Origin of the sequence: Salinisphaera sp. T31B1 (assembly GCF_040361275.1) — a bacterium.
Taxonomy (GTDB): domain Bacteria; phylum Pseudomonadota; class Gammaproteobacteria; order Nevskiales; family Salinisphaeraceae; genus Salinisphaera.
In genome coordinates this window covers 344,995-460,337 of the sequence record NZ_APNH01000004.1, presented here as the reverse complement: position 1 = coordinate 460,337, position 115,343 = coordinate 344,995, and the positions used below count along the sequence as shown (strand labels likewise).

General features: G+C 62.0%; 100 protein-coding genes, 2 tRNA genes and 1 other RNA gene (2 of these 103 only partly in view). 25 read left to right on the top strand and 78 right to left on the bottom strand.

Annotated elements, in window-relative coordinates; genetic code table 11:
• From T31B1_RS16825 to T31B1_RS16815, 3 genes are all read right to left on the bottom strand, one after another.
• A protein-coding gene (locus T31B1_RS16825) for a tetratricopeptide repeat protein (protein ID WP_353250683.1) crosses the window boundary here: on the bottom strand, window positions 1–2,538 show its 5' portion. It extends 1,125 nt beyond the left edge of the window; only the first 2,538 of its 3,663 coding nucleotides appear in the window; it begins with the start codon at window positions 2,536–2,538; the stop codon falls past the left edge of the window.
• A 46-nt stretch (window positions 2,539–2,584) separates the two neighbouring features.
• Entirely contained in the window at window positions 2,585–5,380 is a 2,796-nt protein-coding gene (locus tag T31B1_RS16820; RefSeq protein WP_353250682.1) for a bifunctional glycoside hydrolase/polysaccharide deacetylase family protein, read from the bottom strand.
• Window positions 5,381–5,833: 453 nt separating this feature from the next.
• Window positions 5,834–6,853: an MraY family glycosyltransferase gene (locus tag T31B1_RS16815; RefSeq protein WP_353250681.1), complete on the bottom strand. Its 1,020-nt coding sequence runs from the start codon at window positions 6,851–6,853 to the stop codon at window positions 5,834–5,836.
• A 325-nt stretch (window positions 6,854–7,178) separates the two neighbouring features.
• Here T31B1_RS16815 and rfbB point away from each other — a divergent pair, with 325 nt between their 5' ends.
• Window positions 7,179–8,216 (top strand): dTDP-glucose 4,6-dehydratase, encoded by a 1,038-nt coding sequence (rfbB, locus tag T31B1_RS16810; RefSeq protein ID WP_353250680.1) that lies wholly within the window; start codon window positions 7,179–7,181, stop codon window positions 8,214–8,216.
• Window positions 8,217–8,251: 35 nt separating this feature from the next.
• Complete coding sequence (locus T31B1_RS16805) at window positions 8,252–9,415, top strand: glycosyltransferase family 4 protein (protein WP_353250679.1); 1,164 nt, start codon at window positions 8,252–8,254, stop codon at window positions 9,413–9,415.
• An 82-nt stretch (window positions 9,416–9,497) separates the two neighbouring features.
• On the opposite strand, the gene T31B1_RS16800 is transcribed toward T31B1_RS16805, so the two are convergent.
• The 8 genes from T31B1_RS16800 to T31B1_RS16765 form a co-directional block, all read right to left on the bottom strand.
• Window positions 9,498–10,511: an NAD-dependent epimerase gene (locus T31B1_RS16800; protein WP_353250678.1), complete on the bottom strand. Its 1,014-nt coding sequence runs from the start codon at window positions 10,509–10,511 to the stop codon at window positions 9,498–9,500.
• Window positions 10,512–10,513: 2 nt separating this feature from the next.
• Window positions 10,514–11,800, bottom strand: a complete 1,287-nt coding sequence (locus T31B1_RS16795) for a nucleotide sugar dehydrogenase (protein ID WP_353250677.1) — start codon at window positions 11,798–11,800, stop codon at window positions 10,514–10,516.
• A gap of 621 nt (window positions 11,801–12,421) precedes the next feature.
• Window positions 12,422–13,459, bottom strand: a complete 1,038-nt coding sequence (locus tag T31B1_RS16790; RefSeq protein ID WP_353250676.1) for an EpsG family protein — start codon at window positions 13,457–13,459, stop codon at window positions 12,422–12,424.
• Window positions 13,460–13,550: 91 nt separating this feature from the next.
• Window positions 13,551–14,393 (bottom strand): hypothetical protein, encoded by an 843-nt coding sequence (locus T31B1_RS16785; protein WP_353250675.1) that lies wholly within the window; start codon window positions 14,391–14,393, stop codon window positions 13,551–13,553.
• Entirely contained in the window at window positions 14,393–15,106 is a 714-nt protein-coding gene (locus T31B1_RS16780) for an HAD family hydrolase (protein WP_353250674.1), read from the bottom strand. The genes T31B1_RS16785 and T31B1_RS16780 overlap by 1 nt, the downstream gene beginning before the upstream one ends.
• A complete protein-coding gene (locus T31B1_RS16775) occupies window positions 15,082–16,326 on the bottom strand; it encodes a glycosyltransferase (protein ID WP_353250673.1) in 1,245 nt (414 codons plus the stop codon). Before T31B1_RS16775 ends, T31B1_RS16780 begins: the two co-directional genes overlap by 25 nt.
• Window positions 16,323–17,447 (bottom strand): glycosyltransferase, encoded by a 1,125-nt coding sequence (locus tag T31B1_RS16770; RefSeq protein ID WP_353250672.1) that lies wholly within the window; start codon window positions 17,445–17,447, stop codon window positions 16,323–16,325. The genes T31B1_RS16775 and T31B1_RS16770 overlap by 4 nt, the downstream gene beginning before the upstream one ends.
• A gap of 26 nt (window positions 17,448–17,473) precedes the next feature.
• Window positions 17,474–18,541, bottom strand: coding sequence for a glycosyltransferase family 61 protein (locus tag T31B1_RS16765; protein WP_353250671.1), 1,068 nt, complete (start codon window positions 18,539–18,541; stop codon window positions 17,474–17,476).
• Window positions 18,542–19,168: 627 nt separating this feature from the next.
• Here T31B1_RS16765 and T31B1_RS16760 point away from each other — a divergent pair.
• Complete coding sequence (locus T31B1_RS16760; RefSeq protein WP_353250670.1) at window positions 19,169–20,113, top strand: hypothetical protein; 945 nt, start codon at window positions 19,169–19,171, stop codon at window positions 20,111–20,113.
• A gap of 190 nt (window positions 20,114–20,303) precedes the next feature.
• The gene (locus tag T31B1_RS16755) at window positions 20,304–20,432 is read left to right on the top strand and encodes a hypothetical protein (protein ID WP_353250669.1); all 129 of its coding nucleotides are present in this window, start codon (window positions 20,304–20,306) and stop codon (window positions 20,430–20,432) included.
• Window positions 20,433–20,862: 430 nt separating this feature from the next.
• Here the strand turns inward: T31B1_RS16755 and T31B1_RS16750 are convergent, their stop codons facing one another.
• The 13 genes from T31B1_RS16750 to T31B1_RS16690 all read right to left on the bottom strand — a co-directional run bounded on the left by T31B1_RS16750 (window position 20,863) and on the right by T31B1_RS16690 (window position 37,587).
• On the bottom strand, window positions 20,863–21,540 hold the full coding sequence (locus T31B1_RS16750; protein WP_353250668.1) for a class I SAM-dependent methyltransferase: 678 nt from the start codon (window positions 21,538–21,540) through the stop codon (window positions 20,863–20,865).
• Window positions 21,541–22,861: 1,321 nt separating this feature from the next.
• Complete coding sequence (locus T31B1_RS16745; RefSeq protein WP_353250667.1) at window positions 22,862–24,349, bottom strand: asparagine synthase-related protein; 1,488 nt, start codon at window positions 24,347–24,349, stop codon at window positions 22,862–22,864.
• A 355-nt stretch (window positions 24,350–24,704) separates the two neighbouring features.
• Window positions 24,705–25,196, bottom strand: a complete 492-nt coding sequence (locus T31B1_RS16740; protein ID WP_353250666.1) for a serine O-acetyltransferase — start codon at window positions 25,194–25,196, stop codon at window positions 24,705–24,707.
• 257 nt (window positions 25,197–25,453) lie between these two features.
• Window positions 25,454–26,503 carry a glycosyltransferase family 2 protein gene (locus T31B1_RS16735; protein WP_353250665.1) on the bottom strand — a complete coding sequence of 350 codons (1,050 nt, stop codon included), beginning with the start codon at window positions 26,501–26,503 and terminating at the stop codon, window positions 25,454–25,456.
• Window positions 26,504–26,543: 40 nt separating this feature from the next.
• A complete protein-coding gene (murB, locus tag T31B1_RS16730; protein ID WP_353250664.1) occupies window positions 26,544–27,524 on the bottom strand; it encodes a UDP-N-acetylmuramate dehydrogenase in 981 nt (326 codons plus the stop codon).
• Entirely contained in the window at window positions 27,508–28,767 is a 1,260-nt protein-coding gene (locus T31B1_RS16725) for a UDP-N-acetylglucosamine 1-carboxyvinyltransferase (protein ID WP_353250663.1), read from the bottom strand. The genes murB and T31B1_RS16725 overlap by 17 nt, the downstream gene beginning before the upstream one ends.
• Window positions 28,768–29,016: 249 nt before the next feature.
• Window positions 29,017–30,831, bottom strand: coding sequence for an ABC transporter ATP-binding protein (locus tag T31B1_RS16720; RefSeq protein WP_353250662.1), 1,815 nt, complete (start codon window positions 30,829–30,831; stop codon window positions 29,017–29,019).
• A 73-nt stretch (window positions 30,832–30,904) separates the two neighbouring features.
• Window positions 30,905–33,115, bottom strand: a complete 2,211-nt coding sequence (locus T31B1_RS16715) for a polysaccharide biosynthesis tyrosine autokinase (protein ID WP_353250661.1) — start codon at window positions 33,113–33,115, stop codon at window positions 30,905–30,907.
• Between the two features lie 17 nt (window positions 33,116–33,132).
• Window positions 33,133–34,296, bottom strand: a complete 1,164-nt coding sequence (locus T31B1_RS16710) for a polysaccharide biosynthesis/export family protein (RefSeq protein ID WP_353250660.1) — start codon at window positions 34,294–34,296, stop codon at window positions 33,133–33,135.
• Window positions 34,297–34,600: 304 nt separating this feature from the next.
• Window positions 34,601–35,065: a low molecular weight protein-tyrosine-phosphatase gene (locus tag T31B1_RS16705; RefSeq protein WP_353250659.1), complete on the bottom strand. Its 465-nt coding sequence runs from the start codon at window positions 35,063–35,065 to the stop codon at window positions 34,601–34,603.
• Window positions 35,066–35,190: 125 nt separating this feature from the next.
• Entirely contained in the window at window positions 35,191–35,667 is a 477-nt protein-coding gene (locus T31B1_RS16700) for a protease complex subunit PrcB family protein (protein WP_353250658.1), read from the bottom strand.
• Window positions 35,668–35,807: 140 nt separating this feature from the next.
• Complete coding sequence (gene cysC / locus T31B1_RS16695; protein ID WP_353250657.1) at window positions 35,808–36,452, bottom strand: adenylyl-sulfate kinase; 645 nt, start codon at window positions 36,450–36,452, stop codon at window positions 35,808–35,810.
• Window positions 36,453–36,774: 322 nt separating this feature from the next.
• Entirely contained in the window at window positions 36,775–37,587 is an 813-nt protein-coding gene (locus T31B1_RS16690) for an SIR2 family NAD-dependent protein deacylase (RefSeq protein WP_353250656.1), read from the bottom strand.
• Between the two features lie 147 nt (window positions 37,588–37,734).
• Between T31B1_RS16690 and T31B1_RS16685 the strand changes: the two genes are divergently transcribed.
• Both T31B1_RS16685 and T31B1_RS16680 read left to right on the top strand, forming a co-directional pair.
• Window positions 37,735–39,303 carry a cryptochrome/photolyase family protein gene (locus tag T31B1_RS16685; protein ID WP_353250655.1) on the top strand — a complete coding sequence of 523 codons (1,569 nt, stop codon included), beginning with the start codon at window positions 37,735–37,737 and terminating at the stop codon, window positions 39,301–39,303.
• Between the two features lie 415 nt (window positions 39,304–39,718).
• A complete protein-coding gene (locus tag T31B1_RS16680) occupies window positions 39,719–41,161 on the top strand; it encodes a cryptochrome/photolyase family protein (RefSeq protein ID WP_353250654.1) in 1,443 nt (480 codons plus the stop codon).
• 621 nt (window positions 41,162–41,782) lie between these two features.
• On the opposite strand, the gene orn is transcribed toward T31B1_RS16680, so the two are convergent.
• Window positions 41,783–42,328: an oligoribonuclease gene (gene orn / locus T31B1_RS16675; protein ID WP_353250653.1), complete on the bottom strand. Its 546-nt coding sequence runs from the start codon at window positions 42,326–42,328 to the stop codon at window positions 41,783–41,785.
• Window positions 42,329–42,514: 186 nt separating this feature from the next.
• Between orn and T31B1_RS16670 the strand changes: the two genes are divergently transcribed.
• Entirely contained in the window at window positions 42,515–42,847 is a 333-nt protein-coding gene (locus T31B1_RS16670; protein WP_353250652.1) for a 4a-hydroxytetrahydrobiopterin dehydratase, read from the top strand.
• Window positions 42,848–42,986: 139 nt separating this feature from the next.
• On the opposite strand, the gene recR is transcribed toward T31B1_RS16670, so the two are convergent.
• From recR to dapA, 11 genes are all read right to left on the bottom strand, one after another.
• On the bottom strand, window positions 42,987–43,583 hold the full coding sequence (gene recR, locus T31B1_RS16665; protein ID WP_353250651.1) for a recombination mediator RecR: 597 nt from the start codon (window positions 43,581–43,583) through the stop codon (window positions 42,987–42,989).
• A gap of 65 nt (window positions 43,584–43,648) precedes the next feature.
• Window positions 43,649–43,972: a YbaB/EbfC family nucleoid-associated protein gene (locus tag T31B1_RS16660; protein ID WP_353250650.1), complete on the bottom strand. Its 324-nt coding sequence runs from the start codon at window positions 43,970–43,972 to the stop codon at window positions 43,649–43,651.
• Entirely contained in the window at window positions 43,969–46,251 is a 2,283-nt protein-coding gene (dnaX, locus tag T31B1_RS16655; protein ID WP_353250649.1) for a DNA polymerase III subunit gamma/tau, read from the bottom strand. The genes T31B1_RS16660 and dnaX overlap by 4 nt, the downstream gene beginning before the upstream one ends.
• A gap of 157 nt (window positions 46,252–46,408) precedes the next feature.
• Window positions 46,409–46,505, bottom strand: an RNA gene (gene ffs / locus T31B1_RS16650) — signal recognition particle sRNA small type.
• Between the two features lie 51 nt (window positions 46,506–46,556).
• Window positions 46,557–46,647 (bottom strand) — tRNA-Ser (locus T31B1_RS16645).
• Between the two features lie 322 nt (window positions 46,648–46,969).
• A complete protein-coding gene (locus tag T31B1_RS16640) occupies window positions 46,970–47,302 on the bottom strand; it encodes a hypothetical protein (protein WP_353250648.1) in 333 nt (110 codons plus the stop codon).
• Between the two features lie 77 nt (window positions 47,303–47,379).
• A complete protein-coding gene (locus T31B1_RS16635; RefSeq protein WP_353250647.1) occupies window positions 47,380–49,536 on the bottom strand; it encodes a YjbH domain-containing protein in 2,157 nt (718 codons plus the stop codon).
• Window positions 49,529–50,326 carry a hypothetical protein gene (locus tag T31B1_RS16630; RefSeq protein WP_353250646.1) on the bottom strand — a complete coding sequence of 266 codons (798 nt, stop codon included), beginning with the start codon at window positions 50,324–50,326 and terminating at the stop codon, window positions 49,529–49,531. Before T31B1_RS16630 ends, T31B1_RS16635 begins: the two co-directional genes overlap by 8 nt.
• 250 nt (window positions 50,327–50,576) lie before the next feature.
• Window positions 50,577–51,269, bottom strand: coding sequence for a YjbF family lipoprotein (locus tag T31B1_RS16625; protein WP_353250645.1), 693 nt, complete (start codon window positions 51,267–51,269; stop codon window positions 50,577–50,579).
• Window positions 51,270–51,309: 40 nt separating this feature from the next.
• Window positions 51,310–51,621, bottom strand: coding sequence for a hypothetical protein (locus T31B1_RS16620; protein WP_353250644.1), 312 nt, complete (start codon window positions 51,619–51,621; stop codon window positions 51,310–51,312).
• 110 nt (window positions 51,622–51,731) lie between these two features.
• Window positions 51,732–52,595, bottom strand: a complete 864-nt coding sequence (dapA, locus tag T31B1_RS16615; RefSeq protein ID WP_353250702.1) for a 4-hydroxy-tetrahydrodipicolinate synthase — start codon at window positions 52,593–52,595, stop codon at window positions 51,732–51,734.
• Between the two features lie 158 nt (window positions 52,596–52,753).
• On the opposite strand from dapA, the gene T31B1_RS16610 reads away from it, so the two are divergent.
• The 6 genes from T31B1_RS16610 (at window position 52,754) to glcF (ending at window position 59,239) form a co-directional block, all read left to right on the top strand.
• A complete protein-coding gene (locus T31B1_RS16610) occupies window positions 52,754–53,293 on the top strand; it encodes a glycine cleavage system transcriptional repressor (RefSeq protein ID WP_353250643.1) in 540 nt (179 codons plus the stop codon).
• Between the two features lie 65 nt (window positions 53,294–53,358).
• Window positions 53,359–53,826, top strand: a complete 468-nt coding sequence (locus T31B1_RS16605; protein WP_353250642.1) for a peroxiredoxin — start codon at window positions 53,359–53,361, stop codon at window positions 53,824–53,826.
• 35 nt (window positions 53,827–53,861) lie between these two features.
• Entirely contained in the window at window positions 53,862–55,277 is a 1,416-nt protein-coding gene (locus T31B1_RS16600; protein ID WP_353250641.1) for a PhoH family protein, read from the top strand.
• An 81-nt stretch (window positions 55,278–55,358) separates the two neighbouring features.
• Window positions 55,359–56,879, top strand: a complete 1,521-nt coding sequence (locus T31B1_RS16595) for an FAD-linked oxidase C-terminal domain-containing protein (protein WP_353250640.1) — start codon at window positions 55,359–55,361, stop codon at window positions 56,877–56,879.
• Complete coding sequence (gene glcE, locus T31B1_RS16590) at window positions 56,876–57,985, top strand: glycolate oxidase subunit GlcE (protein WP_353250639.1); 1,110 nt, start codon at window positions 56,876–56,878, stop codon at window positions 57,983–57,985. The genes T31B1_RS16595 and glcE overlap by 4 nt, the downstream gene beginning before the upstream one ends.
• A gap of 21 nt (window positions 57,986–58,006) precedes the next feature.
• Window positions 58,007–59,239, top strand: a complete 1,233-nt coding sequence (glcF, locus tag T31B1_RS16585; protein ID WP_353250638.1) for a glycolate oxidase subunit GlcF — start codon at window positions 58,007–58,009, stop codon at window positions 59,237–59,239.
• A 57-nt stretch (window positions 59,240–59,296) separates the two neighbouring features.
• Here the strand turns inward: glcF and T31B1_RS16580 are convergent, their stop codons facing one another.
• Window positions 59,297–60,373 (bottom strand): AI-2E family transporter, encoded by a 1,077-nt coding sequence (locus tag T31B1_RS16580; protein ID WP_353250637.1) that lies wholly within the window; start codon window positions 60,371–60,373, stop codon window positions 59,297–59,299.
• A 272-nt stretch (window positions 60,374–60,645) separates the two neighbouring features.
• Between T31B1_RS16580 and T31B1_RS16575 the strand changes: the two genes are divergently transcribed.
• On the top strand, window positions 60,646–62,133 hold the full coding sequence (locus T31B1_RS16575) for a M48 family metalloprotease (protein WP_353250636.1): 1,488 nt from the start codon (window positions 60,646–60,648) through the stop codon (window positions 62,131–62,133).
• A 101-nt stretch (window positions 62,134–62,234) separates the two neighbouring features.
• Here the strand turns inward: T31B1_RS16575 and lapB are convergent, their stop codons facing one another.
• From lapB to gyrA, 12 genes are all read right to left on the bottom strand, one after another.
• The gene (gene lapB, locus T31B1_RS16570) at window positions 62,235–63,443 is read right to left on the bottom strand and encodes a lipopolysaccharide assembly protein LapB (RefSeq protein WP_353250635.1); all 1,209 of its coding nucleotides are present in this window, start codon (window positions 63,441–63,443) and stop codon (window positions 62,235–62,237) included.
• Window positions 63,436–63,726, bottom strand: coding sequence for a LapA family protein (locus T31B1_RS16565; RefSeq protein WP_353250634.1), 291 nt, complete (start codon window positions 63,724–63,726; stop codon window positions 63,436–63,438). The genes lapB and T31B1_RS16565 overlap by 8 nt, the downstream gene beginning before the upstream one ends.
• A gap of 64 nt (window positions 63,727–63,790) precedes the next feature.
• The gene (locus tag T31B1_RS16560) at window positions 63,791–64,078 is read right to left on the bottom strand and encodes an integration host factor subunit beta (RefSeq protein ID WP_353250633.1); all 288 of its coding nucleotides are present in this window, start codon (window positions 64,076–64,078) and stop codon (window positions 63,791–63,793) included.
• A gap of 121 nt (window positions 64,079–64,199) precedes the next feature.
• Window positions 64,200–65,885: a 30S ribosomal protein S1 gene (rpsA, locus tag T31B1_RS16555; protein WP_353250632.1), complete on the bottom strand. Its 1,686-nt coding sequence runs from the start codon at window positions 65,883–65,885 to the stop codon at window positions 64,200–64,202.
• 110 nt (window positions 65,886–65,995) lie between these two features.
• Complete coding sequence (cmk, locus tag T31B1_RS16550; RefSeq protein WP_353250631.1) at window positions 65,996–66,691, bottom strand: (d)CMP kinase; 696 nt, start codon at window positions 66,689–66,691, stop codon at window positions 65,996–65,998.
• The gene (gene aroA / locus T31B1_RS16545) at window positions 66,688–68,007 is read right to left on the bottom strand and encodes a 3-phosphoshikimate 1-carboxyvinyltransferase (protein ID WP_353250630.1); all 1,320 of its coding nucleotides are present in this window, start codon (window positions 68,005–68,007) and stop codon (window positions 66,688–66,690) included. The genes cmk and aroA overlap by 4 nt, the downstream gene beginning before the upstream one ends.
• A 2-nt stretch (window positions 68,008–68,009) precedes the next feature.
• A complete protein-coding gene (locus T31B1_RS16540) occupies window positions 68,010–68,912 on the bottom strand; it encodes a prephenate dehydrogenase (protein WP_353250629.1) in 903 nt (300 codons plus the stop codon).
• Window positions 68,909–70,033 carry a histidinol-phosphate transaminase gene (gene hisC, locus T31B1_RS16535; RefSeq protein ID WP_353250628.1) on the bottom strand — a complete coding sequence of 375 codons (1,125 nt, stop codon included), beginning with the start codon at window positions 70,031–70,033 and terminating at the stop codon, window positions 68,909–68,911. The genes T31B1_RS16540 and hisC overlap by 4 nt, the downstream gene beginning before the upstream one ends.
• Before the next feature lie 137 nt (window positions 70,034–70,170).
• Window positions 70,171–71,271 (bottom strand): prephenate dehydratase, encoded by a 1,101-nt coding sequence (gene pheA, locus T31B1_RS16530; RefSeq protein WP_353250627.1) that lies wholly within the window; start codon window positions 71,269–71,271, stop codon window positions 70,171–70,173.
• A 10-nt stretch (window positions 71,272–71,281) separates the two neighbouring features.
• Complete coding sequence (locus tag T31B1_RS16525; RefSeq protein WP_353250626.1) at window positions 71,282–72,475, bottom strand: phosphoglycerate dehydrogenase; 1,194 nt, start codon at window positions 72,473–72,475, stop codon at window positions 71,282–71,284.
• 119 nt (window positions 72,476–72,594) lie between these two features.
• Window positions 72,595–73,680 carry a 3-phosphoserine/phosphohydroxythreonine transaminase gene (serC, locus tag T31B1_RS16520; protein ID WP_353250625.1) on the bottom strand — a complete coding sequence of 362 codons (1,086 nt, stop codon included), beginning with the start codon at window positions 73,678–73,680 and terminating at the stop codon, window positions 72,595–72,597.
• Window positions 73,681–73,720: 40 nt separating this feature from the next.
• On the bottom strand, window positions 73,721–76,372 hold the full coding sequence (gyrA, locus tag T31B1_RS16515) for a DNA gyrase subunit A (protein ID WP_353250624.1): 2,652 nt from the start codon (window positions 76,370–76,372) through the stop codon (window positions 73,721–73,723).
• Window positions 76,373–76,611: 239 nt separating this feature from the next.
• On the opposite strand from gyrA, the gene T31B1_RS16510 reads away from it, so the two are divergent.
• From T31B1_RS16510 to T31B1_RS16495, 4 genes are read left to right on the top strand one after another with little or no spacing between them, the layout of a single operon-like run.
• A complete protein-coding gene (locus tag T31B1_RS16510; RefSeq protein WP_353250623.1) occupies window positions 76,612–77,943 on the top strand; it encodes a TRZ/ATZ family hydrolase in 1,332 nt (443 codons plus the stop codon).
• Window positions 77,940–78,647 carry a bifunctional 2-polyprenyl-6-hydroxyphenol methylase/3-demethylubiquinol 3-O-methyltransferase UbiG gene (ubiG, locus tag T31B1_RS16505; protein WP_353250622.1) on the top strand — a complete coding sequence of 236 codons (708 nt, stop codon included), beginning with the start codon at window positions 77,940–77,942 and terminating at the stop codon, window positions 78,645–78,647. Before T31B1_RS16510 ends, ubiG begins: the two co-directional genes overlap by 4 nt.
• Window positions 78,647–79,315 (top strand): HAD family hydrolase, encoded by a 669-nt coding sequence (locus T31B1_RS16500; RefSeq protein ID WP_353250621.1) that lies wholly within the window; start codon window positions 78,647–78,649, stop codon window positions 79,313–79,315. Before ubiG ends, T31B1_RS16500 begins: the two co-directional genes overlap by 1 nt.
• Complete coding sequence (locus T31B1_RS16495; protein ID WP_353250620.1) at window positions 79,312–80,043, top strand: SDR family NAD(P)-dependent oxidoreductase; 732 nt, start codon at window positions 79,312–79,314, stop codon at window positions 80,041–80,043. Before T31B1_RS16500 ends, T31B1_RS16495 begins: the two co-directional genes overlap by 4 nt.
• Here T31B1_RS16495 and T31B1_RS16490 read toward each other — a convergent pair.
• The 7 genes from T31B1_RS16490 to T31B1_RS16460 all read right to left on the bottom strand — a co-directional run bounded on the left by T31B1_RS16490 (window position 80,040) and on the right by T31B1_RS16460 (window position 85,978).
• The gene (locus tag T31B1_RS16490; RefSeq protein WP_353250619.1) at window positions 80,040–80,759 is read right to left on the bottom strand and encodes an endonuclease III domain-containing protein; all 720 of its coding nucleotides are present in this window, start codon (window positions 80,757–80,759) and stop codon (window positions 80,040–80,042) included. The genes T31B1_RS16495 and T31B1_RS16490 overlap by 4 nt on opposite strands.
• Before the next feature lie 2 nt (window positions 80,760–80,761).
• Window positions 80,762–81,505 carry a 23S rRNA pseudouridine(2605) synthase RluB gene (gene rluB / locus T31B1_RS16485; protein WP_353250618.1) on the bottom strand — a complete coding sequence of 248 codons (744 nt, stop codon included), beginning with the start codon at window positions 81,503–81,505 and terminating at the stop codon, window positions 80,762–80,764.
• A gap of 200 nt (window positions 81,506–81,705) precedes the next feature.
• Window positions 81,706–82,494 carry a ferredoxin--NADP reductase gene (locus T31B1_RS16480; protein ID WP_353250617.1) on the bottom strand — a complete coding sequence of 263 codons (789 nt, stop codon included), beginning with the start codon at window positions 82,492–82,494 and terminating at the stop codon, window positions 81,706–81,708.
• Between the two features lie 96 nt (window positions 82,495–82,590).
• Entirely contained in the window at window positions 82,591–83,352 is a 762-nt protein-coding gene (gene scpB / locus T31B1_RS16475; protein ID WP_353250616.1) for an SMC-Scp complex subunit ScpB, read from the bottom strand.
• Window positions 83,349–84,176 (bottom strand): segregation and condensation protein A, encoded by an 828-nt coding sequence (locus T31B1_RS16470; protein ID WP_502951014.1) that lies wholly within the window; start codon window positions 84,174–84,176, stop codon window positions 83,349–83,351. Before T31B1_RS16470 ends, scpB begins: the two co-directional genes overlap by 4 nt.
• A gap of 46 nt (window positions 84,177–84,222) precedes the next feature.
• The gene (gene trpS, locus T31B1_RS16465; protein ID WP_353250615.1) at window positions 84,223–85,236 is read right to left on the bottom strand and encodes a tryptophan--tRNA ligase; all 1,014 of its coding nucleotides are present in this window, start codon (window positions 85,234–85,236) and stop codon (window positions 84,223–84,225) included.
• A gap of 103 nt (window positions 85,237–85,339) precedes the next feature.
• Window positions 85,340–85,978 (bottom strand): L-threonylcarbamoyladenylate synthase, encoded by a 639-nt coding sequence (locus T31B1_RS16460; RefSeq protein ID WP_353250614.1) that lies wholly within the window; start codon window positions 85,976–85,978, stop codon window positions 85,340–85,342.
• A gap of 241 nt (window positions 85,979–86,219) precedes the next feature.
• Between T31B1_RS16460 and T31B1_RS16455 the strand changes: the two genes are divergently transcribed.
• The 3 genes from T31B1_RS16455 to T31B1_RS16445 are packed head-to-tail and all read left to right on the top strand — an operon-like array spanning window position 86,220 to window position 88,973.
• Window positions 86,220–86,519 (top strand): YciI family protein, encoded by a 300-nt coding sequence (locus tag T31B1_RS16455; protein ID WP_353250613.1) that lies wholly within the window; start codon window positions 86,220–86,222, stop codon window positions 86,517–86,519.
• Between the two features lie 47 nt (window positions 86,520–86,566).
• A complete protein-coding gene (locus tag T31B1_RS16450; RefSeq protein WP_353250612.1) occupies window positions 86,567–86,833 on the top strand; it encodes a BolA family protein in 267 nt (88 codons plus the stop codon).
• Window positions 86,834–86,882: 49 nt separating this feature from the next.
• Window positions 86,883–88,973: a TonB-dependent receptor family protein gene (locus T31B1_RS16445; RefSeq protein WP_353250611.1), complete on the top strand. Its 2,091-nt coding sequence runs from the start codon at window positions 86,883–86,885 to the stop codon at window positions 88,971–88,973.
• A 225-nt stretch (window positions 88,974–89,198) separates the two neighbouring features.
• Here the strand turns inward: T31B1_RS16445 and T31B1_RS16440 are convergent, their stop codons facing one another.
• The 5 genes from T31B1_RS16440 to smc form a co-directional block, all read right to left on the bottom strand.
• The gene (locus tag T31B1_RS16440; protein WP_353250610.1) at window positions 89,199–89,606 is read right to left on the bottom strand and encodes a hypothetical protein; all 408 of its coding nucleotides are present in this window, start codon (window positions 89,604–89,606) and stop codon (window positions 89,199–89,201) included.
• An 84-nt stretch (window positions 89,607–89,690) separates the two neighbouring features.
• Window positions 89,691–89,990, bottom strand: coding sequence for a hypothetical protein (locus tag T31B1_RS16435; RefSeq protein ID WP_353250609.1), 300 nt, complete (start codon window positions 89,988–89,990; stop codon window positions 89,691–89,693).
• A 25-nt stretch (window positions 89,991–90,015) separates the two neighbouring features.
• The gene (ligA, locus tag T31B1_RS16430; RefSeq protein WP_353250608.1) at window positions 90,016–92,118 is read right to left on the bottom strand and encodes an NAD-dependent DNA ligase LigA; all 2,103 of its coding nucleotides are present in this window, start codon (window positions 92,116–92,118) and stop codon (window positions 90,016–90,018) included.
• Window positions 92,119–93,021, bottom strand: coding sequence for a cell division protein ZipA (gene zipA / locus T31B1_RS16425; protein ID WP_353250607.1), 903 nt, complete (start codon window positions 93,019–93,021; stop codon window positions 92,119–92,121).
• Between the two features lie 50 nt (window positions 93,022–93,071).
• Window positions 93,072–96,575, bottom strand: coding sequence for a chromosome segregation protein SMC (gene smc / locus T31B1_RS16420; RefSeq protein WP_353250606.1), 3,504 nt, complete (start codon window positions 96,573–96,575; stop codon window positions 93,072–93,074).
• Window positions 96,576–96,749: 174 nt separating this feature from the next.
• Between smc and queF the strand changes: the two genes are divergently transcribed.
• Entirely contained in the window at window positions 96,750–97,139 is a 390-nt protein-coding gene (gene queF / locus T31B1_RS16415; RefSeq protein WP_353250605.1) for a preQ(1) synthase, read from the top strand.
• Window positions 97,140–97,181: 42 nt separating this feature from the next.
• Here queF and T31B1_RS16410 read toward each other — a convergent pair whose 3' ends face one another.
• A complete protein-coding gene (locus T31B1_RS16410; RefSeq protein ID WP_353250604.1) occupies window positions 97,182–97,865 on the bottom strand; it encodes a glycine zipper 2TM domain-containing protein in 684 nt (227 codons plus the stop codon).
• Window positions 97,866–97,973: 108 nt separating this feature from the next.
• On the opposite strand from T31B1_RS16410, the gene cysZ reads away from it, so the two are divergent.
• Window positions 97,974–98,768: a sulfate transporter CysZ gene (cysZ, locus tag T31B1_RS16405; protein WP_353250603.1), complete on the top strand. Its 795-nt coding sequence runs from the start codon at window positions 97,974–97,976 to the stop codon at window positions 98,766–98,768.
• Here the strand turns inward: cysZ and T31B1_RS16400 are convergent.
• The gene (locus tag T31B1_RS16400) at window positions 98,765–99,589 is read right to left on the bottom strand and encodes an HAD-IA family hydrolase (protein WP_353250602.1); all 825 of its coding nucleotides are present in this window, start codon (window positions 99,587–99,589) and stop codon (window positions 98,765–98,767) included. The two genes, cysZ and T31B1_RS16400, sit on opposite strands and share 4 nt — an antisense overlap.
• A gap of 142 nt (window positions 99,590–99,731) precedes the next feature.
• Here T31B1_RS16400 and dksA point away from each other — a divergent pair, with 142 nt between their 5' ends.
• Both dksA and phaR read left to right on the top strand, forming a co-directional pair.
• Window positions 99,732–100,175 carry an RNA polymerase-binding protein DksA gene (gene dksA, locus T31B1_RS16395; protein WP_353250601.1) on the top strand — a complete coding sequence of 148 codons (444 nt, stop codon included), beginning with the start codon at window positions 99,732–99,734 and terminating at the stop codon, window positions 100,173–100,175.
• Between the two features lie 123 nt (window positions 100,176–100,298).
• Window positions 100,299–100,862 (top strand): polyhydroxyalkanoate synthesis repressor PhaR, encoded by a 564-nt coding sequence (gene phaR, locus T31B1_RS16390; RefSeq protein ID WP_353250600.1) that lies wholly within the window; start codon window positions 100,299–100,301, stop codon window positions 100,860–100,862.
• A gap of 459 nt (window positions 100,863–101,321) precedes the next feature.
• On the opposite strand, the gene pnp is transcribed toward phaR, so the two are convergent.
• From pnp to T31B1_RS16315, 15 genes are all read right to left on the bottom strand, one after another.
• Window positions 101,322–103,448, bottom strand: a complete 2,127-nt coding sequence (gene pnp, locus T31B1_RS16385; protein WP_353250599.1) for a polyribonucleotide nucleotidyltransferase — start codon at window positions 103,446–103,448, stop codon at window positions 101,322–101,324.
• 89 nt (window positions 103,449–103,537) lie between these two features.
• A complete protein-coding gene (gene rpsO / locus T31B1_RS16380; protein WP_353250598.1) occupies window positions 103,538–103,807 on the bottom strand; it encodes a 30S ribosomal protein S15 in 270 nt (89 codons plus the stop codon).
• A 260-nt stretch (window positions 103,808–104,067) separates the two neighbouring features.
• Window positions 104,068–104,991, bottom strand: a complete 924-nt coding sequence (gene truB / locus T31B1_RS16375) for a tRNA pseudouridine(55) synthase TruB (protein WP_353250597.1) — start codon at window positions 104,989–104,991, stop codon at window positions 104,068–104,070.
• Entirely contained in the window at window positions 104,978–105,409 is a 432-nt protein-coding gene (gene rbfA / locus T31B1_RS16370; protein WP_353250596.1) for a 30S ribosome-binding factor RbfA, read from the bottom strand. The genes truB and rbfA overlap by 14 nt, the downstream gene beginning before the upstream one ends.
• 26 nt (window positions 105,410–105,435) lie before the next feature.
• Complete coding sequence (gene infB, locus T31B1_RS16365; RefSeq protein WP_353250595.1) at window positions 105,436–108,060, bottom strand: translation initiation factor IF-2; 2,625 nt, start codon at window positions 108,058–108,060, stop codon at window positions 105,436–105,438.
• Window positions 108,061–108,126: 66 nt separating this feature from the next.
• Window positions 108,127–109,653, bottom strand: a complete 1,527-nt coding sequence (nusA, locus tag T31B1_RS16360; RefSeq protein ID WP_353250594.1) for a transcription termination factor NusA — start codon at window positions 109,651–109,653, stop codon at window positions 108,127–108,129.
• 60 nt (window positions 109,654–109,713) lie between these two features.
• On the bottom strand, window positions 109,714–110,166 hold the full coding sequence (gene rimP, locus T31B1_RS16355) for a ribosome maturation factor RimP (protein WP_353250593.1): 453 nt from the start codon (window positions 110,164–110,166) through the stop codon (window positions 109,714–109,716).
• A gap of 75 nt (window positions 110,167–110,241) precedes the next feature.
• Window positions 110,242–110,318, bottom strand: a tRNA-Met gene (locus T31B1_RS16350).
• Between the two features lie 162 nt (window positions 110,319–110,480).
• Window positions 110,481–110,882 carry a CBS domain-containing protein gene (locus T31B1_RS16345; RefSeq protein ID WP_353250592.1) on the bottom strand — a complete coding sequence of 134 codons (402 nt, stop codon included), beginning with the start codon at window positions 110,880–110,882 and terminating at the stop codon, window positions 110,481–110,483.
• Entirely contained in the window at window positions 110,879–111,082 is a 204-nt protein-coding gene (locus tag T31B1_RS16340; RefSeq protein WP_353250591.1) for a hypothetical protein, read from the bottom strand. Before T31B1_RS16340 ends, T31B1_RS16345 begins: the two co-directional genes overlap by 4 nt.
• Entirely contained in the window at window positions 111,079–112,134 is a 1,056-nt protein-coding gene (locus T31B1_RS16335) for an FAD:protein FMN transferase (RefSeq protein ID WP_353250590.1), read from the bottom strand. The genes T31B1_RS16340 and T31B1_RS16335 overlap by 4 nt, the downstream gene beginning before the upstream one ends.
• A gap of 113 nt (window positions 112,135–112,247) precedes the next feature.
• Window positions 112,248–113,477 carry an NADH:ubiquinone reductase (Na(+)-transporting) subunit F gene (gene nqrF / locus T31B1_RS16330; RefSeq protein ID WP_353250589.1) on the bottom strand — a complete coding sequence of 410 codons (1,230 nt, stop codon included), beginning with the start codon at window positions 113,475–113,477 and terminating at the stop codon, window positions 112,248–112,250.
• A gap of 30 nt (window positions 113,478–113,507) precedes the next feature.
• Complete coding sequence (gene nqrE, locus T31B1_RS16325) at window positions 113,508–114,116, bottom strand: NADH:ubiquinone reductase (Na(+)-transporting) subunit E (protein WP_353250588.1); 609 nt, start codon at window positions 114,114–114,116, stop codon at window positions 113,508–113,510.
• Window positions 114,117–114,144: 28 nt separating this feature from the next.
• The gene (locus tag T31B1_RS16320) at window positions 114,145–114,810 is read right to left on the bottom strand and encodes an NADH:ubiquinone reductase (Na(+)-transporting) subunit D (protein ID WP_353250587.1); all 666 of its coding nucleotides are present in this window, start codon (window positions 114,808–114,810) and stop codon (window positions 114,145–114,147) included.
• 5 nt (window positions 114,811–114,815) lie between these two features.
• Window positions 114,816–115,343, bottom strand: the 3' portion of a protein-coding gene (locus tag T31B1_RS16315) for a Na(+)-translocating NADH-quinone reductase subunit C (protein WP_353250586.1). Its footprint extends 285 nt past the window's final position; 528 of the gene's 813 nt are visible here — the last part of the coding sequence; its start codon lies beyond the right edge, outside the window; the stop codon is at window positions 114,816–114,818.

The window sequence follows — 115,343 nt, the reverse complement described above, 5'->3', positions numbered from 1 at the left end:
AGTGTCTATCTCGACTTGATCGTCGTTCTGTAGCGCCACCGCCATACGCTGCCAGTCTTCGGTGGCCACCCGCCGGCGCTGCGCGCGCAGCAGCCAGTAACGGCTGTAAGCCGGCTGTTCCTGTGCCAGGTAATAGCCGAGCAGCATTTCGATATCCGCGGCGTCCAGGCCGGCGCCACGCCGCCCACCCAGCGCCAGACGCAACCAGCCTCGGTTGGCATCCGGGCCAAGCATGGCTGCCTGCACACCGAGGATGCGCACATCCTCCCGACGCTGCTGTGTATCCAGCACGCCCTGCCGGTTCAGATCCGCCATGAGGCGCGGCCGCAGCTCCCTTACCGCGTATTCGCGCATACGCCGAGCCGACTCGAAGCGCCGCCCGGCGGTCAGCGCATCGGCATAGTCGAGTGCCAGAAGATAGTTGTCCGGGTCGCGGCGGATCGCGCGGTCGTACCACGGCAAGGCCGCGCGGGCCTGGCCCAGCTGGCTGTAGGCCATGGCGAATGCCTGCCACTGCCCCGGGTCGCTCGAAGCGGCGGCACGCCAGCGGCGCACATAGCCGGCCAGCTCGTCGGTACGGCCTGATTCGGCAAGCGTGTACAGCAGCGCCGAGCGGTTGACCGGGTCGCCCGGCGCCAGGGCCAGCGCCTTCAGGTAGCCGCTGCGTGCACGATCGAGATCGTGCGTATTGAAGTAGTAGTCGCCGTAGAGGCGCCAGTAGTCCACCGAGTCGGCAAACAGTTCAGGCTGGGCTTCGGCCAGGCCCAGCAGCTCACGACTGGCCTGCGGGCGCCGCGCGCGCTGGGCCAGCCCCAGCATCAGCGTCACCATCTCGGCATGGCGATGTTCGCGCCAGTCGCTCCGGGTTGCCGCCATGGCCTGGTCGAATGCCCCGGTATCGACCGCACTCTGTGCCAGGCGCAGCGCGCCGTTGGCGTCGAGACGCTCGGCGCGCAGCAGCGTGGCATAGGAATCGCGCGCGACCACTTTATCCTCGAGCATCCAGGCCAGATCCCCCAGCCGGCTCCAGTAATACAGCGCTTCGTCGCTGCGCGGCCGGGCCGGCGGATCGGGCAGATCGCGCAGCACCGCAAATGCATCGTCTATACGCCAGAGCTTGGTCAGCAGCCGGCTGCGGGCCAGTACGCCGGTGACATCCACGCCAAAGCGCGTGCCCAGACGCTGCCAGCTCGTCAGCGCCCCGTCCAGGTCGCCGGTCTGCTCCTGGAGCGTGGCCATACGCACCCACAACGCACGATCGGCCGGGCCGTGGTCGATCCATTGCCGGATCACGGCAATCGCGCGATCGGGGTCGCCCTCGGCGTCGAGAATATCGACCAGCTGGCTACGCTGAGTCGCATTCAAGGGGTGACGGCCGCGGATGCGATCCAGCGCCCGCAGTACCGCGGCGCTGTCGTGAAGGGCGCCCGCCAGCTCGATCACGCGGTTGTCGTAGACATCGGACGCGCCGTCGACGGCCAGACGCTCGTAGTTTGCCAGCGCCGCCTCCGGCCGCCCGGCCCAGACCTGCACCTCGGCCAGCTGGGCACGCAGCGATACGTCATCCGGATGGCGCTGGACGAGTTCGGTCAAACCGGCCAGCGCATCGTCAATCCGATTCATCGCCAGCGCGATACGAGTGTCGCGCTCCAGCGCCTTCGGGTCATCCGGTCGCAGGCCTACGTATGCCGCCGACCATCGCTCGGCCAGTGCCAGCTGATCGTTCGCCAGCGCCATGTCGATGCCGATATCGAGAAACATTGGATCGTTGCCGAACGCATCGACCATTTCGCGGGCAAGGTCGAGGCCGCGCTCGCCCGGTGCCTGCCGGGCGGCGCCGAGGGCGGCCAGCGCAGCGTCACGGCGACGCGGCGGTGTGTCGGCGATTTCGAACGCGCGCCGCCAACTGCGTGCGCTGGCCAGCGGGCGGCCGGCGGCTAGCCACCAGCGGGCCGCGAGCGCGTGCCAGTCGTAGGTGTTCGGCGCATCCTGCGCGGCCAGGCGTTCATAGTCCGCCGCCGCACGTGCCGGCTCGCCCAGCGCAAGCCAACGCTCGGCCAGGCTTTGCAGACGATCGTTGGATATCGCGCTGCGTTCGCCGGCTTCCTCCTCCTCTTCTTCCTCTTCCGTGTCGCTTGCCTCGCCCGCCGGGTCGGCGGCACGCATACGGGCTTCGAGCTGTGTCCGGCGTGCGGCCCGCTCGGCGCTGTCGGCCGGGGCCGCGTTGAACGCCTGCCAGGCCGCTTCCAGGCGCAGCCAGCGGATATCGGCATCATCTTCTGGCGGCAGCGCGTCGAGTGTCTGGTTGGCGGCGGTGACCTGACCGGCCTCGAGCTGGCGTTCGGCGAGGTTCAGGCGCAGCGCCCGATCGTCCGGGTTGGCCTTGAGCAGCGCCTGCAGGTACGGGATGGATATTCCGCCCGGGTCGTTGAGGCCTTCGTCGGAATGGGTCAGCGATATGAACTGACGGGCCGGAAACAGCAGGATGAGTGCGACCCCGAGTACGATAGTGATGATCACCAGCGCCGCCGGACGCACGAGGCGGCTCGGCCGCCTCGCAGCGGCGCCGGGCTTGTCGTGCGGGTTAGCCACAGTCGGCTCTGACCAACCCGGAGTCGGTACCGCTATAGGACAGCTCGAGCGTGTCGCCACGGGATGCACGCCGCGCGCCCGGCGCGTGGATACGACAGCCCGTCGTGCCGCCCAGCTCGAGCGTCAGCGGTACGGTGTCCGACTGCACGCGCAGAGTCCGCGATCCGCCCTCGGCCTGCCAGTCGACGATCCGGCCATTGGAGCGCCGGATGTACGCACCGGACTGTGGCCGACCGTTCTGTAGACGCAGCGTGAGTTTCGGCGCACCCGTGAGCGCGACATAGCGGCCCTGCGGCAGATCGCGCACGCCGGCCACGCCCGTGGAAGCGGCGATGTTCGGCCAACCCAGCGACGGCGGCAGCCGAAGCGTGCGTGCCTGGGTCGCGCCGGTGATCTGCCAGGCGCCGTCCAGCGTGCGGGCGATGCCGAGTTCGTACCAGTCACGCGCGATCCGGCTGTAGGTGCTGGCATGGATCGGCAGCGTTTCCAGCCCGGCGACATAGTCGTAGACCTCGGTCAGCGCATTCAGCGCTGCCGGCTGCCCGGCGGAATAGAAATGGTAGTAGATATCGATCGGCTTGAGCCGTTTCGGCGTGTCGGTGAGCTTGTAGGTCTCGATGACGCGCCGGAACCCCCAGAACGGGCCGGTCATATCGTTGGTGTAGACGTTTTCGTTGATCTGCGGCGAATACACCTGCACGTGCTCGCCGAACGGGCGCAGCATCGGCGAGACGTTGGTCAACGAGGGGTTGTCGTTGGTCACCGCCGTGTTGCCGCCGTTGATATTGGCCAGGCCCAACCGGTCGGCGATCGCGATCGCCTCGGGCGGCGGCACCGAGTCCCCGCTCCACAGCACCGCCTGGACCCGCTTGCCGGGCGGCGCCAGCGTGTCGTTGATGAACGCTGTCGAGCCGGCGATCTCGCGTTCGAGCGAATAGTGATAGTCCTTGATCGGCAGGTTGTAACCGTAACCGGCCGGCGTACGGCCCTCCCCGGCGAGCTCGCCGGGCTTGAGGCTCAGCCATTCGAACGGATGGCTGAAGGTATGCGTGGCGATCTCGACCCACGGCAAGGAAAAGATCTCGCGCGCGATCGGTGCCACGCGGTCTACCAGCTGCGGATAGAGCCCGGCCGGCCCGACTTCGCCCTCGATCACCGACACGGTCGTCGGCACGCGGTAGCGCTTGAACACACGATCGAGCAGCACCTGGGCGGTGAACGGCGCGCCGGGGAAGTTGCCCTGGCTGACGAACGCGTCGCCATCGACTTCGGTCATCCAGTAGCGGGAGCCGTTTTCGGTCGTGGCATCCGCCACCGGCATCGTCGGCAAATCCAGCGCGCGCTGGAGGAAAGTGAACGGGTCGAGCACCCAGCGAGCCTGCTGGGGCAGGCCCTGCTGCAGTACCCAGGGCGATAGCGCGATACCGCCCCAGTCACCGGTGACCGTGGGTACGAACGTCTGCCCGCCGGCATCGTGCATGCTCAGATGCGCCACGTTGCCATGCGTATCGTCGGCCCAGCGAAAACCGGCCTCGTTGGCCGGCGGACGTGGCGGCATGCCCTCGTAGCCGATCAGCGCATCGTGCTCGGCCACGGTCATGGGCGCGACGAGATTGGTCACGTTCGACAGACCGGTCAGCTCCGACAGGCGGCCGGAGATGCTCAAGCCCGGGTCGCCGAACAGCGCCACGCGCATGCCGTCGGCCATCTGCTGGATCAGCCATTGCCGGTAGTCGCCGGTACCGGCAATCTCGCTGTCGAACCAGGTCACGATGCCCGCATAGCGGCCGGTCAAGGTGCCGGTGGGCAGCGGCTGATTGACGTCGCGGTACACCGCCCCGTAGCCCATGTATTCCAGCGGCATCGCCGCGAACATGTGGACGTCGGTGAAGGCGAAATCGCCGTAGTCCGCGGTTGCACCGTTGTAGAGCACCAGCACCTTGCGCGGCATCGGCTCGATCAGACCCACCCCGACCTGGTCCAGCGCGCCCGTGGCCACCCACGGTATCAACCCCGCCTCGGCGATACGGCGTGCGGTCGCGCGTGCGGTTGCCCGATCGGCCGGGGCCACGTAATCGATGGCGATCGCGGGCAGGCCATACTGGCTGCGTACCCGCTGCAACTGGTTCATCAGCCAGTCACTGTCGGCAGCGCTGACGTCACGATAACCCTGGGTGCCTGCGTCGTAGGCCTTGTACAGCGACTCGGCCGCCACGCCTGCGATATCGTCATGCACGCGGTCGAGAATCTCGAAGCCGCGATTGAGCAGCAGGCGTATGCCGGGAAAGCGCTGGTGGAGCCGCTTGATGAATGCAACCAACGCCTGTTGCTGGGCTGCGACATCGGCATCGGTCGTGGCGAACAGGCGGTAGCTGTCGAGGGTGTCTAGAAAGAACCCGCGATAGCCCTGCGCCCAGAGCGGTGCAATCCGCTGCTCGAGCAGGTAATCCGTCCAGGCAGGATGCGTCAGATCCGCCGCCTGACTGTTCCAATGGTCGTTGCGCGCTTTCAATGCCTCGGCGGGGACATGAGCGGCATCGCCCCGCCACTGATCCGCCTCGCCCACGCTCACGTAGGCGAACGCGCTCGTGCCGTAACGCTGCAACCGGCCGAGCTGACTGGCACTCACATGGTCGGCTTCGACTACGGCCCAATCGAACTGGGCGAGCAGCGACACGGGCAGATCGTCAGCGTAATAGAACGCCACACTGGGCCCGGGCGGCGTAGCGGCCCACGTACCGTTGGCCCATCCGGCCAGACCGACCGCAAGCCATAGCAGCGCGGCCATACGGCACGCGCGCGATACGCGCATCTGCCCTACCCAGAGTCTGCACGCTGTCATCTGACGCGCCGAAAGAAGACCGATGCGCTCGCCGCGCCGAGGGGCAAGACGCGACCGCACGGCAACAACGGCTGCACGAACAACGGCGAGGGGCCGTACCAGCCCGTCGCGCGAGAACAACACATGGCTACCCCCAAAGAAACCTGGCTCTACGCCTGAACGCGGAGGCGGTCGATTACGCCGCGCGCCGCGTTCAACGCCCCGGGGCACAGCAACGATAACCCGGGTTTCCGATTCACGGCCTGTACTTATACCCGATAACGCCCTTGAGCGTCATATTGCCAGACTTTGGGTGTTTTGATGACAAAAAACGTCACTCGACCGACGTAAAAAAAGCCGCATCGAGCGGCTTGTTCGCGGCATATCGTGGGCGACACGCCGAGTCTGGCAAGTTCTTGACTAGCGTTTCTGGGAGGGCAGCGACCCGTTGCCCCGCCCCACGCGACCGCTGCGACGGCGCCAGAAAGCGTTCATCGTCAGGCAATAGAGGCCGAAGGCGATGACAAAGCCAGCGCAGGACACCACGTCCGACACGCCCGCGTACTGGCCGAGAATGCCCACACCCATGAACACGGCGGCCACGAGCAACCAGACATACAGCGCGCGCTCCGGCGGAAGGCCCGAACGTTGCAGCAGATGATGGAAATGGTAGCGATCGGCCGCCAGCGGGCTTGCGCCGCGCATCATACGCGAGGCCATTAGATAGCCCGTATCCACCAACGGCAGGCCAAACAGCCAGACCGCGGTGATCGGCCGGATGATCGACGTCGAGCCCTGCGACGCCTGGATGGCGAACCACACCAGGATATAACCGAGCACCAGACTGCCGGCGTCGCCGAGAAAGATGCGTGCCTGACGCTGCCACGGGGTGCGCATGTTGAACAGCAAGAACCCGAGCACGCTGCCGAAAGTCAGACACAGCAGCACGATATTGACCGCGCTCGTGCCCGCCGCCATCACCAGCAGAACGGCCACGACCAAGGCAGCAAACCCACCGGCCAGACCGTCCATGCCGTCGATCATGTTGACCGCGTTGATCACACCCACGGCTGCGAACACGGTGAACAACAACGAGAACTGCTCGAGCCGTACATTGGCTCCGCCGGTGATCGCGCCGAGATCGTCCAACGCCACGCCGCCGATGAAATACATCCCGACCGCGACCGCGATCGTTTGCAGGGCCAGCCGAAACGAAGCCGGCACATGCTTGCGATCATCCATGGCGCCGAGAACGAGCAGCACGAGCAGGCCGAACGCAAAGCCGGTGAACTGGGAGGCAGGCAGGACCAATGCGCCCAGCGCGAGAATGCTCAGGCTGATCGCCAGACCACCGCTGAGCGGCGTTTCGAAGCCATGGCGCTTGCGCCCGCCCGGCCGATCCACGTGGCCGAAATAGACACAGACGGGGCGGAGCAGCACGATCGCGATCATACTAAACGCAAAGGCAAGTGGCGTTGCCAACCAGGAGTTCATTTAAGCTGTTGCCCCATCGCCCTGAAAACCGTTCGGCCACGCATCGGCGCGGCATTCGAGATACGCCCGAGCGGCGGCCATTGGACTCGCATCGCGTCTCGCCGCGCCAGCTTAACAGGCGCTCTCGGGCCGATCGAGCCGGTAGTATAGCGGGTTTGAACCGCCCGAAACTGAATTGAATCCCAAAGCTTACGCAGATGTTATCCGTATTTGCCTCAGCAGCCGGGCCTACCGGGCTGAACGCTTTGCCAACGAAACGCCATACAGATAAATGAAACTTCTGATTACAGGCGGCGCGGGTTTCATCGGTTCGGCACTGGTTCGACACGTCCTACGCAGCTCGTCGCATCGCGTCGTCAATATCGATCGCTTGACCTATGCCGCGAACCGCGGATGGCTGGATACGCTGGCCGACGAGCCAAGACACCTGTTCGAGTGCGTGGATATATGCGATAGCGAGTCCGTTCGCGGCGTACTGAAACGCCACGCCCCCGATGCGATCATCCATCTGGCCGCCGAATCGAACGTCGACCGCTCCATCGTCGAACATGAGCCGTTCCTCCACTCAAACATCGTGGGCACAACCCGATTGCTCGATGAGGCCGGTCGCTATTTTCACGCGTTGACTGGTGCGGCCCGAGAAAATTTCAGGTTTCTGCACGTATCGACCGACGAGGTCTACGGGAGCCGTACCGCCGATCGGCCGGCCGCCGACGAAGCAACCGCTTATGCGCCGGGTTCGCCCTATTCCGCCTCCAAGGCAGCGGCCGACCATATGGTCCACGCCTGGGCGCGGACCTACGGCCTGCCTACGCTCGTGACCCACAGTTGCAACAACTACGGGCCCTACCAGCAGCCCGACAAGCTGGTTCCGTTGGCGCTTCGCAATGCGCTGGCCGGTCATGCCATACCGATCTACGGCGATGGCCGCCAACGCCGCGACTGGCTGCACGTCGACGATCACGTACGGGCCTTGCTCGTCGTTCTCGAACGCGGGCGTATAGGTGAGCGTTACAATATCGCGCCGGGTAACGAGATCGCGAACCTCGCACTGGTCCAGACGCTGTGTCGGGAGCTCCACGCCCGGCGGCCGGCCGACGCCGGCCACGAATACGAAGGGCTGATCAGCTTCGTTGCCGATCGAGCCGGCCACGATGAGCGCTATGGCATTCAGGCGTGCAAGATCCGGCGCGAGCTCGGCTGGCGCCCGTCGCAATCACTACAGCAAGGGCTCGCGGCGACCGTGCAGTGGTATCTTGCGCATCAGCATTGGCTCGAATCGTTCCCGAGCCCGGCACACGAGCACTAGCCGTGCGGCCCGACAGCACAACTCAGCGGACATCTATGCAGGACTCACCCGGCCCGGAACGGCCAGCACCGCGCGGCCGTTCGAAAGTCGTCTTCGTGGCCAACAGCGATTGGTATTTGTACAACTTCCGATCCGACCTGATTGCCATGGCAGAAAAGACGGGCTGGGAGGTCGAACTCATATGTCCGGACGGCGAGTACGTGCCAAAACTTCGGGCACGGGGTTGGCCGGTAACGGTGATACCGCTGGACAGCCGTGGCGCGAATCCTTTGCGCGAGGCCGACGCGTGGCGCCGGCTACTTCGAGCACTTCGCGCCGCCGAGCCCGATGTGCTGCATCTTTTCACACTCAAGTGTGTGCTCTATGGATGTATTGCTGCGCCCCTTATCGCCAAAACACGCGTTATCGGCGCTATAACCGGCCTGGGCCACCTATTCACCACGCGCAACTGGCGCACCCGGCTTCTGAAACCGCCGGTGCTCGTAGCGATGAAGCTTGCGCTTTGGGCCTCACGGGCCCACCTGATCTTTCAGAACGAACATGATCGGGAGGAGTTCGTCGGACGGGGCTTGCTGGCACGTGAGCGAACGACCGTTATCCGTGGCTCGGGTGTCGATTGCGAGCAGTTCAAACCCCCTGAGGAACCGGCCGCGCCGAAGGGGCATGCCCGAAAACTGCTGTTCTGCGGCCGCTTGCTTCGTGAGAAAGGCATCCACGAATACCTGTCCATGGCCGAACGGCTGCGAGAAATGGGCTGCGAGTTCGACAGCTATCTAGCAGGCGCGCCGTACCCGGGCAATCCAAGTTCGTTGAGTCAGGCCGAGGTCGATGAACTAATCCGCTCTGGGGGGCATCATTATCTGGGCCACCATGCCGATATGGCTGGGCTTCTGGCCACCACCGATATCGTCGTGCTGCCAACCTATCGCGAAGGGACACCCAAGGCATTGCTCGAAGCGGCCGCCAGTGGATGTGTCATCGTCACCACCGACATCCCGGGCTGCCAGGGCATCGTCGAGCCGGGCGAGAATGGGTATCTCGTCCCCGTTCATCAGGTCGCGCCTCTGGTCGAGGCGGTTGCCAGACTGTTGGATGCCCCGCAAGAGCCACTTTCGGCAATGAAGTCCCGATCGCGAGACATTGCAGAAAACCGATTCAGTGTAAAAAAGGTCAACGAGGCAACGCTCGCCTTGTATTGAAGGCCGTTGCGTCGATCAACCCCTGTTCAGGTTCAGCGCAGAGTCGCCCGCCAGGTTACGAAATGAGGCCGCCACGCAGGACCTATACCTTGTAATAATCACGATACCAGTCCACGAAATTCGCCACGCCTTCGTTCACGCTCGTCTTGGGCCGATAGCCCACAGCCTCGAACAAACCAGTCACGTCCGCGCTGGTGGCCTCGATATCCCCCGCCTGCATGGGCAGGAACTCTTTCTCGGCCTCAATACCCAGGCACTCTTCCAGGCGCGCGATGTAGTCCATCAGCGGCACCGGATCACCGTTACCGATGTTGTAGATCCGCCACGGCACACAGCTGGTGCCAAGGGTCGGTTTGTCGCTCGACCAGTTCGGGTCCGGCTCAGCCGGCTTGTAGAGGATACGCACCACGCCTTCAGCGATGTCATCCACGTAGGTGAAATCCCGCCGATGCTTGCCGTGGTTGAACACCGGGATGGGCTCGCCAGCGAGCATCTTCCGGGTGAACAGGAACAGCGCCATATCCGGGCGGCCCCACGGGCCGTACACCGTGAAAAACCGCAAACCCGTCGTCGGCAAACCGTAGAGATGCGAATACGAATGCGCCATCAACTCGGTCGCGCGCTTGGACGCCGCGTAGATTGCCGCCGGATGATCCGCACTTCCCTGGGGCGAAAACGGCATATCGGTCGACAGCCCATACGCCGAGCTGGTTGACGCATACACCAGATGGCCAACGCTGTTGTGCCGACACCCTTCCAGCACGTTGAGCGTACCGGTCACGTTGCTATCGATATAGTCGTGCGGGTGCGTCAGGGAATGACGCACGCCCGCCTGGGCAGCCAGATGCACCACACCATCGAACCGCTCTTGTTCAAACAGCCGCGGCATCGCCTCGCGATCGGCGATGTTCAGATGGATCGAGGTAAAGCCGTCCCGCCCGGCCAGCCGCTTCAACCGCGCTTTCTTGAGCTCGACATCGTAGTACGGGTCCAGGTTATCGATACCGATGACCGTCTCACCGCGGTCGAGCAGCAGCTCCGACACGCGAGCGCCGATGAAGCCGGCCGCGCCGGTCACCAAGATCTTCTTTCCCATGCCTACAGCCGCCCGTCGGTGTCTTTCGCAGGAAACGCGTATTTCACGTCGTACACCACGTGCGTGGGCTTGCAATAGCTACGGATCGTATCGATCCCAGCCTTTTTGAAGTCATCGTGGGCCACGGCAATGATCGCCGCATCGTAAACGCCGGCCTCGGGCTCGTCGATCAAAGACAGGCCGTACTCGTGGTCGACTTTCTCGCTGTCTGCCCACGGATCGTAGATATCGACGTTCGCGTCCATCGCGATCAGCTCATGGACAATATCGACCACCCGCGTATTGCGAATGTCCGGACAGTTCTCCTTGAACGTAATGCCCATGAGCAGAATGCGGGAGTCGTTGACCTGAATACGGCGGCGGAGCATCAGCCGGATAATCTCGTGCGTGATGTACCGGCCCATGCCATCGTTGACACGTCGACCCGCCAAAATCATTTCCGGGTGGAAGCCCACCGACTGCGCTTTGAACGTCAGGTAATAGGGGTCAACGCCAATACAGTGCCCCCCCACCAGGCCGGGCCGGAAAGGCAAGAAGTTCCACTTGGTGCCGGCCGCTTCCAACACCTCCTGGGTGTCAATCCCCAACCGAGAGAATATCTTCGACAGTTCGTTAACCAGCGCAACATTTATATCGCGTTGAACGTTCTCGATAACCTTGGCTGCCTCGGCCACGGCAACGCTCGACGCGCGGTGAACGCCCGCCGGCACGATAGCCCCGTACAAAGCAACCAAATGATCGGCCACTTCATCCGTCGACCCGGCTACCACCTTGGTGATATTCGCTAACCCATGGGCTGCATCTCCTGGGTTCGCACGCTCCGGGCTATACCCAATATAGAAATCCCGGTTGTAAACCAACCCAGACCCGGATTCGAGTACTGGTACGCAGCGCTCCTCCGTTGCACCTGGGTAAACCGTGGATTCGTAAACCACGATATCCCCGCGCTGGAGGTACGGCGCGATCGTGCGTGAGGCGGCTTCGAGCGGGGAGAAATCCGGAACCTTGGCGTCGGTCACCGGGGTCGGCACAGTCACGATATAGATGTTGGCCGCCCCAAGATCATCGGTATCTGCCGAAAAACGGAGATTCGTGGCCGCGAGATCTGCCGCGCTCACCTCGCGCGTAAAATCGTAGCCCTCTTTGAGTTGCTCGATACGACGAGCGTCGATGTCGAAACCGAGCGTGTCATGCTGACGGCCAAACGCTACAGCGAGAGGCAGCCCGACGTAACCTAAGCCGATGACCGCGATAGCACTGGTGTTCGGCGATTTCTCAACCTTGGACATTCATTGATCCTTGACAGACACTAATTGCGTGGAAATATCAAAATCAAGATCGCGGCGGTGCGTATCTCGGCGCGTTAAGGGAGGCGTTCGTTGCGAATGATATCGAAAAAACAGGCTCGCGCCCAACGCCGATAACAAAATAAAAACGCGCGACGGCAATGTCGCACATGAAAAATTTAACCGAGCCTAGATAATAGAATTTTAGTTTGGCAGGACTACGATTCACGCTCTTCTGGCCGGGGATTGGGCTGCACAGGCAATGAATGAGGCAGCAGTGGAAGCTTCGGGCGCAGTTTCGATATATCGATCGCTCACCGCAGTGTTGGCCGATATCGGGAGAACGGCATCAGCCATCTCGCGGCCGAATCTCACGCGTACCGATCGATCAATAGGACCGATGCATTCGTACCGGCCAATATCGTTTGCATTTAATAGCGTTAGTGCACGCACCGAAAACGAACACGCCATACGTCAAGCACCACCGGCGTCGCTGCGACGCTCTCCCGGCCCGCAAAAGCCCGACCAAGCCGAGCAAAAGCCAAATCAGCGAACCCTCGACGATTCGCGAGGCGACCTCACGATCGCAAAAGCGCTTGTAGCGTTAGAAAAAATCGTGAAATCCTATCCGGCGACCAACGGCCAAAATTGATACGGCAGCCACCCGTTACGATTGCCCGCATAATTCAGCCACACGAACATTACCGCGCCGTAAAGACCAAGAACGCCGACTCGAGCCAGGACCCGATCCTTGCGACGAAAAAACTCCGGAAAATAGCTGGCCACCACGAGCTGAATCGGCATGAGATAAAGCGCTACCCTGTCTACCGCCGTGGCTGAAAAAGCCAGTAGCGGAACACAAAGCAGGCACAGCAGCGAAACCCAGAACCATAACGCCCGTTCTTCAGCGGACATGTCAAAACGCTTGCGCAGCACAAGGAAGGCCGCGGCCGGCAATGCGTTCATCAGCGCACGGACAGGCCCGCCCCGAGCCGCGTCCGCATACTCGGAAACGACGTAAGCCTGATATAGCGCATCGACATGCTCCTGCAGCAGCAGCACGAACAACAGCGCACCGGTCGTGCCGACCCAGACCATGGACCAGCCGCGGTTGCGGGTATTCGCCAGAACGGCCAAGGGAACGAGAATGACGGCGGATTTATGACACGTCGCACCGATCGCAATCATTACGACGAACCCCACAAGCCGCCGCTGCATCAAGAACGTCAACCCCCAGAGCACGAACCCGAAAGCCATGGCCTGCCGCGTATACCCCATCGCCATGACCGTAACCATGTAGGGAATAGAGACCGCCAGCGCAATTCGAGGATCGGGAAGTGCCCGCACGAACTGGATCAACCCCACGACGAAGACTGACGCGGCTACAACGTTCACGAACCACACTTCCAGGCCGAGCGCGGCGGCCACCCAGTTCACCAGCTGGTAGCCGGGATCCTTCAACTCGAATATGCGAACGAAGGGAGCGCCTGATACACGCGTCAGATAACCTAGGTAACTACCCCAATCTCCGCCGACTTGATAACGCAACCCTATGAATGCGACCAAGCCGGCGCCGATCAAGCACCACCCCAGCCTCGACACGCGCAATCGAGTGAGCGCCAGCCCGCAGGCGGACATGAACACGCCCCAGTACGTAATCATTCAGTCACACCGCGTCGTATGGTGCGCGTAGCCGACCACGCCTCAAGCGATCCATCAACAATGACCGATCGTTCGAGACTGCAAAATCGTGTCAATCCCACCGGTACGCCTCCGGCTTTTCGAGCGTGCGACGTTTGCTCACCACATAGGCGGCTGCCCGTACGACAACGAAATACGCCGAAATCAGCGCACCTAGCATGAACACAGAACTCTGCGCGGTGACTGTAAGCAAACCCAATCCCACGCTTAGAACCATGTAATAAAAAACCCGGAATCGATGGAAATCGCCGACCCATCGCGCCAGCCTCGGAAAGCCGTATTTCATTTTGCATGCGTGTTCGATCGTTCGCACAGCGGGAAATATCAGACACAACACGACTACCAACCAGAACGTCGATTCACTCTCGTTGAAACCCACCGGCAAGGCTGCGTATTTTAATACAGCCAGCGCGAAGTAAGTCGCTATATTAGTTCTGCTACGTACCGTATTGTGCGCACGAAAGGCCATTCGCGTGATGGCCAATAACACAGCGAAAACAACGACGTGAAGCGTCACGACGTGTTGCGCGTCGAGCCATCCCAGCACGGCTAGTAGTAGGGCTGCGACCAGCCATTTGATGCCAACCACCAAACCGTACTGCGCGCCCAGTGCTAGATGGACTTCTGGCGACAAGCGTAATGTCGGGGCGGATTCCCGCTTAACGGTCTGAATATCGTTCTCAAGATAGCCAATTTCGTAGATCGATTGCCAAGCGAGAAACGCCAGCACAAACGTAAGCATAAACTGCGGAAACGCCATCGCGGTTACCCAGACCGACGCCATCCCGATCACAACCGGATTGATCAAAAACCAGGAAATCCGCGCAGTTTTGCCCGCCAACCGAGAGCGCAGCAGATAGCCGCCAGGCACGACCGCAAATAGAATACCGCGCATCAGACTTCGATCAGGCTGACGTGCGCGAGCTGATGCCTACACCACCAATCCACGTTGCCCGCTTTGGTTATCACCCAAGCATGATCCGCTCGTTTAACGAGCGGCAAGTCATTCTTGTTATCGGTTACAACGATCAACTCGTCGAACGAACGCCAGGCCTGCTCAACCGCGGCCAGCTTGCTGCCCTGTACATCGTCCGCAATAGCGCCGGTGTAGTGGCCCATGCTCACGTCCGGTTCGGCGGCCAACCATTTATCGATACCGTTAACTCGCGCTATATGACGAACCAGTGGTCCCATTGAGCCGGAAACCAGGCGTACGTCGTAGCCACGATCGCCACAGGCGTTCAACAGCGCCAGCGTTTGGCTTATCTGCCGGTCGGGAAGAATATCGTGCACATAGGCCCGACAGGCATCATCCAGTGAACACACGTCGATCCCGCGCAGGCTTCGGAAGGCGATCCGCCGGCACAGATCAGCCCGCGCCAAACGCGCGATAGCCGCCCAAAAAAACTGACCAGGGCGAGTACGAGCCGATCGAAAGAACCAGCGCCAGGGCGTGGCGCGCGCCGTGTGAAACCCCTCGAGGCATTCATAAAGTGTATTCGCGCTATAAAGCGTGCCGTCGATATCGAACACGGCCAGCGATCGCGACGAAGCCAAAGCCTGCGGGAGAGCAGCCATAGCGGTCATCTCGATACCGAGTTCGGACATGCTGAAGCCTGAAGCTCCTGGAAAGCGGCCTGGTACTGATCTGCACTCCGCTCCAGGCTGAAGTGCTCTAGGCCGACGGCACGACAACGGGCACGGAATCGTTCGCGCTGTCGTAGCACCTCATCGAGGAACCAGTGAACGGCGGCGTCGAGGGCCTCGTCCGTCAACACGGCGGTCAAAAACCCGACCGAATTATCAATTTGACTGTCGAGATCGCCGATCCCGGCGCTCCCGAACACAGGTACGCCGCACAGTAGGTACTCGCCCACCTTGATTGGAGCCACCGCTTGCTGTGAAAGGCAGCGCGCACGAAACGCCAAGCCCAGATCAGCCGACGCCAGCAGCGCGGGTACGTCACCCGGCGAAACGGACTTAATGGTACATGCGTCCTGCAACAAAGGGCGCTGAGCGATCAAGGACCGAGCAACGCCTGGGGTGCCAGTCAGCCAAAGTACATGCGTGTCGGGACGTACACGCAGAAGACGCTCAAAGAACGCAACCATACGTTCCGGGAAATACTGCGCGCCCAACGAACCCGCGTACACTACCAAGGGCGCGTTCTCCGATACCCCGATTGATTTACGTGTCCGAGCCCGCGCTTGTTTGTCTCCAATAGTAAAGAGCGCGCTATTCTTTCCGTTCGAGGTCACCGTAGTCTTGGCCAAGATCGCAGAGGGGTTGTGCGACCGCTCTGCCAGAATATCGCGCGAGTGCCGGGTTCGGGTGACGATACCATCGGCACGCGCGACGGCTGCGTTCTCGATCCTGCGGAAGAGGCGATACATTTTGCCGTCGCGGCGCCAGCCCCCGAAATCGGCGCGCTCGTCAGCCTTCAATCCATCTGCATCGTATAAAAGCTTCACATCGCGCAGAAAGCGAACTGCCACAAGAGACATCGCCGCGGGAATAATGCTGCGGGGCATCAACACATCAATACGATCTCGCCTCGCGACATGTGCGACTCCAAGACCGCCTGCGAGCATCATCCCACCGGCGACCAGACTTTGTGGGCGCCAGCCGACATCGCGTACTCGATAGCGCATCTGTGCATTAACTGCAGCTGCCGCAACCGACGCCGACCGCGATTCGGATTCCCACGCATACTGCTGTATAGAAAATCGGCTCGTGCCTCGCCGCTGGAGCTCCTGAAAAATGGGCAAGAAAAGCGATTCCAGATAATTTGTGCCGGGGCCATCCCATGTAATGTAGAGCGTCCTCACCGACGGCGCTCCTGCCAGAGACGCTGGTAAAGGGACTCCACGCGGGCCACGTAGCCTTCAGCGGAAAATTCGCGATCGGCCCGCAGCTTTCCGGCCGCGCCCATGCATTCTCGCAGTGAAGGGTCTGAAATAAGGCGAAAGAGACTCTTGGCCATTGCGTCAACATCTCGCGGGGGCACTAACAATCCCGTCTTTTCGTGCTCAACCACATCGGGTATTCCACCTACTCGCGTTGCAACCACTGGAAGGCTGCATCGCATTGCTTCGGCGTTGACTAGCCCGAAGGCTTCTCGCTCCGAAGCCAAAGCGAATATGTCCATCAACTCGTAATATTTGTAAGTGTCCGCTTGATACCCCACGAACAGCACCTTATCGCGAATGGACAGACGCTCGCACAAGGCCTCCAGCCCAGGCCTCTCCCCACCATCGCCTACCAGTAACAGCCGCGTTAAGGGCGTCGCCAGACGGCTGAACGCCTTGATTAAGTCACCGAACCGTTTGTGACTCTCGTCTTCCATCCGACCTACACTACCGACGACCACATACTCTTCAGTGAGGCCAAGCGCCTCGCGAAGCTTCGCCTTGTCGTCCCAAGTCGAGCGGATCGGGCTCGCGACTCCATTGTTGATGACAGTAACCTTTGATGCCGACATTCCAAGGTCTTCACGTAAATAATGACCAACTCTGGGCGATACGGCCACGCAATGATCAGTGAGCCAATACATGGCACGAATCAGCAAATGACCAGCGCGTCTGCGATTCTGGGGGTCAGACGTCTCTTCCCCTATGACAACCGCCGAAGGCGTTGTCATTCCCACAACAGCAGCAAGTGCAACGCCCTCGAATACAGCACCATGAATAATATGAGGACGAAATTGGCGCGCGATCTTCCATGCCCTGAGATATGAGCGAAGATCGAATATTCGCCGCATCCTGCCTATCTCATGAATCTGACAGCCTGCTTCAAGTAGCTCATCCTTGACCTGTCCGAATGCTTCAGTGCAAACGATGATTTGTTCGTAATGGTCAGAACTTAGCTGACGCGCAAGTTGCAGACGCCGCCTCTCTACTCCGCCATTACCGACGCGAACCATGAAATGGAGGATCCTGACTTTTGACATGCGGTGAACATCCAAGGCGCTCCCGGTCACCTGATATCCGCCTCGACAGCATCGATAGCCAGAGCTAATTTGTCCACGTCAACGCGCAGATCTCTGCCTTTTACAGACGATTCGTCCCCCGCCCCATCACATGTCAATACCGCGTACCCCAGCCCCATGCACGAGGCCAGGCGGCAAAAACTTTTGTTGAGCAAATATCCATCTTCGATGTCTTCAGCTGTTCGTTCTTCGGTGCGAAGCTGAAATTCCAGAACGCCGCCACCTTCCGGCATGAACACCATATTGGAAAAACCCGCGCCATGAGGCCCGACTAATAATTGGGTTTCAACCATCAGCTGAACTTGTTCTAAAAAACTCAATTGCTCCAGTCTGACAATTTCAAACCCTCTCTCAAGAATCAGAGCCTGAACCTGCTCCTCATTCGCCAACTGGCGATAGCTGGCGCCGTCGCGGGCGATATAGACCCGGCGAAACGCTTGGACCGGCTGGCGTTTCACCACCTGCTCGGTATAGAACGCGCGAATCGGCACCAGGAGCCGTGGATCGAAATTTGCCTTGAAGGCACTATTCTGCGGGAGTACCAGCGAGTCCACCGCAATATTGCGATCCTCAGGGAACCAGCGGACGCTCTTCAATGGCAAGCAGCTGACCGATTCAGCCATTACCTTCGTTAAAGGCGTATGGGAGGGCAGGAATAGCTCTAGTTCACCCCAACGCTCCCGCACAGCCCACAATTTGGGAAGCGCCTCTGTTATCCAGAAGAAATATCCGCCGGCGAAAAGATTATGAACGATGAGCGCACGGCAACTCTTCTCCAGTGTTCTTTTTCTCCAACCCAATCTGCTAAGCCACGCGCGCATAATCCAACGCCTCTGTCGCGAGGGATAGCGATAGAACGATTCCGGGAGCAAATGAAAACCGGAAAAGCAAAATCCGCTGCGCGTGACCACTGCCCTTTTAATATCTAAAAGAGAGCGGCTGTTAATTTGATAATCCAATGGCAAAAATAACTCTGAGCCATCGATCGGCCAAATCGGTCTACTCACAGAGACGCTAGTAGCGTTGAGGATTTTTTTTGACACGTCCATCGGCATGAAATCCTATAGCTCAAAAACCTGATTTGCTAAAGTCAATACTAGACTTACCGGGGAGAGCGGATGGCTCCGACGCAGTTCAAACGCCATTACAAAGCGCGAAAACTGCCCGACTCGTGCTAGCCACAATAATTGCTATAACCGAAATTACTACAAAAAGCCGAAGGAACAACCTGAAGCAGACAGTTTGTAGCGACAACGACGACACACCTCAAATTCCCGCCTCCAAGAATCGCACAAACTTAGATTTCCTTTATCGATTGCACAAGATTGAATAAAGGATATAATATCCACGAACATGGTTATAGCGCTAGTAATCGACATGCCCACGACAATCACAGCACGAACTAGAAACTATATTTTATAATGATAATTTACGATCCAACGGATGCTAATCTCGTAATCAGCGAAACTTTTTAAACAGCTTTAACCGGAATTATAAACTTTAACCACCTAACCTCTAACTTTTTTGCCGTAGGCGGAGTACGTGGTCGCCCAAGAAGAGGCGTTTAGAAAAACGCAAAGCGAATTAGAAAGTCGGCTTGAGCATAGTAGAGTTCTCTCTGAATTTTTGAGTTCGATCTTTCGCAGAAAAACTATCAACGATACTTGACAGACTCAGGGAAGATGAAAAAAATAATAATACACGCAGGTATGCCAAAAACGGGCACCACCGCAATTCAGAAGCAATTCGGGGAGTCATCGGCCTGGTGCGCGGATAACGGCCTATTGTATCCAGTTGCGGGCAGATATGGTGGGTCGTTCGCTCATCATACCTTCTTTTTAAGCTTTGTTAACGATCGAGTGGCTATAAATACGCCCGAACTAGTTAACATGAGTCACGCGACATGCATGGAAAGCTTAGACGCAATGAGTGAGGAAATACGGCACTCCTCAGCGCAGCGAGTTATGCTGTCCAGTGAATTAGTTTGGAATCCGGCGGCTTTAAACCGTAGCGAGTTAGAAAAAATTCGGTCATTTTTTAAAGATTATAAAGTCCAAATCGTTATTTTTCTACGAGACATAAAAAGTCATGCACTTTCAAGTTACGCCCAGAGAATAACTGGCCCGCAAAAATACCGGAAAAATATAGTCGCGCACCTCGAAGAAATGCACGCTACGGGTCAGTGGGATTACTGCAAAAGAATCGACGATTTCTGCAACGTATTTGGAAAAACCAATGTCCACTTATTTTGGCACGAAGACTACAGAAACGGTATAACAACGCCCTTTATGCATTTTTTTAACGCGCAAAACTCACCATTAGAATATGAAAACCAAAACATAAACACTATAAACAGCAGTGAAGGCTGGGCCCTGATTATGATTTTTCGCAGAGTTAATATTTTGAAAAACCCAAAGGCAATTAAAGCGACACGTATTGCGATCAGGGCGATTGCAGCCAAAATCCCGAAATTTCTTATGTCGTACGCTCATCGGTTGATGAGACCATTAAATCGCGCAGATGAAAAAAAACTCGACGCGTGGCAATCTGCTGAGTTGACGTTGTTGGCGCGTCGTTATTCTTTAAAACATCATGTGGCGGCCGAGCCGGAAAAAGTGGCGAAATAACCCAAGCATCGTAAAGTCTAGAAGCGTTCGCGGCGACGGTATAATCTAAGAGCAATAACCTGTCTAACTTTGCGTTTCGGCGCCACTTTCTAGTCAACAATACTAGTTTAGAGACCTATATTTAGAGCTATCAATTATTAGAGCATTAATCGTTACTTTTAACGCGAGCCAGAAACGAAACTAAGCCACCATGTCGCGCTTCTGCCTGGCCAAGTACTTGCTCTACCACTTGCAGCACATGGCGCACGCGACAGCACTGTGGTGCGGACTTGCCGGCTTCGGCCTGCTTCAGGATCGCCAGGATGTGGCTGCCCTGTAACGGGATCTCTTCACAGGAATCTCCGCTGGTTAGAATTCCCCTTTTTGACCTGACCTCTTTGTCGAGGTGAGGTAGTTACCCGCCAACCGGCCGGAAACTAGCGCCGAGCATTCATTTTTGAAAGTACTTAACGCAACTATGGACGACCCGGATTAGATAGAAATTTTATTGACCAAAAATGGCTTGTAGCCTAACGACAGTTTCTCGCGCCGCCTCTTTGAAACACTTATACACCGATTGCCAAACGCGGTTATAGACACGAGCAAAACGCCGGACCGCTAAGGTCAAATTAGCGTAGCAATCGGCAATCGATCGCGAGAATCAAGTCTAAATTTAAAGCTAGGCGTTTTTGATAACCAGCCGACAGAGTGGGGAGTCCATGCAAAACCATGACCGAGCACGAGGCTCAACTTAAACGTTTCGAGGATCTTTATTTTGAGCAACGATAAATGTAAAACTCTGCAAAACTACCGTCGTTCTCAGCTCCATCAGTCGGATAATCATTCTGCAAATGCTGGATCAACTGCCACTGCGGAAACTCTTTTGCAATGAAATCGGTGAATTTACGATGGCGGACATGATTGGCGTTCGCCGGCGACCATTCGTAGTTGCTGGAGTACACGATGACATATGCCTCAGAGGCGTTAAACAACTGTCGCATATACTTGTCGAATACCTCGTCCTCGATCAAGTGGTAGATTACATCAAGAGACAGGGCTAGGTCCGCCGTTCTACCGTCATAATCGCCAAGTACGAGGAACGACTTGCTCGGGTCGTTCTTGAATTTACTCTTGCATAAGTTTACAGCGGTGCCGCTCACATCCACCCCAACGTAGTAGGGGTATTCCGCCAGAGCTAGTTGGTTGCCGTCCCCACAACCAAATTCGATAACTCGAGAGATGTTGTGGTTCGCGACGAACTCGTTTATAACGCGGGCTTTGAAGTCAGCTAGGCGTCCGTATGAGCCGGGACCGGAATTACCATCGCTTGCATATCTTCGCTCCCAGTACGAGCCTGATGACCTAAAACTTTTAAAACCAAAAAATTTTTGGTTCATTCGTGCTAAAGCTTTATGTAGAACCGGTGCCCGCCTAATTAATTTCTTCAAAAGCCTCTCCTCCAATACATTTCAGCCTAATCACACAAAGCTCCACAAGATAATTGTGTTGCACTCAACACGACCACTCTCCGTTGAAGATATCAACCTAAGACCTGCACCTCGCGAACTAGCACGCAAGTTCGCTATAACCAGCCGTAGCGATTCAGCAGTCGCCCGATTTGCACGTCGTTACCCGTCGATTGGCCATTGTTCACAATCGCTAGCGCCCCGGCGCCAGTCCCCGGCCACGGCATGGGCATTATGGGATGCTGGACGACGTTGACCGTAACGCTATTCAGGACACTACTCATCCAGAACAACCACAAGTCGTCTGCGGTCGGACAAAGGGCACTGAAGCTCTCCCTATCAGTTACTCGCTGATCGAGACATCCCCCCGGATATAAAACGCCCGCCCCAGAAGTAGGAAGCAGCTTCCTACCGCGCGAGCCACCAGCTACGCTCCAATTCCATGCAGCGTACTTTAGAGGCAAACCGTGCTCATCTTCGAGCACACGATGTGCTCGATGACATACAATCTGGCCCGGCACCCGGCGCGCTTCGTCGACGAGACATTCTAGCCATCTCGGAGGGTAATAGATATCGTCGTCTGCCGTCACGATCGTCGCGCCAGGATAGGCCGACAGGGACGGTACGATTTTCTTATAGGACTTTATATCTTCACACGTGCGTATTTGCAGCCCGTGCGATACAAGTGACCGAACCCTTTTGGGCAGAGAGGCGACATCATCCTCTGCCAGCCAGAGCACGATCACATCCGAAGCCACGTTTTGACGCAGAAGACTGACCAGCGTTTTTTCCAGCACGTCGTACCGCGCAGGATACGACGTCAACGAAACAACCACCTTACTGGATAAACCATGGTGCTTTGACGCCGCTCGCGGGCCCAATCGCTCTAGAGAACGGAATGCAAGACTACGACCCAGTTTCCGCCTAAGCGTGCACAATTTACGGCGAGCCGTTGTCAGCATGGCCCCAACTGTCCTATATCAATCGGCATAATAGCGGTTGGCGACAGAATGCTCGAAACACATCTTCCCTTTTTGAATTTATCGAAGCACATCTTCTGCATCGGGACAGCTCTGGTAGCGCCGAATCGGCGGTCACCCACTAGCGCTTAGGAGCGCGTCCAAAGACCGCGTTGAAAGCACGAGCCGACAGCTCGTACCACGCGGCAACGTCATTCGACCCAAGCCGACACCAGTACACGCGCCTCGCAAAGCTCCCAGCTTGGGCGATGAACGACGCCGGATGACACCTTATATAGTCGGGACGACTCGGTGTTAAACAGGCGAGGCGGACAAAGACAGTTCTATGCCAAGCTCCGGCTGATACCGGCATGGAGAACCATCGCGACGGATCGGTTACCTGCTTCTAGCTCTGCGCTAAATAACGACTGTGATCGCGGCGATGTGCTCGGTGCGTCGGCCAGATTCCGGAAAAAATCAATCTCCTGCTCCACGTGCGACTCCCACGACAAACTGCCGCGTCGGCTGTACAAGCCGGAGGCGCGACCTATCTTAGATATAATCCTATGTTCCATAATGTTTCTGCGGATCGAAGCTAACCTTCGTGCGCCGCTCTTGATCTTTTTTTCCTTCCACAGAAACCAGTCACGATATAAACGCTGGCCGGTCAGGTAATCATCCGGCAGCGACATCATGAAAAGCATCAGATCCTTATTGAAAAAAGGCGATAAGAGCGTGGAGTCCCATCCACACAAACGGAAGCTGTTCGCGATCCAAGTCGCCTGCCTCACTGTTAAGTCGATGTACATGCGCTGCTGAATTCTGGTAAGCCCTAGTTTACGCAATCGTTCCTCGGTATCTAGCACCGCGGCGCAATTCGATCGGTGTGCGTCGGAAAACAGATCATGGAAATTAGCCGTCTTGAGTCGATTCAAAAACGAGAAACAGTTTCCCAAACTATCTGTATCAGGATTACGCGGCATATGCGCACCGGTCAGTGCGTCGCCTAGGAACCCTGTGACGGATCCATCCAGTCCGTCTAATCGAACTCGAGCAAAAGCTGGCAGGACATGAGCGGGTTGAAGGCCTGAGGCACCCCTAGCAAGTGAATTGATCGGTTCGCAGTATCTCCTGATCGTCCAGCTGGCATCGTAGGGAATGACCTGATGGTTTAGCCCGTAGACAGCAGCGAGGTGCCGAGCCCCTAAAACATCCCGAGCGCGCCGATCGCCAAAGGTATATGAACAACCGAACGTTTCCCCAGCATCCAGGGCTGCGAAGAGGATCGCGCGGGAATCGAGCCCGCCACTTAACAACAACCCTCTGGTCGATAACAGGCCTACACTGCTAATAGCATCACCTAGTAATCGATCAAACTCCTGAATTGCGTCCTCGTAGCTCCGACTACGTGGCCACGGCCCGCGGGCGAGCAGCTCATCCTCAACCGAGAAATATCGGCCGACATTCGACGTCGTGTTCAAGCTCTTGCGCAGAACTTCCCCGGCACCCAGCCTACGAACCCCGACATGCAGGGCTTGGCCTTGAATACACACGCTACCCGCGAGCTGAGCGGCAAGTCCTCTGTCGTCAACCGCGAGATCCTGCGGGATGATATCGAGAAGAAAGCCGTAGTCCGTCGCGAAAAAAAACGTGCCATCGGGCGAATCGAAATAATAAAGACTAGCAGCGCCCAGCATGTCCGTAAGTAAAAGTAGCGATTCGCCGAAGAATTCGGCGGCCGCAAACATGCCATCAAGTTGACGAACACCGGCGACGTCCAACGTTCCAGACGCTAAAAACAGACTGCGTGGCGCGTGGGCAGGCGTGCCCACCCAAGCGATCCGCGAGTCTGAACGCGTCCCCGAATCGTTAGCGCCATACGATACGACATAACCGTACTCCGACCTGTTTATAACGCCCGATATATGACTGAATGGGTTAATCAATGGCTTGTGTACCACGGCTTCGCGTCCAAACGCCCCGTAGAACCCCTTTGTGCCTATATCAGACGTCATTAGACGCTCACTCTACTTTCTTAAAATTTCGAAGCCGGATGCGCGACTCTTCTATACCTTTAGAGATATCGCCGACATTATCTAAAAGGATCCTGTAACCGAAAAATTTAGACGCCTTCGCAACATATATCTTGAACTTTTTTAATATTAACGTTCCGCGCCGTAATTTAGTTCACCGAGTCCCCGTCGTTGATTCGATCACCCTTGCTGGAATGCCAACTGCGGTCGAATAAGCTGGCACACTTTTAAGGACCACTGAAAGCGTACCAACCACACAGTCACGCCCCACTTCGACGTTACCTAGAACGGCGGCACCCGCGAAGATCACAGTATTTCGACGTATTTTCGGATAATTATTTTTCTGCCAATCGCCTATTCTTGCGCCGCCTATTGTCACGTTTTGATAAACTACTACATTATCCTCAATGACAACCCCATCACCTATAACTATTCCAGTCGGATGAGGGAATTTGACTGTTCTCGCAATCTCCGCCCTCTCGGAAACAAACAACCCATATTTTATTTCCAACCGCTTACTGAAAAAACGAGCAAAATTTAATTTATTTTTTCTTCTAAAATAACGAATCAAAAAAAGATACACGTCAAGGCGTGCCGAAACACCGCCTAGCGCGTGACGTTTAAACGCTCCAAGTAAGGTGCTCATAGGGCTGCTATATTAAACCCAAATTGAGATAGAGATCACACGTATTACGCCCATAAGTTGACTTACCATAGATTCAGCGATACTAAACAATCGATTCGACCGGCAATACTTCGGTCTCGACCTGAATGACTTAAATGAAAACTCAGCCGATACTAGTTTCGGAGATGTACAAAACGCATTCGGGATTGACCTTATAAAATGCGCATGCTGACGCGGCAAAACGTATATAAGAATTCCGACGCCTCCTATATAAGTTGTTATTTTCGACTTATAAGATTTTTTAGAGCCGCTGGGCAGTCAATAGGCGCAATACTGGTCCGACTTAACATCAATCGAAAAATGCTTTTACACATTGACGAGTGGCTGGCACCTAATACTACTGCTTGTGCCAGTAACGAATATGGGGTCAAGCATTCATTCCGTGACATCTTCGAAAATAGTTTACAGCCTTGAATATCGTTATTTAACAGGCAGGCCAAAGAATATACTGCTAACCGCTTGGATATAAGCTTGCTACGCGGACGAAACAGGGGCGCCTGATCACCGAAAATATCGACCCAATCAAAACCGAATATTTGCCGTTGTCGAGCGCAGTCTCGAGCAAAGGCGGATAGAATTCGTTGTGACATTATTTTCGGAAGATCGGCTGCAACACCTCCATTTTCAAAGATTCGTCGCTCGTATAATACTTCGGGGCAGGTGGCGAAGTCGCCATGCTGAGACATCCGCAACCACAGATCACGATCTTGAGCGAACGTGAACGGAACGCGATACCCACCCACTCGGTCGTATATATCTTTTCGGAACATCATCTCGCCGTGCGTGATGAAATTTCGTCGCTGCATTAGGTCGCTGTGATAAAAACGGTCGGGCTGGTCATTGATAACGTGGCTGGAACCGTCGTTCCCTTCCCCGATCGTTCGACTACGCACGTGACAAATCACTCCGGCGAGCCGCGCGTCAGATTTCAGCAGCTTGTATTGCTTGGCGAGCCGCTCTGGAAACGACACGTCGCCGGCGCCTTGTATTGCGATAATGGGAGCGCGAGCTAAGCTCACACCATAGCTAATTGCCTTGACGAAACCGCTGTTCTGAATCGAGTGCACGAGAACCCGAGAGTCTACGGCGTAGCCTTGCAGCAACCGCCTTACCCGCGGATCAGTACTCCCGTCGTTTATCAGTATGATTTCATAGTCTGTAAACGTCTGCGCTAGCAGCGATTCCATCGTATCGGTCAGATAGTCGGCACGGTTGTACCAGGCACAGACAACACTGACACGTGGGATTCCAGCTTCGCTGGCTTTCATATTCACGATCCGCACGGCGCCATATAGTTCGTGAGAACCACTAGCCTTCCGCCGTCGCCGGAGTGATGCGACCAGAACTGTCAACAAACAGGACTTCCGGAACCATCTCGTAACCTGTTTCCGAAAATACGTTCGCCCGGATACGGGAAATTAGTGTCAACACGTCTTTAGAGGTTGCCGACCCAGTATTAATAATGAAATTGGCATGGTCGTTGGAGACTTGCGCGCCGCCGACTCGGACACCTTTCCACCCAAGGGATTCTATGATTTCGCCGGGGGGCCCGTAGTCCTCATACATCGCTGGGTCACTTTTGAATACTGAGCCGCAATTCGGCTGCTTTCGCGGGAATTTTTTGCGACGGGTACTCAGTATTCTTAGCATCTCGCGACGAACGCCCGCTCGGTCCTGAGCTTGGTCGAATTCGAAAGTTGCGCGCGCAATGACCTCGCCGTTCTCCTGAAAAACCGATTTTCGATAGCCGAATTCACATTCATTGCGGGTTCGCGTCACACAATGACCGGCCCGGTCGACGCTGAGCACTTGCACTATAGAACTGCCGATACCCTTTCGCTGGCTGCCGCCGTTCATGCAGACCAGTCCGCCCAGAGCGCCAGGGATACCGGCAATGTGTTCGGCGCCCGTTAACCCCGCTTGCATGGTCCTGCGCGCGAACCCCGGCACCCATGCACCCGCCTGCGCTTCGACCCGGCGCCCCTCGATATTTACATCAGCGAAATCCGAACCCATTTGCACACAAATAACGTGCAATCCTTCATCGGCGAATAACAGGTTGCTCGTCTCGCCAATAACCATATGAGCAAGACCGTGCCCAGAGATCCATGCACGAACCTTACTCAGCTCATCAATACTTCTCGGACGAACAACAACGTCAGCCGTACCGCCAATTTGCCACCTACTGATCCAAGACAACGGCACATCACGCGACACAGCGCCCGGCAGCAGACGGCGCAGTTCTCCCGCGATCGACGCCTTTGCCGAAATACTAGACAAACGCAACATCCGCTCCGAGCGCCTTCAACTTATCGGCAAAACCGACATATCCACGGGATACCTGCCACGCATCGTCGATAATCGTTTCGCCATCCGCCATCAGACCACACAGAACAAGGGCGGCTCCAGCTCTCAGATCGATCGCCCGGACCTGCGCCCCGGTCAGAACGCCTCCGTTACCATGTATCTTGAGCATGTCGCCATCAACTTCGTACTGCAAACCCATCCGGCCCATTTCTGCCGCGTAACCATAGCGGCCAGGAAACCGGAGATCCACGATACGCGACTCTCCCCACGCACTCGCAGCCCAAGCGGCTAGTATCGGCTGCACGTCTGAGTTGATTCCAGGATGCGGACCCGTGCTCACTTCCAGCGGATAGCAAGCTTCGCCGCGAACGATCAGCGAGTCTTCTCCGCGATATAACTTGGCGCCCGCCGCCCTGAGATGCGCAAGCACGACCTCGAGATCGCCGTACGGGAAATTTTTGATCTCCACGTCCCCGCCGGTAATGGCGCCGGCCGCAAGCCAAGTTATCGCCTCCATGTTATCCGGGATCACCCTGTGCTGCACACCGCGGAGACCCTCAACACCTTTTATCTCAATGTGCTGCTGGCCGAAGACAGCAATCTGGGCACCCATACCACGCAGCAGTTCAATCAGGTCCAAAATCTCCGGTCGCACATGCGGATTCCAGATCCGAGTAAGCCCCCTTGCAAGCGCACCAGCGAGAATCGCGTTCTCAGTCGCGCCGGTGGATCGAAATGGCAAGAAAATCTCTGCGCCAACCAACCCGCCGGGTGCCTCTGCACACAGATATTCGCCCTCTTCCCATACTCGCGCGCCCAGTGTTTGAAGAACATACACATGTAAGTCGTATTTACGCTCACCTAACTTGCAACCACCCGGCAATGGAACGCGCCCATAGCCGAATCGTGCTGTAAGCGCTCCCAAGATAAGAAGCGTATTGCGAATCGAACGTCCGTCCCATTCAAGGTTGCTACTGAGCCCACTGCATTCACTGATCCGAACGCCAGAATCGCCGAAGAAATTCGTTGTTTTGCCGAGCTTATTCAGCATATCTACGTGCACTTGCGCATCGAGCAGCGGCTGCGGGTAATTCTCTAGAACAACAGCCTCTTGCGTCAAGATACTTGCAGCCAGTAGACGAAGCGCGCTATTTTTCGCCCCGGAAAGTTCTACAGCGCCGCGCAGGGTGGATTTCTTAACTGAGAGCCTTTCTTGGTTAGTCACTAGCACCTTCTCACGAAAGCCGTTTCATGATGCGAATACCATCCGATTTTTGACGTAATGCTTGGATGGGGTATACCGCCATATCTTAACGGTCACATATTGCATTATGTATAAGGGTTGCCGAGACTTTTCAGCGATTCAAATCCACGTTTCCGCACGCCTCACTGGAAACAACTACCCTACTTCAAACGCAATAACCTTAGAACTTCTTAGCCGAAAGGCACGGCGCAATAGCCTTGGATGCCGCGTTCAAGCGCCCGCCACGTTGGCAGATCCACTGTTACCCATCACAACTTCATCGTAGGAACCTTCGGCAGCCAAATGCCCATCTTCCAGCATGAAAACTTTGTGACATTTCTGCACTGTGGTGAGTCGGTGGGCAATTACGATGAGGGTCCGGCCGCCGCGCATTGCGTCCAGTTCGTTGACGATACGCCGCTCCGTTTCATTATCTAGTGCAGACGTCGCCTCGTCTAACACGATAACGTCGGGATCGTAATACAGCGCACGGGCTATACCAATCCGTTGCCTTTGACCACCGGACAAACGAACCCCGCGCTCGCCCACAATCGTTTCATAACCTTGCGGTAAATTATCTTCAATGAATCGATCGATATTGGCGATTCGCGCCGCCTTTTTAATTGCTTGATAATCGATGATTTTCGGGTCGAGACCATACGCGATATTGCTGGCAATCGTACTGTCGGTGAGATAGATATCTTGAGGAACGTAGCCAAGGTTTAGCTGCCACTCACGTCGCGAGTGCCGGTCGACTTCCCGGCCATCAACCAACATCGATCCTTCACTGGGCTCTAGCAGGCCAAGCAGAATATCCGCAAGTGTCGTCTTACCGGCACCGGTCGCGCCTGTGAGGGCAACGAAACTATTTTTGGAAATTCGAATCGAGATGTCTTTTAACGAGGCGCCTGCCGCTTGCGGATAGCGATAAGTCACGTGCCTGAGCTCGATGCTGTTGTCGAATTGCATTCGAGAAGGACTGTCTTCAGATAGTTCGTCGGTGCTCGCTCTCTCGTGCTCGGACGATGCGCCATGGGCAGTCAAGTCCTTGACCAGCGCATCGATGACCGATTGGTTGAAGCGCCACTGCGCAAAACCCTGATACACGTTCTGCAGTGCGGGCAACAAACGATAGCCTGCGAGAACGAACACGCTGGCCACAGGCAAAGCCTGTTGCACCCCACCGCCGGCCGACAGGAGATAAAGCATCGACGCCATGACGAGCCCGAAAGCCAATCCCTCGACGACGAACTTCGGCACTTGGGCCAACACCTGACTTTGCGCCATGCTGGTGGCGAATACCGTAGCGGACGGTCTGTAACGGTCCAAAAACGCGTTTTCCCGTCCCGTAACCTTGACCTCCTTGACGCTCCCGAACGCTTCGCTCACCGCCTTGAAGCGCTCGGTATTGGCAGTCATACGCGCCGAACCGATACGAAGCAGTCTCCGCCGAACGGTGAGGTAAACCAGCAAGTAAGCACAGATAAATACGGCCGCGGCGGCACAGGCTAAAAGTGGCTGAAGCCACAGCAAGAAGCCGACAATCATAAGAACCGTGATTCCGAATGCCAGCGCACGTAATGCCGGCATAAGCACGCCGCTGGCGAATTGCTGCGACTCAATAAGGATATTCTTACCAATATCCGCGGAATTTCTATTAAGGAACGCCTCGTACGGCTGGTATAGATAACCTGATAGTAAGCGCGTGGAAATGCGGTTCTGCACGCCCCAGGCGAATCGCGTCATAAGCCATATTGTGATCGCCGTAAATACATTAGTGGCAACCAAAACGAAAAATAGCACGGAGCCAATAAAAATCAGGAAACCATTGACTGAATTGAAACCGAACAACGAATACGACCAGGCTAGCCAGGCATTCTGCTCGACGCTGGAAGGATTGGACAGAAGCGAAACGAACGGAAGCACGACGCCCACCCCCACCATCTGTAATAACCCCATCGCTAGCATTGCAAAGACTACACCGATAAAGCGTACGCGCTCGGCGGGCGAGAACAACGCTAGCATTTGACGGACGGAGTGGAGCATTAGGCCTCGGATCGGGTTTGCGGAGTCTGGATGATCGGTTAGTTACAGATGGCGTTTGATTTCTTCGACAACCCTAATACCTGTAGGAATAGTGACTGTAACGACCCCGTCCGTACCGGAGGCGATTAACTTTCAAACCGTTGAAGATGGCTCCTGCGACTTTGATACCGTCACGCTGCAAGCGCCGAATGGCCTGCTCCACTTCGGAGCCGGAGCTATGTTCGCTCCGCACGACAAGGAATGTCGCCGCCACTTTGCGGGCGACGATGCTCGCATCCGTGACGTTCAGGACCGGCGGCAGGTCATAGATAACATAGTCGTACCGCGCTGCTACGTCGGTTTTGAGCACTTCGAAATTCTTGGCTATGAGCAACTCCGCTGGATTAGGAGGGCGGTTTCCGGCACTCATAAAATCCATGTTGGATACGGGCGTTTGCTGGATGACGTCGAATGCATTCTTCTCACCCGCAAGCACTTCGGAAAAACCCGGCCGTCGCTGAAGATCCAAGCTTCGGGCGAGCTGGCCACGACGCATATCGGCATCGATAAGCAGCACACGTTTGCCGGTATCGGCAATCAGAGCCGCGGTGTTCGACGAAATGAAGCTCTTGCCGCAGCCGGGTGTGGGGCCCGTGATAGCGATGAACTTTGTGTCGCCCTCCAACATGGCGAACTGCAAACTTGTTCTGAGGCTACGGATACTTTCTACCGCTGGCTCGTCTGGCTCTTGCGTCGCCAGAAGTTGGAAGCTATTGCGGCGCTGTTTTTTTGCAGCTTTGGCAGAAAAGGGTACCGTGGCATACACCGGCAGCCCAAACCGCGATTCGATGTCCTCGGGGTTATCCAGCGTGGCACGCAACGCCGCTCGCAGGATACTCAGCAGAATCGCCATAACAATACCGAGCGCAATTCCCATTAACGCCCATACAACACGCTTTGGCGCGACTTTGCCCGAGGGCGCATAAGCGGCGTCAACGATATGGGTGACGCCCGTAATGCCGGCTTTGGAAATCTCCAGCCCCTGCGACGTGTTGAGCAGTTGTGTATAGAGCACGTCATTTACTTCGACGTCCCGACGAAACTCCAACAGCTTCGATTCCGCTTTAGGTAGCTTCTTCAACTGCGCTTCAAGCTCTTTGCGTTGCTGGACCAGGCTGGCCCGCTTGTCGTTCGCCGCTTGGACCTGCGGAGCGCGATTAGTGAACTCTTGCAACAGCTCCTGACGTTCCAATTCTGTTTGGGCTACCTGTTGGTCGATATTGGTCATGCGTTGAAGAATCGACTGCGCCTCGGCGCTCAGGTCCAGCGTGCCGCTTTCGGTCTGGTAGTCGCGGAGCTTCTTTTCCGCAGCGTCTCGCTCTGCCCGAATCTCGGGAAGCTGCTCTTTCAAAAACTCGAGACGCCGCTGGGCCTGCTCAGACTGCTTCTCAACGTTCATCTGAAGGTACGCTGCCATGATAGCGTCCAACTGGCGCTGCGCCTCGGCGGGCGATGACCCCGTATAACGTAGGCTCAACAATCCCGACCCGGCAGGCCTCTCTTCGATATGAATACGGCTCTGGACGCCCGCGATGGCCGCGGGCTTGGGCACGTAGCTCACATCAAAGTACGTGCCCGGCTTCGCCTTCAGTGATGCCACGAATAGCTTGATCGCTGCACCGCCCGGCAGAGTCCCGGACGCGGTGGATCCAACCTGGCCATCCAAAACGGGTTGGCCCTGGTCGTCCAGCAGCCGGTAAGCGCCGTTTTCGCCTGCGACGAGGCTGAATTTCGCGGCCTGAATATTGTCCGGGAGTTGCATTCGGCTGACGTTGACCGATTCGTTACCCCAGGCATACCTCCCGAAAAACGGCACGTTTAATGTGCCGGTCATGTTCGCGGTTACGAAACGAGCGATAGGCTCGCCGATAACGGGAAAGTAACTCGGCTTGGCCCGAACTCTCAGATGCAGGTCGTCGACCGCGTCACCCACGACGGAGCGCGATTGCAGTACTGTTGCCTCCGCGCTGACGGCTTTGATATTCCCACCAGAATTAATCTGCTGCTCCATGAACGCCTGGGGCGCCATGTTCTGGCCTTGCTCTACCCGCATGAGTGATGTGGCCTGATAAACGGGTGCCGTTTTCCAGGCAAGGTAGCTTGCAGCGATCAACCCCAACAACGCCAGCGCCAAAATCCAGGGCCAGCCCTCTAACACTACCCCGATGTATTCGCGGAGATCGATCTCCTTGTCTTCAGAGTGTGTATCCGGCTGCGCCGTCGCGTCGGTAGCTGAAATAGCCAATGCGTTGAACCCGTCTGTTAGTTGCCGGTCCGGTCGTAGATCAGGTAGCTGCGGAACAGCAGATCCACCGACGGCAGGATGAGCGCCAGAGCGCGGTTGAAGTTGACGAAGCTGGCCGGCGCGGCAAATACCACGTCGCGCGGCTGCAGTTTGAACTGGTTGGCTAGCAGCAGGCCGCTCACGTTGCTGGCGTCCAGCTTGTATACGTTCGGCCGCAATACAGTCCGTACGCCGCCGTCACGCTCCGGCACGCTGTCGACGAAACCGCGGATGACGTAAATAGTGCTCGTGTCGGCACTGTCGAGCCTGACACCGCCGGCATCGGCGATGGCGTCGTTCAGCGACATGCCGCCGGTGGTGTACGGCAACGCCATCTGTTCGGTGAACTCGCCAACCATGAACACGCGGTTGGCGCTATCGTCGATAAGCAGACGGTCGCCGGGCCGCAGCGGTACGGGCCGCCCGGTCGCATAGATCTGGTTCAGATCCAGCGGCGTCGACTGACCATCGCGAATGAGGATGACGTTCTGCACGCCCACGCCACCGCCTTCCTTGGTGGCAAGTGTGTCGCACTGGTCGAGCGCTTGCAGTACCGACAACGATACGTCCGTGATCGGCACGGTACACGGTTTGACAATATCCCCGGATATGTACACGCGCTGACTGCGATATTGACGTACGCGTACATCGACCTGTGGCTCGCGGATATACTGAGATAGCCCCTCCGCCAGTCGTTTTCGTAGTGCTTTGAGTGTCAACCCCTCGGCCGTGATCTCGCCGACGTAGGGGTAGAAGATCGTGCCGTCCGCGCCGACCAGTTGACCTTGAATCCCTTCGCTACTATCGGTTCCTGCCGGATTCGTTAGTTCCGGATGGCCAAACACAATGACCTGCAGCACGTCGCCCGCGCCGATCGTGTAGTTCATCGGCGTTGCCGGCGCCGCCGATATTTGTTGCTGCGCGTCGCTGAGTGTCTGCTGCGCGCGTTCCTGATCCTGATGCCGGATCAACCACGGGGTGATCTGGATCACGCGCGGGTCGTAATCGATATCCTGCTTGGAGAGCTCTTCGTCGTACGTGGCGGTCTTGTCGCGCCCGAAGTTATACCAGCTGCCATCGACGGCCCCGGAGTCGTAACCCGGCAGGGCACAACCGGCCAGTGCGGCCAATAAAGCCAGCATGAACGCCGTTCGCACGCTCGCAACCCTGGTTGCACTACGCGCGATCACTCCCCCAAAATCGTATTTCATCATCGCCGGTTACCCGCCCAGTAATTGAGTTCGCCCTGACCTGTGTACCTGCCGGTTATCTGCCGCCCCGGTGCGGCAGCGAACGGACTGTTCGCTCGCCCGACAAATAACCATCCCCGCGCCTCGTTTGCCGATGCGCAGCGCTTGCAGCTTACACCGCCTGTGATCCGACTCCCATTCGTTTGTAACCCGGGTAACCGCGGCCACCGAGCCGGCAAACCCAACAGGCGCCCTATCATCCGGCCGTGGGCCGGTCCGTGCGCGCAGGCTGCAAACGGGCCACCCAGTCGCCAACCGCCTCGGCGAGCTCGCTGAACACCTGCTCGAAGAACGCGGCATCATGCCGGTATGGATCGGCGATGTCCGCCTCGCCCCGCCAGTGCGTCACCATGAACACGCGGCCACGGCTTTCCGGGAAACGCTCGGCCAACCAGCGTTTCTGGCCCTGTTCCATGACCAGCAGTAATTCGTGGTCGCGCAGAATGGGCGTGGTGATCTGACGCCCGCGGTGGGCGTCCAATGCGAGCCCTTCACGCTCGGCGATGGCCGCGGCTTCGGCGGGCATCTTACCGCCCTCGACCGCGCCAATGCCGGCGGACGCGATGCGCACGCTGGGCAGATCTCGGGCTAAAAGGCCCTCGGCGTACGGGCTGCGGCATATGTTGCCGGTACAGACTGTGAGGATGCTTTTGACGTGCATAAATCAAAGTGCAGTTGGCCAACGGGCGGTCGTGTCGGCGAAATATCGGGCCAGGCGCTTATGGCTGCCGGCCAGCGTGCCATATTCCCCGGCCGGCATAACACGCAGCGATTCAGCCAAAGCAATTACCGTACGCTGGCCTGCCCTCGCAGGTTGCCGAGCTGGTCGACCACGCGCACGCGGCTGTAGTTGCCCTTGGGCGGGCGGATGGCCACACAGGAGGCGATCAATGCCTGGCTGACGGCAGCATCCAGCCGGGGGGCGTTCCATACCATCGACAGCGTAAGCGTGTCGTTCGCGATCTTGGTGTCTTTACGATCGAGCTTGATGTTGTAACCACCGGTCGGGCGCTGACCCATCTCCACCACGATCACCCCGCCATTGACGGCCATGGAGGGCTTGAATTCGCTGATGCTGCGGTAGTCGATCCAGTCGCCGAAGCTACTGGCATCGGCGAAGTAGTGGGCGGCCGAATCCTGCGAGGCCGTGCCGCAATACTGGCTTTCGCCGATCACCTGGGCACCGCTGGCGCCGCGAAACGGATTGAGGCTGCAACCGGCAATGAGCGTAAGCAGGACGGTCGTGATCAGCAGTCGCGTCATGGGCGGAGTCCGAAGAACGTGAGCAGGTATCTGATTTAAGGCGGCAAAGCCTATCACGGCGTATCGCGCCAGCCTACCAGCGTTTACACGGGCCGGCGCGCAGGCTGGCAGCGCAATGGCCCCAGCCCGGCGTGCGGGCTTCAGGGCCGGGTCGCGCGCGCCGCGAGCTCGGCATGCAGGTATTCGTGCTCGAGCAGGTGGGCCACGATCTGGTCCACGCATTCCTCGATCGAATGGTCTCCGGTGTGTACGTGCACCTCCGGGTTCTCCGGGGCCTCGTACGGCGCACTGATGCCAGTGAAGTTGGGAATGCTGCCGGCCCGCGCTTTCTTGTAAAGCCCTTTCGGATCGCGGTCCTCACAGACCGACAACGGTGCATCCACATAGATCTCGATGAAATCGTTGGCATCGCGCTCCGAGAGCATGCGTGCCATCTGGCGATCCTGACGGTACGGCGAGATGAACGCCGTGAGGTTGATGATGCCGGCATCCCGGAACAGCTTGGCTACTTCGCCGATACGGCGAATATTCTCGATCCGGTCTTCGGGGCTGAAGGCCAGATCCCGACACAGGCCGCTGCGAACGTTGTCGCCGTCCAGGCGATAGGTGCGACACCCCATGTCGTAGAGCCGCTGCTCGAGCGCGACCGACAGCGTCGACTTGCCGGAGCCGGACAACCCGGTGAACCAGACGGTGAAACCGCGGTGGCGATTGCTGGCCTCGCGTTCGGGCCGTTCGACAGTGCCCTTGTGCCAGACGATATTGCTGCTCTTGTGTTCGCTCATGGACAGGTCCGGTAGTGAATGCGTTCCAGAACAAATGACGGCCGCAGCGCTAAACGCTCTGCCACCGGGCCGATCACGCACGCGCCGGACACATACCGTCGACGAACGCTGCGGCCGGCGGCCAAACTGTGCCGATTGCGCGCATTCTACCGCCCTATTCGGGCATATCGCACGGACGGCTCCGAGCGGCCGGCCCCGATCGCGGCATCCCGCCCTGTCGAACCATCAGTTGCGCGTGAGATTACCTGCGCGCCCACCGCCGTTGCCGCGGCAGCTTGAATATGCCGGCAGCGTGGCCTTTGCCCTGTGCTCTGAACAGGCGTCACGTGTCGCGCTTGGCACCCATTGTTCGGGTGATCTCGCTCAACGCGGCGGCGGCGTTGTCGCGTACGGTCACATGACACAACCGCGAGATCTCCGTGGCCTGCGGATTGATCTCGATCGTCGACCCGCCTCCACGCCAGGCATCCCGAACCGGGACTGCGATATACGGAAAGACCGCGCTGGTGCCGATGGTCACCACCAGGTCGAAGCCATCGGCCAGCGCCCGTTCGTAGCGCGCCACCGCACGGCCTGGCAACATCTCGCCAAACAGCACGACCGCCGGCCTTACAAGCCCGCCGCACGCCGCGCAGCTCGGTGGCAATGGGCCGAGTCGGGAATAATCCTCGACCACCTGCCGGTCGCCGCAATCCTCGCAGCGAAGACGATGGATATTGCCGTGCATTTCAATCACGTCGCGACTGCCGGCGGCCGCATGAAAGCCATCGACGTTCTGAGTGAGTACGCACAGTCGTTCATAGCGCTCGGCGAGGCTGGCGAGCGTGCGATGGCCGTCGTTCGGCGCAGCACCCCGGCAGGCGCGCTCGATCTGGCCGACGTATTTCCAGGTCAGCGCCGGATCGCGCCGGAAGGTGTCGATCGACAGCGCCTCTTCGATGGTCAGTCCGTCCTCGGTTATGTCGCGGTCGTACAGACCGCCGATACCGCGATAGGTCGGCAGACCGGAATCGGCCGACATGCCAGCGCCGGTGATCACCAGTACGCGGCGGGCCTGCTCGAACAGCATGGCCGCTTGCGCGATCGACTGACCGGCACTACGACTCGGCGTCCACCCGTCGAATAGCGAAAACATGGAGGCTCCGGCACGGCTGACATCACAGCCCACGATTGTGCCCAAGCCACGGCGTACGCGCCAAACCGCGCGCTCGCACGACGCAACCGCACCCGGCGTTGCTGTCGTAACGTGCTTCATCGCTGTTCGTTTTGTACTGGATACTGCATGGCCTCGATTCGCAATCTCGTTATCGTGTTGGGCGACCAGCTCGACATGACCCTGTCGGCGCTCGACGACTTCGACCCGGCGCAGGACGCGATCTGGATGGCGGAAAACGAGACCGAGGCCACGCACGTCTGGTGCCATCACAAGCGCCTGGTGCTGTTTTTCTCGGCCATGCGGCACCATCGCGATGCCCTGATAGACCGCGGCTTCGAGGTGATCTACCACGCGCTGACACCCGATCGGCGCCGCGATAGCGGGCGCGATTTCGGCGAGATCCTCTCCGCGCGTATCAACGAGCGGCGCCCGCAACGCCTGGTGATGACCGAATGCGGCGACCTGCGCGTACACCGGCTGCTCGACGCCACCGCACGTGCCCACGATATTGCCCTGCAGGTCCGCCCTGACCGGCATTTCTACTGCGACCTCGACACATTCGAGGAATGGGCCGCCGGCCGCGACGGCCTCGTGCTCGAGTATTTCTATCGCATGATGCGACGGCGCCACGATGTGCTCATGGACGGCGACGAGCCCGAAGGCGGCGCCTGGAACTTCGATAAGGACAACCGTGAAAGCTTCGGCCGCGACGGACCGGGCGACATACCCGCGCCCCGGCAGTTTCGTCCGGATGAGATCACGCACGACGTGGCCGACATGGTGGCGGCGCGCTACGCAGAGCACCCCGGCGCGTACGAGGGTTTCGACCTGCCGGTTACACGTCAGGAGGCGCGCGCGGCACTGCGCGATTTCATCGACCATCGGTTGAGCCGGTTCGGTCCCTATCAGGATGCGCTCTGGACCGATCTGCACTACGGCTACCACTCGCGCCTGTCGGCCGCGCTGAACCTGCACCTGCTCGATCCGCGCGAATGTGTTGATGCCGCCGTGGCCGCCTATCGCGACGGCACGGTCGCGCTCAACAGCGTTGAAGGCTTCGTACGCCAGATTCTTGGCTGGCGCGAGTTCGTTCGCGGCGTCTACTGGCAACAGATGCCTGGCTATGCGCAGCGCAATGCGCTGAGGGCGGATCTGCCGGTGCCGGCGTTCTATTGGGACGGCGATACCGACATGGCCTGCGTGGGCGATGCCATGGGCAACGTGCTGGCCAACGGCTATGCCCATCATATTCAGCGGCTGATGATTCTCGGCCTGTTCGCGCTCAACGCGGGTGTCCATCCCCACGCCTTCCACGACTGGCATATGGCGATGTACCTGGATGCAATCGACTGGGTCAGCCTGCCGAACGCGCTGGGTATGAGCCAATTCGGCGACGGCGGCCTACTGGGCACCAAGCCGTATTGTGCATCAGGTAATTACGTCAACAAGATGAGTAATTACTGCAAGAATTGCCGGTTCGATCATCGGCAGGCGACCGGTGACAAAGCCTGTCCTGTAACAACGCTTTACTGGGATTTTCTCGATCGTAACGCCAAGACGTTCGAGGGCAACCATCGCATGGTATTTCAGCTGAAAAACCTCGAGAAGAAACGCGCCGATGAGCCGCTGATGAGCGCGATCCGGGATCAGGCCAGCAACCTTCGCCAGCGAATCGCCGACGGCGAGCGGATCTGACCGCGCGAAACCCGAGACGCCGGCTTAACGGCTGGGCCAACGGCGTAATCGACCAGCCCAGCGCCTGCCCACCGCTGATCGCGAATGGGACCGGGCACACCCACGCGCAGCCTTATGTCGGTCAGCGCGCCGCCCGCGTGAATCGGCCTGTTCGGCCACGCGGTCGTTGTAGCCGCCGAGCAGCGTATGACGTCGATCGCAGACACGCGATACCCGGAGAGCCTGTTTGCCCGCGAGCCCCTGCACAGGGGCTGGCGCCGGGCTCCCGTGATCCCGCGCGGCAGACATGCGGTGCCAGCCCCTTGATAAAAGGCGGGCTCGCGGCAGCCATTGGCGTCCGAGTGCACGGTATCATCCGCGCACGCCGCTGATACGTAGCCTCGCCATGTTTTACTGCCCGATACGCTGAGCCCCCATGAAGAAACGCGTGATTCTCTGGTTTCGCCGCGACCTGCGGCTGGCCGACAACCCTGCCCTGCGGGCGGCACTCGACGGTGACTTCGACTCGGTCGTGCCCGTGTATATCCAAGCACCGGACGAGCTGGGCGACTGGGCGCCGGGCGGCGCGCAGCGCGTCTGGCTGGACGACTCTTTGCGGGCGCTTTCGAACGCGCTGGAGGCCCTGGGTTCGCGTCTGGTGATCCGTCGTGGCCCAAGCATCGATGCGCTGGATACGCTCATCGAGGAATCCGGGGCCACCGCGGTTTACTGGAACCGACTGTACGACCCGCTGACCATCGAGCGCGACAAGGCGGTCAAGCAGCACTTGGACGAGCAGGACATAGAGACCGCCAGCTTTCGCGCCAACCTGCTCTACGAACCGTGGACGGTCGAAACCAAACAAGGCCAGCCCTATAAGGTGTTCACGCCGTTCTGGAAAGCCGTGAGCGGCCGCGGCCACGATGCGCCGCTCGCCGAGCCCGAGCGCATGCCCGAGGTGTGGTCACGTATCGGTACGCTGTCGGTCGATGACTTGGCGCTGGGCCCGACTCTGAACTGGGACAAGTCCATACGCGAAACCTGGACACCGGGCGAGGACGGCGCCCACGATCGGCTCGAGCGCTTCCTGGACGCGGCGCTGAACGGTTACGACGACGACCGCGATCGGCCGTCCGTCGCCGGCACATCGTATCTGTCGCCCCACCTGCACTGGGGCGAGATCAGCCCCCGGCAAGTCCTGCACCGACTGGACGAATGGCTGGACGACCACGGCGGCCGCAATGTGCGAGAACACGCCGACTCCTTTTCGAGCGAGATCGGCTGGCGCGAGTTCGCTCACCATGTGCTCTACCATTTTCCGGACACACCGACCCGACCGCTGGACCCGCGGTTCGAGGATTTCCCCTGGTCCGGCGACGAGGACGGGCTGGCCTGCTGGCAGCAGGGACAGACCGGCATCCCCATGGTCGATGCGGGCATGCGCGAGTTGTGGGCGACCGGCTACATGCACAACCGCCTGCGTATGACGGTGGCCTCGTTCTTGACCAAGAACCTGCGCGTTGCCTGGCAGCACGGTGAGCGCTGGTTCTGGGATACGCTGGTGGATGCGGATCTGGCCAACAACACGCTGGGGTGGCAGTGGGCGGCCGGCTGCGGCGCCGATGCCGCACCCTTCTTCCGTATATTCAACCCGGCCCGCCAGGGTGAGCGGTTCGATGCCGACGGCGACTATGTTCGCCGTTGGGTACCCGAACTCGCCAAACTGGACGCCAAGCATATCCATCGGCCGTGGGCGGCCCCGGCCAGTGCGCTGAAATCAGCCGGCATCACGTTGGGCACGACCTACCCGGAGCCGATCGTGGATCTGAAAGCCTCCAGGCGGGAAGCCCTCGACGCGTTCGAAAAGATCAAGAACTAGCTGCGGCGATACGCGTCCTGTCATGGTCCGGCGGGTCACAAGCGCATGCCTGGTGCAGTGGCCGGTCGGCTTTCAAGGCGGCCCGAAACGAAATTCGGATCCGCCGATTTTCAAAGCACCGACCACAAACAGCAGCCCGGGCCGGAACAGGAGCGCCAACGCATCCGAGCGTCAGGCGCCGGTGACAACGGCCACGCCCGGCCGCTGCTCGTGATTGGCGGAAGCAGCAGCCGAACGGATCCAGGCGTTATCGGATCGGTTGTGAAAACGCGCCATCGACCGGCGAGTATGCGGTCGGATCCCGGCACCGCTGCTCGAAAGACGGACAAAAAAAAGGCTCCCTGAGGAGCCTCCAATCATGTTTCCCGAGTTTTTATTTTTGTACTCCGCGAGCGGAGCGCTGCGGGAAGCCAATACGAAAGCCGGTCGAGGCATGTCCGCTGCCTCCGAAAGGCCGTGGCCTGTTTAGTAATCCCCGAACGGTTGCCGGATTCTGGGCCGGCGGTGCAGTTTGTCTGCTGTGGGTACTTTTTTACACGGTCGCACCGAGGCCGTCAACAAGAAAACTTTTCGGAAAAACGTTTCGCAATGGCCGGTTGCAATACCGCAGCCGGGCCGGCCTCAGATCTGCAGCAGGGTGCTGCGGTAATACGCCAGTTCCTCAAGCGAATCGCGAATATCGTCCATGGCCAGATGGCTCGACTTCTTGGAAAAACCGCTCGCCACTTCCGGGGCCCAGCGTCGTGCCAGCTCCTTGAGCGTGCTCACATCGATATGGCGATAATGGAAATAGGCTTCCAGTTTCGGCATGTAGCGCGCAAGAAACCGGCGATCCTGACAGATGCTGTTGCCGCACATGGGCGACGCGCCGGCTGGCACGTAGGCTTCGAGAAATTCGATGGTCTGCGCCTGCGCCGCGTCTTCGTCGATCTCGCTGGCCTTGACCCGCTCCACCAGGCCCGAGCCGCCATGCTGTCGCGTGTTCCATTCATCCATGGCGGCCAGCCGCTGGTCGCTCTGCCGGATTGCCATGACCGGCCCTTCGGCGAGGACATGCAGGTTCTTGTCGGTGACCAGCGTGGCGATTTCGATGATTCGATCGTTGTCCGGGTCGAGCCCGGTCATCTCGAGGTCGATCCAGATCAGGTTGTCTTCGGCGTAGCTCATGTCGTTGGACGGTTGAGTAAAGTCGCATTGTGCGGCTCGGCCCGGGTCGGCGCAAAGCCGGCGGCGAGCCGAATACCCTGGCGATTACGCATGGCCGCGGCATGGCGATGCCACTTTGGCCTATGCGCCAGGAATTGCGGCGCGGTGTTACCGTGAGCCTGATTCATTCATAGCGGGAGATCGATCATGACCCGACTCGCCGAGCGACACTGTGCAGCCTGCAACGGCGATACGCCGCGGCTGGACGACGCCACGATCAAGGCCCATCTCGACGCACTGTCCGAACACTGGGAGCCCGACGGCCCGGATGCGATCGAGGGCCGATTCAAGTTCAAGAACTACTATCACACCCAGGCATTCGTGAACGCGGTGGCCTATATCGCCCACTGCGAAGATCACCACCCGGATATCACGTTCGGCTACAACCGCTGCTCGATCCGGCTGACGACGCACGCGATGGGTGGCCTGTCCGACAACGACTTCATCTGTGCCGCGAAGATCGATCGGCTGCTGCCCTGATCCGATCCGACAATTCTGCCGGGGTGACGCGCCGCCTTAGCGCACTCGCCTGCATCGACCGGGCCGCTACGCCGGTGAGCGCTTTGCCGACCGGCCTACGGCCCGCTACGCAATGCTGCGCGCCTGTCGCCGACTCGACCTAAAGCGCGCGGCGGCCGGAGAAGGCCTGGCTGAGCGTACCCGCGTCGACATATTCCAGTTCGCCGCCCACCGGCACGCCATGGGCGATACGCGATACGCCGGCTGAATTCGCCCGGGCCAGGTCAGCAATATATTGCGCCGTGGCCTCGCCTTCGACGGTCGCGCCGGTCGCCAGGATGACCTCGGTTACCGCCCCGCCGGCGAGTTGTTCACGCAGCAGATCCAGGCCGAGTTCCGACGGCCCGACGCCGTCGATGGGCGACAGCCGCCCCATCAGCACGAAATAGCGGCCGCGGAAATCGGTGTTCTGTTCGATGGCCATGACATCGGCCGGGCTTTCGACCACGCATACCAGTGCATCGTCGCGGCGTTCGTTCTGGCAGATGTCGCACAGCTCGTGCTCGGTGAACATTCGGCAGCGGCCGCAGTGACGGATCGAGGACAACGCATGCTCGATCGTGGCCGCTAGATGGGTGCCGCCTTCGCGTTCGTTCTGCAGGAGGTGAAACGCCATGCGCTGGGCGGTCTTCGCGCCTACGCCGGGCAACACGCGGAGCGCGTCGATCAAGCGCGTAAGCGCAGGGGAAAAAGCCATCAGCGAACCGCGTCAGTCGAACCGCACATGTGCGGCGCGCCCGTCCTTGGCATCCGCACGACCGCTCAGAACGGCAGATTCATGCCCGGCGGCAGGTTCATGCCGCCGGTGAGCTCGGACATCTTGTCCTTGGTGGTGGTGCTGACCCGCTCCACCGCATCGTTCATGGCCGCGGCGATCAGGTCCTCGACGAACTCGGGTTCTTCCTCGAATACGCTCGGGTCGATGGTCACCTTGCGGACTTCATGCTTGCCGGTCATGACGACCTTCACCAGGCCCGCGCCGGACTGACCCTCGATCTCCATCTTGGCGAGTTCTTCCTGGGCCTCCTGCATCTTGCCCTGCATCGCCTGGGCCTGCTGCATGATCTTGCCTATCTGACCTTTCATTGCTCGTCTCGTTGTTGAACTGCGTGCTCTGCACGATAGGGCTTGATGGTTTCCGGGCGTACTCGTGCGCCCAGTCTTTCCTTTAACTGGCGGACGACCGGATCGTTTTCAATAGAGGCCACGGCATCGCGCTGGCGGGCCTGGGCGTCCTGTTCGATGCGCTGGGCCGGCGTATCGTCGGCCTGATCGACATACTCGATCGCCAGACGCGGCGCGCCCGCCGGCGCCCAATGATCGGCCAAGGCCTGCTGAAGGGTCTCTCGTGCACCCGGGGTGGCCAGAAACTCGTTCGCTCGAGCCAGAGCCAGCACCACCCGCTCGTCGTCCAGATGCTGACAGCGTCCGTTGTTGGCAAGCTGAGCAGCGAATCCGGTCAAACCGAGACGGGGCAACAGCCGCGCCCAATCCTCCGGGTGGTCGCCGGCCGCAACCGGCGACGGCGCCGCGCCGGGGACGGCGTCGGCCATACCGCTCGCGGCATCGGCGGGCGCAGCCTCATCCGGGCCGGTTTGTGCCGATTTCGGGTCGAACGCGTCGGCACCGAATGGCGGCTGCGCTTCGTCGTGAGCGGCCACGCGTTCGGCAGCCGGCGCTTCACGACCGGTAACGCCCGTGTCAGCGATTGCACCGTTCGCCGCGCCCCGGCTACCCGACTGGCCCGTCGGCGCTACCGCAGTCGTGGCCGCGTGATCGCCGTTGACCGGCGGCGGCTCGCTTGCCGCATCGGCCTGTTGCGTGGAAGCGCTCTGTGAGTCGTTTGTTCCGGACGACGGCGGCGTCTGCGCGGCCATCGCCTCGTCCGCCGGCGTCGACCGGGACTGTTCATCGTCACCCGAGCGACCGTCAGCGGCCGGCGCCATGCCCGACACGTCTGGCCCTGCTGGTGGCCCAGCCATCGGTTCGGCCGGGCCGGCCGGGCCGGCCGAGTCCATCGGTGGTGTCTGTGCTGATCGGGCGGGCGGCGGCGAGCGGTCGGCCGGCGCGCGTTCCGTGTCCGATTGCACGGGCGCCGTGCCAGGTGACTGCTCTGGCCCGAGCGTTGAGGCATGCGTCGGGCGCTTGCCGGAAAGCTGGGCACGCAACGCGGCCGCGGCACGCTGCGCCGCCGACTGCCCGTTATCGGGCGGCGCCGGGGATGTCTCGCGCGCCGAGGGCTCGGGCGGTTTCGGTGCAGGCTCCTGCTCGGCTTCGTTGCCGACCGGCGCGAACGCGAGCATCCGCAGCACGCTCATCTTGACGCCAATCAACGGATCGGGCGCATAGGCCAGATCGCGGATGCCGGCGATACAGATATCGTAGAACAGCTGCACCGCGGCACTGTCGGCGCGTTCGGCCGCTGCCACCCACGGCTGCCCGGCCTCGTCGATCGCCTCGCCGATGACCTGGATCGTTGCAATATGCTGCCAGGTCGTGGCCAATGCCTCGAGCAGGTAGCGCATGTCGATACCCTGGGCATACAGGCCGGCCAGCGCATCGAGTGCTGCCGGCGCGTCCGGTGCAATGATGGCATCGACCAGTTCGGCCACCCGTGCCTGACCGATGGTGCCGAGCATGTCACGCACTTCGTCCGCAGCCAGTTCGCCGCCACCGAAGGCAATGGCCTGATCGAGCAGCGACAGCCCGTCACGCATGCTGCCGTCTGCGGCACGCGCGATCTCGGCCAGCGCGTCGTCCTGAGCGGTCAGCGATTCAGCATCGATGATATGGCGCAGCTGGGCCGCAATCTCGACCGCCGGCAGACGCTTGAGCGGGAATTGCAGGCAACGCGAGAGGATTGTGACCGGGATCTTCTCGGGTTCGGTGGTCGCCAGCAGAAACTGAACCCGTGGCGGCGGCTCTTCCAGCGTCTTCAACAAGGCGTTGAACGAGTGCTTGGAGAGCATGTGCACCTCGTCGATGAGATACACCTTGGTACGCCCCCGCGTCGGTGCGTACTGGACATTGTCCATCAGCTCACGGGTATCGTCGACGCCGGTTCGCGATGCCGCGTCGACCTCGATCAGGTCCACGAAGCGGCCTTCGTCGATCTCGCGACAGGTCGAACAGGCATCCTCGCCGCGACACGGATGGGCACTCACGCCATGATCACAGTTCAGACATTTGGCAATGATGCGTGCCAGCGTCGTCTTGCCGACGCCGCGCGTGCCGGAAAACAGCAGCGCGTGATGAAGCTTGTCGTTTTCCAAGGCATGGGTCAGCGCCCGCACCACGTGCGACTGGCCGACCAGTTCGTCGAATCGGCGCGGCCGCCATGTCCGCGCAAGCGCCTGAAAACTCATGCCTTGTGCGTATCCTGGGCTATTGCGACGCCGATCATTCGATGCCTGCCTGGGCTGAGGGACGATCTCGCTTTGGAACGCCACACTATCGCGTTCGGCCGACCAAGTTTCAAGCAGGTCGCGGCCGTCGGGCGTCGAATGGAAAAAAGGTGGCGGCCCGTGCCAGCGACACCCCGGCGCCCGAGTCCGCCGCTACCGTTGCTCCCTTCCGGGCCTGGCGGGGTTTGCGGCATATCGTCGCGGGGGCACCGACACGGGCCACCATTGCCTGTGTTGCCCGGCGCCTTCGAGCGACGGGCCCTTGATGGCGGAGAGGGAGGGATTCGAACCCTCGGTACGGGGTTACCGCACACACGCTTTCCAGGCGTGCTCCTTCGACCGCTCGGACACCTCTCCTAGTAATCGAGCGCGGATTGTAACGTAAACAGCGACCCTTCGGGCCGCGAGAGGGGCGGATTGTAACGTAAACAGAGGCGCTTCGGGCTCTGAGAACGAGAGATTTTCGAACCCGATCGTCAACGACCTCTGTCCTGCCGACCCGGCGCGTCTGCTCGCAATCGACGAGTGCCTGGGCTGGGCCTGCGCTCAGCTGCCCAACTGTGGCCAGCATTGAATGGCCGCCAATCGGTCGGCCACGGTCGACCCACATCGCGCTCGTCCGGCCGACCGGGAGGCGACTATCACCGCGTCAGCGAGCGGACCGCGCCCGAGCCTCGGTTCAACGGCTGGCCATCGGCGGCGGTGTGGATAGACACCGTGCGGCCGGGTCTTTCGGGTCTACACCGGTGGGCACGTCATCGTAGGTACCCACCGGGCCCGAGGCGACGTCGGGAATCTGCATGTTCGGATCCGACGGCGGCACGTCCAGCCCTGCCGGGCTCTTCAACGGCGGAAACGACTTCGCATTCATGTAGGACTGCGGCTTCATGCAATCCGGCGTGCTGCTGCAAGCCGACAACGCAGCCACACATCCTGCGACAAACAACATCTGGACCGCTTTGTTCACCATCACTCCTGAATAGAGGCCACGCATCGCTTCGGTCGCGATCATGTCGGCCCGTATCGATCGGGGCGCATGTTAACACCGGCGGGCCGACGCGCCGAGCACATCGGTCTGAGGGTAGCGTCTTATCGCGCCAGCTTCTGGTAGTTGCTCCAGTACTCGCCCAGATTGCGCTGGTCGGTCAGACCGTAGAGCGAATATTTGCGGCTGAGCTGCTGGCCGCCGTCACGCGTGAGCGGGTTCCACCCGACGGTTGCCTGACTGCGCGTGGACTTCGTATAGAACACATCCAGAGGCATGCTGATATAGATGCCCTTGTTGAACCCGCCCTCGCCGTAATCGTCGCCGGCATCGGTGAACGTGGCATAGGCGCCAATCCGAACGCCCGAATCGAACTGTCTCGACAGATCAATGGTACCGCCCACATCCTTGGCCAGATACCGGCCGACACTGAGTTTGGCTAGGACATCCTTGAAGCCGGTATCGATATACGTGCTGACATTGCCGACCCAGGTGCTGTAGTCGCGCAAGCCGAACTGGGTATCGAAGTCGCGCTGACGCACGTACTGCGCATCCACCCCCAGGGCGACCGGACTGTTGAACGGCCGATACAGGACCTCGCCGCCCGCGCCGGCGTACATCATCTCCAGATAGCCGGCATAAGCCATTCCGAACAGGTTGTCGGACAGGCGCGCCGTACGCGTGTACTGCAGGTTGTATATGCCGAGGTCGGTCTGCCGGAGATACTCGCCGATGAAAGTCCGCACCCGGGGCAGATCGGATTCCGCGATGTAATCGTATTTGTCGAAATTGTCGGCGAGCGTGTAGGCCAACGTACCGGACAACCAACCGTGGGCATCGGTCTGGAAGGTCGCATTCGCGCGTGCAAGCAACTGATAGAGATAGCCGTCCGGGCCGCCATAGTTCTGGTTGAGCCCCGGTGACAGCCCCCAGGCAAAACGCGTGGGTGACAATTCGTACAGAGGCTCGTCGGCCGGATTGTCGTTGCTGTCCCGGCTCGTGGACACCGACTTCACATCCAGACGATAGTCGTCGGATGCAAACGTGCTGCCCGGATCGACCAGCAACGGCTGCTCGGGCAATGGCTGACGCGGCAGGCGGTCCTCTCGCAGCACGAACCCGCCGGCTTCCCAACGATAGGCGAACTCGGTCACGCCCGGATCGGTGACGTTGTGGAGAATACGATTGGCGCGAAGCTCGGCTTCCGGCGTCGAGCGGTATTTGGTGTTGTTGCCCTGGACAACGAGGGTATTGCCTTCACGACTGATACGCGTAGGCACCACGCCGGCATTGCTGGCCAGTGCTGACGACACATCCTGCCATTGGTCGGTCGTGCGCGCCGGCGCTGCCTTGACGGGCACGGGCGGCGGATCATTCTTCGGCTGCGAAAGCGTCGCGAGATTCAGGCTCAGCGTGGCCCCGAACATCGCGGTATTGCCGCGCTCCCAGGCCGCGGATAAGGCCAGATAATCGTTGACCTTCAGCCGTGCGCCAAAGTTGATCGGCGAATCCTGCTCCTGCGGGTTGTTCAGCGGCTCGGACTCATAGTCGTTACCGTCGTATTCGACCTGAAGAGTCAACGGCTCGAACGGCGTCTGATACTGAATACCGCCAAACAGGCTCGTGCGGCCGGTGAATATCTGCTTGATGTTGAAATCGCCGCCGCCCGCGGACCGCTCGTTGACACGATCTTCGAAACGGCTGCCGAACACCTGCAGCGGATTCCCGAGATCACCGCGCGAGCCGATGTAGCCCCACCCCATACCGAGGCTGAAATCGAAGTCGTACCAGCGTTTGTTCGCGACCACGTATTCGCTGCCGAACAAGCCGGTACCGCCCAGATCGCGAAAACCCAATGCAACCTGAGGCACCAGACGGCTTTCGTCCCACAGACGCAGCTTCAGATCCACACCCTTGTCGAGATAGTCGCGATCGCCGGCAATGCTTTGGCCATACAGCCGATTGCTGATCTCGGTGTAACGAAAACCGGCTTCCATCCACTCGAACGGCTGCAGGCTGAACGCATAATGGGTGTAGGGGTCGACCTGATCGTAGTGGAACGAGAATTCACCCAGCGGCGCCATGCGAGCGCTCGGCGTTTGCAGCAAGCCCACGCCGCCGAAGTCAGTCTGAAAAACATTTAGCTGGTAGTCGTCCTCGCCGGCGGCCGCGCCGCCCACACTCGCGACAAACAGCGTCACCCCGACCGAAGCGACCAGCGTCCATCTGGTCGCTGCACGATCACGACTGAATCTATTCATGGCTACCGCCCGTCGCCAGGATTTGGACTTCGCGACAATCGTCGGCGGGCGGCGCGTGTGCCAGCACGCGCGCGATCGCGTCCCGTATCCATGGGAAGGCTTCTCCGTTCAACGGCAACGAAGCGATAACACGAGAACCGGGCGCCAGCGGTGCATCGGCGAAGTTCCAAGCCTGTACACCGCGGTGAATGATTTGTCCGTATGGATCCACGATCGCCACTCGGCCGGCGCTGCCGCTGCGAAGCGACCGATCCGTCAAGAGATCGCTAAGCGTCAGCCCGCCCCGCCAATCGGTCCGATGAATACCGTTTGCATCCCATACCTCGACCCAATCCGGCGCCCGACAGGCGCCTAGCGCCGTAATTGCGCTGACCGGCGGGCGCTGGTAGGGGCGCGTCATCAAAGACGCCGGCGACCAGTCGCCGGGAACCCGGGTGGCACTCAAGGTGCCGAGACGCTTCTGCCAGGCTTTCACGGTCGACCTTAGCGGCTGACGGCCGCCATAGGCGTCCAGACGGGCGGCCAGCGTCGACAATTCCTGTCCCAGGTCACTGCGGACCTGTCGGGCACGTTCGTCATCCTCGGCCACGCGAATATAGCTATAAGGCCACACGACCTGATCCAGCTCCGGGAAAGCCATCCACGCGGCAATCAGCGAGGAGACTGTCGGCGGTTGTGCGGCCTCCCGCCCGATCGTGTCGTCGAGTGCCTGTGCGAAAGCGCCCGTACTCGCGAGCGACGCCAGCGCGCAACTCGCACAAACGAGCAGCCATTGAGAATGCTTTCGCATCTAACCCCCTGAGGGTGCAGATAAGACCGACCGCGATGGTCAGCCTCGACAACCAGTCCCTGTCCGCGCATCGAATCGATGGATACCGCCCACCCGATACACCGTCCATGCGCGTCCCAGCATGTCTGCACGCTGGGTGAGACCATACCTTACCTGAGCTGTTTCACAGTCTAATAGAGCGTTTTACCACAAGCGCCTGTTCTATCGGCGTTCTTAGCTGGAGTCGATATCAATCTCGCTCGCCGCGCGCTCACCACCAGGGCCGTGCAACACGCCATACAATCCGGTCACCGCCCGGCCACGCGACGGTATCGACAGCCCAGAGACGGCGATCACCGGGATCGCGCCAGAGGGTCGAATGCGTGGTCGGCCCATCGGCCCAGCGCAGCGTTTCGTCGCAGCGCTGCAGACCAAGCGTCGCAAGTGGCAGCTCGACCCGCTCGCTATCGTTCCGACACACCAGCGTTGCATCGGCGCGACCACTGTGAAGTTCGCCATCCTCATCGGACCATGTGCGCACCACACGATAGTGGATTTCGTTCTGATCGGCCTGCCACGGTGCAACGCCATCCGCACCTTGCATTGCGACTTCGGTCGACTCGAGATCGATCGGCAAGCCGCGGGTCGCATCCAGATAGCCGTTACGGAATACGAACGCCTGGTTGCCGCTGGTCTGCCAGAAAGTCAGGCCGCCGCTTTGTTCCGATAGCGCCAGCAGCCCCCCGCTGCCGGCGATCGTCAGATCGATTGACGCATACGGAATATCTGCCGCCTGGGCCGATACGTCTTCGTCCGATGGAAAGAATGCGGCAAAGGTCGATACGACCGGCGTATTGGCCACGCCCGCGCAGCCGCTTGCCAAGCCAGCGAATACAATGGCCAGACAAAGAAAAACCGCCCGAAAGCGGTTTTTCTCGAGGTATCGATACCTGGTGACAGTCATTAAACCCACACGGCCACCGTCGCCAGGAATACGCGACCCATTAGTTGGTACCGGTCGTACCCGTGGTGCCGGTGCCGCCGCCGTTGCCAGGCGTGGTGCCGGTGGTTCCGGTCGAGCCGCCATTACCGAGAACGACGTCGTCGCTGTCGTTATCAGCGACCGCAAACGCAGCGCCGATGAGGGCCGCGGACGTCACGCCAGCCAGCACGGCGTGCGAAACGACCTGCGAGTTGTCGGCGCCCATGGCACCGCCAGCCGCCGGACGGTTGTCGCTATCGGACTGTTGGGCCATGACAGCGGGCGACAGGGCAAAAAGCGCGATCCCCGCTGCAGCAAATACGTTCCTGATCATTATTCTGGCTCCCGTTGAATACGGCCTGATGAACTCGTTGTCAAGACTACCGGCCTGAAGAACAAAAAACAAGTTCGGCGTCACAAATACTTGACGCCGCCGCGCCGTAACTAATCGATTGATACCACTCCGGATAATGCATCGCGCACCGGCCCGTGGAAATGGTCCGACAACGGCGTCATCGGCAGCCGGATACCTGGCCCGATATAGCCCATTTCGTAGAGCGCCCATTTGACTGGAATCGGGTTCGGTTCGAGGAACAGGTTGGTATGCAGCGGCTGCAGCCTGGCGTCCAGGATCTCCGCGCGTTCGCGCTCGCCGGCGATCGCGGCGGCACACATCTCGTGCATCAGCTTGGGCGCGACATTGGCGGTGACCGAAATATCGCCGCGCGCGCCGACCAGCATGGACTCCATGGCCGTCCCATCATCCCCGGAATAGATATCCATGCCGTCGCCCACGTGCTCGATCAGATCGTGGATGCGCTCGATAGAGCCCTTGGCTTCCTTGAGCGCGACGATGTTGTCGATCTCGCACAGGCGGCCCACGGTCTCGGGCAGCATGTCCACGCCGGTCCGACTCGGTACGTTGTAGAGCACCTGAGGAATATCCACGGCCATGGCGATCGCGTGGAAATGCCGATACAGGCCTTCCTGGGTCGGCTTGTTGTAATAAGGCGTGACCAGCAGACAAGCGTCGGCTCCCGCGCGCTTGGCGTGGCGTGTCAGCCGGATGGCTTCATCGGTGGCGTTGCCGCCGGTTCCGGCGATCACCGGCACACGCTTGTCGACCAGATCGACGGTTCGCTCGATGACTTCGTCGTGCTCGCGGAAACCGAGCGTCGCGGATTCACCCGTCGTGCCGACCGCCACGATGCCGTCGGTACCTTCGGCGATGTGCCAGTCGATCAGCTTTTCGAAGCTGTCCCAGTCGACGCTGCCGTCGGCATGCATGGGAGTCACGATCGCGACCATGCTGCCGCCCAAACGATTGCTACCTTGTGCCACGGTCTGTCCTCAACGCTGCCAATGGGTGCACGGTGCGCGATTGTACCCGCGTGAAGCCACCCCTTGTAGTGCTAACATGTGGCGCTTTTCCGCCCACCCGTTCGTCACAGGATCCTGCCGCGCTCATGCCGGAAATCAAGAAGTATCTGTCGCTGGTCGCATTGGGAGACAATCGCGACAAGCTCGCGCGCGATCTGGTCGGCGCGATCGCACGTCGCGGCTGCGACGTGAGCGAATGCCGGATCACCCCGCTGGGCGATCATTTCTCTGCGGCCATGCTGCTTTCAGGCAACTGGAGTGCGATGGGCAAGATGGAAAGCGCGCTGCCCGGTCTGGCCGAACATCTGGGGCTGGAAGTCCAGTTTCAGCATGCGCGTCCGGCCGAACCGGCCACCGAGTTCCGGCCCTATGCGGCCGAAGTGGTGGCCCCGCAACAGCCGCGCCTGCTCGGCGAGCTGCTGGATTTCTTCACCGAACAGGAAACCCAGGTGGTGGAAGTCAGCGCGCAGTCCTATGAATCGGGATTGACCGGCGCGGCGATGTGCACTTTGCACATGGCATTGCAGGTGCCGATCAATCACCACCCGCAGACGTTGCGCGACGCGTTCATGGACGTCTGCGACGATCTGCACGCCGACGGCCTGCTCGACCCGATCAAGACCTGATCGTCGCCCCGCGAGCCGGCCTTTCGTCCCCGGCGCCGAGTGCGCCTAGCCGAGAATCATCCGCGATGAGCCTTGACGTCAACGATTCCGCCCCTGTCTTTTCCGCCCCGGCCACCGGGGACAAGCATCTCAGCTTGGCCGATTTCGCCGGCCAGACCCTGGTGCTGTATTTCTACCCGCGCGACAACACGCCCGGCTGTACGCAGGAGGGCGAAGCCTTCCGCGACCGGTACGATGCGTTTCGCGCCGCCGGCGCCGAGATCGTGGGCGTATCCCGCGATTCGCTGCGCAAACACGACAATTTTCGGGCCAAGTACGACTTCCCATTCGATCTGATCTCCGATGCCGACGAATCGCTCTGCAAGGCGTTCGGCGTACTCAAGGAGAAGACCATGTACGGTCGCAGCCATATCGGTATCGAGCGCAGCACCTTCGTGATCGACGGCGACGGCGTGATCCGCCACGCCTGGCGCGGCGTCAAGGTTGCCGAGCATGCCGACGAAGTGCTGGCCGCGGTACGCGCGCTGGCCTGAGGCCCGTCATTCACCGATCCACCGGGTGACCGCTCATGTCCGGACGCGTGTTCGTACTCGATACCAACGTGCTCATGCACGACCCGACCGCTCTGTTCCGTTTCCAGGAACACGACATTTTCATACCGATGGTGGTGCTCGAAGAGCTCGACGCCGGCAAAAAAGGTGTCTCCGAAGTCGCGCGCAACGTGCGGCAGGTCAGCCGCTTCATCGACGCGCTCATGGCGGACAAATGCCACGAGGAGATCGAGGCCGGCCTGGCCCTGAATCAGGGCATCGAATTCGCGGCTAACGGCAACGGCCGCGGCGAGGCGCCGCGCGCCAGCGGCCGGCTGTATTTCGAGACCCGGCCGCCGCAGGGCAGCCTGCCGGCCATGCTGCCCGGCAACAAGGCCGACAACTCCATCCTGCTGTCGGCACTGTCGCTGCGCACCTTGTTCGGCGACTCGGACGTGGTGCTCGTATCCAAGGACATCAATCTCCGGATCAAGGCATCAGTGATCGGCATCGAAGCCGAGGACTACACCAACGATAAGGTCCTCGAGGATCTCGATCTCCTGTATACCGGCCATGCCGAACTCCCCGACGATTTCTGGGACACCCACGGCCAGAGCATGGACTCCTGGCAGGATGCCGGTCGCGCTTTCTATCGGCTGAGCGGGCCACAGGTTGCCGACTGGTATCTCAACGAGCTGCTGCACTTCTCGCGGGACAACGATGTCGAGCTGATCACCCGGGAGATCGACAACGACACGAGCGTTCTGGAACTGGCCGACGACTATCGCGAGGGCAAGCAGTCGGTCTGGGGCATCCATGCCCGCAACCGCGAGCAGAATTTCGCGCTGAACCTGCTCATGGACCCGGATATCGATATCGTCACGCTTCTGGGTGCTGCCGGCACCGGCAAGACGCTGCTCACTCTGGCGGCCGCCCTGGCGCAAACGCTGGATGAATCCCGCTATCGCGAGATCATCATGACCCGCGTCACCGTGCCGGTTGGCGACGATATCGGTTTTCTACCCGGCACCGAGGAAGAGAAGATGACGCCCTGGATGGGCGCGCTGATGGACAACCTCGAGGTGCTGACCGGCAACGGCGGCGGATCTGACTGGGAGCGGGCGGCGACCAACGAGCTATTGTCCAAGCGGATCAAGATCCGGTCGGTGAACTTCATGCGCGGGCGCACGTTCCTCGAGCGGTTCGTGATTCTCGACGAAGCCCAGAACCTGACGCCCAAACAGATGAAGACCCTGATCACCCGGGCCGGGCCCGGGACCAAGTTCGTCTGCCTGGGCAATCTCGCCCAGATCGATACCCCGTATCTCACCGAAACCACCTCCGGGCTGACCAACGTGGTCGACCGATTTCGCAACTGGCGCCATGCCGGCCACGTAACGCTGGCCAGAGGCGAGCGATCGCGCCTGGCCGACCACGCCTCTGATAAGCTCTGACGGTCTCCAACGCGGTGCGCCGTCGCGGCCGACCACCGGCGAAGATGCCTGCCGGCGCGCCCCCAAGCACGAGGACACCTCATGGCCGATTCCGCCACTGCCGAACCGCATGCCGCCGATCTGGCCGAAACGGTGCTTGCCCGCCAGGTCGACAAGCAGGCACTGATCGACAAGCTGCACGCCGAGCTGCCGCGCGCGGCCGTGCTGACCGATCACGAGGATCTCAAACCGTTCGAATGCGATGGCCTGTCCGCCTATCGGCAAGTGCCGATGATCGTGGTGCTGCCTGAGACCATCGAACAGGTCCAGACGGCGCTACGCATCTGTCACGCCAACGATGTGGCGGTGGTCGCCCGCGGGGCGGGCACCGGCCTGTCCGGAGGCGCACTGCCGCTGGACAACGGCGTGCTGATCTCGCTGGCCAAGTTCAACCGCATACTCGATATCGATACCGACAACCGCCGCGCCACGGTGCAGCCCGGCGTACGCAACCTCGCCATCTCCGAGGCGGTCGATCATCTCGGGCTGTACTACGCGCCCGACCCGTCCTCCCAGATCGCCTGTTCGATCGGCGGCAATGTGGCCGAGAACTCGGGCGGCGTGCACTGCCTGAAATACGGGCTGACCACCCACAACATCCTGCAGATCGAGGTCGTGACCATCGAGGGCGAACGCCTGACCATCGGCAGTCATGCACTCGACACGCCCGGCTTCGACCTGCTTGCGCTGATGACCGGCTCCGAGGGTCTGCTCGGCGTGATCGTCGAGGTTACCGTCAAACTGTTGCCCAAGCCGGAGCTCGCACGCGTTGCCATGGTCGCCTTCGACGACGTCCGCAAGGCCGGCAACGCAGTGGCCGCGATCATCCAGGCGGGCATCGTGCCCGCCGGGCTTGAAATGCTCGACAGCCCGGCGATCATCGCCACCGAGGAATTCGTACATGCCGGCTATCCGACCGAAGCCGAGGCCATACTGCTCTGTGAGGTCGACGGCACCGAAGCCGAGGTGGAGGAGCACATTGCCGACGTACGCGCGGTGATGGAACAACAGGGAGCGGTCGATATCCGCATTTCCCGCGACGCTGCCGAGCGGGCCCTGTTCTGGGCCGGCCGCAAGGCCGCATTCCCTGCCATGGGCCGGATTTCGCCCGACTACTACTGCATGGACGGCACCATTCCGCGCAAGGCGCTGGCCGACGTGCTGATCGGCATCGGCGAGCTGTCCAAGAAATACGGTCAGCGTGTGGCCAACGTCTTTCATGCCGGCGATGGCAACCTGCATCCGCTGATCCTCTACGATGCGAATATCGAAGGCGAGCTCGAGCGCACCGAGGAATTCGGTGGCGCAATCTGTGAGCTGTGTCTCGAACATGGCGGCACGATCACCGGCGAGCACGGCGTGGGCATGGAAAAGATCGATCAGATGTGCGTTCAGTTCCCCGAACCCGAGCTGATTCAGTTCCATGCCGTCAAGGCCGCGTTCGACGCCAAAAGCCTGCTCAACCCCGGCAAGGCCGTGCCTACGTTGCACCGCTGTGCCGAGTTCGGTGCGATGCACGTCCATAACGGCGATCTGCCCTTTCCCGATCTGGAGCGACTGTGACTTCTCCCGTGTCTTCCACCGACGGCCAGAGCGGCGCGTGCGGCGATCAGAGCGCGCCGATCAGCGAACGCGTGGCCGACGCCTTTGCCCGAAATACGCCGCTGGTCATTCGCGCGGGCGGCACCAAAGCGTTTCTGGGCGAGCCCGTGGCCGAGGGCGATGACCTGGATATCACCGGCCACCGCGGTATTGTCAGCTACGAGCCCGGCGAACTGGTGTTGACCGCACGAGCCGGCACGCCGTTGGTCGAAATCGAGCAGGCCCTGGCCGAACAGAACCAGATGCTCGCCTTCGAGCCGCCACACTACGGCGAACAGGCCACGCTCGGCGGCACCGTCGCCGCCGGCGTATCGGGCCCCGCCCGCCCGTTCACCGGCGCCGCGCGCGACTTCGTACTGGGGACCCGGATCGTCAACGGCCGCGGTGAAGTGCTGCGCTTCGGTGGCGAAGTCATGAAGAACGTCGCCGGCTATGATCTGTCGCGCCTGATGGCCGGTGCCTTCGGCACGCTCGGCGTACTGCTGGATATCAGCCTGAAGGTACTGCCCGTCCCGCGTGATCAGGTCACGCTCGTGTTCGAAAAGGACGCCGATTCGGCGCTGGCTCATTTCAGCGAATGCCTGCTGCGGCCGTGGCCGATAACCGCAGCCTACTGGGAGGCAGGTCGCAGCTACCTGCGCCTGGCCGGGGCCGCGACCTCGGTCGAGTCGGCGGCCAAGGCGCTGGGCGGCGAGCGCCTGGACGACGACCGCCGCTTCTGGCGCGACATACGCGAACATCAAAGCGCGTTCTTCCAGGATAGCCGGCCGCTGTGGCGGCTGTCGGTTGCCCCGGCCACGCCGGCACTGGATCTCGCCGGCGATTGCGTGATCGACTGGGGCGGCGCCCAGCGCTGGCTGGTCAGCGATGCCGATGCGGACACCGTTCGCGCCCGCGCCGCTGAGCTGGGTGGCCATGCGAGCCTGTACAGTCGGCAGACCGACACATCCGTCACACCACGTTTTCATCCACTGCCGGCACCGATGATGGCGATACACAAACGCGTCAAGCAGTCGCTCGATCCGGCCGGGGTCTTCAACCGCGGCCGGCTCTATCCCGATTTCTGAACCGACCCGTCGACGAGCATCATGCAAACATCCATCATTCCTCAGCTACGCGACACGCCGGATGGCGAAGAGGCCGACCGGATCCTGCGCGCGTGTACCCATTGCGGGTTCTGTACGGCGACCTGCCCGACCTATCAGCTGCTCGGCGATGAACGCGACAGTCCGCGTGGGCGTATTTACCTGATCAAGCAGGTTTTGGAAGGCCAGACGCCCACCGAGCGCACTCAGCTGCACCTGGATCGCTGTCTGACCTGCCGCGCCTGCGAGACGACCTGCCCGTCGGGCGTCGAGTACGCCAAGCTGGCCGATATCGGCCGGGATCTGGTCGACCAGACGGTTCAGCGCTCGGCCCCGCAACGGATGCTGCGCTGGCTGTTGCGTCATGTGGTCGCCTATCGCAACCGCTTTGCATTCTTCTTTCACCTGGGCCATGCCTTCAAGCCCCTGCTGATCGGTCCCCTCGCCCCGCTCAAGCAGAAAATGCCGCCGAAGCAGGCGCGTGTCGGCTGGCCCGACCAGGTTCAGGGCAGCCGGACCATGCTCGTGCTCGACGGCTGCGTACAGCCGGTGGCCACGCCCAATACCAATGCTTATGCCGCGCGGATCCTGGGCGCCCTGGGTATTCGCCTGATCGCCCCGCCGGCCAGCGGCTGTTGTGGCGCGCTCAGCCAGCATCTGGCCCATCGCGACGAAGCGCTGGATTTCGCCCGCGCGAACATCGATGCGTGGTGGCCACATATTCAGGCCGGCGCGGAAGCGATTGTGATCACGGCCAGCGGCTGCGGGGCCTCGGTGGCCGAGTACGGGCATATGCTGCGTAACGACCCCGACTATGCAGACAAGGCGGCCCGCGTATCGGAACTGACCCGTGACCTGAGCGACGTACTCGCCCATGAAGACCTCAGCAACCTGGGGAATCTCGGTCAGGGCCGGCGGATCGCCTACCATCCGCCGTGCACGCTGCAGAACGCGCCCAAACTGCACGACAACGTCGCTGAAATTCTTGCTCAGGCCGGCTACGAGCTCACCCACGTGCGCGACCCACACCTATGCTGCGGTTCGGCCGGGACGTATTCGATTCTTCAGCCGACCATGGCCAACCAGCTGCGGACCAATAAGCTGGAGTCACTGGGCGCGGGCCGCCCGGAGGTGATCGTCACCGCCAACGTTGGCTGCCAGCTGCATCTTGACTCGGCCGCCGGCGTGCCGGTCCGCCACTGGATCGAACTGCTGGCCCCGGCGACCAACGCCTGAGCCATTGGCCGGCGGCACGGGCCGCCGGCCGTCACACCCGGACACGCCGGGGCGACGTCAGTAACTCGGTTCAACCTCTTTCGGCGTGGCCGCACGGCGCGGCCAGGCTTTGAGCACCGCATGGACCACGGTCGCGAGCGGGATGGCGAAGAACACGCCCCAGAACCCCCAGACGCCGCCGAAGAACAGCACGGCTGTGATGATCGCCACCGGGTGGAGATTGACCGCTTCAGAGAACAAAATCGGCACCAGTACGTTGCCGTCGAGCATCTGCAGCACGGTATAGGCGATCAGGACATACAGCGTCGGCGCCTCCATGCCCCACTGAGCATAGGCCACGAGCATGACCGGCAGCGTCATCCCGAACGCGCCGATATAGGGCACCAGCACCGAAAAGCCGACCAGCGCGGACAACAGCATCGCGTACTTGAGCCCCAGCAAAGAAAAGACTACATAGGCCGCGGCCCAGACGATGGCGATTTCAACCGCCTTGCCGCGGACATAGTTGCCCAGCTGCGCATTGACCTCTTCCCAGACGTTGTGGACCAGCCCCGCGTTTCGCGGCACGAACCCGCCGAGCCAGCGCAGGATCTGGCGCTTGTCGCGCAGCATGAAAAACACCATCAGCGGCACGAGGATCAGATAGACCGACAGATACAATAGGCTCATGCCGACCACCAGCGAGCGGCTGAGCAGCGACTGACGGATCGAGGCCACATCCACCGTCGTGCTGTTGACCATGGCATCGATATGGTCCTGGGTAATCATCGCCGGGTAGCGTTCCGGCAGCGATGCGATCCAACCTTGAATACGGGCGACCAGGGTGGGCAGTTCCTGGAGAATCTGGCCGGCTTGACGAGTCAGCAGCGGCAACAACGCGAAACTGACCAACACCACGCCGATCAACAACGCGGTCGATACCAACGCCGCGCCTGCCCAGCGCGGCACACGCAGCCGCTGCAACCACAGCACCGGCCCGTCCAGCAGGTAGGCCACCACAACAGCGGCCAGCACCGGCGTCAACAACGCCCCGAAGACCATGACCAGCACGAGTCCGCTGAGCAGGATCAACGCCAGTGCGACTACCTGCGGGTCGGAAAAATGACGGGAGAACCATTCGCGCACCACGTTCATGCGATTCGACTCGAACGGTGATGGCATATTGGCGCAACGGCGCAGCGGCCCTGTGGCCTGACGTCTGTCGACACGAAAACTCCTGACTGACTGGGCCGACGGGCACCCGGGCCTGGCGGTGGCCTCGGGCGGGTCGGAACTATCGGCGCTAGTTTAATCGAATGAACGAAACACGCTAACCTGCGGTCTGAAGGTCGGTATCGGGGGAGCGGCGTATCACCACGCCTGCCCTCGATTCGGCTCGCCGCTGAACCAAGGGGACCTCACACGTCGTGATCGCTCGCGCCACCCTTTCCCGCTATATGAGCGCGCTGCTGGTCTGCGTGCTATCGATGAACGTCGTTCACGCAGCGGTGGATTACAGACTGCCGACCATCGGCCAACCGGCCGACACCTATATGTCGCCCGCCGAGGAAGACAAGCTCGGTCGCCAGGTCGTCTCGCAGCTCCTGGCCGAGAACATGATCATCGAGGACCTCGAACTGCGCGAATACGTCAGCGGCGTCGGCGCCCGCTTGGCCGCGCATACCCCGCGCGAAGCCAGCGGATTCCAGTTCTACGTCATCGATAGCGGCCAGATCAACGCGTTCGCGCTGCCCGGGGGCTATATCGGCGTCAACGCCGGTCTGATTACCGAAACGGACAACGAAAGCGAGCTCGCCGGGGTTATGGGCCACGAAATGGCGCACGTCACCCAGCGTCATATCGCTCGCCAGATCGAAGCAACCTCGGGCATGGGCTGGGCCACCGCAGCCGCCGTCATCGCTGCGGCGATCGTCGGTGGTGGCGATCCGGACGCGATCTCTGCTGCGGTCAGCGCGGGCGTATCCAACCTCGGCCAGCAGCAGACCAACTACACTCGTGCCCACGAATACGAGGCCGATCGGCTGGGCATCCGCACGATGGCCGAAGCGGGCTTCAACCCCGACTCGATGGCCAGCTTCTTCGAGAAAATGCAGAAGCGCTCCAATCTGTATGGCAACCAGCTGCCACAGATACTGCTGTCGCACCCGGTCAGCAACACGCGCATGGCTGAAGCCGAGGCGCGCGCCGGCGACTACCCGGCCACCGCAGTCCGTGAGGACCACGAATATCCGCTGATGAAGGAACGGGCCCGCGTGCTGGCCAGCCGCCAGCTGAGCGGGCTGGCCCGCTATTACCAGCAGCGACGCAACGCGGCCGACTCGCCGGCGCTGGACTACGGATATGCACTGGTGCAGACACGCCTGGGCCAGAACGATGCCGCGATCAAGCTGCTTAAGCCGCTGGCCACCGCCCATCCCGGCTTGTTGGCCTATCAGCTGGCCCTGGCCGATGCCTATGCCCGAGCCGGCCGTGCAGGCGACGCGGCAGACCTGCTGACCGCGGTCCGCAAGCAGTTTCCCCACAGTGCGGCGGCCCGGCTGGACTACGCACAGCTGCTCGTCGAAACCGGACAGACCGAGAAGGCAAGAGACTTCTTGCTCGCCGATACCACGTTGCTGGACAACGTCTCCCAAGCCCAGGAGCTGCTGGCGCGCGCGGCCGGAAGCCAAGACCGGCTGGGTGAGGCCTACTACCGACAGGCCCGGTACTACCAGATGCGCGGGGCCTACCCACAGGCAATCAACCAGCTGCGGACGGCGCTCCAGACGGCCGATCTCAACGCGTTCGACAAATCACGATTACGCGCCATGCTCAACCAGATGGTGCAGGCCTGCCACGCCGCCTGGTCGGAGCGCGAATGTCGCGAACGGGTCGCACAGGACTCCAGGTACTAGCCCGGCGCCGATCATGCGGCCACGCGGCAGGCTCGCCGACCCAGTTACCATGCGCACGCCCGGCTCGGCCCGCGATGACACCCGTCAATCCACGGCAGGAGTCAGGCCGCGCTCCGCCCCTGACGCGCGCTGACCGGCTGTCCGGGCCGTACGTCCCGGACCGGGACCATGGTGTTCCACTGCCGACAGCTTGGACACTGCCAGTGCAGGTAGCGCCCGGAAAAGCCACACTGCCCGCAATGATAGGTAGGTTGGCGTTCGATGATCTGGCCGAGCGACTGGCGCAGGCTGTCCATCGGCCCGGATAACCCGCGGCGCGTCTGGGACCAGGTCAGGTCCAGCAGATGATAGAAGCCGATCCAGTTCGGCTCGCACTGCAGATAACGCGAGATATGGGCGATAGCCTCGTCGGTCTGGCGCTGGCGATGCAGATGACGCGCATAGGCCACGTGAGGATGTGCGCCGTCGTAGAGCGGCATCAGTTCGCGCAGGAATGCCGCGTATCCGTCCGGCTGCTCGAGCGTGTCGTAGCAACGGCGCATCGGCTCGATGATCTCGCTGATGAAATCGACGTCCTGCCGTATCACCTGGCGATAGATACGCATCGCGCGCTGGGGGTCGCCGGCCTTTTCTGCCATCAACCCGCCGATGAGGCTGGCACGAGCGCAATCGCGAAACGACTGGCGTGCCGCCTTGAGCATTTTCTGTGCGACATCCGGCGAATGGCTACCCCGCGCTTGTTCGGCCAACTCGCAGTAGTACTGGGCGATGACCGGCCGCAGCGACGTACCGCGCACCTGCTCCAGCCGGCGTGTGATCGAGATCGCCTGTTCCCAGTCTCTTTCCTGCTCGTAGATGGCGATCAGTCCCGACAGCGAGCGGTCCAGGAACAGATTCTGATCGGCCAGCTCTCGGAACAGATTTTCGGCCCGATCCAGCACGCCCGCCCGCAGATAGTCCTGGGCGAGCTCGTAGCGCGCCTGATTGCGGTGCAGAGGTTTCAGATTCGGCCGTGCGACCAGGTTCTGGTGCATACGCAAGGCACGGTCGACCTCACCCTGCCGACGGAACAAATTGCCGAGCGCCAGGTGTGTTTCGGCGGTGTCGTTATCGATCTCGAGCAGACGCGAGAAAGTCGCGATCGCCTGGTCGGCGTCGTCGTTGACCAGCTGACTGATGCCGCGGAGATAATCGGCGTTGACCGGCGGTGCCGGCTTTTCATCGCCTTTGGCACGTCCGCGCACGTACCAGCCCGACGCGGCTGCGACCGGCAGCAGCGCCAGAGACAGCCAACCGATGCCGTCAAGCATCGTGAATAGGCATGCTCCGCAGATTCGAGATTTCGGCTTCTGCGTCCCTGAGCCGGCGCTGCGCGCCCGACAGGCGACGCTTGAGACGGGCGATCTTGCCCATCGCGACGATGCCGGCCAGCAATAGACCGACCACGAACACGATCGCCAGGATCACGACCAGCGGCGCCTCGGTACTGGTAAACAGCAGGTCGATATCGACCGGCTGAAAATTGAAGAAACCGAAGGCGATACCCACGACCAGCCCCAGGATCACGATCAGGTTACGTATCAGTCGCAGCATTGAAATCCCGTTGACAGGCTCGTCCGACCCGCCGCCATACGGGCCATCGAATCGTCAGAACCTTTTAAGAATGGCTGTTGTTCACGCGTTCGCGCAGTTCCTTGCCGGGCTTGAAGTGCGGCACATACTTGCGCGGAATATCGACCGACTCACCCGTCTTCGGGTTGCGGCCACGCCGCGCAGGCCGATGGTGTACCGAAAAACTGCCGAATCCGCGTATCTCGACCCGGCCACCGTCGGCCAGTTCCGCGATTACGTCATCCAACAGCAACTTCACGGCGAGTTCCACGTCCCGGTGGGACATATGCGCCTGACGCTGGACCAGCCGTTCGATCAGCTCCGATTTTGTCATCCAGCGCTCTCCCTGAAACGCCGCCCCCGATGTATGCGCCGACCGGCGCATCCCCTGCTGATATCAAGGCTAGTTAAAACGCGGGGCGCACGCAAGCACCCCGCGTTCCGGCCGCCTTTTTTTAGTTATTGCGATCGCTGGCGTCGATCTGCTCCTTGAGGAGCTCGCCGAGGCTGGTGGTGCCGGTCGAGGCATCCGTATCGGCATAATCGCGCAGCGCCTGCTGCTCGTCCTTCTCATCCTTGGCACGGATCGACAGGCTGATCGTACGGTTGCGACGATCGACACCGACGAAACGCGCTTCGACCTCTGCGCCTTCCGACAGGGCCGTGCGCGCGTCTTCGACACGGTCGCGCGAAATATCCGAGGCACGGATATAACCGACCACATCGTTGCCGAGGTCCACGGTGGCGCCACGGGCATCGACCGTGTCGATCTTGCCGGAGACGACGCTGCCCTTGGGATGATCGGCGACGAAGTTGCCGAGCGGATCCTGTGCCAGCTGCTTGATCCCCAGGGAGATACGCTCGCGATCGGCGTCGATCGACAGCACCACGGCTTCGACCTCGTCGCCTTTCGAGTAGTTGCGCACCACTTCTTCGCCCTGCTCGTTCCAGGACAGATCGGACAGATGCACAAGGCCGTCAATGTTGCCCGGCAGGCCGACGAAGATGCCGAAGTCGGTGATCGACTTGATCTGACCGGTGACCTTGTCGTTGCGCTGGTGGGCCGCGGCGAAGTCTTCCCACGGATTGGACTTGCACTGCTTCATGCCCAGCGAGATACGACGACGCTCCTCGTCGATCTCGAGCACCATGACCTCGACCTCGTCGCCGACGTTGACGATCTGGTTCGGGTTGACGTTCTTGTTGGTCCAGTCCATTTCGGAGACGTGGACCAGGCCTTCCACACCGGATTCGATTTCGACGAATGCGCCGTAATCGGTGATGTTGGTCACATTGCCGAACAGACGGGTGTGCTCGGGATAGCGACGCGCGATATCGACCCACGGATCGTCGCCCAGCTGCTTCAGGCCGAGCGAGACACGGGTGCGCTCGCGATCGAACTTGAGCACCTTGACCTCGATCTCCTCGCCGACGTTGACCACGTCGGTAGGATCCTTGATGCGCTTCCAGGACATGTCCGTGATGTGCAGCAGGCCGTCGATGCCACCCAGGTCCACGAACGCGCCGTAGTCGACCAGGTTCTTGACGATGCCCTTGAGCACGATGCCTTCCTGAAGCGTGTCGAGCAGCTGCTTGCGCTCTTCGCTGTACTCTTCCTTGAGCACGTCACGACGCGAGACGACCACGTTGTTGCGCAGACGGTCGAGCTTGATGACACGGAACTCGAGCGGCTTGCCCTCGAGGTAGGTGGTGTCGCGCACCGGGCGCACGTCGACCAGCGAACCCGGCAGGAACGCGCGGATGTTGCCAACGTCGACAGTGTAGCCGCCCTTGACCTTGCCGCTGATCTGACCGACCACGGACTCGCTGTTCTCGTAGGCCTCGGTAAGGAAGTCCCACGTACGGATACGCTGAGCTTTTTCCTTGGACAGGCGAGTGGCACCGAAGCCGTCCTCGACGGCCTCCAGCGCGACCTCGACCTTGTCGCCCTCGGCAACGGAGATCTCTCCGTTGTCGTCGTAGAATTCGTCGATGGGGATGACGCCTTCGGACTTGAGCCCGGCGTCGACGATGATCACATCGGATTTGATTTCCAGGATCTCTGCGTTGATCAGGGATCCGGGCTGCATGGTGCGACCCTGCAGACTTTGCTCGAATAGCTCAGCGAAACTTTCAGACATGGGTGGGGATAAATCCTGCGGCACAAAGCGAACGTGCCGTCGGTGGTTGAGTAAACAATCCGGTCAGTGGCGTTGCGCCGCTGCCGGTCCTTAAACCGCTGGCCCGAACCTCAGAGCCAGCCCTTTTCGCGAACCAGACCACGCACTCGCTCAAGCGACGCGGCCACGGTTTCACCGGTGGTATCGATGACATGGGCATCGGCCGCCGGCTTCAATGGCGCAACGGCCCGCGAGGCGTCGCGGGCGTCACGATCCAATATCTCTCGATATATCCGCGAAAGACTAGCATCAACGCCTGTAGCCGACAACTGATCGAAGCGCCGCTGCGCCCGCTCCTCGGCCGAGGCGGTCACATAGATCTTCAGACCCGCGTCCGGGAAGATCACCGTGCCCATGTCGCGACCATCGGCAATCAGGCCGGGCGCGACCGCGAAATCGCGCTGACGTTCGAGCAGCGCGCTCCGAATCGCCGGCTGCACCGCCCATTTGGAGGCCGCATCGGAGATCGCATCGGTACGGATCAGGTCGGTCACGTCCTCTCCGGCCAGCAGGACCCGCTGGCCGGCGCCGGTATCCGGCATGAAGTGCAGATCCAGACGACGCGCTCGTTCGCGCGCGATGTCACAGTCGTCCGGCTCATCCGGGTTCAGGCCCTCTCGCAGCGCGATCAGCCCGACCAGGCGGTACAGCGCGCCACTGTCGAGCAAAAACCAGCCGAGTTCGGCCGCCAGCGCTGAGGCGAGCGTGCCCTTCCCGGCCCCGCCCGGCCCGTCCAGCGTCAAGACCGGTGTGTCCGACTGACTCACGAAGCCTGCCGTGCCGCGATCGAAAGGCCCACACCACGAGCAAGCGCCACGAACCCTGGGAACGAGGTATCGACGTAGTCGCAGTCGTCGATCACGATCGGCGCCGAGGAGCGCAGACCGGCCATGGCAAAGGCCATGGCGATGCGGTGATCTTCGTGACTGGCGATCCGGCCGCCGTGAAAGGCGTCGGCATCGGGCCGGCCGACGACGGTCATTCCGTCGTCGGCCACGCTGACCTCGACGCCGAGCGTGCGCAACCCCTCGGCCATCACCGCGATACGGTCCGACTCCTTGACCCGCAGCTCGGCCGCGCCGGTCAGCCGGGTGGTACCGCGTGCACAGGCTGCGGCCACGAACAGGGCCGGAAATTCGTCGATGGCCAGTTCGACCATGTCGGCGCCAATATCGATACCGTGCAGGTCGCTGGCCTGCACGTCGATGTCGGCGACGGGCTCGCCGGCCTGGAGGCGCTCGTTGGACAACGTGATCCGCGCACCCATCGCTTGCAGGATGTCGATGACGCCACGGCGCGTAGGGTTGATGCCGACATCGGTCAGGCGCAGGCGGCTGCCGTGGCCGATACAGGCCCCGACCAGGAAAAACGCGGCCGAAGACAGATCCGCGGGCACCGCGACGTCGAACGCATGCAACGGCTGGCCGCCGGCCAGGCTGAGCGTGGCGCCTTCGCGCTCGAGGCGTACACCGAAAGCATCGAGCATGCGTTCGGTATGATCACGGCTGACGCCCGGCTCATGGACCGTCGTCGTGCCCTGTGCATAGAGACCGGCCAGCAGCACGCACGACTTGATCTGGGCGCTGGCCACCGGCGGCGTGTAGTCGATGGCCTGCAATGTCTGGCCGCCGTGGATGGTCAGCGGTGCACGCTCGCCATCCTGCGCGCTGATCCGCGCGCCCATGCGGGTCAACGGATCGATCACCCGGCGCATCGGCCGCCGCGACAGGCTGGCATCGCCGGTGAGCACGCTATCGAAGCTCTGGCCTGCCATCAGGCCGGACAACAGGCGCATGGACGTGCCCGAGTTGCCCAGGTCCAGCGCGCCGGAGGGCGCACAGAGCCCGTGCAGGCCGCGGCCGTCGACGATCAGCGCGTCGCCTTCGCTTCGATAATCCACGCCCATGGACTCGAACGCTTTCAGGGTGGCCAGACAATCCGCGCTTTCCAGAAACCCGGTGATGCGAGAGCTGCCCTCGGCGATCGCCGAGAACATGATCGCGCGGTGCGAGACCGACTTGTCGCCCGGTACGCGCAGGGTGCCGGCAAGCGAGCCGCCTGCGGCGACTTCGAATTGACGCATGCTCAAGCCTTGTCGTTCGTGGATCGTTGCGCGAACCGGTCGCGCGCCTGCTTGGCGCGGCCGAACGCCGCGACCAGGGTATCGCCGTCATGAGCCGCGATGGCAGCCCGGAGTTGTTCCAGATCGCCGATATATCGATCCAGCACCGGACCGATCGCTTGACGGTTGGCGGTCACGATATCGCTCCACAGGGCCGGATCGCTGGATGCGATCCGGGTGAAATCGGCAAAGCCGCCGGCCGCATAGGCGAAAATCTCGGTTCGTTCGGCCATGCGCGCGAGCGTATCGACCAGGGCGAAGGCGAGTACGTGCGGCAGATGGCTGGTCGCGGCCAGAACCTCGTCGTGGTGGGCGGCATCCATTTCGCTGATCTGCGCGCCGAGCGATTGCCAGAATGCTTCGACACGGGCCAGCGCATCGGCATCGGTCTCGGGCGTGGGCGCCAGGATCACCCGACGCTGGTTGAACAGGCCGGCCACCCCGGCTTCGAGGCCGCTGTGCTCGGTGCCCGCAATCGGATGGCCCGGCACGAACCGGCCGATGGCCTTGCCCAGGCCGGCCCGGGCATCCGCGATCACCGACATCTTCGTGCTGCCGACGTCGGTGACCGCGGTATCGGCGCCCAGATGCGCGCCCAGCTCTGCGAACACCGACGCCATTGCGCCCACGGGCACGGCCACGATGACGAGCGCCGCGCCGGCGACCGCCTCGCCGAGTTCGGTCGACACATGATCGACCAGGCCGAGGCGTTCCGCGGTGGCGACGTCAGCGGCGTCGACAACACAACCGGTCAGCCGGCCGCGGTGCCCTGCCTGGCGGAGTCCGCGTGCGATCGACCCGCCGATCAGCCCCAGGCCGACGATCGCGACCGGCGTATCCGCGAAGGCATCGTCGGTACCGGTCATGCGGAATTCCGCACCGTATCGAGCGCGTCGAGGAACCGGCGGTTCTCTTCTGCCGTGCCCACGGTCACGCGTAGATGTTCGGGCATGTCGTAACTGGCCAACGGCCGCACAATCACGCCCTCATGCAGCAGGGCGTCGTACAGCGGCGCGGACGCCTGATGACAGTCGAACGTGATGAAGTTCGCCTGTGACGGCAGACAATCCAGACCGCGGGCCGTGAGTTCACGTACCAGTGAGCTGCGCTCGGCCGTGTTGCTAGCGATCGAACGCTCGATGAAGTCATCATCGTCCAGCGCGGCGGCCGCGCAGTGCATGGCGAGCATGTTGACGTTGAACGGCTGCCGGATCCGGTTGAGATAATCCGCCACGTCGGACGAAGACAGACCATAGCCGAAGCGCAGCGCCGCCATGCCGTAGATCTTGGAAAACGTGCGCGTGACGATCAGGTTCGGAAAACGCGCCAGCCAGGCGTGCACATCCGGTTGCTCGGCGCTTGTCTGGTATTCGACATAGGCCTGGTCGAGCAGCACGACCGTTGTCGCCGGAACGGCTTCGAGGAAGGCCTCGACGGCCGCGGCGGCCAACCAGGTGCCGGTCGGATTGTTAGGGCTGGCCAGAAAGACCACGCCCGTGTGTTCATCGATACGCGCCTGTATCGCCTCGAGGTCGTGGCCGCACGGCATGTCGGCCGCCGACCCCAGCGCCGGCACCTCGCGCACCTCGGCGTTGACCGCGCGCGCAACGATCGGATACACCGCAAACGAATATTGCGAGACCACCGCGTTCTTGCCCGGGCCCAGAAACACCCGCGCGGCCAGTTCGAGAATATCGTTCGAACCGTTGCCGAGCGTAACGCAAGAGGGCTCGACCCCATGACGAGCGGCGATCTTGGCCTTGAGTTCAAAGCCGCTGCCGTCGGGGTAGCGATACAGATCGCCGTCGAACGCGCGCAGCGCCGCCAGCGCCCTGGGTGAGGTGCCGAGGGGATTCTCGTTCGAAGCCAGCTTGATGATCGAGTCCAGCCCGAGCTCGCGCTTGAGATCCTCGATCGGTTTGCCCGGTACGTAGGTGTGCAGCGAACGAATCCCGTCGTGCGCCTGATCGCTGACTGTGGCGGTCATGGTCTTTTGTCCTTGCTTCGGCCGGCTGCCGGGGCGAGTCGGTCGATGGTTGCTTGTCTGCTGCGGAGCCGGCACGGCCGGACGCCGCGTGGCCCGTCACACGTTACGATACGCCGCCGCGCGGCCATGCGCGCGTGCTAGCCGTGCTCGGGGCTGATCGCGCGTGGGTAGGCGCCGAGCACCTTGAGCATGGCCGCCTGGCTTTCGATGGCCTCGATCACTCGCCGGACCCGCTCTTCGTCGGCGTGCCCTTCGATATCGATAAAGAAATTGTAATCCCAGGCCTGGCGGCGGGAAGGCCGCGACTCGATCCGCGCCAGATCCACGCCCGCATCCGCGGCCGGCGTGAGCAGACGATGCAGCATGCCCGGCTGGTTGCGAATGGCGACCAGGATGGAGGTCATATCGGAGCCCGTGGCCGGTACACGCTGCTTGCCCAGCACCAGAAAACGCGTGGTGTTGTTGGGCTCGTCCTCGATATTGGATGCCAGAATGCCCAGCTCGTAGAACTCCGAGGCGGCGCGCCCGGCGATCGCCGCGGCCTGGCGTTCGCCAGCCACCATGCGAGCCGCTTCGCCATTGCTGGCCACCGCCTCGCGCACCACGCCGGGCAAGTGGCTGTCCAGCCATTTGCGGCACTGGGCCAGCGACTGGGCATGCGCGACCACCCGCTTGACGCGAGACAAATCCCGCGCGTTCGACAGCAGGTGATGATGCACCGCGAGCGCGACCTCGCCACAGATCGACAACGTACTGCCGACCAGCTGATCGAGCGTATGGCTGACCACGCCCTCGGTCGAGTTCTCGACCGGCACGACGCCGAAATCAGCGTTGCCTGCCTCGACCTCGCGGAAGATCTCGTCGATCGCCGCCATCGGCAGCGCGTTCACGGCATGCCCGAAGTGCTTGTAGACCGCGGCCTGGGTATAGGTACCTTCCGGGCCGAGATAAGCGACCTTGAGCGGCGATTCGAGCGCCAGGCAGGCCGACATGACCTCGCGCATCAGCCGCGTGATCGTCGCATCCGTCAGCGGCCCGTCATTGCGTGCGGCCACTCGCTTGAGTACATCCGCTTCGCGCTCGGGCCGGTAGAAGTCGCTGCGCCCCTGGGACTGCTTGATACGGGCGACGTCCAGCGCCACGCCGGCCCGCTCTGCGATCAGCTGCTGGATCTGTTCGTCCAGCGCATCGATACGCTGTCGCGCCGAGGCCAGGGCCGCATCGTCGGATGAACTCATGCGACCGGCCCTACTCGACGTCGCTGCCCACGGCGCCGAGATAGCGCACGCACAGCACGCCTTCGATGCCCTTGAGCTCATCGAGTGCCTCGTCGGCCACCGCGGCGTCGACGTCGACCAGCGTATAGGCGATCTCGCCCTTGGACTTGTTCAGCAGATCCGCGATGTTGTGCTTGTGACGGGCGAGCGTCGAGGAGATCTGGCCGACCATGTTCGGCACGTTGTGGTTGACCACCACGATGCGGTGCGCATGCGAGGTCGGCGGCATGATCGCTTCGGGAAAGTTCACCGAATTGCGGATATTGCCGACTTCCAGATAGTCGCGGAGCTGATCGGCGATCATGACCGCACTGTTGTCCTCGGCCTCGTCGGTGGACGCGCCCAGATGCGGCAGCGTGATCACGCGATCGTGGCCCCGCAGTTTCTCCGAGGGAAAATCGCAGACATAGTAGGCCAGTCGGCCGGATTCCAGTGCGCCCAGCACGGCATCCTCGTCAACGATCTCGGCACGCGAGAAATTGAGCAGCACGGCGTCCTTGCGCATGAGCTTGAGCCGCTTGGCATCGATCAGCCCGCGTGTATCGTCGACCAGCGGCACGTGCAGGGACACGTAGTCCGAACGCGAGAGCAGCTCGTCGACCGACAATGCCTGCGAGACGTTGGCATGCAGGCGCCAGGCGTTGTTGACGGTGATGCCCGGGTCGAAGCCGAGCACGTTCATACCCAGATCGCGTGCGGCGTTGGCCACCTGCACGCCGATCGCGCCCAGACCGGCCACACCCAGTGTACGGCCCGGCAGCTCGACGCCCTTGAAGCGCTTCTTGCCGGCCTCGACCTCCTTCTTGAGCGCATCGCCCGTAGAGGTGAGCTCCTCGACATAGCGCCAGGCGCCAATGATATTGCGCGACGACAGCAACAGCCCGGAGAGCACCAGTTCCTTGACCGCGTTGGCGTTGGCGCCCGGGGCGTTGAACACCGGCACGCCGCGCTTGGTCATGTCGGCCACGGGGATATTGTTGACGCCGGCACCGGCGCGGCCGATGGCACGCACGCTATCGGCGATATCCATGTCGTGCATGTTGTGCGAACGCAGGATGATCGCATCCGGCCGCGACAGCTCCGAGGCCACTTCATAGATCTCGCGCGGCAGGCGATCGAGGCCCTTCGACGAAATGCTGTTGAGTGTCTGAACCTTGAATGTCATAGAAACCCTTGTCGGCAGATTCTTACCAAGAAAACGAACCGCAGAAGACGCCGGCGCCAGCGCTTGCACGCCATATCGTCCACCGCTGGCAGGGTCGGCGAAAACCGCGGATTCGTGTTCTACCCGTTGTCTTTTTCGAAGGCACGCATGAAGTCCACCAGCGCGTCGACGCCGGCCTGCGGCATGGCATTGTAGATGGATGCGCGCATGCCGCCGACCGATCGATGGCCTTTGAGCGTGGACAGCCCGGCCGCCTCGGCCTCGGCGAGGAATTTCTTGTTCAGGCTTTCGTCGGCAAGCAGGAACGGCACGTTCATGCGTGAACGCGCCTTGGCCGCTACCGGATTACGATAGAAGTCGGAGCCGTCGATGGCTTCGTACAGCGTCTTCGCCTTCTTCGCGTTGAGCTCGGCCATGCCTTCCAGACCGCCGTTGTCGAGGATCCACTCGAACGTCAGCCCGCACATGTACCAGGCAAAGCACGAAGGCGTGTTGAGCATGGAGTCGGCGTCGGCCTGCTGCTTGTAGTCGAGCACCATGGGCACGCCTTTCTGCGGATTGCCCATGAGGTCGTTACGTACGATCACCAGCGTCATGCCGGCCGGCCCGGCGTTCTTCTGGGCCCCGGCATAGATGACCCCGAACTTGGATACGTCGATGGGCTTGGACAAGAACGCCGATGACCAGTCGGCCACCAGCGGCACGTCGCCCGTGTCGGGCACGTCCGGAAATTCGATGCCTTCAATGGTCTCGTTGGGCGTGTAGTGCACATAGGCCGCATCATCACGCAATTGCCAGTCGCCACGCGGCGGCACGTCGGTGAAGCTGCCATCCACGGCGGAATTGGCCGCGACCTGGGCATCGCCGAACTTGCCGGCCTCCTTGACCGCCTTCTTGCCCCAGCTGCCGTTGATGACGTAATCGGCCTTGGACGAATCACCCATCAGGTTCAGCGGCACGCCCGCGAACTGGCCGGCCGCCCCACCCTGCAGGAACAGGATGCTGTAATCGTCGGGCACGTTGAGAAGGGTCTTGAGATCGGCGCGCGCCTTGTCGGCGATGGACACGAACTCCGATCCGCGATGGCTCATTTCCATCACGGACATCCCGCAGCCCTGCCAATCCAGCAGATCGGCCTGCGCCTTTTCTAGAACCTCGACCGGCAGCGTCGCCGGGCCTGCACTGAAGTTGTAAACACGTGCCATTGGAACTGGTTCTCCCGATTGCTGTGAATACGGCGCGATGCTACTCGCTGTCCGTGTCGTTGTCGTGATCGCCCGGCGCAGCGGCGCCTCCGGTCGAGCGATCGTCGTCCGCGGCCGATTCGTTCGGCTCATCGACATCGGATGCGCCGTCTTCGTCCTCGTCCACGGCGATACGGTCGACGCCCACCAGATGCTGGTCGTCGGCCACGCGAATGATGCGCACGCCCTGCGTGTTGCGGCCCAGCACCGAAATCTCGGCCACCGCGGTACGGATCAGCGTGCCCATGTTCGAGATCAGCATGATCTCGTCGTCGTCGAGCACCTGCGTCGCGCCGACCACCGAGCCGGTCTTGTCGGATTGCTTGAGTGCGAGCACGCCCTGGCCGCCGCGGCCGCGCAGCGGATAGTCGTCGACCGGCGTGCGCTTGCCGTAGCCATGTTCGGTGACGGTGAGGATTTCGCCGTCACGGATCACGATGAGCGCGATGACCTTGGCCTGAGCATCCGGCAGGCGAATACCGCGTACGCCGGCGGCCGTGCGGCCCATCGAGCGGACGTCCTCTTCACCGAAGCGGATCACCTTGCCGTGGGAGGCGAACAACATCACTTCGTCGCCCTGGCCAGACGTCAGATCCACGCCGACCAGCGCGTCGTCGTCCCTGAGATCGATCGCGATGATGCCGTTGCTGCGTGGTCGCGAGAACTGCTCCAGCGCGGTCTTCTTGACCGTGCCACTGCGGGTGGCGAAGAAGACGTTTTCGCCGGTGGCGAAATCCTTGATCGGCAGCACCTGGCTGATGCGCTCGTCGGATTCCAGCGGCAATAGGTTGACGATCGGCTTGCCGCGCGCGCCGCGACCGGCGCTGGGCAGCTCGTAGACCTTCAGCCAGTAGGCCTTGCCAGCCGACGAAAAGCACAGCAGCGTGTCGTGGGTGTGGGTGACCCACAGCTTGTCGATGAAATCGGCGTCCTTGGTCGCGGTCGCCGACTTGCCGCGGCCGCCGCGGCGCTGGGCTCGATAGGCGTCCAGGGGCTGGCTTTTGACATACCCCTCGTGGGTCAGGGTCACGACCACATCCTCGGGCGTGATCAGGTCAGCCGTGGTCAGATCGACATGGTGATCCAGGATCTGGGTCTTTCGGGCATCGCCGTAGTCGCGCTTGATCGCCTCGAGCTCTTCGGTGATGACCTCGAACAGGCGCGCCATGCTCGACAGGATCTCGATATAGTCGGCGATCGCATCGAGCAGCTTTTCGAACTCCTCGATGATCTTGTCCTGCTCGAGCCCGGTGAGCCGATGCAGGCGCAGATCCAGGATCGCCTGGGCCTGGGTCTCGGTCAGGCGATAGCTGCCGCTGTCCTGCAGGCCGAACGCCGCATCCAGGTCGGCCGGGCGCGAGGCAGTGGCCCCGGCACGCTCGAGCATGTCCACGACCTGCCCGGGCGGCCAGGTTTTGGCGACCAGCGCCTCGCGCGCCTCGGCCGGCCCGCTCGAGGCCTTGATCAGCGCGATCACCTCGTCGATGTTCGCCAGCGCGATGGTCAGCCCTTCCAGCACGTGCGCACGGGCACGTGCCTTGGCCAGCTCGAACTGCGTACGCCGGGTGACGACTTCGCGCCGGTGGCGAATGAACGCCTCGAGCATTTGCTTGAGGTTGAGCGTACGCGGCTGGCCGTCGTCCAGCGCCACCATGTTGATGCCGAACACGGTCTGCATCGACGAATGTCGATAGAGATTGTTGAGCACCACTTCGGGCGTCTCGCCGCGGCGCAGCTCGACGACCATGCGCATGCCGTCCTTATCGGACTCGTCGCGCAGCTCGGTGATTCCCTCGATACGCTTTTCCTTGACCAGTTCGGCGATCTTTTCCAGCAATCGCGCCTTGTTGACCTGATAGGGCAGCTCGGTGACCACGATCGACTGCTTGCCGCGCTCGTCGACGTCCTCGAAATGGGCCCGGGCGCGCATATAGATCCGCCCGCGGCCGGTTTCATAGGCTTCGCGAATGCCGTCGGCGCCGTTGATCATGGCCGCGGTCGGAAAATCCGGCCCGGGCACGTGCGCCATCAGGCCGGCGACATCGATCTCCGGGTTCTCGATCAGCGCCAGGCAGGCGTTGATGATCTCCACCAGATTGTGCGGCGGAATATTGGTCGCCATGCCGACCGCGATGCCGGTGCCGCCGTTGACCAGCAGGTTCGGCAGCCGCGTGGGCAGGACCGCCGGCTCGGATTCGGACTCGTCGTAGTTCGGGATGAAATCGACGGTGTCCTTCTCGATGTCGGCCAGAATCTCGTGGGCGAGCTTGGCCATACGCACTTCGGTATAGCGCATCGCCGCCGGCGCATCGCCGTCGATCGAGCCGAAGTTGCCCTGACCGTCGACCAGGACATAGCGCATGGAGAAATCCTGCGCCATGCGTACGATCGTGTCGTAGACGGCCGAATCGCCATGCGGGTGATACTTACCGATCACGTCGCCGACCACACGGGCCGATTTCTTGTATGGCTTGTTCCAGTCGTTGGACAGCTCGCGCATCGCATACAGCACACGCCGATGCACCGGCTTGAGACCGTCGCGCACATCCGGCAGCGCGCGTCCGACGATGACGCTCATCGCGTAGTCGAGATACGACTGGCGCATCTCGTCTTCGAGGTTGATCGAGAGAATCTCTTTTGCGACGTCGGCCATAGACTTGTTCTGGTGGTGCGAAACGCCCCCGGCGCCGTCTCGACGACGGCCTGTGAAACGGCATCCCACGGACTGGCAGTCGGTGTTGCGCGCCGCAAAGCCGCAGGCTTTGATCGGCCCGAATACACCGTCGCGTAAAGCCGGTCATGTTAGCACAGCCAACATGCCAAAAGGCCCCGACTACGCTAGAGTGGCGGCCATTGACGCCCACCACCGTCGCCCGCCGGGCACCGTGTTCCATGACCAAGATCGACACACTCATCTGTGCCCGCTGGATCGTGCCCGTCGACGGCGACCGGCGGTTGCTGGAAGACCACGCGGTAGCGGTCCATCGCGGCTCGATCGAAGCCGTGCTGCCGGTCGACCAGGCCCACGAACGCTATACGCCCGCCGAAATCGTGGAACTGGACCGCCATGTACTGCTGCCCGGTCTGATCAACACCCATACCCATGCAGCGATGAACCTCATGCGCGGCATTGCCAACGACATGCCGCTCATGCCATGGCTGACCGAACACATCTGGCCGATCGAGGGCGCGTTCATGTCGGCCGAATTCGTGGCCGACGGCACCGACCTGGCCATGGCCGAAATGCTCCGCGGCGGCACGACCTGCTTCAACGACATGTATTTCTTCCCCGACGTGGTCGCCGACCGCGTCGACCATGCCGGCATGCGTGCGGCCGTCGGCATGATCGTGATCGACTTCCCCACCGTCTGGGCCGCCAACGCCGCCGAGTATCTGGAAAAGGGCCTGGCACTGCGCGATGCCTGGCGAGGCCACGACCGTATCACCACGGTGTTTGCGCCCCATGCGCCCTATACGGTCTCCGACGGGCCGCTGAACAAGATCCGAACCTACGCCGACGAGATGGACCTGCGCGTGCACATGCACGTTCACGAGACTGCCTTCGAGGTCGAGGACAGCGTGCAGAAGCACGGCGAACGGCCGCTGGCGCGTCTGGAGCGGCTGGGCCTGCTCACACCGGGCTTCATGGCCGTGCACATGACCCAGCTGACCGACACCGAAATCGCCCGCTGTGCCGCCCAGGGCGTGCATGTGCTGCATTCACCCGAATCCAATCTCAAGCTGGCCAGCGGGCTATGCCCGGTCCAGCGGCTGCTCGATGCCGGCGTCAACGTCGCGTTGGGCACCGATGGCGCGGCATCGAACAACGATCTGGACATGATCGGCGAAATGCGTACGGCAGCCTTCATCGGCAAGGTCGCCGCCGACGACGCCGCAGCGGTGAGCGCCGATCGCGTGCTCGCCATGGCCACGATCAACGGAGCGAAGGCGCTCGGACTGGATCACGTCACCGGTTCGATCGTGCCCGGCAAGGCGGCCGATCTCTGCGCGGTGGATCTCGGTGCCATCGAAACCCAGCCTGTGTTCGACCCGGTGCCCGCTCTGGTCTACAACGCCAGCCGCGAACAGGTTACCGATACGTGGGTCGCCGGCCGTCGACTGCTGGCCGAGCGCCGCCTGACCACGCTGGACGAGACCGATATCCTGTCCCGCGCCGAACACTGGCGCACACAGTTGGCCGATCACGACAAGGACGCCCCATGACCCAGGATCAGAATGCCGAGCTCGCCAAATTCGGACAGCTGGCCGCGCGTTGGTGGGATGCGACCGGCGAGATGCGTGCGCTGCACGACATCAACCCGTTGCGATGCGATTTCATCGACCGGCGGGCGCCGCTGGCCGGCAAGCGCGTGCTCGATGTCGGCTGCGGCGCGGGCATCCTCTGCGAAGCTCTGGCACGCCGGGGTGCGAAGGTCACCGGGCTGGATCTTGCGCCCGAACTGATCGAGGCCGCACGCGCCCATGCGGCAGAGGCCGACCTGGAGATCGATTATCGCTGCACATCGAGCCGCGACGTTTCCGCAGAGCAGGCGGGCACCTTCGATATCGTGGTGTGCTACGAGATGCTCGAACACGTCGACGAGCCCGCCTACGTGGTCGAGGACTGCGCGATGGCCTGCGCGCCGGGCGGTCAGCTGTTCTTTTCGACCATTAACCGCAGCGCCAAGTCGTGGCTGCTCGCAATCGGCGCCGGCGAATACCTGCTGCACCTGTTGCCGCGCGGTACCCACGATTATGCCAAGCTCATCCGCCCGGCCGAGCTGTCGCGATGGTGTCGCAACGCCGGCCTGGACGTCGAGACCATCTGCGGCATGCACTACAACCCGCTGACCCACGGCGCGCGCCTGTCGCGCTCGCCGGACGTCAACTATTTCCTCCACGCCCGCAAGCCCGAGGGCGCGGCCTGATGGGCGCGGTGTTATTCGACCTGGACGGCACGCTCGTCGATACCGCGCCGGATCTCGCCGGCGCGGTCAACGACATGCGCGTCGAACGCGGGCTCGATCCCCTGCCCCTGGCCGAGCTGGCGCCGCTCTGCTCCTTCGGCGGGCGCGGCATGCTGGGCAAGGGCCTGGATCTGACCCCGGAGCACGCCGCCTATGCCGAGACCTACGACGCCTTCATCGAAGCCTACCGGGCGCGCATGACGCGCGAGTCGCGCGCCTTCGAGGGCATGCGCAAGCTCGTGGCCGATATCGTGGCCGGCGGCGATATATGGGGCGTGATCACCAACAAGACCGAGGCACTGGCCCGGCCGCTGATGGATCACCTGGACTTCGATCCGCCACCGGCCTGCGTGATCGGCGGCGATTCGGCAGGCGTGGCCAAGCCCGATCCGGCGCCCATGTTCATGGCCTGCCGGCAGATCTTCGTGGATCCGACCGACTGCATCTATGTTGGCGATTCGGACCGCGACGTGGCGGCGGGCCGTGCCGCCGGCATGGCCACGATCGCGGTGGCCTACGGTTATATCCCGGTCGGCGACGATATCCACGGCTGGAACGCCGACATCGTGGTCGATCGCGTGGCGGACCTGCGCTCGGCCATCCATACCCTGAAGCAAAGGAACTCATGAGCCAGACGACTCCCCTGGCCGGACGCGTGGTACTCATCACCGGCGCGGGCGGCGGCCTTGGCGGGCCGGTATCGCGTGCGGTCGCCGCAGCCGGCGCCGAATGCGTGCTGCTCGGCCGACGTGAACGTACGCTCACGCCGGTTTTCGATTCCATCGTGGCGGACGGCAGTCCCGAGCCCGCGCTGTTTCCGCTGGACGTGACCAAGGCCGGCGAAGACGATTATCAGCGCCTGGTCGATGGTATCGCCGCCGACTGCGGCCGCCTGGACGGGATCGTGCATCTCGCCGGGCGGTTCGACGGGCTGATGCCGCTGGCAACCCACCCCATCGACGGCTGGCAGCGAATCATGCATGTCAACCTGACTGCCGCCTTTGCGCTCACCCAGCTCAGCCTGCCCCTGCTTCAGGCCGCCGGCGATGCCTCTGTGGTGTTCACCGCCGATCGGCCCGCGGCCACGCCGAAAGCGTTCTGGGGCGCCTACGGGGTAGCCAAAGCCGGCCTGGAGGCACTGATGCAGATGTTCGCCGTCGAGCACGCCCAATCCGACAACCTGCGTTTCAACGCCGTCGACCCCGGCCCCTGCAAGACCGCGCTGCGCAAGAAAGCCTTTCCGGCGGCCGTGGAACTGGGGGCATTGCCCGAACAGATCGTCGGACCGTACGTGCATCTATTGTCGGCGGCCGCTCGCGGGACCACCGGACAGACGGTGGCCGCACAGCCCGACTAGCGCCCGGCCTCGGCGCGTGGCGTGTTCGGCTGCGCCTGCGCACGTGCATGCGCACAGCCAGGGGCCAGCGCACAGGCCGCGCAGTCGGGCGCGCGCTTGTGACAGCGTCCGCGCGCGTGCGCCACGATCAGCGCATGCAGCTCGTCGTAGAAGATCGCGTCCTCGGCCGGCCCCACGGCCTCGATACGGCGACGCAGCCGTTCGTAATTGCGCGGCCCGTCGCTCCAGCCGTAACGCTCGAGAATACGAAAAGCATAGGCGTCCGCTACGAAGCACGGTCGGCCGAAGGCGTACAACAGGATGACGTCGGCGGTCTCGAAGCCGATCCCGTGCAGGCTGAGCAGATCGGCACGCAGCGTTTCGGTAGACCAGGCCTCCAGTGCCTGGAAACCACCCCTGTCGACAAACCATGTACACAGCGCCTGCAGCCGGCGCGCCTTGACGCGATGCGGGCCGGCCCGGCGGATCAGCTCAGCCAGATCGGCGTGTTCCAGTAACGCCCGAGCCGTGAGAGGGCCGGCCTCGCGCAGCGCCGCTATCGCGATCTCGACGTTGGTCCAGGCGGTATGCTGGGTAAGCACCGCGCCGACGAGAATCTCGAAGCGCGGATTGGCTTCGTCCTGGGTCGGCCACCACCGCTGACAGCCATACGCGGCCAGCAGGTCGTCGTGAAAGCGGCGCAGGCCCGCTGCGCTTGGCGTGTCCCGCCCGCCCACGATCAACGCTTGAGATCGACGAGCCCGGCCAGTTCCCGCACCTGTTTGCGATCGAGCTCGCGCCAGCCGCCGGCCTTGACGCCACTCGGCAGGCCCACCGTGCCGAAGCCCGTTCGCATCAGCCGCGACACGGTCACACCCTGACTCGCCCACAGTCGTCTGACCACTCGATTACGCCCCTGCCGGACGGTGACTTCGAACCAGCGGTTGGCGCGATGCGCGTCCTCGCCCACGCGGATGGAGTCGAAACGCGCGGTGCCGTCGTCGAGCTCCACGCCCGCCAGCAGCCGGTCGAGCATGGCATCGTCGACCTCGCCGCGGATACGCACGGCATAACTGCGTACCACTTCGTAACTGGGATGCTCCAGGCGGCGCTTGAGCTCGCCGTCGGTGGTGACAAGCAGCAGGCCCGAGGTGTTGACGTCCAGCCGCCCGACCGCGAGCCAGCGGCCGGCGCGCAGTTTGGGCAGGCTCTTGAAAATGGTGGGCCGACCTTCGGGATCACGCCGGGTGACCACCTGGTCCACGTGCTTCTTGTACGCCAGTACACGACAGCCGACGGCAAGCCTTTCCTCGAGATTCAATAATTTGCCGTCCATGCGCACCCGATCATGGACGCTGGCCCGGTCGCCGAGCGTAGCCACCTTGTCGTTGATCCGCAGTCGGCCGGATTCGATGACCTGCTCGATCTGGCGGCGCGAGCCGTAACCGGCGCGGGCCAGCAGCTTCTGTAGACGTTCGGACATTGACTTACCTTTGGCCCATGGAAATCGCCGATGATCGGCGTGGGCGTTAGTGTAAACGCCCCGCGCAACGACAGCCCGGCACGCGGTTCGACCACACCCGCTGGCCCGGGCCCGGCCAGGCGACAGGCTACGACCGAACAGCGGCTGGGTCAGGCGCGCCGCGCCGTCATCGGCACCGGCGTATCGATCGGGATGCGTGTCTATTTGTCGACGAAGGCTCGCTCGATGACATAGTCGCCCGGCGCACCGATATGCGGCGACACCTCGAAACCGTGACGGTCCAGCAACGCCGAGGTGTCGTCCAGCATTGCGGGGCTGCCACAGATCATCGCTCGGTCATGCGCGGCATCCAGCGGCGCCAGTCCCAGATCGGAGCAGATTCGGCCGTTATCGAGCAGCGTGGTCAGCCGGCCCTGGTTGCGAAACGCCTCACGACTCACCACCGGATAGTAAAGCAGTTGCTCGCGCGCCAGATCGCCGAAGATCTCGTCCTCGGGCAAATGCTTTTCGAACAGGGCTCGATAGGCCAGATCGTTCTCATAGCGCACGCCATGAACCACGATCACGCGCTCGAATCGCTCGTAGGTGTCCGGATCGCGCACGATCGACAGGAACGGCGCCAGCCCGGTGCCGGTGGCCAGCAGGAACAGGTTGCGCCCGGGGTGCAGATCGGTGATCAGCAGGGTGCCGGTGGGCTTGCGCGAGACCAGCACCTCGTCGCCGACCTTCAGATGCGCCAGGCGCGAGGTCAGCGGACCATCCGGCACCTTGATCGAGAAGAACTCGAGCTTTTCCTCATAGTTGGCCGATACGATGCTGTAGGCACGCAGCAGCGGCTTGCGCTCGCCGATCGCCTCCCCCGACAAGCCGATCATGACGAACTGGCCGTTGTCGAAGCGCAGCGCCTCGTCACGGGTGGTGGTGAACGAGAAAAGCGAATCGTTCCAGTGATGCACGCTCAATACGCGCTCGGTGTTGAGAGCTGCCATCGATCATCCAGTATTGATCTCGGCCACGCCGCGATTCCGGCGGGCCAGAAAGTCCACGTTCACAGCATGGGTGCCGCGCGACGGTTTCCAACCCCGTCAGTGGGTCGGGGGGTCGGAATCCGGCGGTACCGCCACCTCGGGTGCCGGTGCGGCTGGCCTGCCCTCGACATCGTCCGAGGCCGCAGCAGCGGAGATCGCGTCGGCTTCGCTGTCGGTGTCGGTCAACCGCGCCATGGCGGCCTCGAGCGCGTCCAGATCCTTGATCTCCGGCAGGCTGGGCAGATCGGCCAGTCGCTTGACACCGAAGTCGTCCAGAAATTTCGCCGTGGTGCCGAACAGCGCGGGCCGGCCCGGTACCTCCCGATAGCCGACGACCTTGATCCAGTCGAATTCGACCAACGTCTTGACGATGTTAGACGACACGGAAACGCCGCGGACGGCTTCGATATCCGAGCGCGCGATCGGCTGGCGATAGCAGATCAGGGCCAGTGTTTCGAGCATTGCACGGGACAGCTTCGGCGGTCGTTCTTCCCACAGCCGCGCGACCAGCGATGCGTAATCGCTACCCACCTGGAAGCGCCAGCCGCCGGCCACCTCGACCAGGTCCACCGCCGCGGTTTCGTAGCGGTTGACCAGCGCCGACAGCGCGACCCGTACATCGGCCTTGTCCAGCGCATGGGTGGTTTCGAGCAGGCGTACCAGCTGATCGACCGACAACGGCTTGTCCGCAGCCATCAACAGCGCTTCGACGCAGCTGACGACGCGCTCGGCGACCTCGGTCTGATCCGGCGCGGTCGGTTCGAGCCGTTCGGCCTGCCCGTCGTCGTCGTCGATACCATCGCGATGCGACTCGGTCATGACGCGTCTCCCTTCGTTGTGGGCGCGCCCGCCAGACGCAGTGAAACCGGCGCATAGGGCTCGGCCTGCTCGACGCGCACGAGCGACTCGCGGGCCAGTTCAAGGACGGCCAGAAACGACACCACAACGCCGAGACGCCCCTCGCCGACGTCGATGAGCGCCACGAATGCGGTGGGCGCGCCACCGGCCAGGCATTCCAGGATGCGACTCATATGCGCTCGCACCGACAGCGGCTCGCGCTCGATACGGTGTTCGGTAAACAGCTCGGCGCGCGTGAGCACGTCGCGCAGGGCCAGCAACAGCGCGCGCAAATCCGGGTCCGGTTCGGGTTTTTCGATATCCAGGCGTGCCGGGCCGTGCTGCACGGCATTCACATCGCGGCCGATCCGCGGCCATGCGTCGAGCTCTTCAGCGGCGGCCTTGAACTGTTCATACTCCTGCAGTCGACGAATCAGCTCGGCGCGCGGGTCGTCGCCTTCTTCCTCGGTTTCGCTGGGTTTGGGCAGCAGCATGCGCGACTTGATCTCGGCCAGCATGGCCGCCATGAGCAGGTATTCACCGGCGAGCTCGATCGCCAGCTCTTCCATGAGCTCGATATAGGCCATGTACTGCTGGGTGATGGTGAACACCGGAATATCGAGGATATCCAGATTCTGCTTGCGGATCAGATAGAGCAGCAGATCCAACGGGCCCTCGAAGGTCTCGAGAAAGACACGGAGCGCATCCGGCGGGATATACAGATCGTCCGGCAGCGCGTCGAGATGCTCGCCGGCGACCACGATACCCGCGGGCACCCGCGGCGCATCCGCTGTCTGCGCGCTCACGGTGCGATCCCCCGCGAGCCGGCCGACGACATGCCCGGCCAGCGCCTCACGCCGGTGGCAGAAAGCCGGTGACGGCCATCGCGCGTTCCAGGGTCGGTGCGGCGCGCTGGCGCGCCGCGGCTGCACCGCGAGCCAGCAGCGCATCCAGCCCGTCCACGTCATCACGGTATTCCTCATAGCGCGCCTGAAGCGGCTCGAGAAAGGCAACCACGGCATCGGCCAGATCGCCCTTGAGCGCACCATAGCCGGCGCCGGCATAACGGGATTCCAGATCGGCGATGGACTCGTCGGTCACTGCGGAATAGATCGACAGCAGGTTGGATACGCCAGGCTTGGCAGCTTCGTCGAAGCGGACTTCGCCGTCGGAATCGGTCACCGCTCGCTTGATCTTCTTGACTACTTTCTTCGGCTCGTCCAGCAGCTTGATAACGTTGGCCTCGACGTCGTCGGATTTGCTCATCTTGGCCGTCGGATCGCCCAGGCTCATGATCCGTGCCCCGACTTCGGGGATGAACGGCTCGGGTACGGTGAACAGGTCCTCGCCGGCGCGCGTGTTGAAGCGCTCGGCGAGATTGCGCGCCAGTTCCAGGTGCTGTTTCTGATCGTTGCCCACGGGCACCGCATCGGCTTGATACAACAGGATATCGGCGGCCATGAGCACGGGATAGTCAAACAGCCCGGCGTTAATATTGTCGGCGTTCTTCGAGGACTTGTCCTTGAACTGTGTCATCCGGTTGAGCTCGCCCATCGAGGTATGACAGTTGAGCAGCCAGGCCAGCTGCGCATGGGCCGGCACGTGGGATTGCACGAACAGCGTGGCCTTGTCCGGATCGATACCGGCGGCCAGATAGAGACACAGGAATTCGTGACACCGCTCGCGCAACGCCGCCGGGTCCTGGCGCACGGTGATCGCATGCATGTCGACGAGCGCAAACAGGCAGTCGTGGCTGTCCTGCATGGCCACCCAGTGCTTGAGTGCGCCGATGTAATTGCCGAGCGTCAGCGCGCCGGAGGGCTGGATGCCGGAAAGAACGATGGGTCTGGCTAGCTCGGAACTCACGCGGTGGCCTCTTCGAAATCTAAGTCAGCAGTGACTTGTCAAATTCGCGAGTATACGCAAAGCGGCCGCGGGGTTTGACCGGGCCGGGCGTCGCGCGCGCCGCTCAGGCTTCCACGGGATCCAGGCCGATCGCCTCTGCGCTGCCCTTGCCCAGGCGCAGGATCCTGGGCACGGCACCGGTCAGATCCACCACGGTCGTGGGCTCCATGCCGGTCGCGCCGGCGTCCACGATCAGATCGAGCTGCTTGTCGAAGGCATCACGCAACTCCGTGGCCTCGGACAGCGCGAACTCGTCGTCCGGTCGCTGAGCAGTCACCGACATGATCGGCGCATCCACCGCCTCGGCGATTGCACGGGCTACGGGGTGACCGGGTACGCGAATGCCGATGGTCTTGCGCTTCGGGTGGGCCAGCCAATTGGGCACCACCTTCGACGCCGGCAGCACGAAGGTATACGCGCCGGGCGTGGCAGCCTTGAGCAGCCGGAAGCTGGTGTTGTCGACCTTGGCATAGGTCGAGATCTCCGACAGGTCCCGGCAGACCAGCGTGAAGAAATGGTCACGCCCGAAACCACGCATCTGCCGTATCCGGTCGATCGCGTTCTTGTCGCCCATCGCACAGGCCAGGCCATAGGAGGAATCGGTCGGATAGCCGATTACCCGACCTGCGCGCAGCGCGTCGGCCACCTGGGCGATGCGCCGCGGCTGCGGGGTTTCGGCATGTACGTGGATCAGTTCTGCCATGACACGATTATAACCCAGGACGTATGCAAATCCGGTGTCTCGCCAGCGTACGACCCGCCGCAAGACCTCGTCGTGTCATACGCCTGGGTACGCCCCGCCCGCGGCGCCGGCATCAGGCCGCTCGGCACGTTTGCGGGCGACATCGCGTGGCCAGTCGCAGCACAGATACGGCACACTAGCGGCCAGCAGGTTCATTCAATATCGTCGGCGCACCGCGCGCCGGCCCGTCAGGACACCGATCATGGACTATTTCGCCATCGTATCCTTCGACGTTGCCGAGAGCAGCGACGGCCGCGCCAAGGCCGTCGAGGAACATCGTCAGCGTCTCAACGACCTGGACGCCGAAGGCCGTCTGCTGACCGCCGGTCCGCTGCCACGCGAGGACGCCTACGGCAAGATCGTCGACGGTTTCCAGGGCAGCATCATCATCGCCCAGTTCGAGAGTCTCGAGTCCGCACGCGCCTGGGCAAAAGTGGACCCGTACAACGCTCAGGGCGTGTATATGGAAAGCACTGTCTATCCTTACAAGAAGGTTTTCTGAGCGCTGAAGCGCACGGCCATTCTCGACTTCACCAGGGAACGCTTTTCATGAGCGATCGCATCCTGCGTATCCGGCAGGCGCTTCAGGCGGGGCTGGATACCGACGACATCGCCATCCGTGACGATGGTCACCTGCATGTGGGCCATGCCGGCGCGGCCAGCGGGCTCGGCCATTTTCATGTCACGGTCCGTTCGCACCGGTTCTCGGGCTGTTCGCCGATCGAGCGCCACAAGCTCGTCTACGAAGCGCTCGGCGAGCTGATGCATACCGATATTCATGCCGTATCGATCCGGGCCGTGGCACCGGAAGAATGAAGCGGACATAACGCCGGCAGCTCAGGCACCGGCCAATCAGGGGGACGGGGTGATTACAACAACAAAGCCCGCGCTGGCGGCCATCACGCTGGCCTTGGCCGGCGCCCTCAACGGCCCGGTCCGGGCACAGGAGCCGGTGACGGACGAACCGGCAACGCTCGATTCACTCGGGTCACTGGCCCCGATCGAAGTCGACAGCCTGCGCCTGACCACTGACATACTCACGACCCCGGCGGCGGTGGACGTGACCGAAGGCCAGGATGTCCAGCAGGGCCGGCGCAAGACCCAGCTCGACAACGCGCTCAACCGCACGCCCGGCGTCTACGCCAACAACGGTTCCAACTTCGCCCAGAATCTGCGCGTATCGATTCGGGGGTTCGGCGCCCGTTCGGCGTTCGGGGTGCGCGGCGTACGCGTAATCGTCGACGGCATTCCAGAGACCCTGCCCGACGGTCAGGCCCAGACCGACACTATCGACCTGGGCGCGGTCGAACGTCTGGAGGTCCTGCGTGGGCCGTTTTCAGCGCTCTACGGCAATGCGACCGGTGGCGTCATCGATGTCACCACCACCACGCCGGGCTCGGGTCCGGTCGACCGAGCCGAGCTGACCGCCGGCAGCAATGGCTACCGGCGCGAGGAAGTCGCCTCGGCGCGCCGCCTGGACGACTGGGGCTATGCGATTACTGCCTCGCAGCTGGATCTGGACGGCTATCGCGAACACGGCCGGGTCAAGAAGCAGCAGATCACCGGCAAGCTCGAGCGCGATGTCGGCACCACCGGCACGGTGCGGGTGATCACCCGTATTCTCGATGCGCCGGATACGCTGGACCCTGGCGGCGTCACGCGGGCGACCGCCCGCGCCGACCGTCGCTCCGCACGCGACGCCAATATCGCCTTCGATGCGCGCCAGTCGGCCTCTCAACAGACGGTGGGCCTGGTCTATGAAGACCAGCTCACCGAGCAGCAGGCCTATCAGGCCAACCTGTTCTACACCAACCGTGACTTCATCCAGTTTCTACCGTTCGAGGATGGCGGCGTGGTCAGCTACGATCGCGATTTTTTCGGCGGCGGCATCCAGACCACGCGTTTCGACGACCTGTTCGGCCGCGAGAATCAGCTCGTCGCTGGCGTGGACGTGCAGATTCAGCAGGACGATCGCCAGCGCTACGACAATATCGCCGGCGAGCGTGGCATCCTCGGCCTGGATGAGGATCAGACCGCGACCAGCGTCGGCGTATTCGCCCAGAACGTCTTCTCCGTTACCCCGTCGCTGGATCTGACCACCGGGCTGCGCTACGACTATCTCGATTTCGATATCGACGACAATTTCCCGGTATCGGCTGCCGATCCGGACGACTCCGGCGGGCGTACTTATCACGAGGTTTCGGCCAACGCCGGGCTGAGTTATGCCTGGCGCGACGACCAGCGGGTCTATTTCAATATCGCCAACGCGTTCGAATCGCCCACGTTCACCGAATTCGCCAATCCCGCGGGCAACGGTGGCTTCAATGACAATCTGGAGCCACAGAAGGCCGTCCAGTATGAAGTCGGCGCCAAGGGCAGCCTCAACGACGTGGCGCGCTACCAGATCAGCGCGTTCTGGATCGACGTGCGTGACGAGCTCGTGGTATTCAACAATACCGGCGCGCGCGATTTCTTCGAAAATTCCGGCAGATCGCGCCGCAAGGGAATCGAGGCCAAGCTCTCCGGCCAACTCACCGAGCAACTCAGCGCAACCGCGGCGTATACCCTGGCCAGCTACGAGTACCGCCAGTTCGTCGACGTCAACGGCAACGACTATGCCGGCCGCGATCTGCCCGGCCTGCCCGAGGAGACTTTGTTCGGGGAACTGGCCTGGCGCAGCGAAGGCGTGGGTTTTGCCGTGCTGGACATGCGCTACGCGTCGAGCTTCTTCGCCGATAATGCCAATACCGCGAAGATCGACCACGCCTGGGTATTCAACGGCCGGATCGGCAGGACCATTCCGTCCGCTGATGAGCGCGTGACGGTGTATCTGGGGGTCGACAACATCTTCGACGAAGTCTACTTCGACAACATCCGGATCAACGCTTTCGGCGGGCGCTACTACGAGCCCGCGCCGGATCGCAGCTTCTATGCCGGATTGAGCTATGAGCTGTGAACATCCGCCTTGTTGGATGGCGGGCCCCGGCGGCCTGTTCAGCCCCGCAAGGGGGAGTGCAGGCCGGCGTCGCCGACGCGATATCGGTTTCAGCAGCCGGACAGTGGCTGAAAGCCGGCTACTGCGTTCGCTTGCAGGCCGTCGCAGCTAGGCCTGCGGTAGCTGCGTGCACGGCAGGCCATCAGTCTGCCTGACCGGTGTGCGGTTGCGCGCAGCCGGTCCCGTCTAGTCCGTGTCCTCTGCGAGAAAGGTCTTTAGCGCCGCTTCGTCGAGATCACCGAGCATGACAATGCGTGAGACCGGTTCGGCCGCCGCGCCGTCGGCCTTGCGACGCAGCACGACCAGCGGCTGGTAGGCGTCGAACTCGGCCATGCAGAATGCAACGGTCGGATCACGCTCGACCTCGCCGGGGGCATGAATACCGCAGCAGACCACCGACCATTCGGTGTTGTGGACTTCACGATAGACCCAGCCACGGGCCTCGGCGGCGGCTTCGAACACCGGCGCGGCCACCTGCTCGACCACCGCCTGCGCCCGGGCGGCCATGCTATCTCGCCGTTCGGCCAGACGCTGGTTCGACCCCAGCTTGGACTGTACTTCGTCGGTGGTGACTTCGAGCCAGCTACGCGCCACGGATGCCTGCCTTGGTTTTCGCCTGAACGGCGGCCAAGCGTAAGCCGTGGCGTTGAATCCTACAAGACAGCGGGCGCTCGATGCCTAGCCGGCCTTGGGCTGACGGGCACGGCGGGCGCCCTTGGTATCGGGCACTTCGTAGCCACAGGTCGCCCGCGCACGCGCGGCGGCCTCCACCATGCGCGACAGCCCGACCTGACGCTGCTCGACGGCCATGCCACTGGCCAGTTCGGCGCGGGCGTCCCGTGCGCTCTGCTCGACACGCTTCAGATCGATGGTGCAGGTGCTGTCATCGGGTGAGATCAGCAGTCCGCTGCAGCCGGTCAGGCCGGCGGCCAGCGCAACGACCAATCCGTAGCAGCCGCGTCGAGACCATGTATTCATCGGGGATTCTCCGAGCGGTCGCCGGTCAGGGCTCGACATCGTCGAGCAAAGCGATGAAAGCGGATTCGTCCAGCAGCGAGACGCCCAGTTTTTCGGCCTTGTCGCGCTTGCTGCCGGGCGCTTCGCCGACCACCACATAGTCGGTTTTTTTCGACACGCTGGAGGTCACCCGCCCGCCAAGCGCGGCGATACGCGCGCTGGCCTGATCGCGCGTGAGCTGTTCCATGCTGCCGGTCAGCACGAACGTGCGGCCGGCCAACGGCTGCGCGCCAGCGTCGGTGGTCGCGCTCGGCCAGTGCACGCCGGCGGCCTGCAACGCTTCGATGACCTCAGTGTTGCGCGCTTCGGCGAAGAAATCGGCTATACAATGGGCCACCCGGCTGCCCACGCCGGGCACCGCCTGCAGCCCTTCGGCCGTCATGATCCGCTCGCGGGCCGCGCGGTTGTCCGGCTCATCGCGCTGCGCGCGCTCGGCGCGCTCCAGGTAGGCGGCCGCTTCAGCTCGCAGAGCATCGAGCGTGCCGAAATGTTCGGCCAGATCTCGTGCCATGGTTTCGCCGACTTCACGAATCCCGAGCGCGAAAATGAAGCGTGCCAGCGTGGTCTGCTTGGCGGCCTCGATCGAGGCCAGCAGATTGGTCACGGATTTGTCGCCGTAGCCTTCGCGTTCGACCAGCGCCGCACGGTGTTCGGCCAACGCGAAGATATCGGCCGGTGAAGCCAACAGCCCCTCGTCGACGAATGCCTCGATCTGGCGATCGCCCAGGCCTTCGATATCCAGCGCACGGCGCGAGGCGAAATGCTTGAGCGCTTCGCGCCGCTGCGCGGCACAGACCAGCCCGCCCGTGCATCGAGCGACCGCCTCGCCTTCGAGGCGCTCGACCGCTGAAGCGCAGACCGGACAGACCGCAGGCAATTCGATCGGCTGCGTACGCTCGCCTCGCCGTGCGACCTCCTTGACCTCGGGAATCACGTCCCCGGCGCGGCGGACCACTACGATGTCGCCCACGCGGATATCCTTGCGCGCAATCTCGTCCATGTTGTGCAGGGTCGCGTTGGACACCGTCACCCCGCCGACAAACACCGGCTCGAGCTTGGCGACCGGCGTCAGCGCGCCGGTCCGCCCGACCTGGAACTCGACGCTGTTAAGCGTGGTAGTGGTTTCTTCGGCGGGAAACTTCCGGGCGATCGCCCAGCGTGGCGCCCGTGCAACATAACCGAGCTCCGAACGCGTAGCCGCGTCGTCGACCTTGAACACGCAGCCGTCGATCTCGATATCCAGCCTCGCCCGCCGCTCGGCCATCGCCTGGTAGTAGTCGATACAGCCGTCCAGGCCCTCCACCGGCCGTACGTGCTCGCTGATCGAAAAACCCCAGTCGGCCAACTGCCGGAGCTGGGCGTACAGGCTGTCAGGCACGGGTGCGCCGTCGACCCGCCCGATCCCGTAGGCCATGAAGGCCAGCGGTCGCTGGGCGGTGATTTTCGAATCCAGCTGGCGCAGGCTGCCTGCCGCGGCGTTACGCGGATTGACGAACGGTTTGTGGCCGTCATCGCTGAGCCGCTTGTTGAGCGCTTCGAACTTCGAACGCGCCAGCACCGCCTCACCGCGTATCTCGATGAATGCCGGCGGGTCGTCGCAAAGCAGGCGCAGCGGCAGGTTGCGGATGGTACGCGCGTTGGGCGTGATGTTCTCACCGGTAATCCCATCGCCGCGCGTCGTGGCCATGGTGAGCAGGCCGGCCTCGTAGCGCAGATTCAGCGCCGTGCCGTCGAACTTGGGTTCGGCACAGTAGGTCAGTTGCCGGCCGCCGACCGCATCCCTGGCCCGACGATCGAACTCGGCCAGCTCGTCGTCGTCGAAACAGTTGCCAAGCGACAACATCGGCGTGGCATGGTCGACCGACTCGAACTTGTCCGATGGAGGCGCGCCTACGCGCTGGGTCGGCGAGTCGGGCGTGATAAGCGCCGGATAGTCGGCCTCGATGGCCTCGAGCTGCTCGAACAGCCGGTCGTATTCCGCATCGCTGACGCTTGGATCGTCATCGACATAGTACGCCCGGCTGTGCTCGGTGAGCGTGCGCGCGAGTTCGGCCGCGCGTCTGGCGACCTTGTCCGGAGGCGCGCCCATTCAGCGGCGCTGGGCGATCTTCGCACGCCGATCGATATCGGCGATCTGATCGAGCATGTATTGCGCCGTCTGCGCCTTGAGCAGCGCGCGCTTGTCGTCCAGCACCTCGCCACCCAGCGCCTCGGCGATCCGATTGGCGGTCTCCATCATCTCTCGCATGGCGGGCATGCCGTCGATCGGCCCGGGCAACACGAGAAAGAACGTCAGCCCGGGCGTGGCCAGGTGGTCCTGATCGACCGGATCGAGCGTGCCCGGCTTGAGCATGTTTGCCACCGCGAACACCGACTCGGGGATGCCGTTGGTCTCGGTTACCCGATGATAAATATCGTTGAGCCCGAATTTGAGTCCTTCGTCGGTCAACGCGGCGTGAATATCCGGGCCATCGAAAAAGCGACCGTCGGGCGTAGCGACATGCAGAATGAACACATGCTGCTGCCCGTCGGCCGGCGGTCGCTGCGGACGAATATCCTCGACACGTTCGCCCGACGGCCGGGAAAGCGACGCGGCGGCCGAGGCCGGCGGCTGTTCCGACTCGGGCGCGTCATCGACCGGCGCGGCAACCTCGGCCGGGCGTTCCTGCGCGCGTTCCTTATAGGCGCGCCACGACGCTTCGGCCGCCGCGTCATTGAGCTCGTCGGCCTCCGGCTCGTCCACCGGTGGCGGCGCGCTGGCTCCGTGGCCCGCCTTGCGACTGGCCGGCGTCTCTTTCGAGAGCGTACGCACGCCCACGATATAGGAGTCGCCACCGAGCGATTCGCCCCGGTCAAGGGCTTCGTCGTCGACGGGGGCATCCTCCTCCATCCCCTGCCAGGGATCGTTGGCCGACTGACGACGCAGATACCAGTACGCGCCGCCCACCACGGCGATGACCAGAATCAGCAGAAACCATTGCACGATAGACATAGTCGATTGTTCTTCCGCAGCGATTGTCTTGGGCGCACCGGGGCCGGCGTTCAGCCGGCCATGTCCAGCGCCTGTTCTATATCGACACTGACCAGGCGTGACACGCCCGGTTCGGCCATGGTCACGCCGTGCAATTGCTCGGCCAGCGACATCGTCAGCTTGTTGTGAGTGATGACGATGAACTGCACTTGGGCAGACATACGGCGCACAAGTTCGCAAAACCGCGATACGTTCGCATCATCCAGCGGCGCATCGATTTCGTCCAGCATACAAAACGGCGCCGGGTTGAGCTCGAACAGCGCGAACAGCAGCGCCACGGCGGTGAGCGCCTTCTCACCGCCCGACAGCATCTGGATGGATGCATTGCGTTTGCCTGGCGGACGCGCCATCACACGGATTCCAGTGGCCAGCCAGTCGTCCTCGGTGAGTTCGAGAGCCGCTTCCCCGCCGCCGAACAACTCCGGAAACATTTCCGCAAAACGTGCGTTGACCTGTTCGTAGGTCGCCTTGAAACGCGCACGCGTTTCACGATCGATCTTGGCGATGGCAGCTTCCAGGGTAGCCAGCGCCTCCGACAGATCGGTGTGCTGCTCGGCCAGATAGGCCTCGCGCTCGGCTTCGGCGTCGTATTCCTCGATCGCGGCCAGGTTGATCGCACCCAGCCGCTGGATCTTGCGTTCGAGCGCTTCGATGGCTTCGCCCCATTGCGCGGCGTCGGCGTCCTCGGGCAGTGCCTCCAACAGGGGCAGCGGCGCCTCGCCGAGCTCCTCGAGTTGTTCGGTCAGCCCGGCCCGACGCACGCCGGCGGTCTCGACATCGATACGCGCCTGCTGAAGTGCATCGCGTATGTCTTCTACCCCCTGCTCGGCAGCCATGACGGCCCGCGCCTTATCCTGCATCGCCTGTTCACACGCCGACAGCGCGCTGCGCGCCTCGCGCAGGCTCCGGTCGGCCGCCTGCTGGGCCTGCCGAGCCTCGGCCAGATCGTCGGCGCTGTGATGTTCGCCGTTGTCCGCCGGCTGCTGGGCCTCGAAGCGCTCGAGCTTGGCTGCCAGATCGGCGCGCGCCTGTTCGCTATCGCCGATACGCACGGCCACGCTCTCGGCACGATCGGCGATGCGCGTCTGCTCGACCTCGAGATCACGCAGCTGACGTTCCGCCTGCGCCGCGGTGGCGCGCTCACGCTCGAGGGCGTTGCGCGCCGCATGACGCCGCGCCTGGATGGTTTTTCGGTCGTCGGCAAAGATACGCGCCTGGCTTTCCAGCTCTTCGACCCGGACCGCGGCCTGACGATGGTCTTCGTCGGCGCTGGCCACCTGCTCGGCCAGCTCGGCCAGTTCGCTATCGATCTCGGCGCGTCGGCGCGTGTTCTGCTCGGCGCGGAGCTGTTCGCCCTGCAGCTGTGCGCCGGCGGTCTCGATCGCGCGCCGCTGTTCGCCGATCCCCTGGTCCAAACGAGCGCAGCGGGCCTGGGTTGCCTGCTGGTGTTCACGGCATTCGGCCAGGGAGTGCCGCCGGGCTTCGACATCCTGCTGCCCCTCATCCACGGCGGCCGCCAATGATTCGATACGCTGCTCGCGCTCGAACACACCCTGTTCGGCGGACTGGCCGGCCGGGGTGATCAGACTCGCCGGACCGATACGGCAACCGTCGAGCGTGATGAGCTGCTGGTCGCCGCGTAGCTGGTGGCGCATCGCCAGCCCGGTGGCCAGGTCAGCGACTACGAACAGCCGCCCGGCCGCGGCGCGGATCGCGGCCGGGCCTTCCAGGCCATCGGCCAGGCACTCGGCGGGCGCGGGCGCGGAAGACGATTCGAGCGTCCAGTCGCGGTCTTCGATCAGGGCAACGGGCTCACCAGGCCAGTCGCCGGTTGTGCCGGCATCCAGGGACTCGACTACAAACCCGCGCAGCAGCGGCCCGAGCGCGACTTCGGCCGCCGTTCGCCAGGCCTCGCGGACCCGAATCCGGCGGGCAACGCCGCGCGCCTGGCCATGACCACGTGCGGCCAGCCACGCGTTGATACGATCGTCGTCCTCGCGCAGCACCGCCTGCTGCATCTTGCGCTCGGAGGCCAGCTCGGCCTGCTGTTCGGCCAGTGCTGTCGTGCGCTCGGCGACTTCGCGCTCCAGTTCGACCAGGCGCGAACGCAGACCGCGATCGGCCTCGGCCTCGCGTTCGGCGGCGTCGAGATCCGCGGCGAGCGCACGTTCGCGCTCGGTCAGTTCGTCGGCCTGTCGGTCTAGGCTGGCCTGATCGAGGGCCGGGATCGCCTCGCGCTCGCCGCGGCGCACCCGGTCGCGCTCGGCGAGCTTGTCACGCTGTTGTCGTGCGTAATCGGCACGGGTCCGCTCGGCATCCAGCTGCTGGACCGGGTTGTGCTCGGCGGCATTGTGCTCGTCCCAGGCCTGCTCGGCCGCCCGTGCTTCGGCTTGTGCAGCATCGCGCGCGCTGCGTGCCTGAATCAGCTGTGCGTCCGCCTCGCTGCGCTGGCGTTCGAGACGCTCGCCTTCGACGACAAGCTCGCCGCGGCGCCGCTCATCCTCGTCGCGGCGGGCCTCCAGCGCCGCGATCTGGTCGAGCAGTGCCTTGTGCTCGCGCTCGCGCATGTCCGAGACCTCGCGCGCATGGGCGAGCGCTTGCTCGATCCGACCGACACGCCCCTGGGCATCGTAGAACGCAGCCTGGGCTTGCTGAACCCGGGTCTGAATCGCCTGCTGTTCGGCCTGATCGGCGTCGCGTGCAGCCTGGGCTTCACGCCGAACCGAGATCGCCTGACGGAGCCGGTCTTCGGTCGCTCTCAACTGCGCTTCAGCGGCGCGGGTCTGTTCGTTCTGGCTCGACCAGCGCAGGGCCAGCAGCTCGGCACGCAGCCGACGTTCATCGGCCTTGAAGGTCTTGTATTTCTCGGCGTTTGCGGCCTGACGCTTGAGCACGGTCAGACGCTGGCTCACCTCGCCGATCAGATCGTTCAGACGATCGAGATTTTCGCGCGTATGGCGAATCCGGTTTTCGGTCTCGCGCCGGCGTTCCTTGTACTTGGAAATGCCTGCTGCTTCTTCCAGAACCTGGCGCATATCCTCGGGCCGGGCCTCGATCAGCCGGTTGACCGCGCCCTGCTCGATGACCGCGTAGTTGCTGCGTCCGCCCAACCCGGTGCCCAGGAACAGATCGATCACATCGCGACGCCGCGCGCGGGTGCCGTTGATCGCGTAGCGGGAACCCCCGTCGCGAGCGAGTTCGCGACGGATCGATATCTCGCTGAAGGCGCCGTATTGGCCACCAAGCTTGCCTTCACTGTTGTCGAAACGGAGTTCGACGGACGCTCGGCCCACCGGTTTGCGTGCCTTGGACCCGTTGAAGATGACGTCTTCCAGCGCCTCGCCGCGCAGCTGCCGCGCGCTGGATTCGCCGGTCACCCAGCGCACCGCGTCAATCACGTTGGACTTGCCGCACCCGTTGGGCCCGACCACGCCGGTGAGGTTGGAGGCCAGCGACAGCGTCGTCGGATCGACGAACGACTTGAAGCCGGCCAGGCGGATGGAGCTCAGGCGCACGGGCTGATCGCCGCCGACAGGCGCTGTGACGATTGGCGTTGTAGGCGAACCCGACGCACATCGGCCTCCGCGAAACGGTGTCGAACCAGGCTACGCGTACGGCGACGCGCGTAAAGCCGGCTAGTGTACCCTAGCGGCCTTCCGATTTTGCAGCCTTTGCCCGCGAGGTGAACGATGTCGACCCAGCCGAACCGCGATCTGGACACCTTCCCCAACCCGACGCCGGCACGTGATTACACGATCCGCATGCGGATCCCTGAATTCACCTGCCTGTGTCCGAAGACCGGCCAGCCGGATTTCGCGACGATTCACCTCGAATACGTGCCGGAGGCGACCTGCGTGGAACTGAAGTCGCTCAAGCTCTATATCTGGTCGTTCCGTGACGAAGGCGCGTTCCATGAAGCGGTGACCAACCGTATCCTCGAGGATCTCGTTGCCGCGACCGAGCCGCGATTCATGCGCGTACGCGCAGAATTCTGGATGCGCGGCGGTATCGACACCGCGGTCATCGCCGAGCATCGAGCCGATAACTGGCACCCCGGCACGGCCGTCTCGCTGCCCTGACGGCCAGCGAGCGGCCGCGATCGCCTGATGCATCAGTAGCCGTTAGCGCATCAGCACCAGGTTGTTGCCCTGCACGCGCACCCGCGTGCCCACGCTGACCGAGTCGGCGGTGTCGACCTTGACCGAGCGCGAACCGCCGGCGTCCATCGCGACGTTGACCTGGTAATAGGTCTGCTTACGGACACGTTTTTCGACTTCGTTACCTGCGAACGCGCCACCCAGTGTCCCGGCGATCTGGGCGATCGTCTTGCCCGAGCCACTGCCGATCTGGCTGCCGACGACAGCGCCGGCGACACCGCCGGCCACGGCGCCCACGCCCGAACCATGCTCGATATTCTGGGTGACGGGTGTCACGGAACTGACCGTGCCGCAATCGCCACAAACCGGTTGCTCATCGGCCTTCGCCTCTTGCCGGGCCTCTGCGCGAGCCGTCTGTGTCGCCTGATCGGACTTCTTGCGCGCATCGGCCTGCTTCTGCTCGGCCTGGCGCTTTTCGGCGGCGGCCTTCTGTACACGCTCGTCAGCAGCCGCCTTTTCCTGTTCCGCCTCGGCCTGTGCCTTCTGCTGCCGAGCGGCTTCAAGATCGGCCTGCGCCGACTCCAGATCCGCGTTGGCCTGTTCGACCTTGGCCTGGGCATCCTCGGCATCGTTCTGCGAACAGCCCGCCAGGGCCAGCGACAACAAACCGATGATCAAAAAAGTCTGAAACGAGCGCATGAGGGACATGACGGAACTCCGATCGATTCTTCTACACTGTGCCGACAACAACGCGGATCAGCCACGATCCACGCCTGCTGCTTGCGCGACAGTATATTCGCCCTAACCGAACGCGACATGAATCCCAGACCCCGCAATCCGATCGCCGAATTCGCCCTTGGTCCCAGCTATCTTCTGCGCGGCTTCGGCCTGCTGAGCCAGCCCAGGCTGCGACGCTACGTGGTGATTCCGATTCTGATCAACATCGCGTTGATCGTGGCGTTGGTAAGCCTGTTCGGCTGGCAGCTAGACGCTTGGCTGGACCGATGGCTCGCCGGACTACCGGGTTGGCTGTCCTGGCTGGAGACGCTGATCTGGTGGATCGCCGTGGTGCTATCCACGCTCGCCTTCTGCTATGTCTTCACGCTTCTCGCCAATCTGATCGCCAGCCCGTTCAACGGCCTGCTCTCCGCCCAGGTCGAAAAACTCGTGACCGGGCGCGCGCCTGAATCGGGAATGACCCTGGCCGGTGAAATGGCCGACGGCGTGTTCGGCGAACTGCGCCGGCTGCGCTGGTATGCCGGGCGCGCTGTGCTGCTGGGATTGTTGAGCCTGGTACTGCTGTTCATACCGTTGGCCAACCTTGCGATCGCACCGCTATGGTTCGTGTTCGGGGCGTTCATGTTGTCGTTCGAATATCTCGACCAACCCATGGCCAATCGGGGCCTGACCTTCGACAACAAGCTGGTACGCCTGCGCGCGCGGCGCTGGCGGCATCTGGGTTTTGGCAGCCTCGTGACGCTGGCGACCGCCATTCCACTGGCCAACCTGGTGGTCATGCCCGCCGCGGTAGTCGGCGCGACCCTGCTCTACCTGGAAACACAGGGCGATGCCCTGGATGCGGCGCTGCCCGCTGATCGGCCGACGATCTAGTCGTCCGCGGACGCGCGATCGGGATCCTCCGGCCGGCTACCGTCGCGGGACGCGGCATTGATCCGGCGCAGCACCGCCAGATCGACATACTCGAAGTCGAATCCCGGCGAGCGGATAATCCGCACCGGCTGGCCGGGCTCGCCGAGCGAGTCCACCACCGCGCTGGCCGCGTTGAAGCGCTGCCGGCGTGTATCGTCGTTGATGGTGACCAGCACGGGAATACGCGCGGCATAGGCAGCGGTCGCGCCGGCATTGGAATCCTCGACCGCAATACAGGTGGACGGACGACAACCCAGACGTTCGCAGGCCAGGCGGTAGGGGTCGGGCGCCGGCTTCTTCCGGTCGACCTCGTCGCCGCAGACGGTCAGTTCCACATAGCCCCGCAAGGCATCGCCGAGGGCGTGATCCAAAAACGGTTCGAGCGTCGCGCGGGTCGCATTGGTGACGATGGCGATCCGCATTCCGGCCTCGCCGGCCTCCTTCATCAGCCGCGCAACACCGGGCCGCAGCGGCACTTCGCCCTGTTCCAGCCGTTCGCGGAAATGACGGGATTTGCTCTGATGAAGGCGTTCAATCCAGGCCTGTCGGTCGCTCCGCACGCTGGCATCGTGCTCGCCCAGCGCCGGATCGTAATTGTCCAGATAGTGATCGATTCGCTCACGACCGCCAGAGATCAGCAGGAGCTTGCGATACAACGCCTTGGTCCATCGCCACTCCAGTCCGTGCTCACGGAACGCGCGATTGTAGGCCGGCAGGTGGCCGTCGGGCTCGGTATCGGCGAGCGTGCCGTCGACATCGAATAACAGGGCGCCAAGGCTCATAGGGCGGGCGTCGCGAGACGGGTCGGTGGAAACGGCGCGAGTCTGCCAGATCAGCCGCAGCGGCGCATCTGTGCACACCATATATTGCACCAATGCGATTTATTTGCTAAACGTACGCGCTGTTTTCCGACACGAGGCCACCATGGCTGCCACCTCGAAAGCATCAAAACTTGATGCGCCTCAGCAGTTTACACCCTACACCCCGAAAGAGGGTGAGGAGTACATGAATGAGGCGCAGCGCGATCACTTCCGCAGCATCCTGGTGAACTGGAAGCGCGAACTCATGGAAGAGGTCGATCGCACCATGCACCACATGAAGGACGAGGCCGCGAACTTTCCCGATCCGACCGACCGGGCAAGCCAGGAGTCCGAGTTCAGCCTGGAGCTGCGTACCCGTGATCGCGAACGCAAGTTGATTCGCAAGATCGACCAGGGCATCGGCCGGGTCGACCGCGACGAGTACGGCTTCTGCGACACTTGTGGGACCGAGATCGGCATCCGTCGTCTGGAAGCACGGCCGACCGCCACCCTGTGTGTCGATTGCAAGAGCCTCGACGAAATTCGCGAGCGTCAGCTCGGACGTTGATCGACCGCACCGGGCCGTGGCTCTCGACGCCTGCCGATCCCGGCGGGCGTTTTTTTTGTCCGGCGACCGCTCGCCTTCGTCTGCCCAAACAAGCACACGATCTGGCACAATCGTTATACCGCAATGCAACAAGTCATTGCCTGGCACACGATGGGGCCCGCGATGAGTGAGGAAAAACGGATCATCAAGAAGTATCCGAATCGGCGTCTGTACGACACCGAGGTCAGCCGATACATCACGCTGGAAAATATCCGCCAGCTGGTGATCCGCGGCGAGGATTTTCAAGTGATCGACAAGCGCAGCGGTGATGACATCACCCGCACGATCCTGCTGCAGGTGATCAGCGAGCAGGAAGAAGGCGGAGATCCGATATTCCGTACGGAAGTGCTGCGCAACATCATCCGCTTTTACGGCGACTCGATGCAGAGCACGGTCAGCTCCTATCTGGAGCTGTCCCTGGAATTCTTTTCCGAACAACAGCAGCAGTTCAAGGACCGCATGCGCCGGCTGATCGGCGCAAACAACCCGTTGGTGACGCTCCGCGAGCTGTCGCAGTATCAGGTGCCCATCTGGCGGACCGTACGTCGCGAATTCCTCGCCAACCTCAAGCGCCGCGAAAAAGCCGAGGAGACTTCAGAAAATCGCACCACGGCCGAAACTAAAGATGACACGACGGGTCATAACTAGAGCCAATCGTGATCATTGATAAGTTGTTGGCAATTTGTCCACGAAGTATTTGACTAAAGTCGTAGACGGCCCTATACTGCAACGCAACATCAGCAGACACGCTGACAACCTAATCTCCTCCGAAAGGCCTAACGGCCTTTCTCGCACTTTGCCCCCTTACCCTAGGGGGCTTTTTTTTGGCTGCGATCAACCAATCGCGATACGGTGGACCTTCAGGACGCCCGGTTCACATCACTCGGCGTGTCGACCGACCCTCTTCCACCGATCATCCGTTCGCGAGCGCACCCGGCCGCGCTACCCGGGACCGGCGGGAGGTGGCAGAGCGGCGCCCTCACCGTGATATGCCGTGATCTGTTCCGCGAACGGAAACAGGCAGAGCCGCCCCGATCCCGCGAATATGACCCGCCGGCAAAAAAAAAGGCGCCCGAAGGCGCCTTTTGATCATTCGACCGATACGTATCAGCCCTCGGCGTCGGCGGATTCCGACTCGGCCAGCTCCTTCATCGACAGGCGCACACGTCCCTGACGATCGACTTCCAGCACCTTGACCTTAACGATCTGACCTTCCGACAGTTCGTCGCTGACTTTTTCCACACGGTGGTCGGCAATCTGCGAGATATGCACCAGCCCGTCACGTCCGGGCACCAGGTTGACGAACGCGCCGAAGTCGACGATGCGCACTACCTTGCCTTCGTAGACCTGGCCGGCCTCGATATCGCGGGTGATATCCTCGATCCGCTTGATCGCCATGTCGGCGGCTTCCTTGTCGACTGCCGCGACATGAATCGTGCCGTCGTCCTCGATGTCGATGCTCGCGCCGGTCTCTTCGGTGATCGAGCGAATGGTCGCGCCGCCCTTGCCGATGACGTCACGAATCTTGTCGGAATCGATCTTGATCGTGAAGATACGCGGCGCCCATTCCGAGACTTCCTCGCGCGGCTTGTCGATAGCCTCGGCCATGACGCCCAGGATATGCAACCGCCCTTCCTTGGCCTGGTCCAGTGCGACTTCCATGATCTCGCGCGTGATACCGCCGATCTTGATGTCCATCTGCAGCGCGGTCACGCCCTCGGTGGAACCGGCCACCTTGAAGTCCATGTCGCCCAGGTGATCCTCGTCGCCGAGAATATCGGTCAGCACGGCGAACTTGTCGCCCTCCTTGATCAGCCCCATGGCCACACCGGCTACCGGTGCCTTGATCGGCACGCCGGCGTCCATCAGCGCCAGACTCGTGCCGCACACCGAAGCCATTGACGATGAGCCGTTGGACTCGGTGACCTCGGAGACCACACGCATGACGTAGGGGAATTCCTTCTCCAGGTCCGGCAGCACGCCCATGATCGCGCGCTTGGCGAGCTTGCCGTGGCCGATCTCGCGACGCTTGGGGCTACCCATGAAGCCGGTTTCGCCCACGCAATACGGCGGGAAGTTGTAGTGCAGCATGAACGGATCGTCGTACTTGCCTTCGACGGCGTCGATCATCTGCGCGTCCCGACCGGTGCCCAGGGTCGACACGACCAGCGCCTGAGTTTCGCCTCGGGTGAACAGGGCCGAACCATGAGTACGCGGCAGAACGCCGGTACGGATGGTCAGCTGGCGCACGGTACGGGTATCACGCCCGTCGATCCGCGGCTCGCCTTCGAGAATACGCGAGCGAACCGTCCTCTTCTCGAGCGCACCAAGCGCGCCCTTGACCTCATCACGGCTCCAGCCGTTCTCGCCCTCTTCCACGGCCAGCTCGGCTACGACGGCTTCCTTGATCTCGGACAGGCGAGCGCCGCGATCCTGCTTGTCGGCGATCTGGTAGGCCGCGGTCACGTCGTCCTTGGCCACCCGCTCGACTGCCTGAGCGAGCGATTCATCGGTGGGTGCAGCCTGCCAGTCCCAGCTCGGCTTGCCAGCTTCGGCCGCCAGCTTCTCGATTGCCTGGATCGCCACCTGAAGCTGTTCGTGGCCGAACAATACGGCGCCAAGCATGATCTCTTCGGAGAGCTGCTTGGCTTCCGATTCCACCATGAGCACCGCATCGCTGGTGCCGGCGACGACCAAGTTGAGCTCGCCTGCCTTGAGCTGGGACGCGCTCGGGTTGAGCACGTACTCGCCGTCGGCATAGCCGACTCTCGCACCGCCGATCGGCCCGGCAAACGGCATGCCGGAGATCGCCAGAGCCGCTGAGGCGCCGATCATTGCCGGGATGTCGGAATCGATCTCGGGGTCCACCGACATGACCGTAGCGACAATCTGGACTTCGTTATAAAAGCCCTTCGGGAACAGCGGACGAATGGGACGGTCGATCAGGCGGCACGTCAGGGTTTCCTTTTCGCCCGGCCGGCCCTCACGCTTGAAAAACCCGCCCGGAATCTTGCCGCCGGCATAGGTGCGTTCCTGATAATTGACGGTCAGCGGGAAGAAGGCGGCGTTCGGCGCTGCTTCCTTCTTGCCCACGGCGGTGACGAGCACGACGGTATCGCCCATGCTCACCTTGACCGCACCGTCGGCCTGACGGGCAATCTCGCCGGTCTCCAGGGTCACGGCGTGCGCGCCGTACTGGAATGTCTGCTTGCTGGTTACTGTGACGTTGCTCACGGTATGTTCCTGTTTATTCTTCAAACAAAAAAGCGCCCGGCTCGGATCACCGAGGGGCGCTTTGCATTGGGCGCTCTATGCGTTGCCGCTTAGCGACGCAGGCCCAGGTCGCTGATTAAGGCCTTGTAGCGCGAAGCATCGTGGCGCTTGATGTAGTCCAGCAGCTTGCGGCGCTGGTTGACCATCTTGAGCAGACCACGGCGCGAATGATGATCGGCCTTGTGCTTATCGAAATGGGCACCGAGCTGACTGATACGAGTCGTCAGCAAGGCAACTTGCACCTCGGGAGAGCCGGTGTCACCGGTACCACGACTGTGCTTGTTGATGACTTCGGCTTTTTCTTCGGTGGACAGGGCCATGTTTACTCCAAATAACAATACAAACACCGCAGCCCCGCCCAGCTGGAAAGCCCGGCCTTTTCCAAACAGCGAACCGGGGTGAGCCGTTTGCTCTCATCCCCACTGAACGGTTTGGAAAAAGCCCGTGCAATCCATTCACCGGGCAGCAGCCGCCTGTGCCGCGAGGCGCATATTCTAGCGGCTTGTCACCGCGCTGTACAACACAGTTTCGCGGGACCGATGCCGTCAATCACCCATTGGTTGCCCGGCATCGGGCCAACTCAGCGCTGCGCGCGTGCAAACAGCCGGCGCGGGGCCAAACGACCGGCATCGTCGATATAGCCCAGACCGAGCAGACAGCCTTGCTCGTCCTCGATTCGCAGCGTTTCGGCTTGCGAGGCAGGCACATCGCACTCCACCGCCCGTCCGTGGCCCATGGCGGCGGCACGATCGGCATCGAGCACGACCCGGGGCCGGTCGGCGATCGCAATCGACACCGGCAACAGCCAGTCGCCGAGGTCATCGCCGCGCTCGGCACGCGCTTCGATCTCGGCCAACGGGGTCATGCCCAGGTCGCGACCCAATCTCCCAATGGCGGTGCGATGGAGCGTGCCCACATGGGCGACTCCGCCCCAGGCGGCTGCGATATCCTCGACCAGGGTCCGGATATAGGTGCCGCTGGATACGCGCGCTTCGAGCGTAAACGACTCAGCGTCGCAGTCCAGCAGCTGGATTTCATGCACGGTAATGTCGCGCGGCTCGCGTTCGATGGTCTCCCCGGCGCGCGCATGTTCGTAGAGACGCTTGCCGTCCTTCTTGAGCGCCGAGTACATCGGCGGAATCTGCTGCTGCGCGCCGACGAAATCGGCCAGGAGGGCATCCAGGCGCTCGCGATCCGGCATGGGCACATCGCTACGGGCAATGACCTCGCCTTCGCGGTCGCCGGTCGCGGTCTGGATACCGTGCAAGGCGGTCACCCGATAGCGTTTGTCCGCCGCCAACAGATACGACGACACCTTCGTCGCCTCCCCGAGGCAGACCGGCAACAGCCCGCTGGCCAGCGGGTCGAGACTGCCGGTATGGCCGGCCTTGCGAGCATCGAAGGCGCGCCGGACGCGCTGAAGCGCGGAATTCGACGAACAGCCCAGCGGTTTGTCCAACAGGACGATGCCGTCGATATCGCGCCCGCGTTTACGTCGGCCCATGGCCCGACGAAGAAGGCAGATCCTGCGAAGCATCCTCCGGATCGCCTGCGTGCTCCCGATCGGCGTCCACCGCGGCCTTGATGACGCTTTCCAGACGGTGGGCCTCACGCTCGGTGGCGTCCTCTATGAAGCGCAATTCCGGCATGACACGCAGATGCATCCGCTTGCCCAGCGCGCGTTTGAGAAAGCCGCGCGCGGCTCGCAGGCCGTCAAGCATATCGGGCACCGGATCGGCGCTGGCGGTCACATCAAAGCTGCCGACATAGACCTTGGCATATTTCAGATCCGGCGAGACCTCGACGTCGGTAATCGCGACCAGACGAACGCGAGGATCCTTGACTTCAGTGGTTAGCAAGATCCCGAGCTCACGCTTGAGCTCTTCGGCGACACGATGACGACGCGTGAATTCCCTCGGCATTGCGATATCCGCCTGCCGCGGCCCGCTTACGCGGGCTCTGCGGTCTGGACTTCTCTCTGGACCTCGGTGCGTTCGTACACCTCGATCTGGTCACCCGGCTTGATATCGTTGTAGTTCTTGACGCCGATACCACACTCGGTGCCCGCCGGTACCCGGTTGACGTCGTCCTTGTGCCGACGCAGCGACTCCAGTTCGCCTTCGTAAATCACGACGTTATCCCGCAATACGCGAATCGGCTGGCCACGTACGACGTTGCCGTCGGCGACCAGACAACCGGCGATCGCACCCAGCTTGGATGAGCGGAAGACATCGCGCACTTCGGCCAGACCGATGATTTCCTCGCGAAGTTCGGTGCCAAGCAGGCCACTCACCGCGTCGGTGACGTCCTGGATGGCCTCGTAGATCACGCTGTAATAGCGCACATCCACACCGGATTCCTGGATCGACTTCCGCGCCTTGGCATCGGCACGCACGTTGAACCCGAGGATGATGGCCTGCGAAGCGAGCGCCAGCTCGACGTCCGACTCGCTGATACCGCCCACACCGCTGGAGATGATCCGGATCTTGACCTCTTCGGATGGGATCTTGCCCAGCGATTCGACCAGTGCTTCCACACTGCCCTGCACGTCACCCTTGATGAGCAGATTGAGATCCTTGCTTTTGGCCGGACCGTCCTCTCCGATGGCCGAAAAGACCTCTTCGAGGCGAGCGGCCTGCTGCTGGGCAAGCTTGTTCTCGCGGCGATGCTCCTCACGCTGTTCGGCGATCTCGCGGGCCCGCTTTTCGTTGGCGACGACGAACGCATCGTCGCCGGCCTCGGGCGTACCCGACAGGCCGAGCACCTCCACCGGAATGGACGGGCCGGCCGATTTAACCTGCTCGCCGAGCTCGTTGAACATGGCGCGGACACGCCCGAAGTGCGGGCCAGCCAGAATACTGTCGCCACGCTTGAGCGTGCCGGCCTTGACCAGAATCGTGGCGACCGGCCCACGGCCCTTCTCGAGGCTGGATTCGATGACGGTGCCACGTGCGGGCACATCCACCGGCGCCTTGAACTCGCTGACCTCGGCCTGCAACAGGATAGCGTCGAGCAGATCGTCGACACCCTCGCCCGTGTGCGAGGACACCGGAACGATCTGGATATCGCCGCCCCAATCCTCGGGAATGATGTCTTCGGCAGCGAGACCCGATTTCACCTTCTCGATGTCTGCGCTCGACACGTCCATCTTGGTCACCGCAACCACGATCGGCACGCCCGCAGCGCGCGCGTGCTGGATCGATTCCTTGGTCTGCGGCATGACGCCGTCGTCGGCGGCTACGATCAGAATCGCAATGTCGGTGATCTCGGCGCCACGTGCCCGCATCCGGGTGAACGCCGCATGGCCGGGCGTATCGATAAACGTGATCGCGCCCTTGGCGTGCTTCACGTGATACGCGCCGATATGCTGGGTGATGCCGCCAGCCTCGCCCGCCTGGACCTTGGTACGACGGATATAGTCGAGCAGCGACGTCTTGCCGTGGTCGACGTGACCCATGATGGTCACGACCGGGGCACGCGAGACGCCTTCGACTTCCTGCTCCTCGGCGCGTACTTCCTCGACCAGCGCCTCTTCGGCGCTTTCAGTCTTGACCATCTTCGGGTTATGGCCCATCTCCTCGACGAGAATGGTCGCCGTATCCTGGTCGACCGTCTGGTTGATGGTGGCCATGACACCGAGCTTCATCATGCGCTTGATCAGGTCGCCACCCTTGACGGCCATCCGCTGAGCCAGCTCGGCCACGGTGATGAGCTCCGGAATTTCGACGTCGCGAACCACCGGTGCGGTCGGACGCTCGAAACCATGATCGGTCGCCACATTGACCTTGGCGCCCCGTGTGACGCGTTTCTTCTTGCTCTTGCGGCGGCCCTGCTTGCCCTCGGCGACATGGAGCTCCGTGCGCTTGCCGCGATTGCGCTCACGCTCGACATCCTCTTCGGTCCGACCGTGGCTCTCGGCGGCGCGGCGCAGATTTTCCTGCGCACGCGAGCGCGCGTCGTCGACCTTGACCGTACGCTTGGCGCGCTCTTTCTCGAGCGCCTCGCGGTCGGCCTGCTCCTGGGCAGCGCGCTGGGCTGCGACCTCGGCGTCTCGCTTGGCCTTTTCCTCAGCCTTGAGGCGTTCGGCCTCCTCGCGCTCGCGCTGTGCCTCGGCTTCTGCACGCTCGGCTTCTGCACGCTCGGCCTCGGCCTTTTCGGCCTCGATCTTTGCCTGTTCCTGTGCAGCGCTGTCCTGAGCCGCCTTGGCCTGCTCTTCGGCTTCCCGTGCCTTGTCTTCCTCGGCCTGCTGTGCACGATTGACATAAGTCCGGCGCTTGCGCACCTCGACGCTTACCGTGCGGCCCGAGGTCGCACCGCGACCGGTGTTGACCTTGAGTTCCGAGGTCGACCGACGACGCAACGAGACCTTGCTTCGTCCACCGGTGCTCAGCTTGCCGCTTTTACCGGTCGAGCCGACATCGCGCAGATGCCGCAGCAGCTTGAGCTTGTCGTCATCGTTGATCTGATCGGTTTCCGACGACGCGGTCACACCCGCCTCGGCCAAGCGCGAGATCAGTCGCTCCACCGGAATTCCGACTTCCGATGCCAGCTGTTTGACTGTCGTTTGCGCCATATTCTGATTACTCCATGGGTCCCGAGGCGGTTACTCGCCGCGGCGGGCCCCGTTAATTCGGGACAATTATTCGGCGCCGGCCTGCTCGTCGGCAAACCAGTGAGCACGTGCCGCCATGATCAGACGACCGGCCTCCGCCTCATCCATTTCGACGAGTTCGGCCAACTCGTCGGCACCCAGATCCGCCAGGTCGTCGCGCGAGACCACGCCCTTGGCCGCCAACGCGGCCGCCAATTCGGGGTCGACACCGTCGACCTCGAGGAGATCGTCCTGCGGGGCGACGTCGGTTCCTTCGGCGCTGGAAATGGCCTTGGACAGCAGATAGTCGCGCGCACGGTTGCGCAGTTCCTCGACTATATCCTCGTCGAACTCCTCGATCTCGAGCAACTCGGCGACCGGGATATAGGCGATTTCCTCGGTCGTGGTGAAACCCTCCTGAACCAGGATCACCGCAACCTCGTCATCGACATCCAGCTGTTCGCGGAACATCGCCTGTAGGGCTTCGCCTTCTGCTTCACTCTTGGCGTCCGCGTCTTCCAGCGTCATCACGTTCAACTGCCAGCCGGTCAGCTCGGAGGCCAGCCGGATGTTCTGGCCGCCCCGGCCGATCGCCTTGGCCAGCACGTCTTCGGCCACGGCCAGATCCATGCTCCCGGAATCCTCGTCCAGCACGATCGACTCGACCTCGGCAGGCGCCATGGCGTTGATCACGAACTGGGCCGGATTCTCGTTCCACATGATGATGTCGATACGTTCGCCGGCGAGCTCGTTCGACACGCTCTGTACGCGCGAACCGCGCATGCCGACGCAGGCGCCCACCGGATCAATGCGTCGATCCTTGGCGAGCACTGAAATCTTGGCACGAAGCCCAGGATCGCGCGCAGCACCGCGGAGCTCGATCAGCCCCTGACCGACTTCCGGGACCTCAAGCTTGAACAACTCGATGAGAAACTGCGGCTTGGTACGCGAGACGAACAATTGCGGACCGCGCTGCTCAGGGCGCACGTCATACAGAAAACCACGCACTCGATCCCCGGGCCGCATGGGCTCACGCGGGATCATCTGATCTCGGGGAATGATCGCCTCGGCGTTACCACCCAGATCCAGTATAACCGCACCTCGCTCCATGCGCTTGACCAGCCCGGTGATCAGCTCGCCCACGCGGTGCTGGTATTGCTCCACGATCTGGGCGCGCTCGGCTTCACGCACCTTCTGCACGATGACCTGCTTTGCGGCCTGCGCAGCGATACGGCCGAACTCGACCGACTCCATCGGCTCTTCGATGAAATCGCCGCGCTGCAGCGCCGGATCCTTTTCCTGCGCGGCTTCGAGCGATATCTGACGATCGGGCGCATCGATGAACACGGGTTCGCCGTCTTCATTTTCTGCGCCCGGCTCGATCACCTCCCAGCGGCGAAAGGTTTCGTAATGGCCGCTCTTGCGGTCGACATCAACCCGCACAGCGATCTCGCCGCCATGCTTCTTGCGGGTCGCGGACGCCAGTGCGGCCTCGATCGCCTCGAAGATGATTTCCTTGTCGACGCCTTTTTCGTTGGAGACCGCTTCGGCGACCAAAAGGACATTCTTGTTCATCGCTGCCACCCGAAATCGTTCGTGTTGCGTTTGACCGGTGCGCCCTTGTGCGTGGCGGCTCTACTCTTCAAATACCGGCTCCAGTCGTGCCTTGGCCATGTCACCCGTCGAGAGACTGTATGTCTGGTCGCCACAGCCAAAATCAACCGTATCGCCGTTGACCGCCAGAATCACGCCGCGCAGCTTGCGTTTGCCGTCCACCGGCGCATACATGTTGATGCGCGCTCTTTCACCGATGAACCGCCGGAAATGCTCAGCAGTAATCAGCGGTCGATCAAGCCCCGGGGAGGATACCTCCAGCTGATACTCGCCGCCGCTCGCATCCTCAACATCCAGCACCGCGCTGACTTCACGGCTGACCTTCTCACAATCCTCGAGCGCGATGCCGTCGGGCGCATCGATATACAACCGCAAAATACTGCTGCGGCCCGCGCCGGTGGATTCAAGATGCCATAGCTCGTAGCCGAGATCGGCGACGACCGGGGCGAGTAGATGATGAAGCCGTTGCGACATAGAACGCCAGAAGGGCGATACGAATCGCCAGTAAAAAAAAAGCCCCTCATCGGGGGCTTTTCACTAACCAAGATGTGGTAGCGGGGGCAGGATTCGAACCTGCGACCTTCGGGTTATGAGCCCGACGAGCTGCCAGACTGCTCCACCCCGCACCCGATGAGCTGCGCATTATATTGATGCGCTTCGACTAACGCAAGCCTTGTGAGAAATTATTTTTAACTCAGTGGCTTCGCGTTTCCGATGGTTCGTAGTGTACTAAATTCGACATGGCATGGCGAGCCCCGAAAGGACATCGACCGTGCCGGCGGCCCTCTCTACCGCTGTCGGACGAAGGCACGCAACACATCACGACGAGTGATCATGCCGACCAACCGACTATCCTTGAGCACCGGCAGGGTCTTGACCGGTGTATCACGAAAAATGCGCGCGGCGGCCACGATACTGTCTTCGGCATCGACGGTATGGATGGTGGTGGACATCAACGTACCCACCTTGCCAGCCGGGTCGTCGTAATAACCGGAATCCAGCGCTACCGCCATGACGTCGCGCTCAGAAAGGAAGCCGACGATATTGCCAAGCTGGTCGAGCACCGGAGCGCCCGAGACTTCCTGCTCAAGCAGCTGATCTACCGCGCGCAGCACGGCGGTCTCCGGCGTGAACGACACCATGACCTCGCGCATGTGGTCCTTGATGATCAAGGTACTCGACGCGTTCATCCGTGGCTCCGCAGTCCATCGCCAGGTGCGTCCTCGGTCGGGCAGCTGCCGCCTTTGCTACAAGCACAGTCACCACCCCCAACGCCGCCACAGCTCCCCTTGATCTCACGACCGGTGACCATGACGCCGATCGCCATGGCGCCGACCACGGCAGCCATCACACCGAACGCAACAAGAATGAGAACGAAAAACTGCGTCATGGGGCCTCCTTCAGATAGGGCTCGAACGCCTTGGAGTTAGACTCAGTATACGCGTCGTCGTTCCCCCGAACGAACAAGGCCGCGATGCCATTGGCATTGGCATATCGCAAACCGGCCTCCGGGCCCATGACCAGCAACGCGGTCGCCATGGCATCGGCTGTCATCGCGTCCTGCGCAATCACGGTCACCGCTCGCAAGTCGTGTGCGACCGGCCGCCCGGTTCGCGGGTCGATCGTATGCGAGAACCGGTGGCCGTCGAGTTCGAAATAATCGCGATAATCACCCGAGGTCGTCATTCCGGCATCGGCCAACCCCACGACACGTTCAATCGTGCGCACCCCCGCCTCCGGTTTTTCCACGCCGATGCGCCACGGTTTGTCCGATTCCTTCGTGCCTTGAGCGTAGAGCTCGCCGCCCAGTTCGGCCAGAAAATGCTCGGCGCCGAGTTGCCGAAGCGCATCGGCAATTCGGTCGACCGTATAACCCTGGGCCAGCCCGGCCAGATCCAGCGTGATGCCGTCGACTTTCTTGCGAAGCGCGGGGGGCTCCATGCGGACATCGATCTGTCCGATGCCTGTTTTTTCTCTGGCCGCATTGAGCGTTTCAGTGGTTGGCAGCTTACTGGGCACGTCTGCACCCGCACCAAAGCCCCACACCTTCAGGATTGGCCCCAGGGTGACATCGAACGCGCCGTTGGTCTGACGACCCAGCGCCAATGCCTGACGGGTGATCTTTGCCAGATCGCCGGATACCGGCACCCATTCACCGGCCGGCGCACGGTTGAATCGGGAGATTTCGGAGTCGTCACGCCAGGTCGACATCTGATCATCAACCGTATCGATCACCCGTTGAACGGCAGACGCGACCGATGCCTGGTCAACGCCATCCGGTGACATGACGGTCACGTTGAATGTCGTCCCCTGGGCCGGACCGCTGACCCGGATGGGTTCGTCGCGCGGACTGCAACCGGCCAGCGCGATCGCACACACCCAGAGAATCAGCAACCGACCATACCGGCCGGCGCGTGCTGTCTGTGTTTTCGGGTCTTGCATCAATCGGTCTTTATAAGGTCGTGGTGGTGATCGGCGGTCTTCCACAAAAAACCCCGCGCAGCGGACTGACACGGGGCTGAGGGCGCGGCTATGCCGACAGTCGACGATGACGATCAGCCGCCAAAATCGTCCAGCATGATGTTTTCCGGCTCGACGCCCAGATCCTCGAGCATGTTGATCACCGACGCATTCATGATCGGCGGACCGCACAGATAGTACTCACAATCCTCCGGCGCAGGGTGGTCCTTCAGGTAACGCTCGTAGAGGACGTTGTGGATGAATCCGGTCTCACCCTGCCATTCGTCTTCTTCCTTGGCGTCCGACAGCGCCACGGTCCACTCGAAGTTGTCGTGTTCTGCGGCGAGCTTGTCGAAATCGCCGACATAGAACATCTCGCGCTTCGAGCGCGCGCCGTACCAGAAACTCATCTTGCGGTCGGTTTTAATACGTCCGAGTTGATCGAAGATGTGCGAACGCATCGGCGCCATGCCGGCGCCGCCGCCGACGAATACCATTTCGGCATCGGTATCCTTCGCAAAGAACTCGCCGAAGGGCCCCGAAATCGTGACCTCATCGCCCGGCTTGAGACCGAAGATGTAGGAACTCATTTCACCAGGCTTGACGTCCGGGTTGCGCGGCGGCGGCGTGGCAATACGCACGTTGAGCATGATGATGCCCGCCTCTTCCGGATAGTTCGCCATCGAATAAGCACGGGTGACCGTTTCATCCACCCGCGAGACGTAGCGCCACAGATTATGGGTGTCCCAGTCCTCGTGGAAACGCTCGTCAATGACGAAATCCTTGTACGCAACTTCGTGCGGCGGGCAGCTGATCTGAATATAGCCGCCGGCACGGAAGTTCACGTGTTCGCCTTCGGGCAACTCGAGTACCAATTCCTTGATGAAGGTGGCCACGTTGTCGTTCGAGCGGACCTTGCACTTCCACTGTTTCACGCCGAAGACTTCTTCGGGCACGCGAATCTTCATGTCCTGCTTGACGGTTACCTGACAGGACAAGCGATCGCCCTCGCGCGCTTCGCGCTTGTTGATATGCGACTCCTCGGTCGGCAGGATCGCACCGCCCCCGTCCAGAACCTTCACGCGACACTGTGCACAGGTGCCGCCGCCGCCGCAGGCCGACGAGACATACAGCTTGGAGTCGGCCAAAGCGCCCAGCAGCTTGCTGCCGACCGGTGCCTTGATCGTTTTCTCGCCGTTGATCTCGATATTGACGTTGCCCGTAGCCACGAGGCGCGACTTGGCCAGCAGGATCACCACGACCAGGAACAGGACGACGCCGGTGAACACCGTCACACCCAGACTGATTTGTGCTACTTCACCCATGGTTGTCTCGTTTTCGCAAGATCGTGGTCCTTAAAGCTGAATGCCCGAGAAAGCCATGAACCCGAGCGACATCAGGCCGACCGTGATGAAGGTGATGCCCAGACCCTGAAGCCCTTCCGGCACGTCCGAGTACTTGAGCTTCTCACGCACGCCGGCCAGAGCCGCAATCGCCAGGGCCCACCCGATGCCGCTGCCGAAACCGTAGGTCAGACTCTCGCCGAAACCGTAGTCGCGCTCGACCATGAATAGCGAGCCACCCATGATTGCGCAGTTGACCGTGATCAACGGCAGGAAGATACCCAGCGCGCTGTGCAGCGCCGGCATGAAGCGATCCAGAAACATTTCGAGAATCTGGACAATGGCGGCAATCACGCCGATGTAGCTGATCAGTCCGAGGAAGCTCAGATCCACATCGGGCAGACCGGCCCAGGCCAGCGCGCCGTCCTTGAGCAGATGCTGATAGATCAGATTGTTGACCGGCACGGTCAGCCCCTGGACCACGATCACGGCAATACCGAGACCGATGGCCGTCGAGATCTTCTTGGACAGCGCCAGGAACGTGCACATGCCGAGAAAGAACGCGAGCGCCAGGTTCTCGATGAAAACCGACTTGATCAGAATACTGAGATAGTCTTCCATGCGACTCTCCGATTAAACGCGGGCGCGCTTAAACCACTTCGGTGCGATGCACCTGATGGATCTGATACTCGGCCTGTTCGACCTGCTCGGATTTCCAGCTGCGCAGACCCCAGATGAGAAAGCCGATGATGAAGAACGCGCTCGGCGGCAACAGCATGATGCCCAGCGGCACATACCAGCCGCCGGCACTGGCCAGCGTAAAGATCTGATAACCGAGGATCGAACCGGAACCGAACAGTTCACGAATCGTGCCTACCAGGATCAGGATCAGGCTGTAACCGAGCCCGTTGCCGATGCCGTCCAGAAACGCCAGACCCGGCGGCTCCTTCATCGCGAACGCCTCGGCCCGGCCCATGACGATGCAGTTGGTGATGATCAGACCCACGAACACCGACATGGACTTCGCCAGATCGAACGCAAACGCCTTGAGCAACTGGTCGACCACGATGACCAGCGAGGCGATGATGGTCATCTGCACGATGATGCGGATACTCGAGGGAATGAAATTCCGAATCAGGCTGATCGAGAAGTTCGAGCATGCGGTGACCGCCGTGAGTGCGACACTCATCAGCAACGCGGTCGCAACCTGATTGGTAACCGCCAGTGCACTGCAGATACCGAGGATCTGTAGTGCGATGGGATTGTTGTTGACCAGCGGTTCGGTCAACACCTTCATTGCCTGACTCTGTGCCATAACGACTAACCCTCCGCGGCGAGCTTGCCGCTCCGGATATTCTTGAGGAAGGGCTCGAAACCGTTCTCACCCATCCAGTAATGAATCATGTTCGAGACACCGCGACTGGTCAGCGTAGCCCCGGACAGGCCGTCGACCTTGTACTCCGCGTTGGGCGTATTCGCGCCCACGCTGCCCTTGATCACGCTCAGCCGGACGTCATCGCCGTTGTCGCCATAGATCTGCTTGCCGTCCCATTTGGCACGCCAGCGCGGGTTCTCCACCTCACCACCAAGACCCGGCGTTTCACCCTGCTCGTAGTACTTGATGCCGTCTACCGTGTTGGCATCGGGCTCCAGGGCGAGGAATCCGTACATCGTGGACCACAAGCCGTATCCGTGGATGGGCAGCACGATACGGCTCAGCTTGCCCTGCTCGTCGTGTACCAGATAGACCTCAGCATACTTGGCTCGTCGCTTGATATCGGCAATATCGTCGCTCGGCGCGATCTTGATGCTCTTATCCGGGTCCGAGGCCGCAGCACGCTGGTCGTA

What these genes read in the sequence shown, in the direction of transcription:
- cysZ (WP_353250603.1), top strand. Translation starts at nt 97,974, where the DNA reads ATGAATCCCAGACCCCGCAATCCGATCGCCGAATTCGCCCTTGGTCCC.
- serC (WP_353250625.1), bottom strand. Translation starts at nt 73,680, where the DNA reads ATGGCACGTGTTTACAACTTCAGTGCAGGCCCGGCGACGCTGCCGGTC.
- nusA (WP_353250594.1), bottom strand. Translation starts at nt 109,653, where the DNA reads ATGAACAAGAATGTCCTTTTGGTCGCCGAAGCGGTCTCCAACGAAAAA.
- infB (WP_353250595.1), bottom strand. Translation starts at nt 108,060, where the DNA reads ATGGCGCAAACGACAGTCAAACAGCTGGCATCGGAAGTCGGAATTCCG.
- ligA (WP_353250608.1), bottom strand. Translation starts at nt 92,118, where the DNA reads ATGGGCGCGCCTCCGGACAAGGTCGCCAGACGCGCGGCCGAACTCGCG.
- pheA (WP_353250627.1), bottom strand. Translation starts at nt 71,271, where the DNA reads ATGAGTTCATCCGACGATGCGGCCCTGGCCTCGGCGCGACAGCGTATC.
- phaR (WP_353250600.1), top strand. Translation starts at nt 100,299, where the DNA reads ATGCAACAAGTCATTGCCTGGCACACGATGGGGCCCGCGATGAGTGAG.
- T31B1_RS16335 (WP_353250590.1), bottom strand. Translation starts at nt 112,134, where the DNA reads ATGCAAGACCCGAAAACACAGACAGCACGCGCCGGCCGGTATGGTCGG.
- T31B1_RS16480 (WP_353250617.1), bottom strand. Translation starts at nt 82,494, where the DNA reads ATGGCAGCTCTCAACACCGAGCGCGTATTGAGCGTGCATCACTGGAAC.
- T31B1_RS16795 (WP_353250677.1), bottom strand. Translation starts at nt 11,800, where the DNA reads ATGTCCAAGGTTGAGAAATCGCCGAACACCAGTGCTATCGCGGTCATC.
- gyrA (WP_353250624.1), bottom strand. Translation starts at nt 76,372, where the DNA reads ATGGCCGACGTCGCAAAAGAGATTCTCTCGATCAACCTCGAAGACGAG.
- murB (WP_353250664.1), bottom strand. Translation starts at nt 27,524, where the DNA reads ATGTTGCGTTTGTCTAGTATTTCGGCAAAGGCGTCGATCGCGGGAGAA.
- lapB (WP_353250635.1), bottom strand. Translation starts at nt 63,443, where the DNA reads ATGCTTGACGGCATCGGTTGGCTGTCTCTGGCGCTGCTGCCGGTCGCA.
- dksA (WP_353250601.1), top strand. Translation starts at nt 99,732, where the DNA reads ATGGCTGCCACCTCGAAAGCATCAAAACTTGATGCGCCTCAGCAGTTT.
- rpsA (WP_353250632.1), bottom strand. Translation starts at nt 65,885, where the DNA reads ATGTCTGAAAGTTTCGCTGAGCTATTCGAGCAAAGTCTGCAGGGTCGC.
- T31B1_RS16755 (WP_353250669.1), top strand. Translation starts at nt 20,304, where the DNA reads ATGTCGCGCTTCTGCCTGGCCAAGTACTTGCTCTACCACTTGCAGCAC.
- scpB (WP_353250616.1), bottom strand. Translation starts at nt 83,352, where the DNA reads ATGACCGAGTCGCATCGCGATGGTATCGACGACGACGACGGGCAGGCC.
- T31B1_RS16820 (WP_353250682.1), bottom strand. Translation starts at nt 5,380, where the DNA reads ATGGCCGCGCTGCTATGGCTTGCGGTCGGTCTGGCCGGATGGGCCAAC.
- T31B1_RS16510 (WP_353250623.1), top strand. Translation starts at nt 76,612, where the DNA reads ATGACCAAGATCGACACACTCATCTGTGCCCGCTGGATCGTGCCCGTC.
- T31B1_RS16680 (WP_353250654.1), top strand. Translation starts at nt 39,719, where the DNA reads ATGAAGAAACGCGTGATTCTCTGGTTTCGCCGCGACCTGCGGCTGGCC.
- T31B1_RS16540 (WP_353250629.1), bottom strand. Translation starts at nt 68,912, where the DNA reads ATGACCGGTACCGACGATGCCTTCGCGGATACGCCGGTCGCGATCGTC.
- T31B1_RS16345 (WP_353250592.1), bottom strand. Translation starts at nt 110,882, where the DNA reads ATGAACGCGTCGAGTACCTTGATCATCAAGGACCACATGCGCGAGGTC.
- glcF (WP_353250638.1), top strand. Translation starts at nt 58,007, where the DNA reads ATGCAAACATCCATCATTCCTCAGCTACGCGACACGCCGGATGGCGAA.
- T31B1_RS16740 (WP_353250666.1), bottom strand. Translation starts at nt 25,196, where the DNA reads ATGAGCACCTTACTTGGAGCGTTTAAACGTCACGCGCTAGGCGGTGTT.
- T31B1_RS16640 (WP_353250648.1), bottom strand. Translation starts at nt 47,302, where the DNA reads ATGATCGCGACCGAAGCGATGCGTGGCCTCTATTCAGGAGTGATGGTG.
- T31B1_RS16635 (WP_353250647.1), bottom strand. Translation starts at nt 49,536, where the DNA reads ATGAATAGATTCAGTCGTGATCGTGCAGCGACCAGATGGACGCTGGTC.
- rfbB (WP_353250680.1), top strand. Translation starts at nt 7,179, where the DNA reads ATGAAACTTCTGATTACAGGCGGCGCGGGTTTCATCGGTTCGGCACTG.
- rimP (WP_353250593.1), bottom strand. Translation starts at nt 110,166, where the DNA reads ATGTCGCAACGGCTTCATCATCTACTCGCCCCGGTCGTCGCCGATCTC.
- dnaX (WP_353250649.1), bottom strand. Translation starts at nt 46,251, where the DNA reads ATGAGTTTTCAGGCGCTTGCGCGGACATGGCGGCCGCGCCGATTCGAC.
- T31B1_RS16610 (WP_353250643.1), top strand. Translation starts at nt 52,754, where the DNA reads ATGCCGGAAATCAAGAAGTATCTGTCGCTGGTCGCATTGGGAGACAAT.
- T31B1_RS16580 (WP_353250637.1), bottom strand. Translation starts at nt 60,373, where the DNA reads ATGAACGTGGTGCGCGAATGGTTCTCCCGTCATTTTTCCGACCCGCAG.
- T31B1_RS16625 (WP_353250645.1), bottom strand. Translation starts at nt 51,269, where the DNA reads ATGACTGTCACCAGGTATCGATACCTCGAGAAAAACCGCTTTCGGGCG.
- T31B1_RS16620 (WP_353250644.1), bottom strand. Translation starts at nt 51,621, where the DNA reads ATGATCAGGAACGTATTTGCTGCAGCGGGGATCGCGCTTTTTGCCCTG.
- T31B1_RS16800 (WP_353250678.1), bottom strand. Translation starts at nt 10,511, where the DNA reads ATGGGAAAGAAGATCTTGGTGACCGGCGCGGCCGGCTTCATCGGCGCT.
- T31B1_RS16805 (WP_353250679.1), top strand. Translation starts at nt 8,252, where the DNA reads ATGCAGGACTCACCCGGCCCGGAACGGCCAGCACCGCGCGGCCGTTCG.
- T31B1_RS16565 (WP_353250634.1), bottom strand. Translation starts at nt 63,726, where the DNA reads ATGCTGCGACTGATACGTAACCTGATCGTGATCCTGGGGCTGGTCGTG.
- T31B1_RS16500 (WP_353250621.1), top strand. Translation starts at nt 78,647, where the DNA reads ATGGGCGCGGTGTTATTCGACCTGGACGGCACGCTCGTCGATACCGCG.
- T31B1_RS16630 (WP_353250646.1), bottom strand. Translation starts at nt 50,326, where the DNA reads ATGCGAAAGCATTCTCAATGGCTGCTCGTTTGTGCGAGTTGCGCGCTG.
- ubiG (WP_353250622.1), top strand. Translation starts at nt 77,940, where the DNA reads ATGACCCAGGATCAGAATGCCGAGCTCGCCAAATTCGGACAGCTGGCC.
- T31B1_RS16790 (WP_353250676.1), bottom strand. Translation starts at nt 13,459, where the DNA reads ATGATTACGTACTGGGGCGTGTTCATGTCCGCCTGCGGGCTGGCGCTC.
- T31B1_RS16780 (WP_353250674.1), bottom strand. Translation starts at nt 15,106, where the DNA reads ATGTCCGAACTCGGTATCGAGATGACCGCTATGGCTGCTCTCCCGCAG.
- T31B1_RS16525 (WP_353250626.1), bottom strand. Translation starts at nt 72,475, where the DNA reads ATGACATTCAAGGTTCAGACACTCAACAGCATTTCGTCGAAGGGCCTC.
- T31B1_RS16455 (WP_353250613.1), top strand. Translation starts at nt 86,220, where the DNA reads ATGGACTATTTCGCCATCGTATCCTTCGACGTTGCCGAGAGCAGCGAC.
- T31B1_RS16495 (WP_353250620.1), top strand. Translation starts at nt 79,312, where the DNA reads ATGAGCCAGACGACTCCCCTGGCCGGACGCGTGGTACTCATCACCGGC.
- orn (WP_353250653.1), bottom strand. Translation starts at nt 42,328, where the DNA reads ATGAGCTACGCCGAAGACAACCTGATCTGGATCGACCTCGAGATGACC.
- T31B1_RS16710 (WP_353250660.1), bottom strand. Translation starts at nt 34,296, where the DNA reads ATGCTGGCTTTATTGGCCGCACTGGCCGGTTGTGCCCTGCCGGGTTAC.
- T31B1_RS16450 (WP_353250612.1), top strand. Translation starts at nt 86,567, where the DNA reads ATGAGCGATCGCATCCTGCGTATCCGGCAGGCGCTTCAGGCGGGGCTG.
- T31B1_RS16560 (WP_353250633.1), bottom strand. Translation starts at nt 64,078, where the DNA reads ATGACAAAATCGGAGCTGATCGAACGGCTGGTCCAGCGTCAGGCGCAT.
- dapA (WP_353250702.1), bottom strand. Translation starts at nt 52,595, where the DNA reads ATGGTCGCGATCGTGACTCCCATGCATGCCGACGGCAGCGTCGACTGG.
- T31B1_RS16340 (WP_353250591.1), bottom strand. Translation starts at nt 111,082, where the DNA reads ATGACGCAGTTTTTCGTTCTCATTCTTGTTGCGTTCGGTGTGATGGCT.
- nqrF (WP_353250589.1), bottom strand. Translation starts at nt 113,477, where the DNA reads ATGGGTGAAGTAGCACAAATCAGTCTGGGTGTGACGGTGTTCACCGGC.
- T31B1_RS16435 (WP_353250609.1), bottom strand. Translation starts at nt 89,990, where the DNA reads ATGAATACATGGTCTCGACGCGGCTGCTACGGATTGGTCGTTGCGCTG.
- T31B1_RS16660 (WP_353250650.1), bottom strand. Translation starts at nt 43,972, where the DNA reads ATGAAAGGTCAGATAGGCAAGATCATGCAGCAGGCCCAGGCGATGCAG.
- T31B1_RS16735 (WP_353250665.1), bottom strand. Translation starts at nt 26,503, where the DNA reads ATGAAAGCCAGCGAAGCTGGAATCCCACGTGTCAGTGTTGTCTGTGCC.
- T31B1_RS16760 (WP_353250670.1), top strand. Translation starts at nt 19,169, where the DNA reads ATGAAAAAAATAATAATACACGCAGGTATGCCAAAAACGGGCACCACC.
- T31B1_RS16410 (WP_353250604.1), bottom strand. Translation starts at nt 97,865, where the DNA reads ATGTCCCTCATGCGCTCGTTTCAGACTTTTTTGATCATCGGTTTGTTG.
- rbfA (WP_353250596.1), bottom strand. Translation starts at nt 105,409, where the DNA reads ATGCCGAGGGAATTCACGCGTCGTCATCGTGTCGCCGAAGAGCTCAAG.
- aroA (WP_353250630.1), bottom strand. Translation starts at nt 68,007, where the DNA reads ATGCGTCAATTCGAAGTCGCCGCAGGCGGCTCGCTTGCCGGCACCCTG.
- T31B1_RS16595 (WP_353250640.1), top strand. Translation starts at nt 55,359, where the DNA reads ATGGCCGATTCCGCCACTGCCGAACCGCATGCCGCCGATCTGGCCGAA.
- T31B1_RS16700 (WP_353250658.1), bottom strand. Translation starts at nt 35,667, where the DNA reads ATGACGCGACTGCTGATCACGACCGTCCTGCTTACGCTCATTGCCGGT.
- T31B1_RS16770 (WP_353250672.1), bottom strand. Translation starts at nt 17,447, where the DNA reads ATGTCAAAAGTCAGGATCCTCCATTTCATGGTTCGCGTCGGTAATGGC.
- T31B1_RS16400 (WP_353250602.1), bottom strand. Translation starts at nt 99,589, where the DNA reads ATGAGCCTTGGCGCCCTGTTATTCGATGTCGACGGCACGCTCGCCGAT.
- T31B1_RS16320 (WP_353250587.1), bottom strand. Translation starts at nt 114,810, where the DNA reads ATGGCACAGAGTCAGGCAATGAAGGTGTTGACCGAACCGCTGGTCAAC.
- queF (WP_353250605.1), top strand. Translation starts at nt 96,750, where the DNA reads ATGTCGACCCAGCCGAACCGCGATCTGGACACCTTCCCCAACCCGACG.
- T31B1_RS16460 (WP_353250614.1), bottom strand. Translation starts at nt 85,978, where the DNA reads ATGGCAGAACTGATCCACGTACATGCCGAAACCCCGCAGCCGCGGCGC.
- zipA (WP_353250607.1), bottom strand. Translation starts at nt 93,021, where the DNA reads ATGTCTATCGTGCAATGGTTTCTGCTGATTCTGGTCATCGCCGTGGTG.
- T31B1_RS16605 (WP_353250642.1), top strand. Translation starts at nt 53,359, where the DNA reads ATGAGCCTTGACGTCAACGATTCCGCCCCTGTCTTTTCCGCCCCGGCC.
- rpsO (WP_353250598.1), bottom strand. Translation starts at nt 103,807, where the DNA reads ATGGCCCTGTCCACCGAAGAAAAAGCCGAAGTCATCAACAAGCACAGT.
- T31B1_RS16785 (WP_353250675.1), bottom strand. Translation starts at nt 14,393, where the DNA reads ATGCGCGGTATTCTATTTGCGGTCGTGCCTGGCGGCTATCTGCTGCGC.
- rluB (WP_353250618.1), bottom strand. Translation starts at nt 81,505, where the DNA reads ATGTCCGAACGTCTACAGAAGCTGCTGGCCCGCGCCGGTTACGGCTCG.
- T31B1_RS16690 (WP_353250656.1), bottom strand. Translation starts at nt 37,587, where the DNA reads ATGTTTTCGCTATTCGACGGGTGGACGCCGAGTCGTAGTGCCGGTCAG.
- cysC (WP_353250657.1), bottom strand. Translation starts at nt 36,452, where the DNA reads ATGAGCGAACACAAGAGCAGCAATATCGTCTGGCACAAGGGCACTGTC.
- T31B1_RS16765 (WP_353250671.1), bottom strand. Translation starts at nt 18,541, where the DNA reads ATGCCGATGGACGTGTCAAAAAAAATCCTCAACGCTACTAGCGTCTCT.
- recR (WP_353250651.1), bottom strand. Translation starts at nt 43,583, where the DNA reads ATGGCTTTTTCCCCTGCGCTTACGCGCTTGATCGACGCGCTCCGCGTG.
- hisC (WP_353250628.1), bottom strand. Translation starts at nt 70,033, where the DNA reads ATGACCGCCACAGTCAGCGATCAGGCGCACGACGGGATTCGTTCGCTG.
- T31B1_RS16705 (WP_353250659.1), bottom strand. Translation starts at nt 35,065, where the DNA reads ATGCACGTCAAAAGCATCCTCACAGTCTGTACCGGCAACATATGCCGC.
- T31B1_RS16685 (WP_353250655.1), top strand. Translation starts at nt 37,735, where the DNA reads ATGGCCTCGATTCGCAATCTCGTTATCGTGTTGGGCGACCAGCTCGAC.
- T31B1_RS16720 (WP_353250662.1), bottom strand. Translation starts at nt 30,831, where the DNA reads ATGCTCCACTCCGTCCGTCAAATGCTAGCGTTGTTCTCGCCCGCCGAG.
- truB (WP_353250597.1), bottom strand. Translation starts at nt 104,991, where the DNA reads ATGGGCCGACGTAAACGCGGGCGCGATATCGACGGCATCGTCCTGTTG.
- nqrE (WP_353250588.1), bottom strand. Translation starts at nt 114,116, where the DNA reads ATGGAAGACTATCTCAGTATTCTGATCAAGTCGGTTTTCATCGAGAAC.
- T31B1_RS16600 (WP_353250641.1), top strand. Translation starts at nt 53,862, where the DNA reads ATGTCCGGACGCGTGTTCGTACTCGATACCAACGTGCTCATGCACGAC.
- T31B1_RS16670 (WP_353250652.1), top strand. Translation starts at nt 42,515, where the DNA reads ATGACCCGACTCGCCGAGCGACACTGTGCAGCCTGCAACGGCGATACG.